This window comes from Streptomyces sp. NBC_01750, from assembly GCF_035918095.1.
Lineage (GTDB): Bacteria > Actinomycetota > Actinomycetes > Streptomycetales > Streptomycetaceae > Streptomyces.
Genome location: NZ_CP109137.1, coordinates 976,250 through 1,091,592, shown reverse-complemented (window position 1 = coordinate 1,091,592; position 115,343 = coordinate 976,250). Strand labels below are relative to the sequence as shown.

Genomic DNA, 115,343 nt, shown 5'->3' with positions numbered 1-115,343 from the left:
GGAATCTCATCGGTCTCCTCTGTTGGGTTCCGTCCGCTTCTGCGAAGGAAGGCAGAGCGGTGGACGTCCGGCTGCCGACGCCGCGTGGACCTGCGGTGAGTCGGCGAGAGGGAAGGGCGGACGAACGCGACCACCAGTCCGCTCGTGTCGGGCCGGCGTGCCTGTCGACGCCGTCCGGCCGGGAACGGACTCGCTCTTTCGGTGCCAACTGCGTTGCTCTGTAGTGAGCGTTCCATTCAGAGGTGATGCTGTCCATACAACCGACGAGGAAGCGACGGGACGAAGCTTGAAAAGCCCCCTCGCCGAGCCATGCGGTACTTGAGCCGGACGGTCGGCTCATGACCGGCACAACGCGGCCGGCAGGAGAGGACGGGCGCCGGTGGAGAGGACGGGCGGTGACGATGACGGGGGTGCCCGGGACACGCCCGGGCACCCCATGTACCGCCGCCGCCGACCAATGGAGAGCGCCCCCTCCCGGCGTCTTGCGCACCGCTGCCGGACTGCGCGCAACCGCCTCGTCGCCGGAACGCAGACCCGGCGTCCGTGCGGGAGTTCTGGGCTCAGGCGCCTCTCAGCGGGAGCCCCATCGGGGTGCCGCATCCGGCCGGTCGGGCGGCGCTCCGGCAGCCGGCTCGTATTCCGGGACGGCGCCGGCTCCCGCGAGGATGCGGACCTCGGCCTCGGTGAACTCCGCCCCGTCCACCTCCCTCGGGTCGAGGAGCGACCCCAGCGAGCCGAGCAGGAAGCCGAGAGGGATCGAGACCACTGCGGGATTGCTGAGGGGGAAGAACGCGAAGTCCGCCTCCGGCAACAGCGCGGTCGGACCTCCCGACACGGCGGGGGAAAGCAGCACCAGCCCCACCGACGCGACGAGCCCCCCGTAGATGCTCCAGAGCGCTCCTCTCGTCGTGAAGCCCTTCCAGTACATGCTGTAGAGGAGCGCGGGCAGGATCGCGGACCCCGCGACGGCGAAGGCGAGACCCACCATGAACGAGATGTTCAGGCCCTGGGCGTACATGGACAGCACTGTCCCGACGAGTCCGATGAGCAGCACCGAGCCCTTGGCGACCAGGAGTTCACTCTTCTCCGACGCCTCGCCATTCCTGAACCCGACTTGGTAGAGGTCGTGTGCCAGCGCGGTTGAGGCAGCCAGGACAAGCCCGGCGACCACGGCCAGGACCGTGGTGAAAGCGACACAGGAGACGAGTGTGACGAGGAACGCGCCCCCCAGGAACTCGGCCAGCAGCAGAGTGGCCGAATTGCCCGAGGCGCTGTCTGCCGTGATGGTGCCCCTGCCCAGCAGCGCCACGGCACCGAATCCCATCACCCCGGCCAGGAGACAGAACGCGAGCGTCAGGTAGGTCGCCCACTGGACCGATCCGCGGGCCGCGCGCGCGGTGGGCACGGCGCCGAGCCGCATGAGGAGATGCGGCAGTCCAGCTGCTCCCAGCAGAACCGCCAACTGCAGGCTCAGCGAGTCGAGTTTGCTGACCCTGTCGTCGCCGTAGCGCACACCGGGCTGGAGGAAGGCATCCCCCAGGCCGCTGCTGCCCGCCGCCCGGTTCAGCAGACCCGCGGGATTCCAGCTGAATTTCGACATGACCAGGAGAGCCAGAATGGTGCCCCCGCCCAGCAGGATGACGGCCTTCACCAACTGGATCACGGTGGCCGCCCGCATCCCGCCGATCACCACGTAGATGATCATCAGCATTCCGAGCGAGGCGACCATCACCTGTCGCGCGCCCTGTCCCTCCAGGCCCAGGATGGGCGCGGCCAATGCCCCGGCGCCGACCAGCTGAGCGACGAGGTACACCAGGCAGATGACGAGCGTGGCGACCCCCGCGGCCCGGTGAACGGGCCGCGGGCGCAGGCGCCGTGCGAGGCTGTCGCCGATGGTGAACCGCCCAGTGCTGTGATACGGCTCGGCGACCAGCAGGAGCATCACGACCCAGGCGACGATCGGTCCCAGCAGGTAGGGGATGCCGTCGTACCCCGTCAGCGCGATCACGCCCGGGGAGCCGAGCAGGGTCGCGGCCGACATGTAGTCACCGAACAGGGCGATGCCGTTCCGAGCCGGGGTCAGTCGGCCGTCGCTGATGTAGAAGTCGCCCGGCGTGACCCGGTCCGTCGTGACCCAGATGGCCAGCAACAGCGTGCTGGCGACGAAGACGGCGAAGACGACGAACACGGGGAACGCGTCCGAGGCGGCGAGTGGCAGAGCTGTGGTCACCGCGCGTTGTCTCTCTTCTCGAAGCGGGCCCTCAGACGCCTGCCGTCAGGGTCGAGGAAGGTCCTGGCGTGACGCGTGTACCACCAGACGGCCAGGACGGTGGTGACGCACTGGATCAGGCTGAGGATGAGACCGGTGTTCAGCGGTCCGGCTACCTGCACGGCCATGAAGCCCCGCGCCTCGCCGGCCAGCAGCGCGTTGAGCACGTACAGCGCGACGACAGCCCCCGCGACGGCGAAGACCGGGCGCCGGCGTGCCGCCCGCAGTCGCTGCAGGCCCTGGTCGGTCTGGAGCTGCTCGAAGACGGACATCACCGGTTTCCGCGGCGGGCCCGCTTCCCAGAGCGGATCCGGCTCGTGGGGCGCACCCGGTTCCCACGGCGGCGGCGGTGGGAACGAGGGGATCACGACGCCCCTCCCGGCGACGTGGCGCGGCGGTCGGCGGCGGGCCGGCCCGTGGCCCGGTGCGCCACGCCGGTCCGGTCGCGGGCCAGGTCTTCCGCCATGAGAAGGGCCCACCTCCGACGCGCCTCGCTCATGCCGCCGCCTCCTGCTGCCGCCCGGCGCAGGGCTTCGGCGTACCGGCGACCGAGCACGCCCGGCTCGTCCAGTTCCGGGACGGTCTCGGCGATGGCCTGGCGCAGTTCGGTGTTGGAGTACAAGGACTCATGGTCGAGTCGGCTGAGATACAGGGCCGGCACCGGATACGGATCCTGTTCGGGATGCAGGGGAATGCGGCTCATTGCGTGTCCTGGATCGGTCAGGGGACGGATGGTCCGTGACTGGGGGAGAAGGGGCTATGTGATGACGTCCACCTCCAGCTCCCCGTCCGCGTACTGCTTGCGCACCGTCTTCTTGTCGAACTTGCCGACAGATGTCTTGGGCACCTCCTCGACCAGCGTCCAGCGCTCCGGGAGCTGCCATGCGGCGACCTTTCCGGCGAGGAAGCCCCGCAACTCCCCATAGGTGGCCGTGCTGCCGGGCCGGAGTACCACCGCGGCCAGGGGGCGCTCACCCCACTTGTCGTCCGGGACGGAGACGACGCACGCCTCGGCCACGCCCGGGTGCGCCATGAGGTGGTTCTCCAGTTCGACGGACGAGATCCACTCCCCACCGGACTTGATCACGTCCTTGACACGGTCGGTGAGTGTGAGGAAGCCGTCGGCGGCGATCGTGCCCACATCACCGGTGCGCAGCCAGCCGTCGTGGAACTTCTCCGGGTCGTCGTCGAGGTAGTACGAGCCGGTGATCCACGGGCCGCGCACTTCCAGCTCGCCGACGCTGCGGCCGTCGCAGGGCAGGACCGTCCCGTCGTGGCCGATGAGCCGGGCCTCCACCGGCGCCGGGAAGCGGCCCTGGGTGAGCCGGTAGCGCCAGGCGTCCTCGCCCTCCGCGCCTTCGGGTATGCGGGCCAGGGCGCCCAGTGGCGACACCTCGGTCATGCCCCAGGCGTGCAGCAGCTGGATGCCGAGCTCGTCCTCGTAGGTTCGCATCAGGGACGGCGGGCAGGAGGAGCCGCCCACGACGGCCTCCTGGAGGGAGGAGATGTCGGCCTCCGGGTGTTGGGCGACATGGTTGGCCAGGCCCTGCCACACCGTGGGCACACCCGCTCCCTTGTTGGGGCGGGAGGCGGCGATGAACTCCGCGAGGGGCGCGGGGGCCAGGAATCTGTCCGGCATGGCGAGCGAGGCGCCGGTCAGGAAAGCCGCGTACGGCAGGCCCCAGGCCTGGGCGTGGAACTGCGGGACGATGGCGAGCAGGCGGTCGCGGGAGGAGATGCCCATGAGGTCCGGCAGGCTGATGCCCAGCGAGTGGAGGTACAGCGAACGGTGGCTGTACACCACGCCCTTGGGATTACCCGTGGTGCCGGACGTGTAGCACATGCCTGCCGCCTGGTTCTCGTCCAGGTCCGGCCAGTCGTACGTCTCGGACCGCTTCTCCAGCAGTCGGCCGTAGTCGTGCACGGCAGCCGGACCGTCGGGCAGGACCGACGACTTGGCCTCGCCGTTGATGACGACATGCCGCACGGTGCGCATGTCGGGCAGCAGTTCGGCGAAGACCGGCAGGAGGGAGTCATCGACGATGACCACCGTGTCCTCGGCGTGGTTGGCGATGTAGGTGAGCTGTTCCGGGAAAAGGCGGATGTTCAGGGGGTGGATCACAGCGCCCATGGCGGGTACGGCGAGGTATGCCTCCAGGTGCTCCTGGTTGTTCCACATGAACGTGGCCACCCGGTCGCCCGGCTGTACGCCGAGGCCGGCCAGCGCGTGGGCCAGCCTGGCGGCGTTGCGGCCGACCTGGGCGTAGGTGGCGGTCCTGGTGCCGTTGTTGGCGGTGGCCGTGGTCACTTCACTGCGGCCGTGCAGGTTCATGCCGTTCTCCAGCAGCCTGCGGACGAGCAGCGGCACGTCCTGCATGGTGCTGGGGAGGGCGGGACGGCGGGACATTTCCGTGGTCATCCCCGGCCTCGGTTCCCCGTGACGGGTCGCAGGGGGGCGAGGACGGCCCCGCCGTAGCGCACTTTGAGATTGCGTACCTGGAGCATCGACCCTCCGTCGCTTCCATCGCCTGCGGTGGCGATGGGCGAGAGCTTGGGTTTCGCCGGGGAGGGCGGGTAGCTCCAGGGGGAGGTGTGACTTCAGAGGTCTCCATTCGGAGATGGACTCATCGGCCGGCACAGTTCACCATGTGTGCAGCGGAGCACGAGCGCGTTGGACACGGTCCCGCAGGGCGTGAGGCGACTTACCATGACAGACGAGGCAGGCAAGGGGCGGGAGCGGCCCTTGCCGAGCGCTCTGTTCGAGCTCACCGAGGGATACAGCCAGATGCTCGGCCTGCTCGACCAGTCCATCGCCATGCACCGGGTCGTGGACGATGTGCCCGAGCTCAGCGGGGTCGATGTTGCCTGGGTGGGCGAACCGGACGGCGAGGACCGGATCGTGCTCGGACACACGGTGAACACACGGACCCCCGCCGTGAACGGTTTGGTCGTACCCTCCGGATGCGGTCTCGGCGGGCAGGTCATGCTCCGGCGCCGCCCCCTGTGGGTCAGTGACTACCGCAGCTCCGACGCCATCACCCATCACTTCAAGGCCCAGGCCGAGACGGAGGGCCTGGGCGCGATGATCGCTGTGCCCGTGATGCACGAAGGCCGGCTGTTCGGTGTCCTCTACGGCTCCAACCGGGAGACCGCCCCGTTCAGCGACCGGACGACCCAGGCCCTGGAGCAGGCGGCGAGCCAGGCCGCGGCCGCCGCCGTCGTCGCGGAGCGGGCCCGCCATGCGGCAGAGGTCGCCGTACACGAGGAACGACGTCGGCTCGCGCTGGAACTCCACGACACCATGGGGGCCATGCTGTTCTCCCTGGGGGCGGGTATCCGCACCCTGGCCGACGAGCTGTCGGCCGAGCACAGCGTGCAGGCACGGCTCAGTGACCTGGAGGAGCAGGCCGTTCAGGCCGCCGCCGCGCTGCGCGTATCCCTCTATGCGCTGAACGCGCCGCCGGAGCAGGTCGCCCTGGGAGTCGCGCTGCGCGGCGACTGCCGGGCTTTCCAGGAGCGCACCGGGGTCATCGCCCGCCTCATCATCGTCACCGAGGTGCCGGTTCTTGGGCCGGCCCCGGTCAAGGCACTGACCAACGCGATACGGGAGGCGCTGCTGAATGTCGAGAAGCATGCGCGGGCCCGTTCCGTGGTGGTCAGCGTCTTCACCCTGTCCGGGGGAGTCTGCGTGACCATCGCGGATGACGGAGTCGGCCTGCCGCCGAAGGGCAGGCACTCCCACGGCCTCGGCCTGTCCGCCATGTCCGAGCGCCTGGAACGGGTGGGCGGCAAGGTCCACGTCTTCCGCAACGAGGACGGCGGCGTCACCGTCCAGGCATGGGTGCCGGCGTGAACGAAACGACCGTACATGTGCTTGTGGTGGATGATCACCCCATTGTCCGCGACGGCGTCGCGCTGGCGCTGGGCAACGCCTCCTGGATCACCGTGGCGGGATACGCGAGCTCCGGCAGGGAAGCGGTCGTTGAGGCGGAACGCCTGAAGCCGGATGTCGTGCTGCTCGATCTGCGCCTGCCCGACATGCTCGCCCCCGAGGTCATCCGGGCGCTGCGGACCCATGTCCCCGGTGTCAAGGTGGTGATCTTCACGGCTTACCCGGAGCACGCGGCTCTGGAGGAGGCGCTCGGCGCCGGAGCGCACGCCGTGGTCGTCAAGGACGCCGAGCGATCGGATCTGGTGGACATCGTCCGCCGGGTCAACGCCGGGGAACGAGTGGTTCGAACCAGCCCGGACCATCTCCTCAATGTGCTGCTGGCCAGGAGGCTCAAAGAGAGCGGGCTGACCCGCCGCGAGTACGAGATCCTGCGCAGGGTGGCGATGGGCGAGACGAACCCGGAGATCGCAGGCGTTCTGGGGCTGACGAGGAACACGGTCAAGACCTACCTCCAGCGGACGCTGGAGAAGCTGGGCGCTCGCAACCGCGTTGAGGCGCTGGCCCGCGCCAGCGAGCGAGGGATTCTCTAAGTCGCGCGCACCGCCTCATGGCCGAGGTGGCGGTGAGAGAAGACGTGGCGGTGAGAGAAGACGTGGCGGTAGGAGAAGGGGTCCCGGCAGCTACTTCGTGCAGTCCTGTCGCGTTCCCGCGTTTACCGGCCCCGGCGAGCAGGAGTTCGGCTCGGGCCCCTTCCTCGCCCGAGCCCGGTCGCGGGACCACACGCCCGCACCTACCAGCACGGCTGCCCCAATTCCGTACACGGGCAGCCACAGGGTCGTCGTGGCTGCCAGGCAGTCGGCAACGGCCTTACGGCTCTGGGACTCCTGTGCGTGCGCGATGACAGCGCCGTCGCGACCGGTCACGTTCGCCATCGCTGCCCTCGACCGGATGGCCTCGTACCTGCCCATCTCATCGCACTCGCTACGAGTGCCCGACATCGGAAACAGCCAGGCCCAGCGCTGCAGCATGGGGGCCAGCGCGATCGCTACGCACAGGCCGACGATCAGCGAATACGCGACCAGACCGCGCATGTATGCGGATCGGATGTCGAGCGTCCATGCCGGCCGTCGGTGGAAGGCGAAGATCACAGCAAGAAGGGTCATCCCGATGAATGTGGCGAACCACTGCCAGGAGCCCTGCGCGAATGCGATCGTCAGCACAGCGGCGAGTCCCATGCCGATGACCCCGGCCTGACCGGCAGCGCCATCGCCTTCTCCGATGGATGCCGACCTTCGGGTTCCTCGAGGGCTGGGGTCGTTCACGGGCCTCTCCTGCAGGGTTGGAGTCATCAGCATCCGCCGCGTGGCGCCGCGGGCCCTGGTGCCATGCCGGACGGGTTCGGTACCCCGCTCGGATGGGGGAGGCGCAAGCCGAGCGACGACCCCCGGTTCCGGCGTAGGCGCCGGAAGCTCCGCCCGATTCCAACTAGCCTGTGTACAGGGGCAGTTGACCAGTCCGTTCCGGTTGAGGGAACGGGGGGCCCGGCGACTGCGTGCTTCCGGGGAATGACCGGGCGGACCACCGGACTTATCGGTCCGGCCCGTCTGCGACCGGATAGGGCACGAAGGTGCTGCTGTTCTCGTCGATGGTGAGCGGTCGGCCAAGCGGCGGCACGGCGCGTTGCGGGCAGTCGAGGCGTTCGCAGATCCGGCAGCCCATGCCGATGGGAGTGGCTGCGGCGGTGTTGTCGAGGTCGAGTCCGTCGGAGTAGACGAGCCGGGAGGCGTGGCGGACCTCGCAGCCGAGGCCGATGGCGAATGTCTTGCCGGGCTCGCCCCAGCCGCCGCGGTGGCGGGTGAGGGCACGGGCGGTCCATAGGTAGCGCTGTCCGTCGGGCATCGAGGCGATCTGCACATGAATGCGCCCCGGCGCGGCGAATGCCTCGTACACGTTCCACAGGGGGCAGGTGCCGCCGGCGCGGGAGAAGTGGAAGCCGGTGGCGGACTGGCGCTTGGACATGTTGCCGGCGCGGTCGACTCGTACGAAGGAGAACGGCACGCCGCGCAGGCGTGGCCGCTGGAGGGTGCTGAGGCGATGGCAGACGGTCTCGTAGCCGAGGCCGAAGCGGTCGGTGAGCCGTTCGATGTCGTAGCGGACCTCCTCGGCGGCGGTGTGGAATGCGCTGTACGGGAGGATCAGCGCGGCGGCGAAGTAGTTGGCGATGCCGATCCGGGCGAGTGACCAGGTGGCGGAGACTTCCTCGTAGTCCTCCGACGCGAGCGCGGACAGCTCGTCGCCGAACTCGAGCAGGGCGAGCTGGGTGGCCATGCGGAACGCCTGCTGGCCGGGGCGCAGTCGGTTGGACAGATGCAGTACCCGGGCGGCGGGGTCGAAATGATGCAGCCGGTCGGAATCCGTGGCCAAACGCACTCCGTGCCGCTCGACGAGCCGCGCGGAGAGCGCCTGCACCACCTCACCGGGGCGGACGCCGACACCACGGGCCAGTTCCTCGGCGGCGAGATCGGTGTCATGGAGGTAGTTCTGCCGCCGGTAGAAGAACTCGCGGATCTCCTCGTGCGGGGAGCGCGGCAGGGCCGGGTCCTCATTGCCGCGACCGTCGGCCGCTTCGGCCAGCCGCTCGGCCAGGGCGTGGCTGCGCCGGCCGAGATCGAGGAGGACCGAGGCCACGGCCGGCATACGGGATGCCAGTTCGGCGAGATCGGACGGCGACACCCGGGCAGTGGTCACCTCGTTCGCGAGCACTTCTCGGAGGTCGGCCACGAGTCTGCTGGTGTCACGTTCCGAGAAGAACCCCGGGTCGACACCGAACGCCTCGGTCAGCCTCAGCAGAACCGGCACGGTGAGGGGCCGGGAGTCTGTACTTCTTCCACTGCGCGCAGCGGCAGATCGACGCCGGCCACGGCCCGTACTTCTACCTGCCCAAGCTGGAGAACCACTACGAAGCCCGCCTGTGGAACGATGTCTTCGTCCTCGCGCAGGACCTGGTCGGCATCCCCCGCGGCACCGTCCGCGCCACCGTCCTCATCGGGACGATCACCGCCGCGTTCGAGATGGAAGAGATCCTCCACGAGCTTCGCGAACACAGCGCCGGGCTCAACGCGGGGCGCTGGGACTACCTGTTCAGCCTGATCAAGAACCTCGGCCACCGCCCGGACTTCGTCCTCCCGGACCGGGCGAAGGTCACCATGACCGCCCCCTTCATGCGCGCCTACACCGAACTCCTCGTACGCACCTGCCACAAGCGCGGCGCCCACGCCATCGGCGGCATGCCCGCCCACGTCCCCAGCCGCGACGCACAAGCCAACGAGGCGGCCCTCGCCAAGGTCCGGCTCGACAAGGAACGCGAGGCCGAGGACGGCTTCGACGGCTCCTGGGTCGCCCACCCCGGACTCGTCCCCGTCTGCCGTGATGTCTTCGACAGCGTGCTGGGTGACCGGCCCCACCAGATCGAGCGCACCCGCGACGACGTTCACGTCACCGCTGCGGACCTCGTCGCCGTCCGCCGCACCGCCGGCCCGCCCACCCCCGAGGGAGTCCGTGCCAACATCGCCGTCGCCATCCGCTATTTCGACGCCTGGCTGCGCGGCAGCGGAGCCGTCGCCCTGTACGGGCTGATGGAGGACGCCGCCACCGCGGAGATCGCCCGCTGCCAGATCTGGCAGTGGATACGTCACGGCCTCGTCGAGCGCGACACCGTGGTGGAGCTGCTGGAGGACGAGATCGCCGCCCTCGGGGCGGAGTACCCGTGGGCCCGCGCGGACGAAGTCCGCGCCATCTTCGAACGCACCGCCCTGGCCCGGGACTTGCCGGCATTCTTCACCGCCGACGCATACGCCAGGCACCTCGTCCGACGATCGGAAGTGCAGTCATGAACGGATCCCTGACAAGGGTCGGCGTGGTCGGCGGCGGCCAGATGGGGGCCGGGATCGCCGAGGTCTGCGCCCGCGCCGGGCTCGACACGGTGGTCTGCGAGGCAGATGCCACAGCGGCCCGCGAGGCCCGGGAGCGTGTGGCAATGTCCCTCGAACGTGCCGTCCAGCGCGGCAAGCTGGACCGTGTCTCCGCCGAAGACGCTCTGGCCCGCCTCGTGTTCAGCGGCAGCCTCGACGACCTGGCCGACCGGCAGCTCGTCGTCGAAGCCGTGGTCGAGAACGCCGATGCGAAGACCGAGGTCTTCGCCGCCCTCGACAAGATCGTCGAGGATCCGGAGGCGATTCTGGCCACCAACACCTCTTCCATCCCGGTCATGCGCCTGGGCATGGCCACGCACCGCGCCGACCGCGTCCTGGGACTGCACTTCTTCAACCCGGTACCCGTCCTGCCGCTGGTGGAGGTCGTGGCATCTCTGCACACCGCGCCCGAGGCGGTGACGGCAGTCGAGGAGTTCGCGACCGGCACCCTGGGCAAGACGGTGGTCCGCTCCCAGGACCGGGCCGGCTTCGTCGTCAACGCCCTGCTCATCCCGTACCTCCTCGCTGCGGTCCGGATGGCCGAGTCCGGCTTCGCCACCGCCGCCGACGTGGACGCCGGGATGGAGCTGGGATGCGCCCATCCGATGGGGCCGCTCAAACTGGCGGACCTGATCGGCCTGGACACTGTCGCGGCCATCGCGGAGTCGCTGTACGACGAGTTCAAGGAACCCCTCTACGCCCCGCCACCGCTGCTCCAGCGGATGGTCGAGGCGGGGCTGCTCGGCCGCAAGTCGGGCCGGGGGTTCCATACCTACGACCGGGGCTGAGGGGCCCGGGTTCGCCGCGGGGCTGAGGGGCCCCCGGCTGCTGTGGAGCGGGGCGCGGAGCGTTTGACTGAGCTGCTCCGTGCCCTGTCCGGGCCAACTTCCTACACTGCGAGGAGATCCGCCCAGCGGGTGATCCCGCCGGTGTGAACGCGTATGCCATAGCGGGCCGACAGGGCCGCCACTATGGCGATTCCCCGGCCGTGCTCGTCCGGGGCGGCCGACTGGCTTGCCGGGAGCGCGCGTCCCGCGTCGGTGACTTCGATGCGGAGGGCTCTGCCTTCCTCGGCGCGGACCCACGACAACCGCAGCGTCGCCGGTGGCAGGGCGTGGACGAGCGCATTGGTCAGCAGCTCCGAGACCACCAGGAGCGCATCCATGGTGACGTCCGGGGAAAGGCCCCACTCCACGAGCACCGCGCGGATACGTCCGCGTACGACCGAGACGGCCCCCGGGGTATGCGGCACAGGACAGACATGATCGACTGCCTTGCGGGCCACTGTGCTGAGCTGAGCCGCCATGTGCCCTCCTCGGCGAGCGCTGCCGACGGGACGCCGACATCAACGCACGCTAGGGAGCGATTCGAGGCCGGTCAATGGACGGCGGTCGGCATTACCGAACGGAGTACCCGGATCCGGAAAAATCCCCTCATCATGTGCGCTGTAGACCGGTAAAGGCGGGCCTAGAATCGTTTTATGGCCGGTCCAGTCCAGTCCATCGAACGGGCGGCGGCAATACTGCGTCTGCTCGCCGGCGGTCCTCGTCGGCTCGGACTGGGCGAGGTGGCCGCGTCGCTCGGGCTGGCGAAGGGCACCGCCCACGGCATTCTGCGCACCTTGCAGCACGTGGATTTCGTGGAGCAGGACGCGGCGACGGGAAAGTACCAGCTCGGGGCGGCGCTGCTCCACCTCGGCACCAGTTACCTCGACGTCAACGAGCTGCGGTCGCGCTCCATCAACTGGGCGGACGCACTGGCCGCCCGCAGCGGGGAGGCGGTCCGCCTGGGCACCCCCCTTGAGGGCAAGGTGCTCATCGTCCACCACGTCTTCCGGCCGGACGACACGCTCCAGACCCTGGACGTGGGCTCGCTGTTGCCGTTGCACGCCTCCTCGATCGGCAAGGTCCTGCTGGCCTTCGGCACCGCGACCGTGGAGGTGGCGCTCGGTGCCGGGCTGGAGGCGTACACCCGGCACACCCTGGTCGTCCCGGAAGAGCTCACCCGAGCACTCGAGGACATCCGGGAGAACGGATGGGCCGCCGAGGTTCAGGAGATGAGCATGGGTGAGGCCGGCGTCGCCGCCCCCATCCGGGGGCACGGAGGCCTCGTGGTGGGCGCCATCGGCGTGTCCGGCCCGGTCGAGCGGATCTGTGATGCCAAGGGCGAGCCTCAGCCGGCCCTGATCACCCTGCTCCGTGAGGCCGCACGGGCGATCTCCAGAGACCTGGGGGCGGCCCGCTGGTAGCTCCACCACCGCATCCTCGACGCATCGGAAGGCGGTCCGGATCATGGTTGAACGGTATGTGATGTCCATTGACCAGGGCACCACCTCCACCCGTTGCATCCTGTTCGACCATCGTGGGCGGTTGATGTCGGTGGCCCAGCGCGAGCACGAGCAGTATTTCCCGAGGCCAGGCTGGGTCGAGCACGACGCCCTCGAGATCTGGCGCAATCTGCGGCGCGTCGTGCCCGAGGCACTGTCCGCCGTCGGCGCCGCCGTCGGCGAGGTCTCCGCTCTGGGCATCGCGAACCAGCGCGAGACGACGGTGCTCTGGGACCGGCGGACAGGCACTCCACTGGGGAGAGCGATCGTCTGGCAGGACACCCGCACCGCTCGGCTCGTCGAGGGCCTGAGAAACCACCCCGGCGACGACTTCTTCCTGGAACGCTGCTGCCTGCCCCCCTCGACCTATTTTTCCGCGCCACGGATCCGCTGGCTGTTCGACCACGTCGCGGGGCTGGAACAGCGAGCCCAGGACGGCGAGGTGCTGTTCGGCACGATGGAGAGCTGGCTGATCTGGAACCTCACCGGCGGCACGGCCGGCGGTCAGCACATCACCGACGCCACCAACGCCAGTCGCACGATGCTCATGAACATGCGCACGCTCACCTGGGACGAGGAACTGCTGGCGTTCTTCGGGGTCCCCCGCGCCATGTTGCCCGAGATCCGGTCCTCGGCGGAAAGCTATGGGGAGGACCGCTCGATCCTCCCGGGCATCCCCATCACGGCCGCGCTCGGCGATCAGCAGGCCGCACTCTTCGGGCAGACCTGCTTCTCCCCGGGCGAGGCGAAGTGCACCTACGGGACCGGCAGCTTCCTGTTGCTCAACACGGGTACCAACGTCGTACGGTCCCGGAACGGGCTCCTCACCACCGTTGCCTACAAGATCGCCGATCAGCCCCCGGTCTACGCGCTGGAAGGCCCGATCGCCGTCACAGGCTCGCTGGTCCAGTGGTTCCGTGACCGTCTGGGACTGATCAGCAGCGCGCCGGAGATCGAGACCCTCGCGCGCACCGTCGAGGACAACGGCGGCTGCTACATCGTCCCGGCGTTCTCCGGTCTCTTCGCACCCCACTGGCGCAGCGACGCACGCGGTGTCATCGTCGGCCTCACCTCGTACATCACCAAGGGGCACCTGGCCCGAGCCGTGCTGGAAGCCACCGGCTGGCAGACGCGTGAGGTCGTCGACGCCATGAACGCCGACTCCTCGCTGACTCTGAATGAGCTCAAGGTCGACGGCGGCATGACATCCGACAACCTGCTCATGCAGATCCTGGCCGACGTCCTCGATGTGCCCGTGGTGCGCCCGATGGTCGCCGAGACCGTCTCGCTGGGCGCCGCCTACGCCGCCGGGCTGGCCGTCGGCTACTGGTCGGACCTGGAAGTCCTGCGCCGCAACTGGCACCGGGCGGGCCAATGGCTGCCCGACATGGACTCCGCGCGGCGCGAATCGGAATACGAGAACTGGCAGCGGGCCGTCGAGCGATCGCTGGGGTGGATCCAACCGTCGGACCGTCCTTGATGCGCAGACCATTACGCATTGTGACCGGGGCTCAGTCGGGCAGCGACCCCTCTCCGACGGCTCGCGCGGAGCGCTGCTGGTGCCGCTGCCGGTGCCGGTGCCGGTGCCGGTGCCGACAGAGAGTCGGGCCGGCTCAGTGCCGCCCTACCCGCCTTGATGAGGCCCACTGGCGACGATGTGCCCTGCCGGTGGTCCGTGCCGTGTGCGCGTGGCGCGGACGCGATCAGCCCTCGGCCCGTGCCGAGGGCTGATCGCGTGGCCCGCTGTCCTGGGCGCTCAGGCCCGGGAGGGGTCGACCATCGCAGCTAGCACGGAGTGCCAGTCCTCCCCGGGCTGTTCGCGCAGCGCGGTGGCCAGCCGGTCCGCGTGGTAGTGCCAGGGGTGGTCGAGGTCCGGATGCGCCCGCTCGACGAGCTGGATCTCACTGTCGCTGCCGAGGAGCTTGCGCAGCTCGGCGGCGAGGTCCTGCCACGCGACGTGACCGCTCAGGGCGTTGGCCACGCCGTGGACGGCCGTGTCCAGGCAGGCGGTCACGGCGCGGGCCAGGGCAGCCGCGTGGACCCACGGGGCGCCGTACCAGTCGCGCCCGGCTGTGCCGGGCCGTGGGAGGGTGATCGGCTCTCCGGCGAGGGCAGCCTGGTAGAGCATCCCGGTCGCGCCCCAGCGCAACTGGTCGCGCAGCCGGTCGTGCGGACCCCACACGAGGGGCGAGCGTACGGCGCTGGCCCCGCCCCTGCCGCCGGTGCCGGCCGCCCGCATCAGCATGTGTTCGCAGTCGAGCTTCGCCTGTCCGTACGCGCTCAACGGCTGTCGGGAAGCCGACTCCTCGGCCACCGACTGCTCCGTGGGGCGTCCGTAGGCGTCCACGCTGCTGACAAAGACGAACGGGCCGCTGTGCCAGGCGCCGACCATCGCTTCCATCGCCGCCACGTCCACCTCGGGACGGGTGAAGGTGCAGGCTGCGTGAATCACCGCGTCCGCACTCTCCACGGCGGCGCGCAGGCCGTCCAGGTCGGTCAGATCACCCTCGACGACGTCCACACCGTCCCCGGCCACCAGGTGTGCCGACTCGGGGCGGGCCAGCGCGAGCACCGGCCTCCCCTGGGCGGCGAGTTCGCGCAGGATGAACGCTCCGACGCCGCCCGTGCCGCCGGTCACCAGCACGGTGCCCTCGCCTGCCCGCCGGGTACGTGACGCCGGCGGGGCCGTCGAGGCAGCCGCGGCCGCCCGTTCCGTCTCACGCGCGTCGAGCAGCGCGGCGAGTGCGCGCGGTGTCCGGTGCTGCATCACATCGAGACCGGTCAGCGGCAGCTTGAGCCCTGTGCGCAAGCGCTCGGCGAGCTGCACGGCGACCAGGGAGTGGCCACCGAGGACGAAGAAGTCGTCGTCCGGTGCGGGGGTTTTGCCCAGCAAAGCGGTGAACGCCGCCGTCACCGCGTGCGCACGGTCCCCGTGCAGGGCGGAGGCCGGTGCCGCGCCGGGCAGCCGGCCGGCGTCCAGTGAGCCGTCGGCGTTCCGCGGCATCGCGTCCAGCAGTGTCACCGCGGCCGGGACGAATGCCGGGGCGAGGGCGGACCGGAGGTGGTTCCGCAACTCGGCGGGTGAGGGGCCCCCGGTCTCCCGCAGGACGGCATAGGCGATCAGCGGTCCGGTCGCCGGCTGCGGCACTGCCGCATCGCTCACCTGCGGATGCATCCGCAGCCCGGTCTCGGCCGGATGACAGTGTTCGTCGGCCTGGACCGCCCATGGCCGCCGGCCGGGCAGCCGTGACAGTGTCAGTTCCGGGTCGACGGCGACCGCGGCCAGCAGGTCGGCGAAGGCATCTGCCAGCTGGTCTCCCGCTTCCGTCGCGAGGGCTGCCGGCCCGTACTGGACCAGGCAGGCGGGCTCGTCGGTGTCCATGAGGCCGAACGACAGGTCGAATTTGGCTTCGCCGAGGCCGACTTCGACGGGCTCGGCGACCGTGCCGGGCAGCGGGAGCGCCGTGGGCGCCCGCAGGACGTCCGCGGTGACCCGGACCAGCGGCGTGCCGTCGGCATCCCGCGCGGCGGCGCCGAGTCGCTCCAGGATCAGGTCGAAGGGAGCGTCCCGGTGCTCCTGGGCCTCCAGTAGCGCGTCCCGCACCCGGTCCACGAGGATCCCGAACTCCGGGTCGCCGGACAGGTCCACACGTACCGGAAGGGTATTGACGCACAGTCCGACGAGACCGCGCATGGCCGCCCCCTCGCGGTGGGTGGCGGCGCAGCCGATGACCAGGTCGTCCTCGCCGGTGAAGCGCTGCAACGCGGCGAAGGCGGCGGCGAGGGAAACCGTGAAGAGGGTGGCCCGGTGCTGCCTGCCCAGCTCGCGCAGTGCAGACAGCACCGAGGCGTCCAGCTTCGTGGTGCGGGCGACCGCCGGACGCGTGCCCAGGTCGGCGGAAGGGCGCGCGGGCCGGGGCAGCCGCAGTGGTACGGCTCCGGCGAGCCGGCGCGTCCAGTGAGCCAGTCCTTCATCGAGGCGGCCGGCCGCCGCGTGCTCGCGGCGCGCGTAGTCCGTGTACTGCGGCGGCTCCGGCCGTTCGTGAGGGCGTCCGTCCACGGCCGCTGCGTACAGCTGCGTCAGTTCGTCGGCGACGGTCTCCAGCGACCCGCCGTCGATGGTGATGTGGTGGAAGGTCAGCAGCACGGTGTGGTCTCGGGGGCCGTGCCGCAGCACCAGGGCGCGCGGCAGGGGACCCGCAGCCAGGTCGAACGGACGGCGTGCCTCCGCGGCGAGTGTCTGCAGACCGTCGCCGTCGGCCTCCACCACCGGCACGGCGATCGTGTCGGGCGCGGGGAGCGTCTCCTGGTACGGCTCGTCGCCGCTCCGGCCGTAACGGGTACGCAGGATGGCGTGGCGTCGTACGAGCGTGGTGAGTGCGACGGTGAGGGCGTCCACGTCGAGCGGCCCGTGCAGCCGGGTGGCGAAGGGCACGCTGTAGAGGGAGCCTCCCTGGCCGAGGTGGTCCATCAGCCACATCCGCCGCTGGGCGTGGGAGAGCGGGGCGGGCCCCTGGTCGTGGACGGCTGTGGGGACCGGGGCGGCCGGGCGGGTGCCGGCGCGGGCCCGGGCCCTGCGCAGCAGTTCCTCCTGCAGCGCGGCGGAGCTGGGGGTGCTGTCAGTGGGCATCTGTGTCCTCCGGCGCGTCGAGGTGGAGATCGTCGTGGTTGGCCAGCAGGGCGCGCTCGACGAGCTCGGCCTGTCCTGCCACCGTTGGGGCGGCGAAGAAGTCGGGCAGGGACAGCTCCACTCCGAGCTCCTCGCGCAGGTCGTCCGTGACGACCAGGGCGAGCAAGGAATGGCCGCCGTAGGCGAGGAAGTCGGCGTCCGGCCGGTTCACCTCGCTGCCCAGGCTGCGGCTCCACACCTCGGCGACGGCCTGCTGGAGCGGGGTCAGCGCCTGGGTGGCCTCTTCGGCGGTGGCGGTGCCGTGAAAAGCGGTGAGCGCGCGCCGGTCCACCTTGCCGGAGACCGTCAGGGGCAGCCGCTCGACGAGGGTCAGCTCGTCGGGGACCAGATGGGCGGGCAGCTGTTCGGCGAGCCGCGCTCTCAGCGTCTCGGCACGGGGTATAGGGCCGGGTGCGGCCACCACGAAGGCGGCCAGGCGGGCGTCGTCCGCTGCGGGCCGGCGCACGGTCACGGCGGCGTCGTCCACCTCCGCCTGCTCGCGCAGTATGTGCTCGACCTCGCCCGGCTCGATGCGGAATCCACGGACCTTGACCTGGTCGTCGACGCGGCCGTGAAAGTCCAGAACTCCGTCCGGGCGTACCGAGACCAGGTCGCCGGAGCGGTACAGCCGGCCCAGCGACGCATGGTCCACGAAGCGTTCGGCGGTCAGCTCCGGCCGTCCCGCGTATCCGCCTGCCAGACGGCTGCCGCCGATCCACAGTTCACCGTGTTCGCCAGGCGCGACGGGCTGCCCGGCGCCGTCCAGGACGTGTGTGACGGCACCGGCGATCGGGCGGCCGATCGGCACCGGGCCGTCGCAGTCCGCATCGGTGACCCGGTGGGCCGTGGCGAACGTCGTCGTCTCCGTCGGCCCGTATCCATTGACCAACTCGAGCCAGGGGAACGCGCGCAGTACCGCCCGGGCATGCTGGGCGGCCATCGCCTCGCCTCCCACCACCACTGTGCGGAGCACCGAGAACACCCGGGAGCGGCGGGCAGCCAGTTGGTGGAACAGCGCCGTGGTGAAGAACGCCACGGTCACGCCGTGCCGCTCCACCTGTCGGGCCAGATCCTCGAAGGAGGGCCGCTCGGCGGTGCACACCACCACGGCGGCTCCGTTGGCGAGGGCCGACCACACCTCGAAGGTCGAGGCGTCGAAGGTGGTCGGCGAGTGGAACAGCACCCGGTCGCGGGCGGTGACGGTGGCGTACTGCGGAGCGGTGACCAGCCGGGCGATGCCGCCGTGGGCCACCGTCACGCCCTTGGGGCGGCCGGTGGACCCCGAGGTGAACAGGACGAGCGCCGTCGCGTCGGGGCCGGGCCGGGCCGCGGGCAGCTCGGCGCCGGTCAGCAGTGGCTCGTCGTGCAGGGCCAGGGTGGCGCCTGTGACGGCCGCGGATTCGAGCAGCTTGCTGTCGCCGACGGTCAGTGTCGCCCCGGCGTTGGCGAGCATCGCTTCGGTACGCGGACCCGGGTGCGCCGGGTCGAGCGGCACGCACGCCGCGCCCGCCCACCACAGCGCGAGCTGTGCGACGACGGTGCGGGCCGAACGCGGCATCAGCAGTGCCACCCGGTCGCCGGGGCGGACGCCATGGTCGTGCAGGTGTGCGGCCAGAGCGCGGGCGGAGGCGACCAGCTGCTCGTACGTCAGCGTGGTGTCGCCGTCCATCACGGCCAGGGCCTGCGGGGTCTGCTCGGCGTGCCGCGCCACCAGGGCGGGCAGGCCGGCGGCGTACACGGACGGTGTGCGGTCAGCCGGCACTGGGCTTTCCTTCCTGTGGTCGGTGGTGTTCGCCATGACGGTTGCCATCTCAGGCCACCCCCGGTCCGACGGCGGCGCGGCGCTTGTCGAGTACGGCCGCGACTGCCCGAAGGTCGGGCTGACGGAGCAACTCCGGTGCGCGCAGACGCACTCCGGTCTCCTGCTCGATCACGGTCAGCAGGCGCGAGGCGACGAGCGAGGTTCCGCCGGCCTCGGTGAAGTTGTCGCCCAGTTCGGTACCGGGGCTGTCCAGCAGATCGCGCACGACCCGCAGGACAAGTCGCTCGCTCTCCGTCGCGCTGTCGTGCGCATCGCCGTTGTCGGCAGTGGCGCTGTCGCGGGCGATCGGCTGTGCGGGGGCCGCGGCCTGCTTCAGCAGTTGGGCACGGTCGACCTTGCCGTTGGCGTCGAGTGGGAAGGCGTCCAGGATCCGCACGGCCGAGGGCACGGCCTGCTCGGGCAGCCAGGCCCGTACCGCGGACAGCAGCGCGTCAGAACTCGTTTCGTCGGATGCCAGGACGTACGCCACCAGGCGGGCGCTGCCGTCGGCGGAACGGGGCGCGGTGACAACCGCGCTGCGCACCGAAGGGTTCTGCTCGAGCGCGGCCTCCACCTCGGCCGGTTCGATCCGTACTCCGCTGATCTTCACCTGATCGTCGAGACGGCCGAGGAACTCCAGCCTGCCGTCGTCCAGCATCCGCACCCGGTCCCCGGTCCGGTACACACGGTCCGTCCGCCCCGCGTCGATTCCCGGGGGCGGGACGGTGAACCGGTGTGCCGTCAGCTCCGGGTCGAGATAGCCGAGCGCCAGGCACGTGCCGCCGATGCACAGTTCACCGGCCTCACCGCGGGCGACGACACGGCCGTCCGCCGCGGTGACGACGACCGTGGCGCCCGGGATCGGAGTTCCGATCGACGGCGCGGTGTCGTCGCACGCGTCGTGGTCCGTGGCGCGCATGGCGTGGGTGGTGGTGACGACGGCGGCCTCGGCCGGCCCGTACGCGTTGTGCACCGTGGCGGTCACATCCGCACCGGGGCGTCGGCGCATCCGGTCGCCGCCGACAACAAGGTGACGCAGCTCCAGGTCATGGGGCCAGGGCCGGTCCAGCACCGGTTCGGCCATCGGAGTGGCCACGACGCACACCGTCACGGCGGCGTCGCGCCACCACGCGGTGAGTTCGGCCGGGTCCCAGCGAACAGCGTCCGGTGCGGGAACCAGGGCCGCGCCGGACGTCAGACCGGCCCACAGTTCCATCACATGCGGGTCGAACGCGACACCGATCAGCAGGGACTGCCGGTCGCCGGGCGCCAGGCCGGTCTCGTTGCGGTACCAGTCCAGCAGTGTGGACAGAGCGGGTTCCGCGACGGCGACGGCCTTCGGCCGCCCGGTGGAGCCGGAGGTCAGCACGGCGTAGAAGGCTTCGTGCGGAGCCGGGCGCGCGCTCGCTGCGGGAGAGGCGAAGGCCGCGACGGCCTTCGGAGCGGCGTTCGTCCCCTCTCCCGGTAGCGGCAGCGCGATCTGCTCGGCGGCCTGATGGCGGGCGGGCAGCACGGTGGGGTCGCCGATCAGACAGACCACGGCGACGTCCTCGGTGACCGCGTCGATGCGGCGCTCACCGGGCCGGGGGCCCAGCGGGAGATAGACCGCGCCGATCCGGGCGAGGGCGATCGCGGTCACGACCAGCGCTGCCGAGCGGTCCAGGCAGACGCCGACCAGGTCGCCGGGGCGGACCCGGTCGCTCAGGGCGCGAAGGACGTCGTCGGCCGCCTCGTCCAGCTGCCGGTAGCTCCAGGTACGGGTCCCGTCGACCACGGCGGGGGCCTCGGGGCCGCGGCGTACCCATTCCTCGAAGCGGGAGAGCACTCCGGCGGCGGTGGCTTCGGGAAGGGGCGTGCCGTGTACGACGCTCGGCAGGGCGCCCTGACGGCCGTTCATCAGCGCGGAGGTCTGCTCGGTCATCGGCTCGGCAGACCGCCCGGTCATCGGCTCGGTCATCGGCTCGGCAGACCGCCCGGTCATCGGCGCGGTCATCGGCTCGGCAGACCGCCCGGTCATCGGCGCGGTCATCGGCTCGGCAGACCGCCCAGTCATCGGCGCGGCCCCCGTCGGCATGTCATTCAGCATCTCGGTCATCACGACTCCGTCGGCGTGGTCGTAGCGGTGTGGGCAGCAACGGTCGGCGTGTCGAGCGCGCCAAGGGCGCGCGCCTGGTCGGACAGGACCGGGTTCTGGAAGAGCAGCCGCAGCGGCGGCCGTGTGCCGATACGGGGTTCCAGCCAGGCCGCCAGTTGCGCGGCGAGCAGCGAGTGCCCGCCGGTCCGGAAGAAGTGGGAGGCGGCGGTGAACCGACTGTGACCCAGCACCTCGCGCCAGCCTTCGGCGAGCAGCGCCAGAGACGGATCGGCGAATGCCGCGGGATCGGTTTCGGTCGTGGCGTTCTCCTCGGCCGGTGCGGTGGGCTCGAGTTGAGCGGCCAGACGGGCCAGCGCCACTCGGTTCGGCTTGCCGCCGGCCAGGGTCGGCATGGCATCCAGCCGCGCCCATCGGCCGGGTACGAGGGCACCCGGCAGACGGCGGCTCAGTTCGATGTGCATCGCCTGTTCGTCCCACGGCCGCTGTTCGTCGGAGTTCTCCAGGAAGCCGACCAGGCGCGGTCCGCCGGCCGCTTCCCGGTCCAGTACGACGGCGCAGGAACGTCCGCCGAGCACGGCCGATGCGGCGGCCTCCACCTCCTCCAGTTCGATGCGGTAGCCCCGCAGTTTGATCTGGTTGTCGCGGCGCCCCAGGAAGTGCAGCAGCCCGTCGCGATCCCGGTAGCCGAGGTCGCCGGTGAGGTAGACCCGCTCGCCGTTCAGTGCTTCGATCCGTACGAATCGTGCCGCGGTGGCCTCCGGGTTGCCGACGTACCCCTCGGCCAGACCGGCGCCGGAGATGGCCAGTTCACCGACCGCACCGGCCGGCAGTGGACGCAGCGCCGCGTCCAGGACGTGGATCCGCTCGCCGGGCAGTTCGGTGCCCAGGGGGATTTCCGCACCGTCCACGAGGTTCTCGCGGGTGATCTCGTACACGGTCGAGCTGATCGCCGCTTCGGTCACTCCGTAGACGTTGAACACGGCGGCGTCGGTGTCGGCGAAGAACCCGCGCATCGCATCCGCCGGGATGCGCTCGCCGCCGAGTACCAGCAGCCTCGGCGCCCAGCGGCGCTCGCGCAGCACCGGCCGCAACTCCTCGCGGGTGGCGAGGAAGTAGCTGGTCGGGAGGTTGGCGACGGTGACCCGGGCGGCGGCCAGCAGCTCGGCGAGTTCTGCTCCGGTGGGCACTTCCCGCTCCGGTACGACGAGGCAGGCACCGGCATACAGGGAGGGCAGGACCTCTTCCAGCGCCACGTCGAACGAGGGCTGGGCGAACAGCAGCACCCGGTCACCGGCGGCCAGGCCGAACCGGTCGGCCGCACCGGTCAGATGGTTCTCCAGGGCCGCCCGGCCCACCGCGACCGGCTTGGGTATGCCGGTCGAACCCGAGGTGTGGATGATGTACGCCGCACCGGCCACCACAGGGGCCGGTCGCGCGGCGGGGAAAGAGGCGGCATCGATCCGCGCTGTCGGAAGGTGTGCGGGCAGCTTCGCCCCCGCGGCGGCGGAGGTGAGCACGAGCGCCGGGCCGAGCCGCTCGAGCAGCAGTTCCAGACGGGCGACCGGGTCGGACGGTGAGAGCGGGCAGTACACGGCTCCGGTCCGTAGACAGGCCAGCAGCGTCACCACCGAGTCGGCGCCGCGCGGCAGTACGGCGGCGACCGGCTGACCGGCCGTCACACCGGCGTCCCGCATCCGCTGTGCGAGGGCGGTGACCTGCTCGTCGAGGTCGCCGTAGGTGAGCCGGCGGGCCCCGATCAGCAGCGCGGGCAGCGAGGTGTCGTGGGCGGCGGCCGGGTCGAGCGCGTCCCGGCCCTGCGCGACTGCGTGCAGTGCTGGATCGTCGGCCGTCGCCGGAAGGGCGAGGTCGGCGAGCACGGTGGCGGGAGCGTCCAGGTAGGCGCGCAGCAGATCCAGGAAGCGTTCGGCGAGCAGCTTCGCTACTTCGTCGCCGAAGAGGTCGGCGTCGTAGTCCCAGACCAGCGTCATACCGGGCGCCCCGTGCCGGGGGCCCACTCCACGCCGGTCGTCGGGCAGCAGGACGACATCGAGGTCGAATCGGGTGGTGCCGGTGTTGAACCCTTCGAACAGGGTGATGTCCAGGCCTGGCACCTCGATCTCGGGCAGTGCCGCGTCGTGCGCGCTGAACATGACGCTGAACAGCGGGTTGTCCGCGCCGGAGGTGTGCAGGGCCAGTGCGCGGGTCAACTCCTGGACCGGCACTTCCTGATGCGGCAGAGCGCGGATGAGGGTGTCGGTCACCTCGTCCATGGTGTCCTCGGCCGGGGCTTTCGGGTCCAGGCGAAGCCGTAGTGGGATCGTGTTGACGAACATGCCCACGGCGTCCTCGAATCCCCGAGGGCGGTTGCCGACGGCGGTGCCGACGACCATCTGGGAGCGGCCGCTGTGCCGGCGCAGGAGTTCCGCGAAAAGCCCGAGCAGCGTGGAGAACGGGGTCAGACCGCGCTCGCGGGTGTGGGCGCGCAGCCGCTGTGTCAGATCCGCGCCGATCGATTGCCGCAGCTGTCCGCCGTGGTGCCTGCGCCGGGCGCCGGGCCGGGTCAGGCCGGGCAACGGCATGTCGTGGGAGGCGCCCCGCAGTTCGTCGGCCCAGTACTCAAGGCTCGCCTGTCGCTCGATGGTTCCTGCGTCGTCGGCCCGGGCATCGGCCTGGGCACGCACATGGTCCGTGTACGAGGTCGCGGGAGGCAGAGCGACCGGCTCACCGAGGACATGGGCGCGGTAGGCGGTGAAGACATCGCCCAGCAGGATCGCGAAGGAGTGCCCGTCGTGGATCAGGTGGTGCTCGACGTGGATGAGCCGGTGCTGGTCGTCGGCGAGCCGCGCCAGGGTCCAGCGCAGCAGCGGCGCCTCATAGGTGTCGAGAGGGGTCTCGGCCTCGGTGCGCAGCAGCTCGGCGAACGCGGCCTCCGGGTCGGCCTCCCCGGTCAGATCCACGCTGCGCAGGCGGGGCGTACAGGCGTCGGCGGCCCGCTGGGCGGGCATCGCGCCGGGGACGGCCACGAGTTCCAGGCGGAGTCCGGGGTGACGGTCGAGGGCGGCGGCGAGTCCGCGGCGCAGGGCCTCGGTGTCCAGCGTCCCCCACAGGTCGAGTGAGGCGGTGAAGTTGTAGGCGCGGCTGCCGGGCTGCACTTGTTCGTGCAGCCAGACGATCTCCTGCGACGAGGAGAGGGGAAGCATGGGCGATCCCTGAGGTTGTCGGGTCGGGTTCTTCGGATGCGGGTCGGGGCACGGTTGTGCTCCCCACCCGGGGTTCGCAGGCCGGTCCGCGGATCGCGCGGTCCTGCCGTGCTGTGCTCGGTGGCTTCGGGGTGGCTCGGTGGCTCGAGGGGTGTGCGGTGCGCCGGCCGTGTGCCGCTCGGCGGTGTGCCGTGTCCCTGTACGACCGCGGCGTTCAGCCGACGGTGACGTCGGCTCGCTCCGGGGCGGGCAGGGCCGCACAGAAGGCGCCGAACCCGTCTTCGGCCGTGTGGTCGTCGAGCACATGGCGATCCCACACCATGCGGATGTGGAGTTCGGGCCCGTGGGTGACGGACACGGCGAACGGGGCGCGCACCGGCCGGCCGTCGATGTGGATCTCGCGGCCTGCCACTCCGCCCAGGCTCAGCGGTGGACGGCGACGGGCGTCGTCGACGGTCAGCAGGCCGTCCAGTCGGCCCGACCACAGGGACCCGGCCGACCGGGCGGCGTGCACGACTTCGTCGAAGGGGGTGTCCGCCCGGTCGAGGTCGGCCCACCAGTCGGTGGCCGTCGCCTCCGCGCCGAAGGGCTCACCGCCGTTCGGGCCGTCGGGGGTGTCATCGGTCCCGGCCGGGAAAACAACGGTGTTGAGGAAGCAGCCAACCACCGGCGCAGCGGCGGCCGGGCGGCCGCCCCATGGGTACCCGATCGGTGACACATGACCGGCTCCGTACAGGACGCGGGCCGCTGCCCGGCAGGCGTCGAGCAGCGCGGGGAACGGTGCGCCGGAAGCCGGAGCGGGCAGCCGCAGTTCGGCCGCGCCGGTGGGCAGCGTGCCGGGGGCGGGAGCCTGCGGCCCGGGGAGCGGAGCGCGTTCGCGCACCTCCCGCAGCCGCCCGCCCCAGTACTCCAGCGCGGCGGACGACCCCGCGTGCTGCTCGGCGTCGAGCTGCATCAGGACCGCGTCCCGGTAGGCGGCCAGTTCCGCGGCCGCTTCGGCGGGCGCGAGTTCTCCGGGGCCGACCCCGTCGCGGTAGGCGCTGCTCAGCTCCTCGACGATGCGTGCCAGCGACTGGCCGTCGCAGGCGGTGTGGTCCAGGACGACGGCGAGCACCTCTTCCTCGGCATCCGGTCCGTCCTCGGCCAGGTAGAGCCGCAGCGGCGAGCCCTGCGCAGTCCAGGCGTTCAGGGCTCGGCGCACGGTGGTGGCCGCGTCCTCGCCTGGCGCGCGAACGACGCGTTCCACCGGTACGTCCGGCTCCGCCAGGCGAAGCACGGGGGTGCCGCGGAGCACCTCCGGGTGGGCGCGCAGCACCGGGTGCCGGGCGGCCAGCTGGTTCGCGGCAGCTCGCAGCCGTACCGGATCCACGGTGCCGCGGGGGAAGGCGAAGAACATCGGGACGATGTCCGGCCGTCCGGAGGGGTCCAGGGAGCGCACCAGGACGAAACGCCGCTGAGCTCCGGTGACGGGCAGCAGATCGATTTCCCTGTTGTCGGCGGCGATGCGTTGGTAGCGAGCCATGTACTGGCCCGTGATGCTGAGGCGCACGTTGTCCTCTCTGTCCTCTCTGTCGTGTCTGCCATGGCCGCGCGTCGGACGCCGCGCCATGACGCTCGGTCGGGACGGCAGCAATAAAGGACCGGCACGCAGGCCGGAGCTGGAACGGGGGGCTTCGAGTCAGCCGAGGGCGATGGACTCGGGCCGGGCGCCGGAGTCGCACATGGCCGGATCTTCCGGGTCTTGTGTGTCGTCCGGAGCGGCCGGCAGATCGCGCACGCGGCGCAGGGGGGAGAGCAGCAACGGCAGCGGTACGACGAGGAAGCCGGTCGCGCAGACCCAGAGTGCGGCGCGCGGATCGAAGGCGCCCGCGACGGCGCCGCCCACGACGGCGCCGAGCGGCAGGGTGCCCCACACAAGGAAGCGCAGCGTGGCGTTCATCCGGCCGAGCAGTCGGGGCGGGCAGAGCGTCTGACGGAAGCTGACCTGGGCGACGTTGTAGACCACCGCGCCGAAGGAGACCACGCCGGAGCCGATGGCGAACAGGGCGGCGGTGGCTCCCCGTCCGGACAGCGGCCACAACAGTGCGAACGGCCCGGTTGCCAGGGCGGAGAGCCAGATGATGCGGGCCTGTCCGAGGCGGCCGGCGAGCGTGCCGGCGCTCAGTGCACCGACGAGTCCGCCCACGGCGGACGCGGAGAGCATCAGACCGACGGCGACCGGCTGCAGGCCGATCACCCGTACCAGGAAGATGGTCTGAGTGGCCATCAGCATCGCGGTGAAGAAGTTGCCGAGGCCGGTCGTTGCGGCGATGACCCGTAGCAAGGGGTGGCCGAGCACGAATCGGAGGCCTTCCCCGATGTCCTTGCGCAGGGACGCGCCCGGAACCGGCTCGGGCCGGCTCTCGGGCGGCCGCTTCATGGCCAGCAGGAACAGCGCGGACACGGCGTAGCCGATCGCGTCGGCCACGATCGCCAGATGCGCCCCGAGGACTTGTACGAGTCCGCCACCGAGCCCCGGTCCGGCGATGTGGGCCGATGAGCGGACCGTCTCCAATGCGCCGTTGCCCGCCATCAGCCGCTCCTTGGGCAGCAGTTCGGGCAGGTAGCTCTGGTGGGCCACATCGAAGAAGACGGTTGCGGCTCCGGTGACCAGAGCGACGACGTACAGCTGCGCCATCGTCAGTACGCCGGCGACTGCGGCCAGCGGGACACTCGCCATGGTCAGGGCGCGCACCGCATCGGCCCGGATCATCAGCGGGAGCTTTCTCATCCGGTCGACCCAGGCACCCGCAGGCAGCCCTATCAGGAGGAACGCGGCGGTCTCGGCAGCCGTGAGCAGTCCCACCTGAAACGCGGGTGCCTTCAGCACGAGTACCGCCACCAGCGGGAGAGCGACCAGGGTGACCTGGGCGCCGACTTGACCGGCCGCGGCGCCGGCCAACAGGAGACGGAAGTCGCGCATGCGCAGCAGACCGCTGGATGCGACAGGGGGTGAGGGGGACATGAGCCAGACCTTCACCGCCAGGTCGATCAACAGTCAAAACACAAAGAACACTTTCGGTCGTTTCTCCTGCGATATCTCCATCGGATCGGCAAATCTTCCGCCGTAATGAGGCAACTTCCGGATGAATGGCATGCGTTGAGGCCTCCCGGCAAGAGGATCCGCGCAGCGCTCGCCCGGCAGGTCTCGGTCGATCTCGCACATCGCGTCACGAATCGCACCTTTGACCGAAAATAGTCGCCCACTCACCCTCGGTGTCCGAGGTGTCGACTCCAGCCGCTATGGGCGCTTCGTCCCTGCGGGGTGAGTGGGTCTACGGAACGGTGACGGCTCACCGGGCGGCGGCGCCCATCGGCAGGCCGGTGGTTTGCAGCGTGCCGCCACACCACCGCACGGGTATGTCCACAGGGACGACTGCCTCGTCATGGAACGCCGCGAGCTACGGCAGCCGGCGCCGTATGCATGCTGAGGCGCTCGGCACGGCAGCGCTCAGCACATTTCGGGCAGTTCGGCCGACTCGGCCGCGCTGTAGGAAGCGCCTTGTCACCGCGCCGACGCGCGGAGCCCCGGCTATCGCGCAGTCTGAAGCCGCAGGGCCGTCCCGGCCCTGCGGCTTGGGGCCTGTCGGCGCGGCCAGGCCCGGCCCACGGTCAGGGGGCGTCCGAACTCCGCTCAGTGACGCCGAGGAAGATGCCACCCGGCGTGTTGAGGTCGTCGTTGTAGAGGTGGAATGCGCGGAGTGACCTGGCGACCTCTCGCTGGGAGATGAACGCGTCGCCGTCCAGGTCCAGCCGCTGGAAGATGATCGCGGCGTCAGCGCTGGAAATCTCGTAGAAGGCCAGGTACCGGGCGAACCCGTCCCTGCTGATTCGCTTGTCGCGGTCGATGTCCAGAACATTGAAGATGGCCTGGGCGATGTCCTCCAGCAGGTGGGACGCATAGGTGTCGTACCCCGCAGCGCGTTGCGCCGCGACGAACTCGTCCTGGGACAGGCGGTCCTGCCCGGGGTTCGCCTGCGTCAGGAGTCCCAGCCACTGCGCCCAGTACGCCTTCTCCAATGACTTGATCCTGGCGTCGCTCTTCGCCAACGCATAGCCGGTCATGTACTTGTCCACGATCCGCTGGTAGTCGCCCCACGTGACGAAGCCGTCTTCGTCGGTGTCCAGGACCGCGAAGAGCTGCCGGAGTCGACGGGTGATCGGATCGAACGTCGCCATGCGTTCCGTGTCCTTCCGATAGAGCTGATCGACGATGGTGCTTGCACACGGCTCTGTGCCGCATTGCGGTGTCGAGAGAAGGCCGGCGACGCTGGGCAGTGGGACGGCGATGACACTCGGCCATGCCTGCTGCATGCCGTCCGCCTTCTCGAGAACGAACTTCGACATGTCAGACGTCCATGGGCCGCCGGCGGTTCACCGCCCGCCGAACGATCATGCAAAAGACCTGGGCAACCGGGGCGTTCCACTGAGTTCATCCCGGATCAGTAGCCGGCGCGGCCATCGGGAAGGCCGTCCTGCCCGCGGCAGCCGGGTAAGTCGGCTCTGCCGCGGCGCGCCGAGGTCGGCTTCGTCCGACCGTCCGACCGTCCGGGCCACGGACTCAGCGGGCAGCGCCGCGGATGATGGCCGAAGGAGCGCCGAAGGGGTCGGTGAACATGGCCAAGCGGCCCACGCCCTCCGCGTCGATGGGCGGGATCAGCGTGGTGGCACCCTGTCGGGTGGCCTCGGCGAAGGTGGCATCGACGTCGGCCACTTCGAAGTACGGATGCCACTCCGAGCGGGAACCCGCTTCCAGGTTCTCCCTCGCGAGCTGCATGATGCCGCCTTGCGTGGCGCTCTCGCCGCCGCCCGGGGGAGAGACGACGGTGTAGGTGGTGCCGGCGACTGGCAAGTCCTTGTAGTCCCACGAGAACACGGAGCGGTAGAAGTCCTTCGCAATGGCGGCGTCCGTGGTGTACAGCTCCGTCCAGGACAGCGTGTTCACATCGTTGACCGCTTCCAGGCCCTTCGTGTCGCCGGGCTGCCAGACGGCGAATTGGGCACCGGTCGGGTCGGTGTACGCCGCCATCCGCCCTTCGGTGAAGACGTCCATCGGCGGGACGCGGACGGTGCCGCCGGCCTGCTCGACGGCCCTGGTCGTGGCATCGGCGTCGGCGGCCTGGAAATACGGCGTCCAGGCGGAGGCCGCGCCCTCCTCGGTGAGCGGGCCGATCGCGGCGACGGTCCTCTCGTTCAGCCGCAGGAAGCCGTACCCTCCGGCCTCCGGTCCCATGGTCCTGAGCTCCCAGCCGAACAGGGCTCCGTAGAAGGCGGCGGCGGCTTCTACGTCGGGGCTTCCCAGGTCGAGCCAGTTCGGCGCACCCGGGACGTACGTGGTCGTCAGCATCGTGGTTCTCCTCTCGCACGCGCGCGGGGATTGGGGGATGACGGTTGCAGTCGGTCGCCTTCAGCGTGCCAGCCCCCACTGACATCCGCCGTTGGGTGCGACGCGACACGCCGTGCACCCGCCGCACCCCGGACCCCGCTGGGGGAGCCCCCACGGGGGTGACAAGGGTTTTCCCCGTATCGGGTTCATCTCCGCATTCCCTACTGTCTGCCGCACCGGCGAATTCCAGCCTCTGACTGTTAAATGTCAGGTGCATGTAAATCGTGGGATCTGCCGGCGACGGCCCTTGACCAGGGGCCGTCGCGCCGACGGCGGCGCGAGGGCGACCCGCCCGGGGGACCGCGGATCGCACCCCCACAGCCAACCGCGGTTCCCGCGCCGTCCGTCCGCGCTCCGCACCGTCAGTTGAAAGGGAACACCTTGAACGGTTCCAGACGGAGACTCATATCCGTCGTGGCCGCGAGCGCGACGATCGCCGCCGTCGCCGCCACGTACTCCGTGGCACTCGCCGCCACTCCGCCGCCGCCCTCGCCGAAGCCCGCTCCGGCTTCCCAGTCGATGACCTCACTGCCGACCGCACCGGTCGAGAAGGTCATCGTCACCTACAAGTCCAAGACGTCCGAGGCCACTTCCAACACGGCGGCCAAGACCGACGCAACGGCCAAGGCCGCCGAGACCGGCGAGAGCCTGTCGTTCGAGCGCCGGCTCGCCGGCGGCGCCGCACTGGTCAACCTCGGTGGCAAGGCGTCCAAGAAGGACCTTGGCGAGGTCCTGGACGCCTTCCGCGCCGACCCGTCGGTCGCGTCCGTGGAACCGGACATCCGCGCCTACGCGATGGCGGTCACCCCGAACGACACCGAGTACACCAAGCAGTGGGACCTGTTCGAGGCCACCGGCGGCATGAACGTGCCCGGCGCCTGGGACAAGACCACCGGCAGCGGCGTCACCGTCGCCGTCGTGGACACCGGCTACGCCGCCCACACGGACCTCGCCGCCAATGTCATCTCGGGCTACGACTTCATCTCGACCGCCGCGGACGCCCGGGACGGCAGCGGCCGCGACAGCGACGCCAAGGACGAGGGCGACTGGAACGCCACCGACGGCGAGTGCGGCACCGGTTCCAAGGCGGGCAACTCCTCCTGGCACGGCACCCACGTCGCGGGCACCATCGCGGCAACGGCGGGCAACAGCAAGGGCGTTGCGGGTATCGCGTACAGCGCGAAGATCCAGCCGGTCCGCGTGCTCGGCAAGTGCGGCGGCTCCTCGGCGGACATCGCCGACGCGATCACCTGGGCATCCGGCGGCACCGTCCCGGGCGTCCCGGCGAACCCGAACCCGGCCAAGGTCATCAACATGAGCCTCGGCGGCGCCAGCGCCACCTGCCCCAGCGTCTACCAGAACGCCATCAACGGCGCCGTGTCCCGCGGTACCACGGTGGTCGTCGCGGCGGGCAACAGCAACGCCAACGCCTCAGGCTTCACCCCCGCGAACTGCGCCAACATCATCAACGTGGCGTCCACCAGCCGCGAGGGCAACCGCTCGTTCTACTCGAACTACGGCAGCATCGTCGACGTCGCCGCGCCCGGCGGCGAGACCCGCCGCGCCACCGACACGCCCGGCACCGTCACCACCCCGGAGAACGGCATCCTCTCCACGCTGAACTCCGGCGCCACCACCCAGTCGACGGAGAACTACAAGCCGTACCAGGGCACTTCGATGGCCGCCCCGCACATCGCCGGGCTCGCCGCGCTGCTCAAGTCGGCCAAGAGCACTCTGACCCCGGCCGAGATCGAGGCCGCGATCAAGAGCAACGCCAGGCCGCTGCCGGGCACCTGCACCGGCGGCTGCGGCACCGGTATCGCCGATGCGGCGAAGACCGTGAACGCCGTCACCGGCACCACCGGCGGTACGACGTTCAGCAACGCGACGGATGTGACAATCGCGGACAACTCGACCGTCAGCTCGTCGATCGCCGTCACCGGCCGCACCGGCAACGCCCCCGCCGTCCTCAAGGTCGACGTGGACATCAAGCACACCTGGCGCGGCGACCTGGTCATCGATCTGATCGCGCCGGACGGCACGGTGCGCAACCTGAAGGCCTCGTCGTCGTCCGACAGCGCCGACAACGTCCTTGCGACGTACACGGTCGACGCGTCCAGCGAGGTGGCCAACGGCACCTGGAAGCTGCAGGTCCGCGATGTGGCATCGGGTGACACCGGCTACATCGACGCCTGGAGTCTCACCTTCTGAACCACCCAACACAAGTGCATCACAGCTGGTCAGGGGCGCGTTCGCGGCATATCGCCGTGAGCGCGCCCCGCCGCCTGTCCGTGCGCGCCCGTCCGCATCCCGGACAAGCGGTCTGGACTGCGGTGGCCTGATTCGTATGCTCTGCTCTCACGGGCAGAGTCCCGCGCAGGCCACAGGGGGGTGGTGGGTACGTGAGAACGGCGGCGCACCGCCCTGCACCGGTCGGGCGGGGGGAGCTCCTCGCGCGGCTCGAACGAGTCCTGCACGCCCGCGGGCGTGCCCTGCTCACGGGCCCGGCCGGGGTCGGCAAGACCGAGGTCGCCCTGACCGTCGCCGCGCGCGCCGAGTCCCGCGGCGAAACCGTACTGTGGCTCGCCACATTGCCCGCCGACCGGGAGATACCCGGCGCGGCCGCCGCCGCCCTGGTCGCGACCATTTCGTCGTGCGCCTCCTGGCCCGGGGCCCGGCCCCAGGGCGGGCCCGCACCGTACGACATCCTCGGGGGACTGCCCGGACCGCAGCGGACCGCTGTCGCCATGCTGTGCCGCGAGGCGCCCGTGCCCGACAACGGCTGGGACCCCATCGCCCTGCGGCTCGCCTTCGCCCAGATCCTGCGGACGCTCGCCGCACACGGCCCCGTCCTGCTCGTCGTCGACGGCGTCCAGCGCATCGACGCCGACAGCGCCGACCTGATGCGGTTCGCCCTGCATCTGGCTCCGTCGGCGCTGCGCGTCGTCGCCGTCGAGACCCCCGAGGCGTACGGACCCGACACATCCACCACACGTACGGCACCGCAGGACGCGGCATGCCCGGAGCCGCTGTGGGTGCCGTCCGAGGCCGACGTCCTGAACGTGGCGCCGCTGCACGCCGACGAGATCGCCGAACTGCTCTTCCACCACCGGCTGCCGTCCCGGATGGCCGGCCGTATCCACAAGGCCAGCGGCGGCAATCCGCGTCTCGCGCTCGCCGTCGGCCGGTCCCTCGCCGACGCCAGGACGCCGGTGCACCACGCCGAGGCCCTGTCCCTGTCCGGGCGCGCACGCGATCTCGCACGTCAACTGCTCGGCGCTGCCTCCCCCGCCGTGCGTGACACGCTCCTGCTGGCCGCACTTGCGCTGCGCCCGACGGCTTCGCTGATCCGCCGCACCGGCCGCAATATGGCCGAGTCCGATCTCGCCGCCGCCGAGCGGGCGAATCTCATCTCGCTCACGGAGGACGGGACGGTCGCCTTCACGGCCGGGTTGCTGCCCTCCACGCTGGTGCACGACGCCGGGTGGGCCGAGCGCAGCGACGGTCATGCGGCTCTCGCGCGGGTCGTGGACGACCCCGTCGAGGCCGTACGGCACCGGGCGCTGGCCACGGACATCCCCGACGAGCAACTGGCAGCGGAGGTCGCGGCTGCGGCCGACACGGCGCGACGCCGCGGGAACAGCGCGCTGGCCGCCGAACTCGCCCTGCTCGCCGCCGAGTCCACGCCCGGCAGGAACAGCGCGCAACGGCTCGCCCGGCTCGTCGACGCCGCCGAGGAAGCCGCCCGCGCGGCCCGCGCGGACCTTGCGATGCGCGCCGCGACCGATCTCCTCGCCCGCGACGCCGCGCCCGCCGACCGGGTTCGCGCGCGGCTCGCCGTGCTGGACACGGCCGGGCAGGGACTGACCGACCTCGACGAGATCTATGTCCACGCCATGGAGGACTCCGAGGGCGACACGGCGCTGCGGGCGGCCGTCCAGCTCCGGCTGGCGGTGAAACACGTACTGGCCGACGGTGATCCCGTACGCTCCCGGGCCGCCGCCGTCGAATCCGCCGTGCTGGCCGGATCGGTCGGCGACCGCAGGACGGCGGCCACGGCGCTGACCGTCCAGGCGCGCATGGACCGCGTCCTCGGCTCGCCGGACGCGGAGCGTGTCCTTACCGAGGCACGAGCCCTAGAGATGGTCGAGCGGCCGCTTGGCATCCGTAACGCCGCACAGATCCTGACGATCCGTCATGCACTGTTCGACGACCGGCTCACCGACGCCCGCGACCAGCTCAACGCCCTGCTGCCGCTGGTCGAGCGCCGTGGCCCGGTGGAGGACGCCATCGAGCTGTTCCATACGCTCGCGGAGATCGACGCCCGGCAGGGCCAGTGCGCGGCGTCGCTCGCGCACGCCGGACGCTCGCTCGCCCTGACGCTGGAGGCAGGTCTCTCGCCGGGGCCCGCCTGGTACACGCTGGCTCTCGCGGAGAGCGCCGGCGGCAGTTTCGCGCGCGCCGCGAGCTATGCCCGGCGCAGTGTTCAGGCATCCGAGGAGGAGGGCGACCATGTCTTCCTCTCCCGCAGTCTGTACGCACTCGGCCGGGTCCAGCTCGTGACCGGGGATGTGGCGAACGCCCTGGAGACCCTGCGCCGGGTGCAGTCCGGTGAACGCGCCCAGTCGACCGTCGACCCCTCCATGCTTCGCTGGCACGAGGAGCTGGCCGAGGCGCTGATCGCGAACGACGCTCCGGAGGAGGCCGCGGCCCTGCTTGCCGATGTGCGACCCGTCGCCGAACGCCTGGGCCGCGCAACGGTGCTGCTCGGCTGCGACCGGGCGTACGCCCTGTATCTGGCGGCGGCCGGAAAGCCCGAGGAGGCGGCGGGGCTGCTGACCGAGACCGCCGATCGCTTCGCGGTGGCGGGACTGCCGCTGGCACGCGGGCGGGCGCTGATCGCGCTCGCCAGGGTCGAACGCCGCCGCCGAAGACGGTCGGCCGCGCAGAACGCGCTGCAGGCAGCGGCCGCGGTCTTCGAAAGGGCCGGGGCATCGCCCTGGCTGGCACTGGTGACGGAGACACCGTCCCGTACGACCGAACCCGACCCGGCCCGCGGCGGCGCCGTGTCCCTGCTCACGGAGGCGGAGCTGCGGCTCGCGCTGCTGGTCGGCGTGGGGGCCAGCAACCAGGAGGCGGCGGCGAAGCTGTACCTCAGCGTGAAGACGGTCGAGGCGCGGCTCACCCGCATCTACCAGAAACTGGACGTCCGTTCGCGCGCCCAGCTGGCAGGCGCCCTCAACGCGTGGCCCGCCCATCGGGCGTCGACGGACACGACGGACGGCCCGGCGGCGGACTGACATCGCGCATAACGCCTCGACCGGAGATCGTCAGGCGCAGGCGGGGCACAGCCCGCGGTAGGTGACCTCGACCTCGGACACCGTAAAGCCGAACCGTTCCACCGCCGGGAGGCCGGCCAGCGGATTGCCGGTCGGGTGGACGTCGCGGATGGTGCCGCAGTTGGAGCACACCAGGTGCTGGTGCGGATGGTGTGCGTTGGGGTCGTAGCGCTTGGCGCGGCCGTGGGTGGAGACCTCGATGACCTCACCGAGGGAGACCAGCTCGCCCAGGGTGTTGTAGACGGTCGCCCGGGAGATCTCAGGCAGCCGCTGTGCCGCGCGGGTGTGCACTTCGTCGGCCGTGAGGTGCACGTGGTCGCCGTCGAGGACCTCCGCAACGACACGCCGCTGGGAGGTCATCCGCCAGCCACGCCCTCGCAGTCGCTCCAGCAGGTCACTCATTTCGGTTCACCTATTCGGGTTCGGTGGGATATCCGGAGATTACCAGTGGATGTCCGGGTTCCTATTGAATATGAGTTTGGCGCGCTTCTTGACTTGGATTCTATCCATCATAGGATCGGTTCCGGTGATAGCCAATGGACAGGAAGACTCCAGATCCGGCATGAGACAGAGACGTGACGGGACCATCGCCGAGGGGTCGCACGGCGTCGGCCTGCGGGTGACGGCCGCCCGCCTCACGCTGCTCGAGACCGTCCGGGACGGTGACCACCTCGGCGTCGAGGCGATCGACTTCGGGCGGTGCGATCGCGTGGGCCGTATCGCCCCGAGCGATCGTCTGGGTCATCTCGCCCTTCAAGTCAACTGTCAGGCCCTCCGCGCCCTCACCGCGGCGGGTCTCGTTCCCCGCCTCGAACCGGCCGGCAGCCCTGCCCGGTTCGAGGGACGCGTCGGGGACAACCACCACCACGTCATGTGCCGGTCGTACGGTGTCGTCGCCGATGTCGGATGCGCGGTCGGCGGGGCCCCTGCCCGACCGCGTCCGACGACCACGGCTCTCGGTCGACGAGGCCGGAGTCATCTGCTGGGGCCTGTGCCCCGGCTGTTCCACCGCCCGCAGTTCCTGAGCACCGTGATCCGCCCACTCCGGAAGGATTCCAATGTCTGAGAACCATGATGCAATCGTCGTAGACGCGAAAACGGAGGGCGAAGGTGGTTGCCCGGTTGCGCACGGGCGAGCCCCGCACCCGACGCAGGGCGGCGGAAACCGCCAGTGGTGGCCGGAGCGGCTCAATCTGAAGATCCTCGCCAAGAACCCCGCCGTGGCCAACCCCCTCGGCGAGGAGTTCGACTACGCCGAGGCGTTCAAGACCCTCGACCTCCCGACCGTGAAGCAGGACATCGCGGAGGTGCTGACGACCTCGCAGGACTGGTGGCCCGCCGACTTCGGCCACTACGGCCCGTTCATGATCCGTATGGCGTGGCACAGTGCCGGCACCTACCGGATCAGCGACGGCCGCGGCGGTGCCGGGGCCGGCCAGCAGCGCTTCGCCCCCCTCAACAGCTGGCCGGACAACGGGAACCTCGACAAGGCCCGCCGCCTGCTGTGGCCGGTCAAGAAGAAGTACGGCCGGAACATCTCGTGGGCCGACCTCATGGTCCTCGCGGGCAACGTCGCCCTGGAGTCGATGGGCTTCGAGACCTTCGGCTTCGGCGGCGGTCGCGCGGACGTCTGGGAGCCCGACGAGGACGTCTACTGGGGCCCCGAGACCACCTGGCTGGACGATGAGCGGTACACCGGCGACCGCGAGCTGGAGAACCCCCTCGGCGCGGTCCAGATGGGCCTCATCTACGTCAACCCGGAGGGCCCGAACGGGAACCCGGACCCGCTCGCCGCGGCCCGCGACATCCGTGAGACGTTCCGCCGGATGGCGATGAACGACGAGGAGACGGTCGCCCTGATCGCGGGCGGTCACACCTTCGGCAAGACCCACGGTGCGGGCCCTGCGGACAGCGTGGGCGAAGACCCCGAGGCCGCCCCGATCGAGGCGCAGGGCCTCGGCTGGAAGAACACCTACGGCACCGGCAAGGGTGGCGACACGATCACCAGCGGTCTCGAGGGTATCTGGACGAACACCCCGATCACGTGGGACAACAGCTTCTTCGAGATCCTGTTCGGCTACGAGTGGGAGCAGTTCAAGAGCCCCGCCGGTGCGCACCAGTGGAGGCCGAAGGACGGCGCCGGGGCAAGCACCGTCCCCGACGCCCATGACGCGTCGAAGAGCCACGCCCCGACGATGCTGACGACCGACCTCTCGCTCCGGTTCGACCCGGCCTACGAGCAGATCTCGCGGCGCTTCCTCGAGAACCCCGACGCGTTCGCGGACGCCTTCGCCCGCGCGTGGTTCAAGCTGACCCACCGTGACATGGGCCCGATCGTGCGCTACCTCGGCCCGGAGGTGCCCACCGAGACGCTGCTGTGGCAGGACCCCCTCCCCGCCGTCACGCACGAGCTCATCGACGCCGAGGACATCGCCTCCCTCAAGGGCCAGATCCTCGGCCAGGGCCTCTCGGTGTCCCAACTCGTGTCCGCGGCGTGGGCGTCGGCCTCGTCCTTCCGTGGCAGCGACAAGCGCGGCGGCGCCAACGGCGCGCGCATCCGCCTCCAGCCGCAGAGCGGGTGGGAGGCCAACGACCCCGACCAGCTGGCGACGGTGCTGCGCACCCTGGAGGGGATCCAGCAGACCTTCAACGCCGCCCGGACGGGTGGCAAGCAGGTCTCGCTCGCCGACCTGATCGTGCTCGCCGGCGCTGCTGCCGTCGAACAGGCCGCCAAGGACGCCGGCTTCGACGTCCAGGTGCCCTTCACGCCGGGCCGCGCGGACGCTTCGCAGGAGCAGACCGACGTGGAGTCGTTCGCCGCGCTCGAGCCGACCGCCGACGGATTCCGCAACTACCTCGGGAAGGGCAACCGGCTGCCGGCCGAGTACCTGCTGCTCGACCGGGCGAACCTGCTGACCCTGAGCGCCCCCGAGATGACCGCCCTCGTCGGTGGCCTCCGCGTCCTGGGCGCGAACCACCAGCAGTCGTCGCTCGGCGTCCTCACCACGACCCCCGGGTCTCTGACCAACGACTTCTTCGTCAACCTGCTCGACCTGGGCACGACGTGGAAGGCGACGTCCGAGGACGCGAACACGTTCGAGGGCCGCGACGCCGCCACGGGCGAGGTCAAGTGGACCGGCACCCGCGCCGACCTCGTCTTCGGGTCGAACTCCGAGCTGCGCGCGCTCGCGGAGGTCTACGCGAGCGACGACGCGAAGGAGAAGTTCGTGAACGACTTCGTCGCCGCCTGGGACAAGGTGATGAACCTCGACCGGTTCGACGCCGTCTGATCATCACGTCCAGGCCGGCCCGCGCCGGCCGGCCTGGACGTCCTCAGTCCGAAGGACCTCGACGTCGTCCGCCTCCGGCACGACGTGGAGAGGGTCGCGGTCGGGCGGGGCGCGCGCCGGTGAGCGGTACCCGCTACCTGCCGCCCCTCACAGCCCGGACCGTACGCAGATGCCCGCGGGCTGTCTGCGGGCTCCCGGCGGGGCTTGTCGCGCCCGGGAAGCCGGATTCCGGGCACCCGCCCCTCAGCTGTGGCTGAGGACGTTCACCACAAGGCCGCTCGGGTCACGGACGAAGAAGCGGCGGACTCCCCACTCCTCGTCGGTGAGCGGGTGGACGATCTCCATACCGCGCGTCTGCATGATGGCGTAGGCCGCGTCCACGTCCTCGACCTCGATGCTCATGTCCGGCGCGACGGGGGCCGTCTTGTCGCTGGTCATCAGGCTCACCTGGACCGCTGGGTTGTCGGTGGAGGCAAGCGTCATGATCCACCCGTGGTTCATGACTTCCTCGAACCCCAGAAGGCTGTAGAACTCCGAGCTCTCCTCAAGAGCTTCCGACTGGACATTGGGAACGATCCGGCGAACGTACATCTCAAGACTCCGGTGAGTACGGGGAGAAATCCTGCGCATACCGCTGTGAGGTGTGGATGCCGATGGCCCGTGCAGCGTATCGAAACGGGCTCCGGCCGCACGGGGGACAGGAGCAGGTCTATCGGCTCACTGTCCGTGCCCTGCCGCGTGCGGAGGCTGATACTGGGAGGGTCCCCTGCTGGCGTGAGGTCCGGCGATGAGTGATGACATGCCGATCGAGGAGCTGACCGACTCCGCTGGTGCGGGCACAGGTGCCGGCGGGTGGCTGGGTGTGCTGCCGGTGGCGCTGGTGGCAACCGGAGCCGACGGCCGGATCGTGCGGTGGGATCCGGTGGCGCAGGAGCTGCTGGGTTACCGGGCGCCGGAGGTCGTTGGCCGGCATGTGGTGGAGCTGATGCATCCGGGCGCTGACCGGAGCCTTGGCCGGTCTCTGTGGGAGGCGGCTGCCGCGGGGCACGGTGTGATGGGTGTGGTCACGGCGTGGCACCGGGATGGGCACCCGCTGGAGCTGGAGATCTGGGCATGTCCGGTCCCGGGCGGTGATCGCAGCCCTGGGGTGCTGGTTTTCGCGGCCGACGCCGCCGGTGCCCGCCGGGTGCGCGGGGCGTCGGCGGTGTGGGACGGGTTGTTCGCCCGCTCTCCGGTAGGGATCGCGGTGTTCGACACGCAGCTTCGGTTCTTGCAGGTCAACCCGGCCTTGCAAGCGATGAACGGGGTCCGGGAGGCGGCTCATGTGGGCCGTCGTCTGGCGCAGGTGCTGCCGGAGGTGAATACCGGGGAGATGGAGGAGGTGATGCGCCGGGTCCTGGCGAGCGGGGAGGCAGTGCTGGACTTCCGCCGCATCGGACGGACACCGGCCGACCCGGACCGCGACCTGGTGTGGTCGTGCTCGTTCGTCCGTCTGGAGGATGCCCACGGCCGGCCGATCGGGGTCACCGCGTCGATCATCGACATCACTGCCCAGGAGCAGGCCCAGGCAGAGGCGGAAGCCGGCCGCCGCAGGCTCGCTCTGCTGAACGACGCCAGCGTCCGGATCGGGACGACACTGGAGCTGGAACGCACCGCGCAGGAGCTGGCCGAAGTGGCGGTGCCGGACCTGGCCGACGTGGTCATCGTCGATGTGCTCGAAACAGTCGCCGCCGGAGCCGCACCCGGCGTCGGGCTGGTCGGTGGCGCCACGCTGCGCCGCCTGGGCAAGGCACCTCTCAGCGGCTCGCCGGTCGCCGATGTGCTGGCTCCGCTGGGCCGGACTCTGTCATTCCCGGCTACCGCCCCCTACACCCAGGCCCTCGTCCAGCGACAGCCCTTTCTGATCGCCCATTTGGACAACAGGGCGGTAGCGGGTGCGGCCCGCCACACCGACAAGCCCGAACGGCTGCTGCAGATGGGCGTGCACTCGTTCATGATGGCGCCCATGCTCGCCCGTGGCGTGGTGCTGGGCGTGGCGTCCTTCTGCCGCGTCGGCACGGCCAGACCCTTCGATTCCGCCGATGTCGCGCTGGCCGGCGACCTGGCCGCCCGTGCGGCGGTGTGCGTCGACAACGCCCGCATGTACAGCCGGGAGCATGACACCGCCGTGATCCTGCAACGCAGCATGCTGCCGCAGCATGTGACGCCGCCGCCGGGGTTCGAGATCGCCCACCGTTACCTGCCGGCCAGTGACGTCAACGAGGTCGGCGGCGACTGGTACGACGTCATCGCGCTCCGTGACGGGAAGGCCGCGTTGCTGATCGGGGACGTGATGGGCCACGGCACCGCCGCTGCAGCCGCCATGGGGCGGTTGTCCAGCTCCGTGCGGGCGCTGGCCCGTCTCGACCTTCCCGCCGTCGAGCTCCTGCACCACATGGAGGCCGCCCTTGCCGACCTCTCCGACCCCCTGCTTGCCACCTTCCTCTACGCCGTCTGCGACCCGCGCACGGGCATCTGCCAGGTCACTCGCGCCGGTCACCCGCCGCCCGCCGTCGTCGCCCCCGACGGCACCGCGCACCTGCTGCGACTGCCTGCGGGAGTACCGCTGGGCGTCGGAGGCGTCGAGTTCACCACTACCGAGGTGGCCCTGGCCCCGGGCAGCCTTCTCGTCCTGTACACCGACGGCCTCATCGAAGCCCGAGGCCGCGACATCGACGAGCGTCTGACCGAACTCACCCAGCTGCTCAGCGGCACCACACCGCTGGCCGACCTGTGCGACACCCTGCTCAGCCATCTCGCCCCCGCCTCCGCCGACGACGACATCGCCCTGCTCATCGCACGCATCGGCACCCCCGACGCCCGGCAACACGGGAATGTCAGGGCGACGGGGGCGACGACCTGACGTCGTCGCGGACGAGGTTGACGACCTGGTCGGCGATCGTGTCGAGGATGTCCGCCGCCGCTGCGTCGTCGCCGAGAACGAGGAAGTTCAGGGTCAGTCCGTCGGTCATGACGGCCAGATAGCGGGCCAGCACGGGGACAGGTACGCGGAGTTCGAACTTCATGCTGCGACGAAGCTGTTCGATCAGTTCGGTGTAGGTGTCGGAGTAGAGCTCGTACTGCCGTCGTGCCAGATGGTCGAACCCCGGCTGGCGCAGGGCGTACTGCGTGAGTTCGTAAGTGAGCATGTGCTCCCCCGGGTTGGCGGACACATGGTCCCAGTAGGCCTGGAATCCCGCCCGGATGGTCTCCCGAAGGGTGGCCTTCGGCCGGATCGCTTCCTTCACCACCGTGACGTAGTGATCGGTGATCGCCGTGATGACGGATTCGAGCAGGGCCTGCTTGGAGTCGAAGCAGTAGTGGAAGACGCTCAGTGAGACGCCCGCTTCCGCGGCGATGGACCGGGTCGTCGTCCTGGAGACACCGTCGCGGGTCATCGCGCGGATGGCTGCCTCGATCAGCTGTCGGCGCCGCTCGGCCGACGGCATCCGTGCCATGTGGTTCCCTTCGTTCTTGTACCGCGCCGGGGCATGGGGCCGGGGCCGGCCGGATCAGGAGAGCTGATCCGGCCGGCCCCGGCCCCTGGGCGCTCCATCGGTGGCGTCAGCTGCTGTAGACGCCGACTTCGTGGAGGGAATAGCCCCATTTGGTGCCGCGCTCCAGCCCGTGGACGCGTACGTATCGGGCTGACGTGCCGGCGAACTGTGCCGTGTCCAGGCCGCCGTCACCGGCGGTCGTGGACCACACAGACTGCCAGTTCGTGCCGTCGGTGGAGACCTCGATGCGGTATGCCTTCCCGTAGGCGCGCTCCCAGTCGAGGGTGACGCGCTTGATCAGGTTCGGTGCCCCGAGGTCGATCCGGAGCCACTGGTCGTCACTCCAGTCGCTCGCCCAGCGGGTGCCCGCGTTGCCGTCCACGGCCCTGTCGGGTGCGTAACTCGTGAACAGGCTCCACTCCGACGAGCTGGCCGAGGCGGACGAGCCTGCGGCAAGGTTCACCCCGGCCTTGTGGTTCTCGGACGCCTTCCAGGTGTCGAGGTAGGACTCGGCGCCCCGGAAGAGGTCGTCCACAACACCCTTGCCGCCGACGATCCGTATGTCCTCCAGCCAGTCCGGGACCAGACCGTAGTGCGCGGCGCCGTCGGTGTTGATGTCCCAGGTGCGCTCGCCGGTGGTCTGTCTGTCGATGACGGCGCTGCCGTCGGCGCTGCGGAACGGGTACCGAACCGGGTTCGGGGTGTCCGCGCCGCGGGGGCCCGGCCAGCCGCCGACTCCGTTCATGTCAGTGCCGTAGCCATAGCCGACGTTGTACTTGTCGCGCAGCGCCTTCGTCCGATTCGCCTCCGCGCTGAACCCCTCGGCGCCGTGCATGTACTGGGCGACGAAGCCGCCGAGACGGTAGACCCGCTCGGTCCAGTTGAGGTCCATCCAGCTGTGCGAGGAGATCACACCGGGGTACGACTCGGACTCGAGGATGTCGAAGGCCTGACCCGCGGCCTTGACGCCCATGTGGTCGATCTCCAGCATCATCTTGCGTTTCATCATGCCGCGCACGGCGTATTCGCCGAGCTCGGTGAGGCCGCGGGTGTTGCACTGCGCGTCCGCGGCGTACGACGGGACCTGCACGCCCTGCGGGAGTTTCTTCTCCGCCTCGGGCGCCGGTGCGATGCCGATCGGGTTGTCGTGCTGCGGGCCTGCGCACTTCTCCGTCTTCCAGAAGGTACCGGTCGACAGGAACTGACCGACGTTGATCGCGGTGCCGAGGGTGCCTCCGTCGAAGCGGACCCCGCACAGGGCGTTGTCGAACTTGTGGCACAGGAACATGCTGCGTACGCCCAGCTTGTGCAGCTCGTCCAGACCGCGGTCGATGTCGTCCTTGCCGCACTGCGCGATGTCCAGGATCTGCTTGCAGCCGAACGGCTCGGAGGTCTCGACCCCCAGAACGACGGCCAGCTTGCCCTGCTGGATGACCTCGCGGGCCTGCGCGGAGTCGGTGACGATCCTGAACCAGCCCTTGCCGGGGCCGCCGTACATCTTGTCTATGAAGGCCTGCATGTCGTACGTCTTCTGTGCCTGCAGACGGATGGAGGTCATCTCGTCGCAGCTGCGGTCCTTGAAGAAGTAGACCGAGCAGATCACGCCGTTGGTGACGAGGTCGTTGACGAGCACCCGCTGGCCGCTGCGCCAGGTCCGTTCGACCCAGGCGTAGTAGTTCTGCTGGTGGGTCAGTGAGTCATGCGCCGGCCAGTCCTTGAACGTCGGCCATCCGTTGGGGTCGTGCTTGCCGTCCCCGCCCTTGGTGATGAAGTCGAAGATCGCGAGCGAGCCGTCGGGGTAGTGCTCGGGACAGTCCTTGAGCGCGTCGGCGACGCCCAGTTCGGAGAACGGCTTGCCGCAGATGAGCCGGCCGCCGAAGGCCTCGTTGGACATCAGGTGGTTGTGCGCGTCGACGAAGCCCCGTACCTGGCCCTGGGAGTCGGTCCCCTTGAAGGGCTCGCCCGTGACATTGATCTGGGAGTCGGGCGCGGGTCGTGCGGCCGGGGTCCACCAGCCGGACTCGGCCGATGAACTGGGCGCTGTGCCGAGGACCATGGCCACCACGGTGAGAAGCAACGACAGAACCGCGATGGGCCTTTGCCTTCGTCTGCGGTGCGGGTGTCGAGTCATGGTCATCACTCATGCCTTCGGTGAGCGGATGGTGCGGTCGAGGAGCCGACGCCGTCCGGGCCATGTCCGTCCCCGGGATGGATTGTCATGGCCGGTGCAAGCGGTGCGACGAGAATCGCGACTATCACACTCAGAGTCAATAGTCCGGGACGATCGACCTGATGGGCTCGAAGTATCCGCCGAACTTGCCGGGTGGGCAGGGGGGATGACGATCAGTCAGGTTCGGACCAACCGCGACCGCGGGCGACGGCCTCTTGTCCGCAACGCGTCTCAGGGGTAGCCGTCGCTGGCCGGTCCCGTGGCCCGATGAAGCCCGTGAAACCCTCTGGCTCGATCCGGCGCCGTGCGGCGGCGGGCATTCATGCCTTGCCGACGGCTCCAAAGGCGAGGTCCCGTGCCGGCGGACCGCTGGTCCCGCCGAGCACTGCCTCCAGCTGTGTCAGGACGCGGAAGCCTCCGGGTCTGCGTCCGAGGAAGGCGCATGGGTCTGCCTGACGTGGATCCGGCGGCCCGTGAGGCGGCTGGGCGTGATGGTCACCCACAGGTCGCGGTCACCTCCCGCCCATGGGGTGGTGTGTGCCTTTTCCTCCAGATGGCGCACGGCTTCGGGGTCGGTGACGACATGTGCGGGGCCGACCGCGAGAACGCTCCAGCCCTGACTCAGCGCATCGTCGATGTGGTCCACCTCGAACGCGACCTCGGTGTCCGCGGCGGCAGCGGGAACGGCATCGGGGGCCGTTCTGTACGCCACCATGTCGTCCATGACGAGGTAGTTGACCGGAATAATGGCGGGTCCGTCCGCGGTGGAGACAGCCACCCTGCCCACGCCATGCGTCGACAACTGTTCACGGCACTCTTCGACGGTCATTTCCACCAGCTCCGGGTGTTCCCCCGCCCGGCCGGCTCCCGGTGGCAGATCCGCGCCGCCCCCGGTCAGGTCGGCCACCGTGGTTTCGAGGGCGTTGGCCAGACGCAGCAGGAAGCCAATGCCGGGTGTGACGGCCCGTTCTTCGATGTACTGGAGGTATCCGGGTGCCGATCCTGCGCGCAGAGCGACGTCCTCACGGGTGAGTCCGATCTCCTCACGGCGCTGTGCCACCCGTCGGCCGATATCGCCCCCTGTCGGCCTGGACTGCGGGTTGGGCGAGTCCCCTGGCTCATTGTCCGGCATGCTCAGCACTTCCCTCGGTGATCCACGACCGGTGATCCACGACGCTCCGTCGGGCAGCGGCGGCGCTGCCCGACTCCAGCCTCCACCTGAAGCGGGCGCGTCGCACGGGCCGGCCGGCTCCCGAGCGGGTTCGTCGCCCCTGTCGGCGCAGTAGGGCACTGAGGCCCGGTTCCGGGGGAAGCCCGGCAGGTGCGCGGCACTCCGCCTGGATGTTGAGTGGACAGGGAGGCCCTGTGCCGTGGCCTGCCTTTCCAGGGGCATGCCCGCGGGACGGCGAGGCATGTGGGGCGAATGCCCCGTACGGGTGCCGAAGCGCCTCCTCGCCGCCCCGCGCAAGTGGGACTGACAACAGGAACGCCTCCAATCAGCCGGATGAAAGGTGGTGGGGACGATGGAGCTGCCCCTTGTCGTGGGCGTGGACGGATCGGAATCCAGCCTCGGGGCTGTGGACTGGGCGGTGGACGAGGCCGCACGCCATGGAACTCCCCTCCGGCTGGTGCACGCGTTCCTCTGGGAGCGTTACGAAGGTGAGACGCCTTCGTACAGCCTCGACCGCCCCTCCGAGCAGGTGCTCGCGGACAACATCGTCGATACCGCCGAGGAGCGCGTCCGTCGGCGCAACCCGGATGTGAAGGTGTCCACCGAGGTGCTGCCCGAGGAGGCGGTGACCGCACTGCTGCATGAGGGGTACAACGCCTTCGCGGTCGTCATCGGATCACGTGGCCGCGGGGACCTCGCGGGTCTGCTGCTCGGTTCGGTGAGTCTGGCGGTGGCGGCACGTGCCCACTGCCCGGTGATCGTCGTACGCGGGGACAAGGCTGCCCTGTCGGGTACCCACAAGCGGATCCTCCTGGGCGTCGGTGACCTCACGGCAGGCTCCAGCGCGGTGGGCTTCGCCTTCCGCGAGGCCGAGGCGCGCGGCTGCACCCTCGATGCCGTACACGCATGGCGCCGCCCCGCGCACGAGAGCGCCGAACAACGCCTGCGCGCCTCGGACGCGGCGAAGCTCCACGAGATGAGAGCCGCCACCTTGCTCGACGAGGCACTGGGCAGGGCTGCGGGCGACCACCCCGCCGTCCGGGTGAGCCGGGCCACCGTGGAGGGTCCGGCCCGCAAGGTGCTGCTCGAGCGTTCGGGCGACGCGGACCTTCTGATCGTGGGAGCCGAGCGCCGTCAGGGGCACTTCGGGCTCCAGCTGGGCCGACTGGCCCACACAGCGCTTCATCACGCCGCCTGCCCCGTTGCAGTCGTACCTCAGCGTGCGTGAGCCCGTGATTGCCGCATTGAGCGCCGTGGAAGCGGTGGTCTTCGACACCGACGGAGTGATCACCGACTCCGCGCGACCGCACGCCTCGGCCCGGAAGACCGCTTTCGACACCTGTCTGCGGGACCACCCGCCCTCCGACCCCGATCCGAGGCGCCCGTTCGACCCGCGCGAGGACTGTCCGCGGTATGTGGACGGCAGGCCCCGGATGGACGGCGCCGCCTCGTTTCTCGCCGCACGCGGGATGCGGCTCGGTACGCCCGCCTGCCGCACCGCGGTGGTCGAGGATGCACTCGCCGGGGTGAAGGCGGACCGACGCGGGGGTTTCGGCCCGGTGGCGGGTGTGGATCGCACCCCGGAGCCCGACAGCGGGGCAGCTCTGCTCCGGCACGGCGCGGACCTGGTCGTCCGGGACCTGGCCGACCTCCTCAGCGACGGCGCAGACGACGCGAAGGGCCGACGATGCGGGACTGGACCTGGGACTACGAGGGCTACGACCCCGGTGACGAGCGGCTCAGGGAGTCCATGTGCACCCTCGGAAACGGCTACTTCGCCACCCGCGGAGCCGCCCCGGAATGCGCCGCGGACTCCGTGCACTACCCCGGCACCTATGTGGCGGGCTGCTACAACCGCCTCACATCCGAGGTGGCGGGGTGCCTGGTCGAGAACGAGGAAATGGTCAACCTGCCCAACTGGCTGCCGCTGCGATTCCGTACGGGGACGGGCGACGACGCCGCACCGTGGTTCACGCCGGACACCGTGACGCTCCTCGACCACCGGCTTTCCCTGGACCTGCACTCCGGCACCCTGGAGCGGCATGTGCGGTACGAGGATGCCCAGGGGCGCAGGACGCTCGCGCGGCAGCTGCGCCTCGTACACATGGCACAACCTCATCTGGCGGCCCTGCGTACCGAGTTCACGGCCGAGAACTGGTCCGGTGACATCGAGGTCGAGGCCGCGCTCGACGGCGCGGTCACCAATGCGGGAGTGGACCGCTACCGGCAGCTGAACGGCGACCACCTGACACATGTCCGCACAGGCACCTGCGCCGCGGACACCGTGTGGCTGCGCTGCCGCACCAGCACCTCCGGCATTCGTATCGGCATGGCGTCCCGCACCACAGTGGAGGGGCCGGTCACCCGGACCTGTGACCATCTCGCCGAGCTGCGTGCCGCACAGCTCCTGCAACTCCCGCTGGTGCAGGGCCGTACCACCACCGTCGACAAGACCGTGGCCCTGCACACCTCGCGGGACCCGGCGATCAGTGACCCACTGCGTTCCGCGGTCGACCGGGTGAGCCGGGCCCCAGGCTTCGACGCACTGCTGTCCTCCCATCGCACGGCCTGGCGGCTGCTCTGGCGCAGAGGGGCACTGGACGTCGCGGGTGAAGCCGGCCGCATCCTGCGGCTCCACCTCTTCCATGTGCTGCAGACTCTCTCCCCGCACACCGCGGACCTGGATGTCGGCGTCCCGGCCCGGGGGCTGCACGGCGAGGCCTACCGCGGTCATGTCTTCTGGGACGAGCTGTTCGTTCTGCCCTATCTCAATCTGCACTTCCCCGAGGTCTCACGGGCGCTCCTGCGCTATCGCCACCGGCGGGCTGGAACAGGCCTGCCTGGCCGCCCGCGACATCGGGCGGACCGGTGCGCTCTACCCGTGGCAGAGCGGCAGCGACGGCCGTGAGGAGACCCAGCTGCTGCATCTCAACCCGCACTCGGGACGCCGGCTGCCCGATCACTCCCGGCTCCAGCACCATGTCGGCTCCGCCGTCGCGTACAACGTGTGGCAGTACTGCGAAGCCAGCGGTGACACGGAGTTCCTGCACACCAAGGGTGCGGAGATGCTGCTCCAGATCGCCCGGTTCTGGGCGTCGTCCGCCGCCTACGACGAGAGCCTGGGCCGTTACCGGATCCGCGGCGTCGTCGGCCCGGACGAATACCACGACGCCTACCCGGGCGCCGAGGAACCGGGGCTCGACGACAACGCGTACACCAATGTCACCGCGGCCTGGGTGCTCACCCGCACCCTGGACGTCCTGCGCACCCTCCCCGAACCGCGCCGCCGGGAACTGTTCGAACGCACCGGCCTGGACGGAGCTGAGCTCGACTGCTGGGAGGACGTCTTCCGTAAACTCCGGGTCCCTTTCCACGCCGGTGTCATCAGCCAGTTCGACGGCTACGGCGACCTCGCGGAACTGAATTGGGACGCCTACACAGCTCGCTACGGTGACATCCGCCGACTCGACCGGATCCTGGAAGCGGAGGGTGACACGGTCAACCGCTACCAGGCGTCCAAGCAGGCCGATGTGTTGATGCTCGGTTATCTCTTCTCGCCCAACGAGCTCAAGGAGCTGTTCCGTCGTCTCGGACACGAACTGGACGAGCAGACCTGGCGCGACACCGTCGACTACTACCTGCGGCGCACCAGCCACGGATCCACGCTCAGCGGACTGGTCCACGGCTGTGTGCTGGCGCGTGTGCGACGCGCCGAGGCGTGGAAGTACTGCCGGGAAGCCCTCGAGGGTGACATCGCCGATCTGCAGGGCGGGACCACGGGCGAAGGGATCCACCTCGGCGCCATGGGCGGCACGCTCGATCTCGTACAACGCGGACTGACCGGTCTCGAGACGCGGTCCGGGGCACTGTGGCTGGACCCCGTACCCCTGCCGGAACTCAGCGAGTACGGATTCGCTCTGCGCTACCGAGGGCACTGGGGTGTTCGGCTGCGGATGCGGCACGGAGAGCTCGAGGTCAGCGTGCCCGCGTCCGACCGTTCGCCGATCGCCATCGTGCTTCCCGACCGGGCGGTCTCCGTCGAACCCGGCGAATCCTGCCGGCTGACGCTGCGGGATCGCTGATCCGCCGGCCGGCCCCGTGACTCGGGTGCCGCCCCGCCGCTCAACGGTGCGCGAGCCCTCCATGTCCCGCCTGAAAGGCGGGTACGCGTCGGTCATCAGGCCCGCGCAGGCCGCCACCCGCAGCACCCGGCGATGCAGCCCGACGATGAGGACGGGCTGATCGTCGCGGTGTCCGCGAGCGGTCGGCCACGAGCGCGGTGAGACCGGGCAGCCGGTCGGTTCAGCCCTCTCCGATCACCCCGGTCACTGGCCGCCCGTGGCCACTGACCGGGATCAGTCGTCTAGGTCTTACGATCCTGGAGCCGATGGCGCAGGTTGCCACCGTGGTCGCCGGTCTGCAGGTCCGGCCGCTGGCCCTGCCGCGTCGGTGACGCGGGGGAGGCCGCCCAGGAACCGGTGGCCGAATCCTCGGAGTTGAGGACATCCTTGCCGTAGAGGTCCTGCAGCCAGTTGACCTGGTAGATGGTGTCGAGGTAGCGATCGCCCAGGTCCGGGGCAAGGGCCACCGCGGTGAGTTCACGCGTGTCGTGCTGGGCGAGCCAGCCCATCGCGCCGCTGACGACCGTGCCGGTGGAGCCGCCGAACAGGAATCCGTGCCTGGCCAGACGGTGGCAGGTGCGGATGGTGTCGGCCTCCTCGACGCGTATCACCTCGTCCACATAGGACTCGTCGAGCAGCGGGGGACGGATGCTCATGCCCAGGCCTGGGATCATCCGGCGGCCGGGCTCGCCGCCGAAGGCCACCGAACCGACGCTGTCCACGGCGACGACATGCACCGGCCGCTGCCGCTCCCGGAAGTAGCGCGCGCAGCCCATCAGGGTCCCGGTGGTGCCGGCTCCGACGAACAGCACATCCAGTGCGGGGAACTGGCGGGCGATCTCCGGCGCTGTCCTGCGGTAGTGCGCCTTCCAGTTGCTCGGATTGGTGTACTGGCTGAGCCACACGTACCGGCTGTCGGAGGCGCACAGCGCGCGGACGTAGTCGATCCGGGCGCCGAGGAAGCCGCCGTTCGCCTCGTGTGCGGCGACGATGTGCACCTGGCTGCCCAGCGCCTCCATCATCAGCCTGGTCGACAGATTGCAGCGTGAGTCCGTCACGCACAGAAACCGGTAGCCCTTGCTCGCGGCGATCATGCTCAGCGCCACGCCGAGGTTTCCGGACGAGGACTCGACCAGGATCGATTCCGGCGTCAGCGTTCCATCCCGCTCGGCGGTCTCCACCATCTCGGTCGCGGCCTTCAGCTTGATGGAGCCGGCGAAGTTGAAGCCCTCACACTTCAGAAAGAGCGAGCGTCCGAAGATCGACCGAAGGTCGACATAGAGCTCCTCTTCATTGAAGGCGTAGGGAACGGATATGACGGGCACTATGGCCTCCTCATCTGCAGCAGAGCACTTTCAGAACGTCCATCCGACCGTGGGCGGGCTTCTCGCTTTTCCGGGCGGGAGCCCGTGTCCAACCAAGCCGGACGGAGGGAGCCCTGCGTCAGCGTCCGCGGTGTCGTGCGCCCTGGCCTGCGGCGACTTGACCCGTGATCTCTCCTGGGACTAGTCCTGCATAAGCCTCCTGGGGTCTCGGCCGGTTCATCCATACCGGCTCAGTTCTTGGAAGAAGTTGTCGATGATCTGCAGTTCTCCGGAGCGGGTCACTTCGTCGTAGACCCATTTGCCGACGGCGAGGTCGAGGACGCCGAGGCCGAAGGGTGAGAACACGGCGGGGCGGTCTGCCGGCACTGTGACCCGGCCGGCCATCACGTCGTCCAGCGTGCCGTGCAGGAAGTCCCGGTTGCCGGTGAGCTGCTCGGTCAGATGGGTCGAGGTGCCGGCCCTCTGGCAGTGCGTGATGTCGTCGACGATGTTGGTCGATGCCAGCAGGATCTGCGGGGAGAGGTCGCGCAGCGAGATGTGCAGTACCAGTGGGTTGTGTGTGAACCACGACAGGTCGCTGATGTGCGGCCGGCCGGCGACGGTGGCGAAGACCACCAGGTCGCTGAGGCGGATCAGCTGCTCGGGGCTGTCGTGGACGGTGATCCGGCCGGCGGTGCCCGACTGCTCCAGGTAGGTACGGAAGCCGGCCGAGCTGTCGGCGGACAGGTCGTGCACGCCGATCTCGTCGAAGGTCCAGCCGGTGCCGGCCAGGAAGGTGTGGATGTAGCGGGCGATCAGGCCCGCCCCGAAGAACCCGACGCGCAACGGCCGCGGCCGGCTCCGGCTGAGGCAGTCGGCGGCCGCGGCGGCCGACGCCGCTGTCCTGGTGGCGCTGATGATGGAGCTTTCCAGGCAGGCGAACGGGTAGCCGGTGTCATGGTCGTTGAGGATCAGCACGGCCGAGGCCCGCGGGACACCGGCCGGCACATTCTCCGGGAAGCTGGAGATCCACTTGAGGCCGTCCACCCGCACATCCCCGCCGACCGAGGCGGGCAGCGCGATGATCCGGGAGGAGGGGCGGTCGGGGAACCGCAGGAAGCAGGACGGCGGGTTCACCGAATCACCGGCGCTGTGCAGCCGGTAGGTGCCCTCGACCAACTCCACGATCTCCTTCTCACGCCCCTCCAGCACACGCTGGACCTGGACACCGGGGATCACCGCGAACGGTGGCACAGGGGCGGGGGCGTGTCCGGTGGCTGCGGGCTCCGCCGCGGTGGAGCGGACGGTGGTCATGGGACCCTCACCTCGACGGTCGGTGAGCAGTCGGCCAGACGGACCGGATCGGTCATCGCGACGAGCACTTCCCGCGGCCCGCCGAAGGGTTCCCTGCTGTGCGCGGTGCGCACATTGTCGACGAGCATCAGGTCCCCGGCCTGCCACGGCTCGCGCGCGGTGTTGTCCTGGTAGAGCTTGTTGAGCAGTTCCACGACCTCCTCACCGATCGGGTCGCCGCCGCCGAAGCGGGTATTGAACGGCAGTCCCTCGGGGCCGTACTCCTCGACCAGGTACTCCCGCACCTCCGGGGCGAGCGTCCACTCGTTGAGGAACGCGATCTGGTTGAACCAGCAGCGCCGGCCGGTGACCGGATGCCGCACCACCGCGCTGCGGCGCTGCCGGGTACGCAGTCCACCGTCGGGCTGCCACGCGAACTCGATCGCCTGCGCACGGCAGTAGCTCTCGACCGCACCCCGGTCATCGGTACCGAACGCCTCCGCCAACGACGCCCCGATCTCGTCGTTGTAGCTACGGGTGAGCAGCCAGCCCTCCCGCTCGAACCGCTCGGTCAGCTCGGTGGGCAGCGCCTCCAGCACGGCCGGCGAGTCCGCCACCCCCGTCGCCCCGCCCTCGGCGGGCGCAGTGAGGCAGGCAAACAGCATCAGGCCCGGAAACTCCAGCCGGTAACTCAGCTCATGGTGCATACACATCGGCTGATTCGGCGGCCACTTCGACGAGGAATACACCCCCTCGCCGAACGACTCCCGAGGAGCAAAAGCCTCCCTCTCGACCACCGGAACGGCCGCCAGCCCCCGCAGGACAGCACCCACCCCGGCCACGTCACGCAGACCCAGCCCACGAACCAGCACCGAACCATGCTCGGCAACCACAGCACGCAGCGCCTCCCGCTGCTCGGCCGCCCAGCTCGCCGCGTCGACGGCGGCCTCAACCCGCAGCATCGGAGGCCTACCGGGTTGCAACTCCACGCCGAGCAGTGATGTCGGGGATGACGACGACATCTTGTATTCCTTTCAGTCGCGGCTCAGGAAGAAATCGGCCATTCGGCAGCACTCAGCACGACCTTGGCCGCCTCGGTCGGACGGGTGCGCAGGAAGTAGTGACCGCCGTCGGCGAGTTCGTGCAGGTCGACGCACTCGGCCAGGAGCTGCCAGTCGCGGTACCGGCGTGGGAAATCCGCCGTGCTCGGGTCGTCGGCGGCGACGACCACGGTGACCGGCGCGGACAGTTTCACCGTCGGCGGGGCGTCCAGGGCGTCGGCGAAATAGCCGTGCGCGGACACGCAGTCGTGCCGGTATGCGGCACCGGCATGCTCGACGTGCTGAGCATCCAGCTCGCCGAGCTCGGTGTAGCCGCTGTTCGCGCTGAGTTCCGCGGCAATCCCGGCGTTGCTCCGCCCGGTCAGCTCGGCGATGGTGGCGCGCCGGTCGGCGGCGTCACCGAGCAGCTGCGCGCCGAGGAACACCCGCTGGACGTCCACCCCGCGCTCCTGCAGCTGTCTGGCCGTCTCGATGGCCAACGCGGCGCCCGAGGAGTGGCCCCACAGCAGGATCCTGGTCAGGCCACGCCGGGTGATCTCGGTGCTGATCTGCTCGGCCACCTGCGCCATCTGCGCGAACGGCTCGTTCTCGGCGGTCACATCGTGACCGGGCAGCTCGACGGCGAACACCGCCGGGCCGTCGGCCGGCAGTGCCCTGGCCATCGGCAGGAAGTTCACCGCGTTGCCGCCGGCGTAGGGGAAGCACACCAGGGCACCGGCCTGGGCGCCGTGTGATTCGGACAGTGGCTGCAGCAGGCCGGAGTGTTGTTCGGACTTGTTGTCGACCAGGTCGGCGAGGTCGGTGAGGACGGGGTGGCGGGTGACGTCCTTGAGGGTGATGGCGCGGTCCAGGGTGATGGCGAGTTTGACTGCGGAGAGGGAGGTGCCGCCGCGGTCGAAGAAGTGGTCGTGGCGGCCGATCCGGTTCTGGGGGATGCCGAGGACTGTGGCCCAGGCGGCGGCGAGTCGTTGCTCGGTCGGGGTGGCCGGTGGCTGGTGGTCGTCCTCGGTGGTGGCGAGGTGGGCGGCGAGTGCTTCCAGTGCCTTCTTGTCGATTTTGCTGTTGGCGGTCAGCGGCAGGTGTTCGCGCCAGTGGAAGGCCGCGGGGACCATGTAGTGGGGCAGTGAGGCGCTCAGCCGGTCGGTGAGGGTGGCGGCCCGGAGGGGCTGGGGGCCGCTGTAGAAGGCGATCAGGTGTTTGCTGTGGTCGGCGCGTTCGGTGACGACGACGGCGCCGTCGCGGACACCTGGCACCCGCAGCAGGGTGTTCTCGATCTCGCCGATCTCGATCCGGAAGCCGCGGATCTTGACCTGGGCGTCCCGGCGGCCCAGGAACTCCAGCTTCCCCGAAGGGTGCCAGCGGCCGTAGTCGCCGCCGAGGTAGAGCCGTTGGCCTTCACGGTGCGGGTCGGACAGGTAGGCGGCCCGGGTGCGGTCGGGGTCGTTGATGTAGCCGCGGCCGACGCAGACGCCGGAGAACGCGATCAGACCCGGGGCGCCCAGGGGCACCGGGGTGAGGTGTTCGTCGACGACGTAGAGGTGCACGTTGTTGACGGGGCGGCCGAGCAGGACACGCTCCGGCGCCCGGTCCATGACCTCGTGGTTGGTGTCGTCGGAGGTCTCGGTGAGCCCGTAGGCGTTGACCAGCCGGGTCCGGGGCCGGGCCGCGAACCAGCGCTCGGCGAGTTCCCTCTTCAACGCCTCGCCGGTGGCCGACACGCAGCGCAGGTCGGGCAGGTCGCGGGGGCGCTGTTCGAGTTCGGTCAGGACGGCTTCGAGGTAGGAGGGGACCAGTTGCAGGACGGTGACCCGGCCCGCGGTGAGGGTGTCGAGGAAGCGGGGGATGTCGAGGATCGCGTCCTGTTCGACCAGGAGGGTCTTCCCGCCCGCCAGGAGTGCGCAGAGCAGTTGCCACAGGGAGATGTCGAAGCACTGGGGTGCGGTCTGGGCCACCACCCCTCGCGCGTCGATGTCCAGGTCGTCGATCTTGGCGTAGAGGTGGTTGAGCAGGCCGGCGTGTTCGCACATCGCGCCCTTGGGCTCGCCGGTGGAGCCGGAGGTGAAGTAGATGTAGGCGAGCTGGTCCGGTGTGACGCGGATGCCCGGATCGTCGTCGCCGTGCTCTTCGGTGCAGGCGGTGTCGATGAACAGTCGCTCGGTTTCGGGCCGGGTCTGAAGGGCGGGGTCGAGGGTGGTGGTGCTGCCGGGTTCGGTCAGCACCAGGGTGCACCCGGCGCGGGTGAGGGTGGCGGCGATGCGTTCGGCGGGGAAGTGCGGCTCGATGGGCAGGTAGACGCCGCCGGCTTTGAAGACCGCGAGGACGGCGGCCAGCCAGTCCAGGTTGCGCTCGGTGACCACCGCGACGACACCCTCACGCTCCAGCCCCCGCGCCAGCAGGGCCCGGGCCAGCCGGTTCGCCCGGGCGTTGAGCTCCCCATACGTCCACCGCCGGGTGCCGTGCACGGCGGCGACGGCGTCCGGGTGGGCCCGTACCCGGTCCTCGAACAGTTCGTGGAACCGGCGCTGCGGCAGCTCCCGGACCGGTCCGGCCAGCCCCTCCAGCTGGAACCGCAGCTCGTCGGCGGACAGCAGGCTCTGGCGTGCGTGGTCGGCATCCGGGTCGGCGGCGATCAGCGCGAGCGCGGCCAGGTGGTAGCCGGCGATCCTGGCCGCACCGTCCGCATCAAGCATCTCGGTGCGGTAGCGCAGCCCCAGACGCAAACGGCCGCCGTGCCGGGAGAATCCCACCCCGACGACGGTGGCTTCGGCCAGAACACCGCCCGCACCGCCCGGATCGAACACCGTCTCCGGCGACAACTGGGCCAGACCCAGCTCCGCCCTCAGCTCATCGACCGCACAGTCCCGGTGCGACAACAACTCCGAAACAACCAGATCAGTGGCCCGCACCAACTCCCGCCACGACACGGGCCCGGTCGACAGCCGGCACGGCAACGGCCCGCCACCCCCCACAGCCACGTAGCCGGTGGACACCTCCCGCTCCCCCGACAACGCCGCCAGCACCCTGGCATGCGCAGCCAGCAACACCGAACCCAACGGCACCGCCAACTCCCCCGCCAGCCCACGCAACACCCCCACCGTGCCGTCCGGCACCACCGCCTCGAACACGCCAACACCCGCCACCGGACGGAGCGCCCACCGCGGGACCGACGTGAACCCACCGGCGGCGAGCACACCGCGCCAGAACTCCCGGTCGGCCTCCACTTGCACTCCCATCGTCGCCCCTTCACTCACCGGCGCCGCAGTGCTCTTGAGGGCGCTGACCGAGTTGGTCCTGCTGCCCCTTCCGCACTACTGCTGCAGGCTGGTAATGGGCGTCTCGCGTCTCCGTGGCCGGGTTTCCCCCCCACCGTGCGTGCGGGGGCATTTCCTCGCCTTTCATGAGGAAGGAGTCGGGGGCGAGCACTGCGCGGTCGCCCATCGTCACGCCGTAGTGGACGTGGGCGCCGACACCGAGGGTGCAGCCGTCACCGATCGTGCTGAAGTCGGACTTGAAGGTGCCGTCCTCCTGCGAGTGGCACTGGATTTTGCTGCCCGCGTTGAGCGTGCAGTCGTTCCCGATGGTGGTGAGCGTCCGCTCCGTCAGATAGCAGCCGTCGTCGAAGACCCTGTTGCCGATTCGAACCCCCAGCATTCGCCAGATCACGTTCTTGAAAGGGGTTCCGTTGAAGACGTTGAGGTACTCGTCAGGCACCTTCCAGAGGCGCTCGTGCCACCAGAAGTACGGTTCGTAGATGGAGCACAACTGCGGCTTCAGTGCGCGGAATGCCGCGATGCCACGCTCCACAATTACGAAGTAGACTGCGGTGAACACAAGGGTGAGCGCCAGGGACATGGCGATCATTACCTGCCCGAAAACGCCGTACAGATCGATGGCCGCGAGGCCGAGCACCGTGAGCACGAAGAAATGCAGCCACCGCACGAACAGAAAGAAGCCCATCGTGCGGATGTTGTAGCGGTTCTTTGCGGCGAGATTTCGGTGTCTCTCGTCCCCGGTCCGTAGATGGTCGAACCGGGTGTCGCGCTCCACCGACCGGGGAATCTCGAAGCATGGCGATCCGAGCAGGCCAACTCCCTCGCGTATTTCGCCGTCGAGCGGAATCATCACCTTCGTCGCGAGGAGGCAGTTCTCTCCTGTCCTGGCTCCTGACGGATAGGCGATGTTGTTCCCAAGGAAGTTGTGTGGCCCGATCGATGCCCGGGACACGCGGAAGGACGTGCTCGAGAAGTCTGCATTGACGATGGAGAGCCCGTCGGCGATCATCGTTCCGCTTCCGACGGAGGTCAGGTACGGCGTTTCGTGCTGCACTTCCGTTCCGAAGTTCGACCCGGTCTGCTCGACATGGGACAGGTCGTACCCGAGGCCGCGCAAATAGTGGACGATGTAGGAGCTGTCACCGAAGAGCCATTTGAAGAACTTGATGTTGGTCATGCGCGCGATTGCCCGGTGCGTCGAGTAATGCAGGCCGTACAGCGGATAGACCTTGTCCGGTTTGATCACCAGGTTCAGCAGGCGCGGAACGGCGAACAATATGGCGAGCCCCATCACGACGAAACCGAAGAACACCAGGAGGGAGAGGAACAGCGCGTCGATGTAGAGCTTCGGCGATGTGATGCGCAACGTCCCCGGGTCCAGCACCTTGCTCAGCGTCGGGACCTGAGTCACCAGCATGTACGCGCCCCCGATGGTCAGCGGCACGTACAGGAGGAACAGCTGGAGCACGGTGATGAGGCCGAAGCCGGCCCGGCGCAGCGTGCCGCAATCCGCCGGCGCGACTCTCACGTAGTCAAGCTCCGTGCGCTGTGCCGGGGATCCGTGCCACCGCTGGCCGTCCGGGACCACCTGGCCGCTTTGCAGCGCGGACGTGTGGCCGAGCTGCGCCCCGTCGCCCATCGACGTGTCGATGTCGAGCACGGTCTTCTCGCCGATGAACACGTCCCGGCCGAGGGTGATCCGGCCGGTCTGGATACGTCCGGCGTGCGCCCGGTAGCAGAGGAAGAACGAGTCTTTGCGGATCACCGTGCCGGCGCCGATCGTGAGCAGGTCGGTGCAGACCGGAACGGTGGGGGAGAGGATCGTGACGCCCTTGCCGATCCGCGCGCCGAGGGCGCGCAGGTACAGGACGTACAGCGGATTGCCGACGAAGAGGATCATCGGGTTGGCGTGGATCAGCGATTTGACGGTCCAGAAGCGCAGATAGGTCAGGCTCCAGACTGGGAACTCGCGGGGTTTCCACCGACCGATGAGGATCCATTTGGCCGCGATCGGGAACGTGCACAGGCCGATGAAACCGGCGCCGCCGAAGAGGGCCGACCGCAGGTAGATGTCGGTCAGATCCGAGCCGGCGGCGACCCACTCGTAGCCCCTGACTGTGACGAGCCCCGCCAGGAAGCAATATCCGAGGAACATCAGGGCCTGCAGCGTTCCGCAGAGGACGTACTGCAGCGTGCCGGCTTGTGTCACCACCTCGGGCGATGCCGGGACCGACGACTCGACGGGAGCGGGTGCGGCGTCCGCGAGTGCCGTCGCCAGGCTTTGGATCGTTGGGTGCCGGTAGATGTCCTTCATCGACGCTGAGGGCAGATCCTCACGTTTCCTGACCCGTGCGCAGAAATGGGCCATCACCAACGAGTTGGCGCCGAGGTCATCGAAGAAATGGCTGTCGACAGACACCTGTTCGACGCACATGAGGTCGGCCAGCAATTCGGCCAGGTTTTCCTCTATGCCGGTCTTCGGGCCGGTGTACCCGCGACTGGGTATCGCAGATTCATCCGGCCCGGGCGTCAAGACTTCGACGGATTTGCCCTTCATGCGAGCTCCTTGAGGAAATTTCGACCACTCTCGGCCATTGCGGCCGGCACCCTGTCCTCGCGCTCGCCAATGGCCGGAGCGAGTAATCCGGAAGCCACGATGTCGTGAGCTCATGTACGCCCACAAAACCGCGCTTCCAGTCTCCGCCGCGCATCGTCGGGTTGCCACTCGAACTCGATCGCGTTGGCGAGGCGGTAGCTGTCCACGGCGCCAGGGGCCTCGGTGCCCGACACGTCTGGCGGACGCCCGGTCCCGTCGTTTCCGCAGTGGCCCGCAGTCGGCCCGCCGTCGGTGGGTGCGCTGGCGCGACCCGCCCATCACCAGCAGACCGACTACCCCCACGAAACCGGGGTCGGGCGCGCGGAGCGCTCGCCGCCCGATTCGTTTCTCATCTACAATCCCGCCCAACAGTGACGGCCATGGGCTGCGCACTTACTGCATGCGAGTGGCGTGTCCCTGGTCCGGGAGTCTGCGCCGGGGGCGCACAACAGTCAGCAGGCGAAGTTTTGTTGCCGGCAGGACGGAGCGGTTGGCTCCGAGTTCTGGACACCGCTGGATTTGCGCGCGTCCGGGCGTTTCAAAAGAGGAGCTTGAGCCTGACCGGCGCCGATCGCGTATTATCGCTGTCCAGCTTCACGGGAAAATGCATCTCCAGAAGCCTTTTATGAATCTGCGCTGCCGGCGAGGCCTGATAAGAGCCAGGCCGCCTAATTGCTCGCGGAGATCTCGTTCTTCGGGACAGGGCATCGCAGGACGGCGGCGCCCTGCTGAGTGTCAGTTCTCGCCGACTGCCGTGGGCCGGTCGCCGGTGATGCGTCCGTAGAAGGAGGCCCACCATGACGGAACCCGACCCGCACCTCTCGCTCCTGCGCCCGGTGACGCCGCGCACACCCCAGGGCTGCGAGGAGTGCTTGCGCCTCGGCTCTCCATGGGTGCACCTCAGACTGTGCCTGACCTGCGGGCACGTAGGATGCTGCGACTCCTCGCCGCTCAAGCACGCCCGCGGGCACGCAGGCACCGTCGGCCACCCCATCGTGCAGTCCTTCGAGCCCGGCGAGGACTGGCGCTGGTGCTACGTCCACGAGGCCATGGTCTGATGACCGCCGGCACCGCCGGCCCGCAGGGGACCGCCCCGAAACACCCGGCCGGAACGGCGCCCTTACACCTGACCGGAACGGCGCCCGTGCGCGGCTGACGCCGGAACAGATCGAGGCGCCGCCGCGCGCCCACCCGGGGCCGCCGTTCCCTGCTCATCGGACGCGGCGCAGGGTTCCGGATGCCGGGGTCCTGCTACTCGCCGCAATGGGCCGGCCCACGCCGGACGGCAAGGGGTGGCGCCGCGGCTGCCGTCCGGGCAGCTGCCGCGACGCCGGTCACCGGCAGGACGCGGTGCGGCTGGTGCGACCTGCCGGTCCGTTCCGCCTAGGCTCGTTTCCGTGACGTGGCTGCGGGCGCTGAAGGAGATTGTGCGTACCGGGCTGACGATCGAGCGGACCCGGCTCGAGCCCCTGGTCGCACTGCGTGCGGCGGCCGGCGTGGCGATCGTGATCGGACTCGCGCTGTGGCTCGTCTCCCCCGCGTATGCCGCGTCCACCGCGTTCGGCGCCTTCTCGGCCGGTACTGCCACGTTCCAGCGGAGCTGGCGTCCGCGCAAGGTGATCGCGCTGGCCGCAGGCGTCGGTCTGGCTCTCAGCACCTTCCTGGGCTACCTCGCGGCGGGGCACATTGTGCCCTTCCTCCTGCTGCTCGCCGCATGGTCCTTTCTCGCCGGGATGGCCTGGGCCGCAGGCCCGACCGCCGGGATCGTCGCGACCGCGACGGTCGGCATCATGCTGGTGACCATCACCCTGCCCACCAGCGTCGAGCAGGCTCTTGAGCACGCCGTGGTCATCGCGCTCGGCGGCGTAGTGCAGGCCACGTTGATCCTGCTGTTCCCGATCCGTAGATGGGGGGCGCACCGGGACGCGCTCGCCGACGCCTTCGCCGGCGTGGCCGACTACGCCCGGCGCCTGAGGCATGACCCGACGGCCACATTCGACCCGGAACCGATGATGACGGCCCGAGATGCCGCCGCCGTCACGCCGGCACAGGCGCGCCGTCGGCCCGCCGCCCTTCACGGCCCACGTGGCCTGGCCGAACGCATCCGCCCCGTCGTAGCCGCACTCGCCGACCCCCAGGTCGGTGCTCCGGCGGAAGGCCCGGAACGAGACCGGGTGCGGGAACTGCTGGCCGCGGCCGCCGACGTCCTGGACGCCGCCGCGCGTTCGATCCGTCGCGGTGTCCCGGCCCCCGTGCGCCCGCAGGTCATGGAGGTCCTGCGGATCGACGAGGAGCACGAGGTGCTGGAGGGGCCTGCGCGGCAGGCCGCGGTCCAGCTGGTGAGCCTGCTCGGCGAGGTCCTGGAGACCGCCGAGAGCGGTGGCATGCCCGTGACACCCACCACGGCCCCAGGTGCGGGGGACACCCCGCCACTGCTGCGTCCGACGATTTTCCGGCAGGTGCCGGTCGTTCTGCGCGAGATGCGCAGTGAACTCCACCGAGACTCGCCCATCATGCGGCACGCCGTGCGCCTTGCGGCAGTGGCCTCCCTCGGCTACCTGCTCGGCACGTGGCTCCCTCTGGGCCACGGCTACTGGGCGCCCATCGCCTCCGTCATGGTGCTGCGGCCGGACTTCCACCAGACCTATGCCCGGGCCGTTGGCCGCTTCGCCGGCACGCTGGTGGGCGTCGCACTGGCCACCGGGGTGGTGCAGCTGGCCCACCCGGACGCCTCTTTGTCCGGCGGGCTGGCCGTCGTCTCGGCCGCGCTGACGTACCTGCTGATGCGCACCGGGTACGCGGTCTCGCAGTGCTTCACGGCGGCGTACGTGGTCTTCCTGCTCGGGATGGGCGGCGAGGGGTGGCACCAGACAGTGCGGGACCGGGTACTGCTCACCCTGCTCGGCGGCGCGCTGGCGATGCTGGCCTACCTGGTTTTCCCGGCCTGGGAGACACCGCGGCTGCTGGACCGGCTCGCCGACTGGCTCGCCGCGAACGGACGGTACGCGGCGGCGGTGGTCCGCGGCTATGCCGACCCCGCAGGGCGGCGCCGCGCGGACGTACGGCAGGCACTGCTCGCGAGCCGCGCGGCGAACGCCGCGTGGCGCAAGGCCCTCGACCGGGCCAAGCAGGAGCCCGTACGTCATCGAGGACTGACCCGCAGGCAGGCGGAGGACGCCGACGAGGCGGTCGAGTCGCTGGGCCGGGCGGCGATGCTGCTGGAGACCCACCTGCCGGAACGCGGCGCGCGACCCAATCCCGAGGCCGCGCGGTTCGCCGAGGCCCTGGAGGCGGACACCGCGCAGGCGGCGCGAGATATGCGCGAACGGCGGAACCCGGACTGGGACCGGGTCGAGGAGGCGCTCGATGCCTGGGAAGGTGCCGAGAGCGCTCTGGATCCGGTGGCGCGGCTCGGGGCGGAACTTCAGGTGCAGGCCCTGGAGGAGCTGGCGACCGCCGTAGGCAGGACACCGCTGGAACGGGACATCGAGTCGTCCAGGCTGGAGCGGCAGGAACGTGCGGAAAAGGAGGAGGGATCCCGGCGGGAAGGCGACACCGGCCCGGCCCCGCCACCGAAGGACGAAGGCTGAGCGGTCCGCGGTCCGGGCCGTCGTTCGGGTGCCGTGCTCACCGTCCTTGCCCAGCACGCCGGAGCCGCCGTCTCCCGCGAGACCTCGATGGCCGGGGTGTGGGACAAGAACTGGTTCGGGCCCCTTTGTTCGGCCTTCGCTTCGCGAGCGTATGGTCGCTCACGCTCTTCCAGACGGTGACGCCGGCGGGCTGCGGCGCACAGCTGATCGCCGGGGTACCGGCTCGGTCGCAACGGCTCCCAACTCCTCGCCATCGTTGTCGGTTTGCCGGTCCTGATGTTCGCGCTGGCGGGACCGGTGGATTCCGGCTTCCGGGTGCGTGCGGTGCTGCTGGCTTCGCTGTCCCCGGCAGCGGCCCTTGCCGGGCTCACGCAACGGGCGCGCAGACGCGTCAGTGAGCTGCCCATCGGTCCATGGCAGGGCGCCGGCGTGCTGGCCCTGTGGGCGGTTGCCGCGCTGCTCGGCGGTGGGCTGCTGCTCCGGGCCCGCGACGTATAGCCGAGAGCGTTGACCGGGCTGTTCGACGGATCGCCCCGTTGACCGGGCGCTTCGGCGGATCGACCGGCAGGCATCGGGTATTCGGCGGCCCGCGTGTTCAACTGAGCGGCAGTACCTGCCGCCCGCCCCCGGGTAGCACCGTTGCGTCCACGGGCTTCTTCTCGGCATGCGCCGAGAAGAAGCCCGTGCATATGCCGGTTACTTCACGTTGACCGCGCCCCAGGCGGCGGCGACGGTCTTCGCCTCCGTGCCGTCCGCGCCGTACAGGTCATTGGCCGCCTTCACGGTCGCCTCACGGGCGGCCTTGTAGTCGGTGGTCGAGGTCATGTACGTGGTGAGGGCCTTGTACCAGATCTTGTAGGCCTTGTCCCGGCCGATCCCGGTGACCGTCGAGCCGTCCGAGGTCGGGGAGTCGTAGTCGACCCCGTTGATCGTCTTCTTGCCGCTGCCCTCGGACAACAGGTAGAAGAAGTGGTTCGCGATGCCGGAGGAGTGGTGGACGTCCGCGTTGCCGGCGCCGGTCTTCCACGCGTCCAGGGACTGCCCGTCCTTGCTGGGCTTGTCCATGTAACGCAGGGGAGTGCCGTCACCGTTGATGTCGATCTCTTCGCCGATGAGGTAGTCGCCGATGTCCTTCTTGTTGTTGGCGAAGAACTCGACCGAGGTCCCGAAGATGTCGCTGGTCGCCTCGTTGAGCCCGCCCGACTCGCCGCTGTACTCGAGGTTGGCGGTGCGGGAGGTCAGGCCGTGGCTCATCTCGTGGCCGGCCACGTCGATCTCGGTGAGGGACTTCTTGTTGCCCTCGCCGTCGCCGTACGTCATGCAGAAGCAGCTGTCGTCCCAGAAGGCGTTGACGTACGAATCGCCGTAGTGGACCCGGGAGTACGCGGCTTTGCCGTCGCCCGCGATGCCGTTGCGGCCGAGCTCGGTCTTGTAGAAGTCCCAGGTCATGGCGGCGCCGTAGGCGGCGTCGACGGCGGCGGTCTGCCGGTCGTCGTTGGTGCCGCTGCCCCACTTGTCGTCGTCGTCCGTCAGCAGCTTGCCGGTGCCGTTCTGGCCCTGGTTCAGGTCGTACGTCTTGTGGCCGCCGCGCTCCGCGTCGGTGAGCTCGAAGCCGGAGCCGCTCTTGGTGGTGGAGAGGGGGACCTCACCGCTGTACTGGCTGGCGCCGGTGCCGGTCTCGACAGCCTCGTACTGGTGCAGCTTCTTGCCGGTGGCGGCGTCGGTGACGATGTGCAGCCTGCTGGGCGTACCGTCCTTCTGCACACCGGTCTTGACCGTCTCGAAGGCGAGGACGGGCTTGCCGTTGCCGGCCCAGATCACCTTGCGGGCGCCGGCCGCGGCCTTACGTGCGGGGGCGGTGGTCGCCACCGATATCCGGGCGTCGTTCGCCTTGTCCACGCCCTTGAGCGTGCCGTTCCCGGCGGTGTGCGTGACGAGGTCGCCGCCGAGCACGGGCAGGCCGTCGTAGGTGCGCTCGTAGCGCGTGTGCACCGTGCCGTCCGTGTCCTTGATGACATCACGGACGACCAGCTTCTCCTTGGCTCCGAGGCCGAGCGTGCCGGCCGCCGAAGCGGCTTCGGCCTGGGCGGAGTTGATGGCGGCGGCCCGCGCGGAAGCGCCCGTCGGGGCAGGGGTGGGGCCGTCCGCCCGGCCGGTGGCGCCGCTCGCGGAAGCCGTCTGTACGCCGACGACGACCATGGCGGCCGTGGCTGCGAGGGCAGCGGCGCGCCGGGTGTTCTTGTGGGGGGTCATGCGATCTCCATCGCTCGTTCTGTGGGGGGGTGAACGCCGATGAGCGTGCCACTGAACGATCAAATTCGATGGAGTTCCGACAATTACCTCACAATTTTTTGACCAGTTCTTGTCCGACTGGGAGTCTCTGGTGTCCGTTATCCGGCGGACTCCAGCGACTTGTACAACCCTGCGCAGGGGCAGCCGAGTTGGTGCCCCTCGCGGTGACTGATCGCCGGGGCCGTGCGGTCCGGAAGCCGAGGGTCGTCCTCGGGCAGCCCCGGGTGCATGAGCCGGGTCTGACGCAATGCCGCCGAAGCGGCGTCGCGAACGGGGGACTTGCCGAGAGACCCGAATGCGTCGTCCGTCGGAATCGGGCGGCGCAAAACTCGAGAAGGGCAAGCGAAAGATGAAGGGCAAGCGAAAGAAGGGGCAGCGCTCCGGTTTCACGGCCGGGAAACGGCAACCTCATTGCAGATATCTTCGGTTGCATGGCCGTAGGAGCGAATGACAGCGCCCGTTACGCCCTGAGTAACCGGCTCATGCCGTACGGGCGGGACGGCGAGCCGGCGGCGAGCGCAAAGTCGCTTATCGCGAAGTGGTCGATGGCCATATGATCCGCCGATCTGCCAGGCCGCTGCCCGGGTCGCCGTGCTGAGCAATTGGGGGCGTCGCCGCAGCAGGGCGGCAACGCGTGGAGCGGCAAACGCGTGGAGCGGGAAACACGGTTGAGCGGCAAGCGCGGTGGAGCGAATTCCGGGGGTAAGAATTCCGGGGGCGTAAGAACGGGAAGCCGGGGCCGTGTGACGTCGGACCCGGGGTGGTGCGGGGTGAAGCGTGCGGGGGGCGGAGCCACGCGGCCCGTACGGGGGTCGCCCGGGGCCGCGAACGGTCGACCGCCGTCTCGCGGTACGAAACCTAGGCCGGGCACCAGCGAGCGGGAAGTGTACGTTCCATCCACTGACCGGGTCCTCAGTGGATGACCTGCACATTCAGAAAGAGTGCGCAATCGGTCTGAGTCGTCCGAAAAGTGCACCCCTTCTGTCCCGGCCCGCCTCCTCCGGGTGGCGTGGCCGGCTCTCAATACAAGGCCGCGACCGGGCTGCGACGCGGATGCGCGGCACCGCTGCGGAGGCGGCTGCCACGCGGCCCGGCGGCTGAGACCGCGGTCCGTCGCCGCTGAACGGCGGCACGGCCAACTCTGCGGTACGGACAGGACGCTGGGGCGAGACCGGTGGCCGCGCGCAGGTGAGGTTTCTTCGGTGGAGGAGAACGCCTTCACCTCTACTGCCTTGTTCGTGCCTGACACACTCCGGCGTCGTCCGAGTGTGATTGCTGGAAAACAATCGTTGACGGCCGGACGACCGAACCCTATGGTTTGCGGCACGCGGTCGGCGGTGTGACGCAGCCACCGCGACGAATCATGGATCGTTCTGTATCCAAAGGTTCGCGACGCGCCAAGGCATAAGCGGAACCCGCAAAGCCACGGCGATTCGTCGGTGGCCCCAGCAGTTGCGGCCGCGCTCTCCGCTCCGCCGCGAGACGGCGTAGATCTCCCCCCTTTGCTCAGCCTGAAGTTGCCATCGCCCGATTCCCGCATGCGTGGAAATTCGCAAGAGAGGCCGTGCCGAAATGACGCAGCCAACGACACCCATCAGCCGGCGGTCGATTCTGAGAACGGGAGCAGGTGCCGCGCTGGCGGTCCCGTTCGCGGGAAGCCTGCTCACCTCCTGCAGCACCAAGCCCGCCAGTACCGCGCCGGCGAACAAGACCGTGACGGTCACCTCGTACGGCGGTTCCTACAACGACCAGCTGACGAAGACCATCCTGAAGCCGTTCGAGAAGAAGACGGGCATCCGCTCGACGCTGCTCGCCAACACCAGCCTGGCGGCGCTCAAGACACAGGTGCACTCCGGCGACGTGCAGTGGGACCTGGTGGAACTGACGGCTCCGGAGTACGTCCAGGCCGTCAACGAAGACCTGCTCGAGAAGTTCGACTACGGCATCATCAGTGACAAGGGGCTGCCTTCCTACGCGAAGGCGGAGTACGGCATCAAGTACCTGAGCTTCCTGTTCGTGATGGCCTGGGACCAGAAGCACATCCCCGACGGGCAGGCACCGAAGAACTGGGCCCAATTCTTCGACCAGGGCAAATACCCCACCAAGCGCTCGGTGTACGGACAGCTGTCGGACAGTTCGGTGCTGGAAGCGGCGCGGCTGGCCGAGGGCGTCCCGTTCGACAAGATCTATCCGCTGGATGTGGACGCGGCGCTGCGTTACCTGGCGAAGCACCCCGGCCGCGACAAGCTGATCTACCACACGGCAAACCAGGAGCCCGTCCAGCAGTTGACGTCGGGCGAGGTCACGCTGTCGACCAGCTTCAACAACCGGATCAACGCCGCCCGCAAGGACGGGGCCAGGCTGAACTTCTCCTCCTCCAACGGTGTCCTCGCCGGCGACTACTTCGTCGTACCCAAGGGCTCGAGGAACAAGGAGGCGGCGTTCCGGCTGATGAACTTCATGAGCAACGACGCGGACGCCGGAGCCGACTTCGACCAGACGACGAACCTGACGCTGGCCAACACCCCCGCGCTCGCGAAGCTGCCCCCCGCTGTCGCCGACACCCTTCCCACCAGCCCGAAGCTGGCGGACAGCATTTTGGTACGCGACGACAAGTGGTGGGCGGAGAACCTGAAGGCAACGGAGCAGAGGTTCAAGCTGTGGCAGGCGGGAAGCTGATCATGCCCCTCGCCGCCGCAGCGCCTGCGCAGGCCTGCGACACGTCCCGCGGACGCCGATTCCGCGTCCGCGGGACGTGGTTGCTGCTCCTCGCGCCGATCGCCGCATTCGACGCCATCCTGTTTCTGACCCCGCTGGGGACGCTCGTCTCCTCGAGCATGCAGAACCAGGCCTACCAGCGGGTGCTCGAAGACCCACTGGTCATCAAGTCGTTGATCAACACGTTCGAGATCAGCGCGGTATCCACGCTCGTGACCATCGTGAGCGGCTACCTGCTGGCCTGGGCGATCTGGCGCAGCAGCGCACTCACGCGGGTCGTCCTGTTCGCTCTGGTGCTGCTGCCCTTCTGGACCGGAGTCCTGGTGAAGAACTTCGCCTGGGCGGTCCTCCTGCAGGACAACGGTCTGGTGAACGACGCCCTGCAGGGACTCGGGTTCACCGACCATCCGCTGACGCTGCTGCACAACCGGTTCGCGGTCGTGCTGGGGATGGTGCACTACCTCCTGCCCTACGCCGTGTTCCCGATCTTCGCCGCGCTGGCCGCGATCGACAACCGGCTGGAGCTGGCGGCGCGTTCGCTGGGCGCGGGCGAGTTGTCGGTCTTCCGCCGGGTCATCCTTCCGCTCACCGTGCCGGGCGTTTCGGCCGCGGGGCTGCTGGTGTTCATCATCAGCACCGGCTTCTTCATCACACCGGTCGTGCTCGGTGGTCCCGGAGATCAGATGATTGCCAATCAGATCGACTTCTATACCATGGAGTTGACCGATTTCGCCGGAGCGTCCGCCCTCGCGCTCGTCCTGACCGCCATCGTGAGCGTGCTTGTGGCGGTCTACCAGCGGATCCTCCGCGCGGGAGGTGCCCATGAGGTCGGCTAGTTCTCGGTTCTCCCCGGCGTTGCTCGCCGCCGTACCGGTTTTCGTGTTCCTCGTCGTGCCCACCGCGATCGTGGTGCCGATGGCGTTCAACCACAGCCGGTACATCACCTTCCCGCCGGACCGGTTCTCCACCGACGCGGTCACGGGGTTCTTCGGCGACACGGCCTGGATCTCAGCCGTTCTGGCGAGCCTGCAGGCCGCGGGGATCGCCGTGGTACTCGCGGTGCTGCTGGGCGGAGCTGCCGCAGTGGCCCTGCACGGCCGGCAGTTCCCGGGACGGTCCGCGGTGACCGGGGTGATCCTCGCCCCGATGATCGTCCCCGCCGTCGTACTGGCGCTGGCGTTCTACCAGTTCTTCAACTCCGTCGGACTGGTCGGCACGATTCTTCCGATCGGCCTCGCCCACGCCGTGATCGCCACCCCGTACGCGTTCCTCACCGTACGCGCCAGCCTCTCCGGCCTGAATCCGGCCCTGGTGCGCTCCGCACAGAGTCTGGGAGCCGGTACACCGTCCGTGGCACGGTTCGTGTACCTCCCGGTCATCCGGCCCGGTCTCGTCGCGGGCGCGCTGTTCGCCTTTTCCGTATCCATCGACGAGACGGTGATAGCGCTATTCCTGCAGTCGCCGAGCGCGACCACGCTGCCGGTGAAGATGTTCACCGACATCCAGTACAACCTGACGCCGAAGATCGCTGTCTCCTCGGCCATGTTGGTCACCGTCGCCACGCTCGGACTGCTCGTGCAGGTCCTCTTCATGCTCCGCCGCCGTTCCATCGCCCGGATGCTGCCGTTGACCACGGTGGCCGCCGACCAGACAGGGTGAGCTCCCATGACAATCTCCGCTACGCTCCCGACCGCCGCCTCGCCGGCCGCCGGGATTCAGGAAAAGGGTTCCATCGAACTGCGCAGGGTGCGTAAGACCTACGGCGACGTGGCCGCGGTCGACGACCTCGATCTGACCGTGCAGCCAGGCGAGTTCGTCACCCTGCTCGGCCCCAGCGGTTCGGGCAAGACCACCACCATGATGATGGTCGCCGGCTTCGAGGAACTCACCTCCGGCACGGTGCTGATCAACGGCGAACCGGTCGACAAGCTGCCGCCGAAGGACCGCAACCTCGGTGTGGTGTTCCAGAGTTACGCCCTGTTTCCCCACATGAGCGCCCGGGAGAATGTCGAGTTCGCCCTGCGCATGCGCAAGATCCGGCCGGCGGAGCGGCGCCGGCGCGCCGAGGAAGCCCTCGAACGCGTCGGTCTTGCCAATATGGGCGACCGCCGCCCGAGCCAGCTGTCGGGAGGACAGCAGCAGCGGGTCGCGCTGGCCCGTGCCCTGGTCTTCAATCCGTCGGCTCTGCTCCTGGACGAGCCGATGGCGGCGCTGGACAAGCGGCTGCGCGAGCAGATGCAGGAAGAGATCAAGACCATCCAACGGTCGCTCGGGATCTCCGTACTGTTCGTCACCCACGACCAGGACGAAGCCATGTCCATGTCGGACAGAATCGTCGTGATGCGCGACGGCAGGATCGTGCAGCAGGGCGCTCCCGAGGACGTGTACGCCCATCCCGCGACCGACTGGGTGGCCAACTTCCTCGGCGATACCAATCTCCTGCCGTGCAGCATCGTGGAACGCTCGGGCGACACGGCCGTTGTCGACCTCGGCCGGCTCGGGATCTGCCGGGTACAGAACCGCGGCGCCGAGGGGGATCGGTACGCGGTCTCCATCCGCCCGGAGCATCTGACGTTCATTCCCGCCGAACGGGACGAGAACTGCGCGAAGGGCAGAGTGGTGTCCTCCACCAACCTCGGCGCGACCATCCGCCACCGGCTGCTTGTGGGGGAGCAGGAGCTGTTGATGCGGGAGATGTCGCCGAGCTCGCGCACCGCCGCCGAACTCGGCGCGGACGTGTGCGTCGGCTGGGACCAGGACCACGCACAGCTGCTCGTCCTCGACGCCTGACCGGCCCCGCCCGTTGGGAGCGGCGGGCGCGGACGGCACACACCCGCACGAGGCAGAAGCGGTACGAGGCAGAAGCGGTACGAGGCAGAAGCGGGAAGGAGGGGCCGTTCTCCACGGGAGGCAGAGGTCAGGCCGACGGCGCCGCCCCGGTCGCGGGGCCGGGCCTGACCCTGGCGATGAGCAGGGCCACGTCGTCGTGGTCTCCGGGGTGGCGCAGAGCGTGCAGAAGCACGTCGCAGGTCTCCTCCAGTGACCGGGGAGGGGCGGAGAGGAGTTCGAGCAGGGACTCCAGGCGTTCATCGATGGCCTGTTCGCGCGTTTCGACCAGGCCATCGGTGTAGAGGACCAGATCGTCGTGGGGATGCAGATCGAGTGTTGTGGTCCGGAAGTTGACGTCGCCCACGCCGAGCGGGGCGCCGGTGGGCAGCTCGAGCAGTTCGGGGGGCCGGCCGGGGCGTACGAGGGCGGGCGGCAGGTGCCCGGCGTTGGAGATGAGGCACTGGTCCTGGTGGGGATCGTAGACGGCGTAGATGCACGTCGTGATGGTCTGCCCCATGCGGTCGACGATGCGGTCGAGGTGGCGCAGCACCTCGGCGGGGTCGAGGTCGAGTTCGGCCAGTGTGCGGGTGGCGGTGCGGAGCTGGCCCATCGTCGCGGCGGCGCTGATGCCGCTGCCCATGACGTCGCCGACGACGAGGGCGGTCTTGTCGCCGGTCAGCGGGATGACGTCGAACCAGTCGCCGCCGACCTCGCTGGCGGCCTGGGCCGGCTGATACCGATAGGCAATTTCCAGACCGGGCTGGTCCGGTGGCTGCTGGGGCAGAAGGCTGCGCTGGAGAGTGAGGGCGGTATTGCGCACCTGCTGGTACCAGCGGGCGTTGTCGATGCACACGGCCGCCCGCGCAGCCAGCTCGCCGGCGAGGATCTCGTCGTCGGCGTTGAACGGTTCAGGGTTGCGGGTGCGCTTGAGGTCGAGGGCACCGAGTACTTCACCGCGAGCGATCAGCGGGACCGCGAGGTAGGAGTGCACCCCTGCCGCGGCCAGCAGCCTCGCGGCCTCGGGGCTGCGGGCAATGCGCAACAGATCGTCGCCCTCCACGTGGGGCACCCGGACCGGTCGACCGGTGTTCACGCACTGGGTGACCAGCCGGTCGGTCTCGTACCTGGCGACCTGACCGGGCGGGTCGGCGGCGCGTATGGCATCGGTGGGGTGCGCGGTGGCCACCGCGAGCGCCCTGAACTCTGCGGGACCCTCGTGGATCGCGACGGCCGAGCGGGCGCTCAGGACACTGTCGAGCACGTCCACGGCGGCCACGTCGGCCAGCTCCGGTACGGACACCTCGGCGAGTTCACGGGCGGTCTGGTCGAGGTCGAGGGTGGTGCCGATGCGTATGGACGCGTCGGCGACGAGCGCGAGGCGTTTGCGGGCCTGGACGACTTCGTTGGTGGCGCGATACCGCTCGGTGACGTCCACCACGGACGTGGCCACCCCGAGCACTTCCCCGTTGGAGGACTCCAGCCGGTAGAAGGAGACCGACCAGGCGTGCTCGCGGTCCGGATCGGCTGGGGTGCGCCCGACCGACTCCTGGTCCAGAAGTGGGATGCCTGTGGCGAGAACCTCGCGCATCGCCGACTCGATGGCCCCCGTGTCCAAAAACGGCACGGCATCCCGGACGTACCGTCCAACGTGCTCGGCGGCCGGCAGGCCATTGATGCGCTCCAGCGCCGGGTTGACGCTGACGTAGCGCAGATTGGTGTCCACCACCGCGAGCCCGATCGGGGACTGGGAGACCAGTCGGGTGGACAGGGCCAGGTCACGCTCCACCCGCCGCAACGTCGCCTGGTCGGTGGCCAGGCCCAGGGCGTAGAAGTCCTTCCCGTGGTCCTCGAGCCGCATATTGCGGAACTCCACCAGCAGTGTGCTGCCGTCCTTGTGCCGTACGGGAAAGGCACCCGCCCAGCCCCCGTCGCCCTTCATCACGTCGGCGAACAGCCGGCGCACCAGCTCCACGTGCCGCTCATGGACCAGCACCCGGTCCGCGTAACGGCCGAGCGCTTCATCGGCCGTGTACCCGAACAACTCCTCGGCCTGCGGGCTCCACAGCACGATCCGGCCGTACGCGTCCAGCACAACGGCGGCGACGCTCAGGACATCAAACAGCCCCCCCGGCTCGGACGTGCTGCCCTTCGGCCGGGCGGGCTCGGCAGAGAAGGCATCGGCTGCACACATCCCAGGCCCTCCTTCCGCCCGCCATCCGATGGCCGGTGCCGACTCCGGCCCGCGGCGTCGCCGCGCGCAAGGTCCGGTGCCCCTATCGTCTCTCGCCCTCGGCTGACCTTGCACCCGTGCGCGAGCCCCACACCTCCCGGATGCCCGCGCCGGACCAAGGAAGTCATCGTGCCGGCTGGCAGCGTCCCACATACCGCCCTAGCCTGAGATGTGCGGAAGCGGCCCAAGGGCCTTCGCCTTCCCCCGCCGGCTGGGGGCCAGGGCGTGAGTGGAGCTGCGCCGCGGGCGACGGTGTGACGTCCGAGACCCGCCCTGGACGCGACGCGGGTGCCAAGGTGCCCTTCAGCGTTGTGCCGGCGTGCAGCACCACCGGCCGGCGCCACGCCCGCGAGGAGCGGCCCCATGCCACGTGTTCTGGTGAAGTTCCAGGAAGGAACCGCCCTTCCCTTCGAAAGCGGTGCCGTGCCGGAACTCTCACCCGAACTTCTGGCCCTGTGGACACTGGCCGCCGAGCAGTTCGACTTCCTGTTCCTGACGCCGCTCGCCGCGGACATGGCCCGCGCGGACCTGCGGACCATGGTGAACGACGCGCGGTCGGCCCATCCCGGGGAGACCGTCCCGGACCCCGCTCTGCTCTTCGCCGTCGAGGTCCCCGACACAGCCCGGCCGGAACCCGACACGGTCGCACTGCGGCTCGCCGACTGGCTGAATGCCCTGCCCTTTGTGGAGTACGCCGAGGTGGAACAGCGGCTTGCGGCCGCCGTGAACCGGCCGAACAACCCCTGCGCCCTGTTCCAGTACTACCTCGACGACGCTCCCGTGGGCGTGGGAAGCGATGGCGCATGGTCGGTTACCGGCGGCGACGGCACCGGCATCCGGGTGGGTGTGCTGGAGCTGTTCGACTACGACCGCAACCACCGGGACGCCCCCGCCAAGCGGTTCCACATCACACCGTCGTTCGCCACGGCCGCGGATCCGTTCGCCGACCATGCGACGGCGGTCCTCGGCATCGTCGCGGCCGCCGACAACACCGTCGACATCGTGGGAGTGGCCCCCGAAGCGAGCATTGTCTTCGCCTCGGGCAACCTTCAGGGCAGGACTCCGGCGCTCAGCACCGGCGATGCGTTCTCGCTCATCAATCTCATCGACGTCCAGCTCCAGGCCGGTGACGTACTCAACCTGTCGCTGCAGCTGCCCCGGACGCTGTCGAACGGGCAGCAGGCCATGCTCTCCGTGGAGTCCAGCAGTGTCCTGCGTACAGCCCTGCGGCTCGCCACGTTCCGCGGTATCACCTGTGTCATCGCCGCGGGGAACACGGGTGTCGACTTCGACACGGCAGGGGTCTCGTTCCCGGATTCCGGCGCCGTGGTCGTCGGCGGCATCGTGCGGGACCAGCCGCCGGTGCCCGTCTCCTTCCATGTGAGCGCCCACTCCAACACCGGCTCACGCGTGGACTGCTGCGGCTGGGCCGGCGAGCTCACGACCCTGACGAGTGTCGCGCCCGCCACTGTGAGGACGATCAGTGAGGAGGACGGCGGGACGTCGATCGCTACCCCGATGATCAGCGGCGTCGTGGCCGCGATCCAGGGTCGCGCGAAGGTGGTCAGCGGCTCACCACTGACACCGGCTCAGGTCCGCGGTCTGCTGAGGGACCCCTCCCTGGGGTCCGACGTGGTCCCCGGCCTGGGGGTCGGCGTGATGCCGGACCTCGCTGCGATCATCCCCACGCTGTAAGCACTCCTGACAGAGCGCCTCTCGTACGGCCGGGTCGGCCCGGCGGTGGCAGAGGCGCTCTTTCCCTGCACGCGAACACCCCGGTCCTGATCTCCGCCACCCGGCTGACCCGCCCGCATTCGCGCCCGGCGCTCGGCGTGCGACCGACTCGAGGACGTCGGACTATGAAGCCGAAGAGCGGAGTAACAGTGACCAAGGAAAATGCCACTCCCGTCACAGGCGATGCGCTGGTCGCGCTGAGCGACGTCAATAAGTACTTCGGCGCGCTCCATGTCCTCCAGGACATCGACCTGAAGGTTGCCCCGGGCGAGGTTGTCGTCGTCATCGGGCCGTCCGGGGGCGGGAAATCCACACTGTGCCGCGCCATCAACCGACTGGAGACCATCGACTCCGGCGAGATCCGCATCGACGGCAAGCCCCTGCCCGCCGAGGGCCGCGAGCTGGCCGCACTGCGGGCCGACGTGGGCATGGTCTTCCAGTCCTTCAACCTCTTCGCACACAAGACCGTGCTGCAGAACGTGATGCTCGGCCAGGTCAAGGTCCGTAAGAGGGACAAGAAAGCCGCCGAGGAACGGGCGCGCCAGCTGCTCGACCGGGTCGGGGTCGCCTCCCAGGCGGACAAGTACCCCGCGCAGCTCTCCGGCGGCCAGCAGCAGCGCGTGGCGATCGCCAGAGCGCTGGCCATGGATCCGAAGATCATCCTCTTCGACGAGCCGACATCCGCGCTCGACCCGGAGATGATCAATGAGGTGCTGGAGGTCATGCAGCAACTCGCCAGGGACGGCATGACGATGGTCGTCGTCACCCATGAGATGGGATTCGCCCGTTCGGCCGCCAACCGCGTGGTCTTCATGGCGGACGGCCGGATCGTGGAAGAGGCGACACCCGATCAGTTCTTCAGCAACCCGCGTAGCGACCGGGCCAAGGACTTTCTTTCGAAGATCCTTCACCACTGAGCCCGACCCTTGAGCACTAGGGATGATCACCATGAAGCTTCGTATGGTCTCTGCCGCAGCCGCCGCTGCGCTCGCGCTGTCGCTGACCGCCACGGCCTGCGGATCCGACAACGGGAACAAGAGCAGTTCGGGTGGCGGCGACAAGACGATCACTGTCGGCATCAAGTTCGACCAGCCCGGAATCGGTCTGAAGACCCCGGACGGCAAGTACACGGGTCTCGACGTCGACGTGGCGACGTACGTGGCCAAGCAGCTCGGCTACAAGCCCGGCGACATCGAGTGGAAGGAAGCCAAGAGCGCCGACCGCGAGACGCTGCTCCAGCGCGGCGATGTGGACTACATCGTGGCCTCCTACTCGATCACGCCGGAGCGTCAGAAGAAGGTCGACTTCGCCGGCCCCTACCTCTTGGCGCACCAGGACGTCCTGGTCCGGGCGGACGACAACTCCATCAAGAAGCCCCAGGACCTGAACAACAAGAAGCTCTGCTCGGTCACCGGATCCACTTCCGCGCAGAACGTCAAGACGAAGATCGCGCCGAATGCTCAGCTGCAGGAGTACGGCGGCTACTCCGAGTGCCTCACCGGCGTCGAGAACAAGGTCATCGACGCCCTGACCACCGATGACGCGATCCTCGCCGGCTACGCCGCGCAGAAGGAGTTCCAGGGCAAGTTCAGGCTGGGCGGCTTCAAGCTGAGCAACGAGAACTACGGCATCGGTGTCCAGAAGGGCAGCGAACTCAAGGGCAAGATCAACACGGCCCTGGAGAAGATGGTCAAGGACGGTTCCTGGGACGCGTACGTCAAGAAGAACCTGGGCCCGGCCGGCTACAAGAACGAGCCTGCACCGAAGATCGGCGTCATCGTCAGCTGAAGCGGGTGCCTGACCGGCGCGCCGCCCGTCGCTGCGGCGCGCCTCGCCCTTCACACACACGCGGAAGGCCGGGAGATCGTGTTCGACTTTCTTGAGGGTTACAACGTGCTGGGGGCTTTCTGGGTGACGGTGCAGCTCTCCCTCTATTCCGCCGTCGGCGCCCTGATCTGGGGAACACTCCTGGCGGCCATGCGGGTCAGCCCTGTCCCCCTCATGCGCGGCTTCGGCACCGCCTATGTCAACGTGGTGCGGAACATCCCGCTGACCGTGATCATCGTCTTCACCTCGTTGGGCCTCTTCCAGACGCTCGGCGTCAATCTCGGCGCGGACGACTTCACGACCATCAACTTCAGGCTCGCCGTGCTCGGCCTGATCGCCTACACATCCGCCTTCGTATGTGAGGCGCTGCGCTCCGGCATCAACACCGTGCCCATCGGCCAGACGGAGGCAGCGCGGGCGATCGGCCTGAACTTCACCCAGGTCCTGAGACTGATCGTCCTTCCGCAGGCATTCCGCTCCGTGGTGGGGCCGCTGGCGAACGTGCTGATCGCACTGATCAAGAACACCACCGTGGCCGCCGCGATCGGTGTCGCCGAGGCCGCGGCGCTGATGCGGGAAATGATCGAGAACGAGGCTCAGCTCATTCTCATCTCCGCCATCTTCGCGTTCGGATTCATCTGCCTCACCCTCCCGACCGGGCTGTTCCTCGGCTGGGTGAGCAAGAAGGTGGCGGTGAGGCGATGACTTCCGTCCTCTACGACGCCCCGGGGCCGCGCGCCAGGCGGCGCAATGTGCTGTTCACGGTGGCGTTCCTGATCGCACTCGCGGCGCTGGTCTGGTGGGTGGTCCTGAGCCTCATCGACAAGAACCAGCTCGAATGGGTCAAGTGGAAGCCGTTCTTCACCGACTCCGGCGCCTGGTCGACGTACCTTCTGCCAGGGCTCAGGAACACGCTCAAGGCTGCCGCCCTGGCCATGGTCATCGCGCTGCCGCTCGGAGCGTTCTTCGGTATCGCCCGGCTCTCCGACCATGGGTGGGTACGCGGCGCGGCCGGCACCGTGGTGGAGTTCTTCCGCGCCATTCCGGTGCTGATCCTGATGCTGTTCGCCAACGCGGCGTACGCCGCGTACACCGACATCAGTCCCGACAGCCGACCGCTGTACGCCGTGGTCACGGGTCTGGTGCTCTACAACGCCTCGGTACTCGCCGAGATCGTACGGGCGGGCATTCTCTCCCTCCCCCTGGGGCAGACCGACGCGGCCAAGGCGATCGGTATGCGTAAAGGCCAGACCATGCGGTCCGTGCTGCTGCCGCAGTCGGTGACCGCGATGCTCCCGGCGATCGTGAGCCAGCTGGTAGTCATCGTGAAGGACACCGCGCTCGGCGGCGCGTTGCTCGGCTTTTCCGAACTGCTGGCGTCGGTCCGCCCCATGAGCGCGAACTACGGAGCCAACACCATCGCCAGCTTCACCATCGTCGCCGTGATCTTCGTCGTGCTCAACTTCGCGCTCACCACCTTTGCCGGCTGGCTGGAGGGCCGGCTGCGCCGTGGCATGAGGTCCACCGGCGCGGTGGTCGGCGTCGATGCGGTCGAGGAACTCGCGACGCCTGGTGAGCACGTCGGCCGAGAAGAACTCGGTGGCGGCGGAGGAGGAGGGTCCGGAGGCGGGCCGACCAACCCGACGAAGTGACAAAGACAAGGGACAAAGACGAAGCGACAAAGACGAAGCGGCAAAAACGAAGCAGCAAAAACGGAGCAGCAAAAACGAACTGACGATGTGTGAGTGACCCCGCCGCCCCTCCCACTGGAGCGACCGGCACGAAGAAGCCAAACCGTCTCCCGGGCCGCGACGGGGCAGTCGGGAGGGCAACCACGTAGGGGAGCCGCCCGTCCCCACCTATGGTCGCGCTGATGTCGGCGCCGTGGTCCACACAGGGCCTGTGAGCGAAGGAGGCCGCATGCTCCGCATTCACTTCACCTCCCACGACCTGCAGAACATCCGAATCGCTCCGCAGCCCGATCCATTGTGGGAACTGGTCTGCAGTGTCTGCCGATTACAGACCGGACAGGGGCGGCTGGAGTTCGGCGACTGGCGCAACTCGGCCCACCACAGGCTTCGCACGGATCCGGTCGTGCATCGTGCCCTGCGCCTGCTGCGGACAGTGATTCCCGCTGTCGGTTACATCCCGGACTTCCTTACCCCTTCGGTCCTCGGTGCCGATCTGTCCGCGGGTCTCGAGCGGGTGCGCCTCACCCCGCGCGGACAGCTGGTCCGCGAGATGACGCGGCTGGCCGAGTCCCGGCCGATCCCGGGCTGGACCTCGCTCGCCGGTCCCGGCCGCGACGGGCTCGACTCGCTGACAGGCGCACTGGCGACGTATCACGGGGCACTGCTGCGGCCGTACTGGCCGCGCATCCGCACCGCCGTCGGCAACGATGTCAGCCAGCGGGCGCGCACCTTGCTGGAAGGCGGCACACAGGCCCTGTTGGAAGGACTGCAGCCCCTGGGGCGGTGGAACTCCCCGGTGCTGGAGGTGGATTACCCCGTCGACCGTGACCTGTACCTGGAGGGGCGCGGACTGCTTCTCGTTCCCTCGTACTTCTGCTGGCGTCGCCCGACCGCCCTCGCGGACCCGGCCCTGGCCCCGGTGCTCGTCTATCCGGTGGCGAAAGCACCGCTCGACGCCGCGCGGGGGACGGAGGACGGACTGGAACGGCTGCTGGGCCGCACCAGGGCCGCGGTGCTCACCGAGGTGGCCGACAGACACACCCGGACCACCTCCGAGGTCGCCGAGGCCGTCGGAGTCTCGCTGCCCAGCGTGAGTTATCAGATCAGCGTCCTGCGCGACGGGGGTCTTGTGACCAGCCGCCGCGAAGGCAAGTACGTCCTGCATACGGTGACCCCGTTGGGGCTCCAGCTGCTCGGCGCCGGCATGCCGGCCCAGGCGGAGTCGCTGGGCGGCGGGATCGCTCCCGGAGCCGGAAACGCCAACGGGGCCCGCGCGATGCTTGCACCCGCCGGCTTCGGGCGTGATCAGGAAATCGTCCGGGGCTGAGCCGTTCGTGCCGTTCACGCGCCAGTACTGGTCGGACCCCTCGACGAGGTACGGATCGCCCTCGTGCCGATTCGGCCAACAGGCCACCGCACGGCCAACGGCCGCGGTGCGGTGCCCTCGCGCATCTTCTGCCCCATCGGCGAATTCGACATATGGTTCATACTGTCGACTTGGTGGCCAAGCGGGCACGGCTGCCCGGACTCGTCGCCATCGGCTACGACGACCCTCCGTCGCGAACGACGCCTTCGAGGAGGTTCAGAAGCTGCAGAAGGACTTCGCGGTCGGCCACTGCACGTTCTGAAAGGGTTCCGATGCACCCCGCTCTCAGCTCTGCCACACTCTCCCAGCTGCGACGGCAGCGTCCCTATCCGGCAGTGACCGTTCTGATGCCCACTCATCGCCGTGAACCGGACAACGCACAGGACCCCGTCCGTCTGCGCAATCTGATGGCCGAGGTCAAGGGCCAGCTTCAAGCCGATCCGGCCGTCACCCGGGACAGGCGGATCGATGTCGCCGAGCAGTTGGACATGGCCCTGGCAGAAATCGATCTGGTGCACGCCGAGGACGGGCTGGCTGTCTTCGCCGCGCCGGGAGAACACCAGGTGTGGTCGCTGGGTCGCACGGTGCCCGAGCGCGTTGTGCTCTCGGATACCTTCCTGACCCGCAATCTCGTCTCGGCGCAGGCAGCCGAGCGTCCCTTCTGGGTGCTGGCTGTCTCCTCCGACCGCATCTCGCTGTGGAGCGGCGGAGCGGACCGTGTCGTCGAGGAGGCCAGGGGAGCGTTTCCACTGACCCGGAGCCTCGAGACGCCCGATGCCGAGCGCAAGGAGCGGATCGGCGATGTGCCCAGCACCTTCAGTGACGAGCAGACCCGCCAGTTCCTGCGGGAGGCGGACGCCGCCATGCGTGGCGTACTCAAGTCCGATCCCCGGACCCTGTATGTGGCCGGGGAAGCGGTGGCGCTCGCTCTCCTGGACGGAGTAGGAACCGTGGCCAAGGGGGCTGCCACCCACATCCCGCAGGGAGGGCTGGCGGCGGGACCAGCGGACGCCGTGTGGCAGGCCGTGCGGCCGTTCGTCCGGGCCCGGGCCGAGAAGGAAGTCGTCGACGTCCTTGGGGAACTGGACAAGGCCCGTGGACGACGGGCGTTCGCCGCCGGGGTCGACGAGATCCGGCAGAACGTGACGTCCGGCCGGGTCGCCCTGCTGGCCGTGGAAGAGAACTACCGGGAAACCGTCCGCGACTCCGGCGGTCACCTGCTGCCGGCGGAACCCGGTGACCTGGATGCCCTGGACGACATCGTTGACGAGATCGTCGAGCGGTCCCTGGACACGGGCGCGGAGGTGCGCTTCGTTCCGGACGGCACGCTCGCCGACATGGGCGGAATCGCGAGCGCCCTGCGCTACTGAACTCACGACACGGGTGGGCCACCGAGGGGGCGATCCTCAGCACCGGCAGTGAAAGGGAACCCGATGACCGCTTGCGTGAAGGGCCGGGCGAGCAGGAGACGGTTGGCAACTGTCGTGTTGACGCTGGTCACTGCCGCATCGAGTGCGGCCGCCCTCGTTTCGTGCAGCACCGGCAACGGCGGCACCGGAAGCAGTTCGCCGGCCGGCCCCCGCCCGACGCCTCCCAACACGTCTTCCTTCTCGGGCAAGCTGCCCTCCGCCCTGTCTTCGGCGGCTGCCTCGGCCCGCGCCAAAGCGTCCGCGGCGGCGTCGTCCGCCTCTGCTGCCGCCTCCGCCTTCGAGGCTTCGGTCTCTGCCGAGGTGGCCCGTGCGAACAAAGCGGCCGCTGCCGAGCTGAAGAAGGTGCAGGGCAGTGGCAACGCGACGTCCGACGTCTCGCTGACCGGGAAACCGCGGGCCCAGACCGGCGGTCTGGTCGCCGTCGTGGTCAACATCACCAACCGCACCGACCAGAAGGCGTCGTACGCCGTCCAGGTCGACTTCGCCGACCCCTCCGGCAAGGTGGTGGAGAGCAGGATCGTCGGCGCGGAGAACCTCGATCCGGGTGAGAGGGCGCAGCCCATCGCCATCAGCCGGAAGCCCGCGGACCTGAAGCTGACCCCCAGAGTTGCCAAGGCCCAGCGGTATTGACGTGGCTGTGAGCCCCGTTGTGCCGACTCCCCGCTTCCACGGTCTCCCGGGAGACGGCAATGTGACGTCCTTCACGCCCCTTTGGGCCTGATGTGACGGTACGTAGTGAGACCGCTGCGTCTTCGGTACGTACTGTTACGTGTGGCGTAGGACCACGCCTGGGGAAGTCAAGGAGACTCATGAGACCGTTTGTGTTGAACTACGCGCTTCCGGTGGAGAGTTCAGCAGCCGCCGATCCCTATACCTACGACTCCACCCTGCAGTTGAACGTCCTGTCCGACGGACGCCCCGCCATCACCGACCGGGCGGTGCTCCTGGCAGCCGGTACGACGACCTCCACCGCCGGTTCCCAGACGCATTTCGACGACTGACCGGACCGGCGCATCGATGACTGTGCTGATTCTGACCTGTCAGCAGGATGTGACGACGGACATGGTGGTGGCCGGTCTGCATGAACGGGGAATCCCGCTGGTGAGACTCGATCCCGCCGATCTCCCCGGGGAGGCCGCGCTGTCGGCGGAGTTCGTCAGCGGCGACTTCCGGGGGTATCTGTCGTACGACGGGCGCCTGGTGAGCATGAGCGGGCTGCGTTCCATATGGGTACGCAGGCCGGGGGAGCCCGCGGCGCACGCCGTGGAGCCGTCGGAGTGGCTCACTGCCGAGTCCGGCCAGGCGCTGTACGGCATGCTCAACTCCACCACGGCACGCTGGATGAACCATCCCTGTGTGTCCGCGCAAGCCCGCTGCAAACCATGGCAGTTGCGCATCGCCCACCGCAGCGGTTTCGCCGTGCCTCCCACTCTCATCACCACTTTCCCGCGCGTGGCACGCCAGTTCGCGGCGCAGTACCGGGAGATCGTGGTGAAGTCCACCTCCGGACCGCCGCTCAGCGATCCACCGATCACGCTGCCCACCACCCGCATCGGGCCGGAGACGGATTTCGCCGGAGTCGCGGCCGCTCCCACCCTGCTTCAGAAGTACATTCCCAAACGGGCTGACATCAGGCTGACCTGCGTCGGAGGGCGGCTGTTCGCCGCCCGGAAGATCTCCGCGGCCGGCCAGGTGGACGGGCGCTACGGCACCACCGGTCACGAGTGGGAGCCCGCCGTGGTGCCCGACCGTATCGCCAGGGCCGTCCATGACTTCACCGGCCTTGCCGGTCTCGCCTACGGGGCTTTCGACTTCGCCGAGGACACCGACGGCGTCTGGTGGTTCCTGGAGTGCAACCAGGGCGGCCAGTTCGGCTTTGTCGAGCTGGAGACGGGTCAGCCCATCGCGGAGGCGGTCGCGTCGTGGCTGGCCTACACAGCCGCGTAGGCCGAGGTGGGAGAAGTTGCGGCCGCAGGCCCGGCGCGCTCAGGTTCCGGTCCGCACATGCAGCTCCCAGTGCAGCAGTTTGCCCGTGCTGGACTCCGCAGCGTCGGTGATCCTGAGCTTCCACTCGCCTGCCACGCCCTCGCCGACCAGTGGAGCGAGGAGGGAAGGCGGCCTTGAATCGAGCGACAGCCGAAGGTCGTTGGTGCTTCCGCCCGTGCGATTGTGGAGCACCGCCCGGCGCCCCGTCGGCGACAGCAACACCACACGCAGATCGCCGATGCGGGGGTGCGCGATATCGATCGAGACCTCCAGCTCCCGGACCGTGCCCAGGCCCTGCAGCGTGATGGCGTCGGTCAGACCGCCGGCGCTCTCCGCGGAGATCACCGCGGCGGGCGAGGACTTTCCGGCGACGGAGATACCCGCCGCTCCCTGTGTCCCCGTGCGGAATGTGATCACCGGGCCCGGACCGCTGACCTGCGAGATGGTGAGGCCGGACTCGCTTCCGTCCCACCACAGAGATGCCGGGCGGCTGCTGTGTGACAGTGCGGTGCCCTCGGTCGGTCCGTACAGATCGCCGCCGTCGCCTTGATTGGCGTTGGTTTCGAGGTCCAGATGACCGTCCGCCTGCATGAGTGCGCACTGGTAATGATGGGCCGACGTGCCCTGCTGGAATTCATTCGATCCGTCGATGTCGCAGTGGTAGACGGCGAGTCCACTGGCGGTCAGGTTCACGTCGAAGTCGTCGCGACTCCGGTTCTCGACGAGGAAGTACTCGGTGTCTGCGCGCTCCGGGTGCTGGTAGATGAGGGCGGTGTCGTAGTCTCCGTGCTTGGCCACGTAGTTGTCCGCTCCGGCGATGTCGACGTCCTGCCCGCACCAGCCCACGTGTCGCCTCAGGTACACGCAAACGGGCGAGGGCGTTCGGCCATCGCCCAGGTGGTTCCCCGCTCCCATCACGCAGTACGTCCCCATCCCCGCACTCGTGAAGTCGTCGCCTTCCCTTTCGGCCGTGCCGTAGTCATAGAGATCCGGCCACCCACAGCAGATGTCCGCTTTCGTGGCAGTACGTGCCAATGCTCAGATCGTCGGGTGACCGCCCCATGCTGGTTACGGTGTAGAGCTCCGTCCGCATGCCGTCATAGGCTGCCGGTGCACCCAGTTGTGCGGCCACAAGTCACCTTTGCACTCGGTCCGGCCGGCATACATGATGCACACCGAGTCGACGATTCCACGCCCTTGCGAATCGAACTGGCTGAAGTCCACGACATCGCCTCGCACAAGCCTTCCGTCTACTTCGTCGACCGAACGCGCGCCGAGGGCGAACACCAGGTCCGGGGCGGTGTCGACGACCTGAGCCAGGCCACATCGAAAGAGCGGACAGTCACCCACGACTGCGACACGTCTCACGTCGGAACTCATGGCCGCCTTCAGCGTGGATGGTCCTGGCCGCGCCGAGCCGCTGTCTCGGGGCTCGGCCTCACACCTTCCAGTCTTGGCCCGGCACTTCGTTCCGGCACGCCGAGCCGGCCTGCGTGAGGTGCCGTACCGGAGTCGGCGTGAGGTGCCGTACGGGAGGCGTCGGTCTGCACCTGCCCGGCTTCCGGGCAGGAGGGACGATGTTGGTGTATGCCCCGGAGCATGCGGAGGGCCTTCCGGGCATCCAGGCGGTGATCTGATCACCGGCCGCCGGGCGGCGTGGACCGACACCTTGCGACGCGCGTCCTGCGAGTCGGCTAGGGTCCCAGGCTTTCGGCCTTGTCGAGAGCCACGTCCAGTGCCATGGCTGCCGTGATGAGAGACATGTGGGTGAACGCCTGTGGGAAGTTTCCCAGTTGCTCTCCGGTCGGGCCGATCTCCTCGGCGAAAAGGCCGACATGGTTGGCGTAGGTGAGCATCTTCTCGAAGGCGTAACGTGCCTCTTCGACCCGCCCCGCACGGGCGAGCGCCTGCACATAGTGGAAGGTGCAGAGCGTGAATGTGCCCTCGGAGCCTCTGAGTCCGTCCGGAGAGGCCGAGGGGTCGTAGCGGTAGACCAGGCTGTCGGATACCAGCTCGCGCTCCATGGCGTCGAGTGTGGCGAGCCAGCGCGGGTCCTTGGGCGCGACGAATCCGACGAGCGGCATGAGCAGCAGTGAGGCGTCCAGGACGTCGGTGTCGTAGTGCTGGACGAAGGCTTGGAGCTGCTCGTTCCAGCCGCGCTCCATCACCTGCACAAAGATCGCGTCGCGGCAGGCGGTCCAGCGCTCCAGGTCGGCGGGCCGGGCGTTGTCACGGGCGAGACGGATGCCGCGGTCGAAGGCCACCCAGGACATCAGCCGGCCGTAGGTGAAGTTCTTGCGGCCGCCGCGGGTCTCCCAGATGCCCTCGTCGGGCCGGTCCCAGTTGTCGGCCAGATAGTCCAGGACACCGGCGACGGCCAGCCAGCCCTGGTAGCCGGCGGTCTCCGCGATGGCACCGGACTCCAGCAGTGCCAATGCCGCCTCGCCGTAGATGTCCAGCTGGAGCTGGTCGGCCGCTCCGTTCCCGATGCGCACCGGGAACGATCCGAGATAACCCTCCAGGTTGTCGAGCACCTCCTCGCTCAGGTGCGGGTCGCCGTCCACCCGGTACATGATCTGCAGCGGCTCGCCGGTGATGGTCGCGCCCGCGGCCACCCGCTGGCCGAGCCACTGGCGGAAGGCGTTCGCCTCCTCGGTGAAACCCAGATCGATCAGGGATCGTACGGACAGAGAGGCGTCCCGGATCCAGGTGTAGCGGTAGTCCCAGTTGCGTTCGCCGCCGATCTGCTCGGGCAGTCCGGCGGTCGCGGCGGCGACCGGGGCGCCCGTGGGCGCATAGGTGAGGAGCTTGAGTGTGATGGCCGAGCGGTTCACGGTCTGCCGCCAGCGGCCGCGGTACCGGGACGTCCGGAGCCACTGGTGCCAGAAGTGTACGGTCGCCTGCCAAGTGGCCCACGCCTTGTCGGCGTTGAGCGGCTCCGGCGGCGCGCCGCCGCTGTCGCCGGTGGTCAGTACGACGACGGCGAGTTCGCCGGCCTGCAATGTGACGGCGCCCTGGACGTCGAGGTCGTTGTCGGTGCTCAGCGGTGCGCTGCTCTGGAGGTGTACGTCGATGCCGGGGCCGGTGAAGGAAGCGGTGTCGCCGGCATCGCTCAGGGTGAGTTTGTGCGTGGCACGGCCGTAGTCGAAGCGAGGTCTGCACTCCACGGTGAACCGCATACTGCCGCGCACGACGCGCATCGCTCGGAAGATCCGGTGCCGGTCCGTCACGTTTTCCGGGGTGTCCACGGGCATGAAGTCCACGACCTCGCCCACCCCTTCGGTGGTGAGGTATCGGGTGATCAGGACTGCGGTGTCGGGGAGGTAGAGCTGGGTGATCCTGGCATCCGGGTGGTCGGCCGCGATCCGGAAGCTGCCGCCACGGTCCTGGTCGAGCAGAGCGGCGAAGATGCTGGGGGAGTCGAATCGCGGGGCGCAGAACCAGTCGATCGATCCGTCGGACGCCACCAGAGCGGCGGTCTGCAGGTCCCCAATCATCCCGTGGTCGGCGATGGGCGGGTACTGGCGCATCGAGGGTCCCCTCGTCCGGAGCCGGTGACCCCCGTCGGTGGCTCCGTCGGTGGCGAACTCCATCGTGCGATGCCGGGGACAGGACCGCACGCCAGGGTGTCCGCGCCGAGGTGCTCGCTCGACCGGTTGGCCGAGCGGGAAGCCCCGTTCCTAGATGTGCGACCGCCTGCGGGGGGCATCGCTGCCGGCCAGGAGAGCCTCGGTGATGAGCCGGACGCCGCGGGCCAGGCGGTTCAGCTGCTCCAGCTCGATGGCGTAGAGCCTGATGGTGCTCTCGATGATTATCTCGGACACCCCCAGGGTGGGCAGTTCCGCCCGGCAGGTCTGCAGGGCGACCCGCACCGCTCGTATCTCGTGCTGCACCTGAAGGTGTGCATGGCGGGCGAGCAGGATGTGATGGCGGGTCAGCGTCGAGTAGCCCGCGTATCGGGCCGGCAGGAGGTCTCGCAGCCACCGGGCCGCCGTGCGCTCCCAATCGTGGCTACCGGGGGCCTTGACCTGACAAGGCCAGTCGGAGTCGATCGGTGAGTAGGTCTGGGACATCGTCGTCGCTTCCGGATGTGAGGCGGATGGGCTCTGATCGCGGGGGTGGTCGCGGGAGTGTCTGGCGGCCCCGGCCCAGGGGTTGACCGGGGCCGCCAAGGGCATCCGCGCGAAGCGCGGCGCCCGGGTTGAACACCATGGGCCGACGCGAGGAGGAGGAGCGCCGTCCCTGGGTGTTCGGTCAAGAGGCCCTATGGGGCTCGATGCGGTACTCCGCGCGTACCTGAGTCCAGCTGCTTCCTGCGGGCTGCGCCGCGTGCGGCGGGGCGAGGCGTGGAGTGCATGGTGCGGACCGCCGGCTTTCCTTCGGGTGAGGGCTGAGGTCAAGCTCGCGACTTCGGGGCACCCGGGGGTCGCAGATGCAGTAAATATATATACCGTCGAGTAAGCAAGGGTATGAAAAAATTCATGCACCAAACGTGATGCATGATCCATGACCAGGTCTTCGGTGGGCTGCGAAGCGGCAGGGAGGACGGCCCGTCGCCAGGACCGGCGGGAGGGCGGCTTTCGGCTCGCGTCGCTGAGGCTCGTGTCGGTCCGTAAGGAGGGACCCGGGTCAGTCCTCGATGAAGAAGTCGTGCTGGTCGGCGACCTGTTCGTAGCCCTCCAGCCGCACCTGTGTGCGCTCGGGGTCGGCATCGGCCATGGCCTGGAGGACTGCGGCCGACATGACCACCGGCGCCGCATAGGAGTCGAAGACGAGACGTGATCCGGTGCCGGCGGTGAGCACCACGTCGGCTTCGTCCACGAGCGGCCCGAGCGTCAGGTCGGTGATCAGCGCGACGTGCAGACCCGTCCTGCGGGCGGCCCGCATCGCTGCCAGCGTCTCGTTGGCGTGCCTCGGCATCGCGAACGCCAGCACCCAGGTCCCGCCCGCCTCCCGCGACTGGAGCAGCGCGTCGTAGGCGACGCTGCCGCCGCGGGTCACCAGGCGTACGTCGGGATGGATCCGCCGGGCGGCGTAGGCGAAGTACTCCGCCAGTGATACGGAGATCCGCAGGCCCAGAATGGTCAGCGGCGTCGAAAGGGCGAGGTCGCGGCCGATCTCGAGCACCTGGTTGGGGTCGGCGAGCACGCGGCGCAGGCTCTCGAGGTTCTCGATCTCGGCGTCGACGGCTGCCTGCAGCTCATTGCGGCGGATCTCCTCCCGGGTGTCCGGGGACTGGGCACCCGCGCTGAGCGCGATGGGCTGGAGGGCCTCTCGGAGTGCGGGAAACCCGCTGAAACCCAAGGAGGAGGCGAAGCGGGTCACCGACGGCTGGCTCACCCCTACGCGTTCCGCGAGGTCCGTGATCGACAGGAACGCGGCCTCGGTGAGGTGGTCGACCATGTACTGGGCGATGCGCCGCTGCGCGGGGGACAGCCTGTGGCCGCCGAACAGTGCGAGAACCCTGTCCGTGGGAGCTGCCTCCGTGTCCGGAGACTGCTTTCCCGGCGTGATCGCAGACGCCTGTGCGCGTGCCTGCTGCCCTGATGGCACCGGTGTGCCTCCTTGTCGTCCCACTCGTGCTCAACATAGCTCACGCAGCGTGGCCGCACGGTGGAACTTTCGCGGGGAGCGAGGGCGGAACAAGGCGGAACAAGGCACACCAAGGCAGAACGACACGGCTGGCGCGCCGGCGTCCGATGACGCACTTCGCGTCCGTGGAGACCGTGGAGCGCGGGTCACCCCGTCGGCGGAGGACGGTGCCGGGCGGTGGCGGCGAACGCGGCCGCGATGGCGAGGATTTCGCCGGCCGTCAGGAGCAGCACTCCCGTCGGTGACCAGTGCAGGCGGAGAAGCGATGCGCCGAGGACGCTGCCCGCGAGCATCGCGAGGACCGCGACGCCCCTGCGGGCCGAGGCGCCGCTGCCGTAGCCCAGCGCCGTGTCGTGACCGAGGGTCGAACCGCTGACCAGCGCGGTGATGGTCCGCGTGACCAGGGTGGTCGGCAGGTCCGGCACGCGAGCGCGCATCGCGGTCACATTGCGCATGCCCATGGCAAGTGCCACCCAGGCCACCGCCGTGATGTGGCGACCGGACGGTGCGCCGTGCGCCGGTCCGAGCCCCCAGGCCGTGAACGCCGCCACGGCGAGCAGCGCCGATTCCATGATCAGCGCGAGAACGAACCACCGGTGCCTGCGGGCTTCCATCGCCGACTCCAGCCGGGCGCCGAGGAGGGCTCCGGCGGCGAAGGACCCGAGCGACACGGACGTCGCCACCGCGGACGCTCTGCCCTCGCCCACGAGCGCGAAGCCGAAGAAGAGCACATTGCCGGTCTGCATGGCGGTGAACACGGAGCCCAGGGCGAGCAGGCTCACGGCTTCGACCATGCCTGTTGTCAGTGTCAGCGCCGCCATGAGGGATGTGAGGGAGGTGCTGGACGTGAGGTCGGGCCCGGGCTTCGTCTCCAAGCCGGCTCCTCGGCTGCGGCGGCGGTGTCCGGCAAGTGTGTGTACCCGCCGGGCACCGCTCGCGCTATTGCGCCAACCGTGGGCCGAACCCCGGCAGTGAAGCCGGTTCGGGCCCCGGCTCCCCGTCCGTTATTTGACGGAGCCCGCCATCACCCCCTGGACGAAGTGCCGCTGGAAGGCGAAGAAGACGACCAGCGGCACCACCAGCGAGAGGAAGGCGCCCGGCGCCAGTACCTCGATATTGCTGCCGAACTGCCGCATCTCGGACTGGAGGGCGACGGTGAGCGGCTGGGACTCGCTGTCCGCGAAGAGCAGCGCGACCAGCATGTCGTTCCAGACCCAGAGGAACTGGAAGATGGCCAGGCTGGCCAGCGCGGGCCGTCCGAGAGGGAGGATCAGCCGGGAGAAGATCCGCCACTCGCCGCCGCCGTCCATCCGCGCGGCCTCCAGCATTTCGCGCGGGATCTCGGCGAAGTAGTTGCGCAGCAGGAAGATCGCGAAGGGCAGCCCGTACGCGACATGGAAGAGGATCACGCCCGGAATCGTGCCGAACAGCCCTACGGCGCCGAACAGTTTGGCCACCGGCAGCAGCCCGATCTGGACCGGCACCACGAGGAGACCCACGACCACCAGGAAGATCGCCTCGCGGCCCGGGAACTCCAGCCAGGCGAAGGCGTATCCGGCCAGCGCCGCGATTCCGACGACCAGTGCGGTGGCCGGCACCGAGATCAGCACCGTGTTCCAGAAGGACTGCGTGATACCGGAGTTCTCGAACAGAGCGGTGTAGTTGTCCAGGGACAGCTGCCCGGGATCGGTCAGCGTCGTCCACCAGCCTTCGGCCGCGTTGTCCTGCTCGGAGCGCATCGAGGACAGGAACAGCCCGGCCAGCGGGGTGATCCAGACAAGTGCGATCACGATCAGGAGGGCCTGGACCAGTCCGTTGCCGAGCCAGCCGCTCAGTCGGCCCAGCGGACGCGGGCGCGGGCGCCGCGGCGGAGTGGCGAAGTGGGCGGAGGTCGCGGCCGCCTGCGAGGACGGATTGCGCGCGATGGTGCTGTGGCCGCTCATTTTCCGCTCCTTCGGAAGCGCCGGACATTGAAGATCATGGCGGGTACGACCAGGAGGAGCAGCAGCATGCTCAAGGCGCTGCCGAGTCCCTGGTTGTTGCCGCCGCCGAAGGACACCAGCCACATCCGGGTCGCCAGCACATTGGCCTCTTCCTGGACCGGTCCCGGCGCGATGATGTAGACGAGGTCGAAGACCTTCATCACATTGATCACCAGGGTCACAAAGACCACGGTCAGTACCGGAGTGAGCAGCGGCACCGTGATCTTCCGGAAGATCTGCCATTCGTTGGCGCCGTCCATCCGGGCCGCCTCCAGCGTGTCCCGGGGGAGAGCCGCGAGCCCCGCCGCGATCAGCACCATCGAGAAGCCGGTCCAGATCCACAGATAGGCACCGATGATGGCCGGGGTCACCAACGCCGGTCCGAGCCAGGAAATGCCTTGGTACGGGGCCGCGAAGTTCGCCGCCGGAAGCCGGACGGTGTACGAACCGGCTTTCAGATCACGGAAGTTGAAGGAGCCGTCCGCGGCGGTGGTGGCCGTGGCGGCCACCTTTCCGTCCCGTACCGCCTCGACCGACATGCCCGGCAGGCCCTTCTCGGCCGGGTCGACCTTGCCCGGCGTACCGCCGCCGCCGGGGGTGAAGTCGAGGTAGACGACGCCCCTGACCTCGTCCGCGGCGGGCGCGGCCAAGGACGCGGCCTGTGCGGGCCGGGCTTCTGCCGGCATCTTGTCCGGTGCGACCCCGACAAAGCCGAGACTGATCGACTTCCCCGGGCCGACCGCGTCGGCCGTGCTGTAGGTACCGCCCGTGGCCCTCGTCAGGCCCTGGTCGTCGCGGGCCCTGGCGGTGGGGTAGGCGGAGCGGTCGTCGAAGGCGTCGTGGACACCGACGGCCACGGCGTTGAGCACGCCCCGGTCCGGGTCCTCCTCGTAGACGAGCCGGAAGATGATGCCGGCGGCGAGGAACGACACGGCCATGGGCAGGAAGAGCACCAGCTTGAAGGCGGTCGCCCAGCGCACCTTCTCGGTGAGCACGGCGAGTACCAGGCCGAGACCGGTCAGCAGAACCGGAGCCACGACCACCCAGATGGTGCTGTTGCGGATCGCTTTGAGCGTCGCGGGGTCGCTGAATATCTCGGCGTAGTTGTCGCCGCCGACGAAGCGATCACCGCTTGCGTCGAAGAGGCTGCGGCCGGCGGAGAACAGCACCGGGTAGACGACCAGCGCGCCGAGCAGCAGCAGGGCGGGCAGGACGAACACCACCGCGATGTTCCGCTTCCTGCGCTGGGCAAGCCGCCTCGGACTCGCGGCCTGCCCGGATTTGGTGACAGTGACAGCCATGGAGTGCGACCTCAGTTCCGGTACGCCTTGGCGGCCGCGGCTTCGAGCTTGGCCGCGGTGGCCTTCGGGTCCGAGGGGTCGCGCAGGAAGTCCTGGAGGAGCTTCCACTCGCCCGCACCCTTGGTTCCGCCGAACGCGGCCGGGGCCTGGTCGGACATGTCGAAGCGGACCGAATCACCGGCCTCGACCAGTGACTTGGCCGTGGCGCGGGTGGTGTCGTCCGCGTACGACGCCGGCTTCACGTCCTTGTTGGGGGAGACGAAGCCGCCCGCGCCTGCCCACACCGCGGCCGCTTCGGGGGTGGCCATGAACTCCAGCAGAGCCTGCGCCCCCTTCTGGTTCTTGCCGTCCTTGAGCACCACGGCCGCGTCACCGCCGCTCACCACCGGTGCCTTGCCGCTGTCGACCCCAGGGAACGGGAAGAACTTGGCGTCCTCGCCGAGCTTCCGGCCGAAGTCGTCCTTGGCCATTCCGCCGACGAAGTCGCCCTCGTAGACCATGCCGGCCTTGGGCTTGGGTCCGAAGACCTGCTCGACCGAGCCCGGGAAGTCGGTGCGCAGCGCGCCCGCGGAGCCGCCCGCGACGAGCTGCTTGTCCTTGAAGATCTCGCCGAGCGTGGTGAGTGCCTTGACCACGCTGGCGTCGGTCCACGGCAGTTTGTGGGCGGCCAGCTGGTCGTACTTCTCGGGGCCCGCCTGCGAGAGGTAGATGTTCTCGAACCAGTCGGTGAGGGTCCAGCCGTCCTCACCGGCGACGGAGAAGCCCGGGAGTCCCGAGTCGGCGAGCGTACGGCCCGCCTTGAGCATGTCCGGGTAGCTCTTGGGCTCCGCGACTCCGGCCTGCTCGAACGCGCTCGGGCTGTACCAGACGGTCGACTTGTGGGCCGCCTTGAAGTAGAGGCCGTAGTAGGTCTTGTCGACGGTGCCGTAGTTCTTCCACACCTCGGCGAGGTTGGCGCCGGCAGTCGTCGCGGTCTTCTGCGACAGGGGTGCGAGCCAGCCCTCCTTGGCGAACTGCTGGAGCACGCCGACCTGAGGCACCATCGCCACGTCCGGGGCGTTGCCGCCCTCGATCTTGCTGCCGACGAAGGTGGAGACATTGTCACCGGTGGGCACGAAGACCGTCTTGGCTCCGGTCTGCTCGGTGAACGCGTCCAGTACCTTGCGGAAGTTCTTCTGCTCGCTGCCGGTCCAGACTCCGGCCACGGTCACGGTCTGGCCGCTGAGCTCCTTGCCGCTCGCCGGGCCGGTCGAGCCGCCGCAGGCCGTCGCACCGAGGGCGAGGGCCAGTGCCGTGGAGGCGGCCGCAGCTGTCCGCCGGTTCGTAGAGAGTCGTCGCATGGTGACAGTCCTTCCGAGAGGGTGGGGATTGGGGAGGTTCAGGGGGTGGGGCAGTCGCCCGTCCACCACGCAGCGGTCGCTCCGGGGAGCAAACCGTCCGGGCAGGGGCCGCTGGAGAGGAGCGGAGTACCGGCGACCGGCGCCGGTACGGGCTCGGTGCCGAAGTTGACCGCGCAGACCAGGCCGTCGCCCCGGACCATGGCGAGGACCTGTGGGGGCGACTCCAGCCAGCGCAGGCTGCCCTCGCCCAGCTGGGGAAGGCTTCGGCGGAGCTGGAGTCCTTCGCGGTACAGGTGCCAGAAGGAGCGGGTGTCGGCCAGCGCCCGGTCCGTGGCGTGTTCGGCGAACCACTCGGGCTGCGGCAGCCAGGGCCTGGCGCCGGCTGCGCCCTGGCTGAAGCCGAACGGGGAGGCGTGACCTGACCAGGGCAGCGGCACCCGGCAGCCGTCCCTGATGCGCTTACGGCTGCCCGTGCGGTGGAAGATCGGGTCGGTGAGCACATCGTCCGGCAGGTCCAGGACCTCCGGGAGGCCGAGCTCCTCGCCCTGATAGACGTACGCGGCACCGGGCAGCGCCAGCATCAGCAGTGCGGCGGCGCGGGCCCGTGCCGCACCCAGCCCACTGGCTTCCACGCCGGGCTCGCCCGCGTAACGGGTGACCGTGCGGACCTGGTCGTGGTTGTTGAGCACCCAGGTGACGGTGGAGCCGGTCCCCGCGATGTCGCGTATCGCCTCCGTGATGGTGGCCCGGAAGGCGTCGGCATCCCAGGGGGCGCTGAGCAGATCGAAGAAGAAAGCCTGGTGCAGTTCGTCGGGGCGGACATACTCCGCGTGTTCGCGCGCGGTCGGTACGGAGACCTCGCCGACCAGCAGCCGCTCGTTGCCGTCCCGCGCCGCGTACTCCTCGCACACCGCACGCCAGCGCCGCCATACCTCGTGGACCTCGGGCTGGTTCCAGGCCAGCGGGTTCACCGAGTCCCGGGCGCGCTCGTCGGCGGCGGGGTCGGCCGAGTCGGGCAGCTCAGGGTGCTTGAAGAGACCTGCGGCGACATCGATACGGAAGCCGTCCACGCCCCGGTCCAGCCAGAAGCGGAGCACCTGCTCGAAGGAGTCGCCGACCTCGGGATTGCGCCAGTTCAGGTCGGGCTGCTGCTCGGTGAACAGGTGCAGATACCACTGCCCGGGGCTGCCGTCGGCCTCGGTGATCCGGCTCCAGGCGGGGCCGCCGAACATCGCGCGCCAGTTGTTGGGCGGCTCCGCGCCGTCCGGGCCGCGGCCGTCGGCGAAGTGGAACCGGGTGCGGGCGGCGCTGCCGGGACCGGAGGCGAGCGCTTCGGCGAACCATGGGTGCTCGCTGGAGCAGTGGTTGGGGACGATGTCGAGAAGCAGCTTGAGCCCGAGCCGGCCGGCGTCGGCCATCAGCAGGTCGAACTCGGCCAGGTCACCGTAGACGGGGTCGACGTCGCGGTAGTCGGCGACGTCATAGCCGTGGTCGTGCTGGGGCGACGGATAGAACGGGCTGAGCCAGATGCCGTCGACACCGAGCTTCCTCAAGTACGGCAGTCCGGCGCGGACGCCAGCCAGGTCGCCGATGCCGTCCCCGGTGCTGTCGAGGAAGCTGCGGACGTAGACCTGGTAGATCACCGCATCGCGCCACCAGGCGGTGGCCGTACGGGAGGGCTGGCCGAGGGCGGCCGGAAGAGCTGTGAGCATCTCGCGTTGACCTGTTCCTGCTGGATGCGAGAGCGCCCCAGAGCGGGTGCGCTGTTATGCATGCATGTTAAGTAGGAGTGACGGCAAGGTGTCAACGATGCTGTGGAAACCAGCCCGGTTATGCCCGGAAATTTGGAGGTATGCAAGAACCGGTCAGTACTTAACATGTAAGTAGTGAGCGGGGCGTGTGGTGCGCAGACTCAGCCCTTGCGGGAGATTGATCCCAGCTCGTGGGACAGCCGGGCCACGGCCTGCCGCGGCGTCTGCCGCAGAGCCATGACGTCCTGCACGACGGCCTGCACGGCGAGGCTCACCTGGTCGTACCGCGGGCTCTTGGGGCGCGGCTCGGCCGACAGCACGCTCTGCCGCAGCGTCGGCAGATACGGGTAGGCCCGGATCAGAGCCGGGTCCTCGTACAGCGAGGCGCGCACCGGCGGCAGCGAGCCCTCGGTGAGCACCTGCCGCTGGACGCGCTCGCTGGTGAGGTAGGCGATCAGATCGGCGGCCGACTCAGGGTGCCGGGAGTGGCTGCTGACCGCGAGATTGGAGCCGCCCAGCACACTGGTGCCCGGCCCGGACGGTCCCGGTAGCGGCACCGCGCCGAACTTGCCGGCCACCTTCGACCCCTTGGCGTTGGCCATTGAATACACATAGGGCCAGTTCCTCAGGAAGAGCAGCCGTCCGTCCTGGAAGGCCTGCCGGGACTCCTCCTCCTTGTAGCCGCGGGCCTTGGGTGAGATCCAGCCCTCACGTACTCCGCCGGCCAGGAACTCCAGTCCGGCACGGGCCGCGGCCGAGTCCACCGTCACCAGCGCGCCGTCGTCCCGCAGGATCGAGCCGCCCGCCGAGTGCACGGCTTCGGTGGCGTTCACCGTCAGTCCTTCGTACGGCAGGAACTGGCCGGCGTAGCCGTCCATGCCGTACTCGGGGGCGATCTTCCGGGCCTGCCGGGCCAGCTCCGCCCAGGTGCGCGGCGGCCGTTCGCCCGCCCGCTCCAGGATGTCCTTGCGGTAGTACAGCAAGCCGGCGTTGGTGACATACGGAACCGCGTACAGGCGGCCGTCGAAGGTGGCGGTGTCCACCACCGGCGCGAGGAAGGTGTTCAGCGGGAACCGGCTCGGCCGCAGCGGCGAGATCAGGCCGGCCGCCGCGAACTCGGAGGTCCAGGCCACATCGATGTTCAGGACGTCGAAGCGGTCGCTGCCGGAGCGCAGTTCGCTGATCATCTGCGCCCGGGTCTCGTCCGCGGAGTCGGGCAGCTCGACGAGCGTGACCTTCTCGTCGGGACGGCTGTGGTTCCAGTCGTCCAGCAGTGGACCGAGGTAGTCGGTGAGATCGCCCGCGGTCACCAGCGTCATGGGGCCGCGGCCCCTGGGGTCGGTGGAACCGGGGTGGGTGCCGAAGCCCGCGTAACCCGCGAGCAGCACCGCGACAACCAGAAGCCCCCTACCCGCGGCGTGCATCCACCGCATAGGTTCCTCCCAGTGCACCGATCCGGCCGCGCCGCCGTCCCATGTGGCCTATGTATACCCGTTAGGCATGGGCGATACTAGATGTCCAGGCGGAGAAGGCGGGTGGCGCGAACCACAGCCCGAATCCGGCCCAACAAGAAACTACGGAGCGGGAGGGAGGGGAGCGCGTGCGGCTGCCGCTCCTGGCACTCCTCACCCGTGGCCCGGCGCACGGTTACGAGCTCAAGCAGGACCTTGAGAAGCTCCTGGGCGCCGCGTACCCTCAGCCGAACGTCGGCCAGATCTACGTCACCCTCGGGCGACTGGAAAAGGCCGGTCTGATCGCCGGCGAGGACGTCGAGCAGTCGGGCAGACCCAACAAGCGTACCTACCGGCTCACCGAGGCCGGGCGCGAGGCCGTACTCGCCTGGTTCGACGAGACCACGGACGAGCCGCGGGTACGGGACGAGTTCTTCATGAAGATTGCGCTCGCCCCGGAGTCCGGGCTGGCCGACCCGGTCACTCTGATCAACAAACAGCGACGGCAGTATCTGAACACCATGCGTGATCTGTCGAAGCTGGCCGCATCCGAGGACCGGAACAACAGGTTCTCCCAGCTGCTGATCGAGGGCGCGATGCTGCATCTGCAGGCCGACCTCGACTGGCTGGAACGCTGTCAGGAGGAGCTGGAATGAGCGACGACGCCGCTCCTGCCGTGCTGGGCGCGTCCATGCCCGCGACGGGTCGGGCGGACACGGTGCCGATCGTCCGCGCCGAGGGTCTGACCAAGACCCATCGCGGCGAAGGCTCACCCGTGGAAGCCGTACGCGGAGTGGATCTCACCGTCCAGCCCGGGGAGTTCGTCGCCGTCACCGGGCCCTCCGGCGCGGGCAAGTCCACCCTGCTGCATCTGATCGGCGGGCTCCAGCGACCCGACAGCGGTCGTCTGTGGCTCGACGGCCGCCGGGTGGACGAGTACCGCGAGGCCCGCTGGGCGGTGCTGCGCCGCCGGAGCATCGGCATCGTGTTCCAGTTCTTCAACCTGGTCTCCGATCTCACCGTCGCCGACAACGTCGAACTGCCCGCGCTGCTCGCGGGCGCCTCACCCAGGGCGGCCCGCGACAGCCGCGCCGAACTGCTCGCCGAGCTCGGCCTCGAAGGCAGGGAGCGGTCCATGCCGGGCGAGCTCTCCGGCGGCGAGCAGCAGCGCGTGGCCCTGGCAAGGGCGCTGGTGAACCATCCCGCGCTGCTGCTCGCCGACGAACCGGCCGGCAGCCTGGACAGCAAGGGCACCCGGGAAGTGCTCCGGCTGCTCTCCCGGTTCCACCAGCGCGGCCAGACGATCCTGCTGGTCACCCATGACGCCCGGATGGCCAGCGCCGCCGACCGGGTCATCAGCTTCTTCGACGGACGCATAGCCGACGACGCGACCCTCGGCGCGGGGCGCCGCAGCCCGGGCGGCGGAGTCTCCGGCGTACTCGAACTGAAGGAGTGACCGTGCGGGCCACTCTGCGCTGGGCGCACGCCGATCTGAGGGCACACCGCGGACAGTCGCTCTTCGTCGTCCTGGCCAGCGCCGGGATCATCGCCTCTCTGCTGCTCGCGGTGGCCCTGTTCAGCTACGCCGCCAACCCCTGGCAGCGGATCTTCACGCAGTCCAAGGGCGCCCACGTGTGGCTCCACACCCGCGTCGCCGCGGACACGGACGCGCTGTCCGGGCTGGACGGCGTCACCGGTGTCTCGGGGCCGTACCGCACCGGTCGGGCGACCCTGGAGTCCCGTGGCGCCAGGGCGAGCGTGTCCTTGCGCGCGGCCGGCACCGAGCCGCCGCAGATCGCCAGGCCGCTCGTCACCGCGGGCCACTGGCTCGATACGCAGCCGACGGGCGTCGTACTGGAGAGTTCGGTCGCACGCGTGCTGTGGGCGGAGCCGGGCGACACGCTGACCGTCGCGGGAACGGACGGCAAGGCCCGCGCCCTTCGGGTGGCCGGTGTCGCCGAGGCCGCGGAACCCCGTTACCGGCCGGGCGGCGAGCCCGGCATCGGCTGGGTGCTGCCGGGCACGCTGGACGCCGTGGCGCCACACAGCACCGGGCAGAGCGTCGGGCTGCGGCTGGACGATCCGGCCGACATCGACTTCACCGTCCAGCAGGCCGTCACCCTGCTCGGCGCCGACCGGGTCGCCCAGGTGACCAAGTGGCAGCAGGCCCGCGCCGAGGCCGGGAGCGACGACCGGCTTCTCGGGCAGCTGTTCGCGGTGTTCGGTCTTGGCGCGCTGCTGGCCGCCGCGCTCGCCGCGTCCGGGGCCATCAGCGCCCGTATCCGCGGACAGCTGAGGGACATCTCGATCCTCAAAGCGATCGGGTTCACCCCGGGGCAGGTGATACGCGGCTTCCTCGTCCAGCACCTCGCCTTCGCGCTGCTCGGGGTCACGCTGGGCACGGCGGCGATCGCGCTGCTGGGTGCCCGGATACCCGGCCGGATCGGGGATGCTGCCGGGGTGTGGCAGGACCTGCCCGGGCACACCGCCCTGATGCTGGGCATCCCGAGCGGCGCGGTGCTGCTGATCGCGACCGCCACCGGACTGGCCGCCTGGCGGGCCGGCCGGGTGCCGCCGGTACCCGTCGCCCGGGCGGCACTGCCCTCGGCCGCACCGATGACCGGGCTGGGCCGCAGAGCACTCGGAATGCGGGTGCCGCCCGCGCTCGTGCTCGGCTGGCGGGCGGCCTTCCCCCGGCGGACTCGCACCCTGATCACCGTGGCCCGCCTCGCGCTGCCGCTGCTCATGATCACGGTTGCGCTGGTCGCCTGGTCCACTCTGGACATGTTCCGCAGCCGCCCTGCGGAGATGGGCGTGCCCGCGGCGCTGACCGTACGGGCGGAGCAGCCCGGCAGCCTCACCGACCAGGAGCTGGACCGCGCCTTGACCGCGCCGCCGGACGTCGCCGCGGTGCACCCCGGCGTGGAGGTCGCCGCCCTGGTACCGGGCCAGACCGGCACCATCACCCTGCGCGGGCTCGGCACCGCTCGCGCCCCCTACCCGTTCACCGTCGTCGAGGGGCGCACCGCCGACGGCCTCGACGAGGCGGTCGCCGGTCAAGGGCTGCTCGATCTGCTGGATGTACGGGTCGGCGACTGGGTGCGGATGACGGTGGAAGGACGGCCGCAGATTCTGCACATCGTCGGCCGCAGCATCGAACCGGAAGCCGGCGGCCGGGTGATCTCCACGACGGTCGACACCCTCCAGGAACGCGATCCCGCACTGCGGCCGGACTTCCACCTGCTCGTCCTGCGGCCCGGTGCGGATCCCCGGGCGGTGAGCAGCGCGCTCGCCGGGACCGCCGGGGGTGCGCTGGAGATCCGCGAGACGGCCAATCCGGCGGACCGGCTGGAACCGGCGCGAGGCGTGATCGCGGCGCTGATCGGGGTGCTGGCCCTGATCGGGTTCCTCGAGCTGCTGACCCTGATCAGTACCGGGGTGCGTGACCGCGGCCGCGATCTGCTCGCGCTCAAGGCGATCGGCCTGACACCGCGGCAGATCAGCTCGGCGATCGTGGCGACCGCCGGTTTCACGGCGCTGGTGTCCGCCGCGCTGGGCACCGGGCTGGGGGTGCTGTCCGGCAGCTGGCTGGTGGACACCCAGGCCCGTTTCAGCGGTATGGGTGCCGGGATCGCCCATGTCCCGCCCGCCGTCCTACTGGTCTCGGTGGTGGCCGGAGCAGTTCTGGGCGCTGTCGTGGCCGCGGCGGTACCGGCCGCCAGGACCGCGCGTCGGCGGCTGGCGGACTCACTGGCCGAGACGCTCTGACCAACGCTAGGCGGCGGTTGCCGGATCTGCCGTCGCCGGGGTTCTCCGTCGACGGCGCTACCCGCGGGGTGTGCACAGCACAGGAATCCGCTGGACGAGATTGTTCGCGAACCCGCCGCGGTTCCACGGCTGACCGAGCGGCTGGTGGTGGCCGTCGGCGTCATGGGCACGCACGCTGAGCACATGGCTGCCGGGCGTGGCGGTCCAGGATGCCCGCCAGTGCCGCCAGGCCCAGCGGTGTCCGTCCGGCGGGGCGAGTTCGGCGGCGCTCCAGGAGCGCCCGTCGTCGGTACTCACCTCGACTGTTGTCACCGGGGCGTGGCCGGACCAGGCCCGGCCCTCCAGCCGCACCCGGCCGGGGCGTACGACACGGGTGCGGGACATGAAGTCGGGGAACCCGGGCGGGATCATGAGGGCACGCGGAGCGATCAGCGTGACCGGCTCACCGGGGTCGTCGGGCGACTGACGGAAGCGGTAGGCCATCGCCTGCTGGAATCCGGTGAACGGGACGTCGGTGAGGGCGATTTCGCGCAGCCACTTCACATGCGCCATGCCGTACCACCCGGGGACGATCAGCCGCAGCGGATGGCCGTGTTGCGGCGGCAGGGGCCGGCCGTTCATCTCGTACGCCACCAGCACCTCAGGATCGCCGCCCGTGGCCAGGGGCAACGGCAGACTGCGCTGGTAGTCCTGCTCGATGCCACGCTCCACGCCATGGTCGGCTCCGGTGAATACGGCCTCGACGGCATCCGCCGCCACCCCCGCCTCGGCGAGCAGCGTGCGCAGCGGCACGCCGGTCCACTCGGCGGTTCCGACCGCTTCGACCAGCCAAGGCTGGCTCACCGGCCGTGGCGAGAGCCGCGCCCGGCCGTTGCCCGCGCACTCCATCGTCACGCGCCGAGTGACGGCCGGAAAGGACTTCAGCGTCCGCATGTCCAGGATCAGCGGGGTGCGCACCCGGCCGCCGACGGTGAGCTCCCACGCGTCGGCATCGGCGGCGGGGATGTCGTAGTGGACCAGTACGTAGTGCAGTCCGGCCGGGGTGAGGTCGTAGCGCAAAGCCTCGAGCGGCAGCCCGTGGTTGCGGGCCGCGAGCGCCAGTTCCTCCATGCTGATGCCTTCGTCGGGTTCGGCGATGCGCCCTGGTGCGCTGATGTCACCGATGCTTCCGTCCATGCCCCCATGGTGCTCTTCGCGCCGGGCCCGGGCACCTCGCGGTGCGGAGGGTTTGCGTCGCTCGCCGACCGGCGGGACGCTGGTCATGTCAGCCCTGCGGCGTCCGATCGCGCTTGAGGCCCATGACGGTGCCGGAGCGCCGGAAACTGTCGCTCAGCAACAGCCCCGCAGGAGAGGCGACATCAGTCGCTGCCCCTGCCCCTGTTCTGCTCGGCCGCCGAGCGGATCGTCGGCTGTCCGAGATTGGGCTTCGAGTCGAATCGACCCGGGCCGCGGACCGCCGACGGCGAGTACCGCGGCGGCGGGGCCGGACGTTGCGGCCAGAACGGCCGAAAGGCCAGGCGGGTTGCGGCCTGCGACTCGTCGAGGAGATCACCATGGACGGCACCACTCTGGAAGAAATGCGGACCGCGCTGCGCGGTCCCGTCATCGGTCCCAAGGACCCGGAGTACAACGAGGCCCGCAAGATCTACAACGCAATGATCGACCGTGAGCCGGCTGCCATCGTGCGGTGCGCGGACGCCGCGGATGTGATGGCCGCGGTCGACTTCATCCGCGACCACGGTCTCGAACTCGCCGTACGGGGCGGCGGACACAGCGGCCCCGGCCTGTGTCTGGTGGACGGCGGCATCACCATCGACCTGTCGCCGATGCGCTGGGTGCGCGTCGACCCCGCCGCGAGGACCGCCAGGGTCGGCGGCGGCGCTGTTCTCGGCGATCTCGACCACGCCACACACGCCTTCGGCCTCGCCACTCCCGCCGGCATCATGTCGACAACGGGCGTCGGAGGACTCACGCTCGGCGGCGGCCACGGCTACCTGACCCGCAAGTACGGTCTGACGGTGGACAATCTGCTGTCCGCGGACGTCGTGCTCGCCGACGGCAGCTTCGTCATCGCGAGCGAGACCGAGAACCCGGACCTGTTCTGGGCGCTGCGCGGCGGTGGCGGGAACTTCGGCATCGTCACCTCGTTCAACCTCCGGCTGCACCCGGTGCACACCGTGGGTGCAGCGATCACCGTCTGGCCGGTCGACAACACCGGCGAGGTGTTGCGGTGGTACCGCGACTTCCTGCCGCAGGCACCCGAGGACCTCTACGGCTTCTTCGCGCTGCTCGCCGTTCCGCCGGGTCCGCCGTTCCCGGAAGAGATTCACGGGCACAGGATGTGCGGCGTCGTGTGGTGCTGGACAGGGGATCCGGCCCGCATCGAGGAGGCTCTCGCGCCGGTGACCGAACCCGGCCCGCCGGCCTTCCACTTCACGGCACCGATGCCGTACCCCGCGTTGCAGACCATGTTCGACGAACTGATCCCCGCCGGCCTGCAGTGGTACTGGCGCGGGGCCCTCTTCGACCGGATCACGGACGAAGCCATAGATGTGCACATCAAGTACGGCGAGAATCTGCCCACCGACCTGTCGACCATGCACCTCTACCCTGTCGACGCGGCGGCCCACAAGGTCGGCGCGGACGACACGGCGTGGGCCTACCGGGACGCCGTCTGGTCCGGTGTCGTCGCGGGTATCGACCCGGACCCGGCCAACGCGGAGATCATCAAGCAGTGGGCAGTCGATTACTCGCAAGAGCTGCAGCCGTACTCCATGGGCGGTTCGTACGTGAACTTCCTCGGCGCCGGGGAAGGCCCGGACCGGGTCAAGGCCACCTACCGCGACCACTACGACCGGCTCGCGGAGGTCAAGCGGATCTACGACCCGCACAATCTGTTCCACGCGAACCAGAACATCGAGCCCGCCGAATAGCGCTGAAACCCGCAGGCGGAGCATTGGCCAAAGGTGCTTCTGTGCCGCCTGTTGACCCGCCTGCCAGGTAAGCGTTTCATGGACTTAAAGGGCAGATAAAGGCTTCTATAGGAGGCGGCCCGCATGACCACCCATCCGAGCATTGAGCAACACCCCGACCTGGCCGAGATGCGATCTCGGTTCGAACGGGCGACCACCACTCCCCGCGCCCAGGCGATCGAGACCCTGGCCCTGCTCACGGGGCTGTACCTGGCCGCCTCACCATGGATAGTCGGGTTCAACGGCCTCACCACTCTGGCCGTGTGCAATCTGATCACCGGCGTTGCCTACGCCATATGCATGGGCGGGTTCGGCTCCGCATATGAGCGGACCCACGCCATGGCCTGGTGCGCCATAGCCATCGGAGCATGGACGATCATTTCTCCGTGGGTCGTGTCCGGCAACGTCGATACGATGCGCAGCATCATCAACAACATCATCGTCGGCGTCGTGGCCCTGCTGCTCGGCCTGGCCATGGCCGCCATGGACGACAGCCGTAGCGGTCTCGCGCGTACTCGCACCCGTACTCGCGCCCGCTCGGCGGCCGGCCCCGCGGGCCCGAACATCGACCCGATGCGCTGACGGCCTCAGTGCCCTCAGCGCCCTTCAGCTCAGCGTCCTCAGCGCCCGGAGAGGGCTGGGCCCCGCCGCTTCGGCGGCGGGGCCTCGCCGTGTGGCCGGGCGATGCCATGCACCGAGACGGCCGGCCCGGCGTGCGCTCCCGGCGGTGCGGACGGAAGAGAGCAATGAGATGCGCGGCACGGCTGCCGGGGAGCATGCTGGCTGTGTGACCTGGTACGGCGCGGCCGGGTACACCCCGCAGCGCAAGAGTGGGGCCATGCCCGGGAGACTGAACAGCAGCGGCCGAGCTCCGGACGAGCTGTCCCTGGTGCTCGCGCAAGCCGCGGTGGGCGCGATCGAAGCAGTCGGCGGGACCGCCGGTGGCGTCTATCTGCGCTCCCGGACGCCGGGGCTGCTGCGCCTGGCCGTGCTCGCCGGGCTGCCCGGCCGGCTGTTCCGACCCTGGTGGCGGATGCATGTGAACCGCCCGTTCCCGGTGGCCGAGGCACACCGCTCCGGCCAGGCTGTCCACCTCGGCGACGCCGAGGAGGCCATGCGCCGGTTCCCGCAGCTCATGGCGGGCCTGCCGTTCCCTTTCGGCTCGCTGTACGCGCCTGTCGTCAGCGGCGGCGAGAAGTTCGGCGTGCTGGTGGTGCTGCGGCCCGCCACGCCCGGACACCCGGTCGACCACTCCGACCGCCGCCGGATGCACACCGCCGCGAGGCGCCTCGGAACCGCTCTGGCGGGGCTGAGCGCGAACGGAGCGCTCGTCGAGTGGGACGGTGAACCGACGTCCGCCCAATTGCCCGCCGCCACCGGCCCACCGGTGCGGATCGGCTACTTCGACTGGGACCTCGACAGCGGTGCCGTGATCGCCGACGAAGAGCTGTGCGCGATCCTCGGCACCGACCCGGCGGGCTTCACCGGCACCGTCGAGGCTCTGGCGGAGCGTCTGGCGCCGGAGGACAGGTACGGACTGCGGGCCTTCGCCCAGGCGGCCCGGTCGGGCGGGCGGGTGTCGCGCAGGATGCGGCTGCGCGGACCGGGCGGACGGCTGCATGTGCTCGAACTCTCGGGCCGCCGCACCCAGCAGCCCGGCGACGGTCCGGGCAGCCACCTGACCGGTTTCCTGGCGGACCTCGGGACCGGGCCGGTCGTGGCCGAGGTGACCGACCGGCTCCCGCGAGGCATCTTGTCGCTCGACCGGCTCGGGCGGATCACCCACGTCAACCGCACCGCGGAGACTCTGCTCGGTCACGCACGGTCCGAGCTGATAGGACGTGTCCTGTGGGAGGCCCTGCCGTGGTGCGGGGACCCTGCCTACGACGACGACTACCGGGCGGCCCTGCTGTCGTACGACCCCGTCCACTTCAGGGCCCGTCGGGGGCCCAAGGAGTGGCTGGCTGTCTCCCTCTATCCCGGCCACGACGGCCTGACCCTCACACTGGCCCCGGCAGAAGGACCGGCCACGCCAGGGTCCATGGTCAGGCCGGGCGCCGTTCTCGGCTCCCCGACCGACCGTGCGTCGGCGCTGTACCGCCCGGTCGCCCTGGCCATCGCGCTGACGGAAGCCGTCACAGCCCGCCAGGTGTCCGCCGTGGTCACGGACGAACTGCTGCCCGCCTTCGGCGGTCGTCAACTGGCGATCTACCTGCTGAACGAAATGCATCTCTACCTGGCCTGGGAGACCGGCTTCCCGAAGGGGTTCCTCGACCGGTTCGACGGCGTCCCGCTCGACGCCCGGCTGCCCGGCGTCGAGACGCTCACCTCCGGCCGCCCCATCTTCTTCGAGTCCATGGAGCGTCTGTCCGCCGCCTACCCCGGCATCCCCATGGACGCGAACGTCGGCGCCCGGGCTTTCCTGCCACTGATCGCCTCGGGACGCCCCGTCGGCTCCTGCATCCTAGGCTTCGACCATCCGCGCGGCTTCAGCCCGGAAGAGCGCACGGTCCTCACCGCACTCGCCGGACTCATCGCGCAGGCCCTCCAGCGAGCCCAGCGCTACGACACCGAAGCCGCACTCGCGCGCGGCCTGCAGGACGCCCTGCTGCCGAACCGGCTGCCCGTACTCCAATTTGTCGACACTGTCGGGCGGTACCTCCCCGGCACCCAGGGCATGGAAGTCGGGGGCGACTGGTACGACGTCGTAGAGACCGGCGGCGGGGAGCTGGCCCTGGTCATCGGCGATGTACAGGGACACGGAGTCTCCGCCGCCGCCACCATGGGCCAACTGCGCTGTGCCGTACGTGCCTTCGCGCTCAGCGGGCATGACCCGCAGGAGGTGATGAGCGGCACCAACCGGCTGCTCATCGACCTCGATCCCGGCCAGTTCGCCAGCTGCTGCTATATCGTCCTCGACCCGAAATCCGGATCCACGCAGGCCGTACGGGCCGGGCACCCCCAGCCTCTGCTGCGCCATCCCGACGGCAGGACCGAGGTCCTCGAACTCCCCGGCGGCGTCGTGCTCGGCGTCGACGTCGAGGCGGCCTACCCCGTCACCAAAATGCGGCTCGCGCCGGGAGCCGTGCTGGCTCTCTACACCGACGGACTGGTGGAGCAGGCGGGAATCGACATCGACCTCGGCATCGAGCGGCTGCGCAGCACACTCGCCGAAGTCGGTTCGTGCCCTCTCGCCGATACGGCGGACCGGCTGATCAGCGAGGCCAGGCAGGCCACCGACAGGCCCGACGACATCGCGCTGCTGCTCGCCGCCCGCTGGACCGACGTCCCGAGGCAGGCGCCATGAGCATAGCGAGGGCAGCCGAGGACGCCGGCTTCCGTGGCCCGCTCGATGTCACCAGGGCAGCCACGGCCGTACTCGATGCCGACGGCACGGTCGTCGGATGGAGTCCGAAGGCGCAGGGGCTGCTCGGATACCCGCCCGAGGAGGTGCTTCAGCGCTCGATCGGGGCCCTGCTGGTGGAGCCTGCCGGTGACATCCCCGCGGCGGCAGACCTGGCGGGCGGGGACGATGACGGCCGTCAGGTGCTCCATATGCGTCACCGGGACGGCCATACCGTCCGCGTCATGACGGCAACGCATTCGCTGACCCACAAGGGCGCCGGGCCCGCCCGGCTCGTGGCGGTGGCCGATGCGGAGGAGATGGAGGAGTGGGAGTCCCTGCAGTCGATGCTCAGGGGGCTGGCGACCGAGTCACCCGTCGGTCTGGCGGTGTACGACACGGATCTGCTGGTGGTGTGGACGAACTCCGCCCTGCGCCAGGAGATGGGTACCTCGGAGTACGTCGGCCTGGGCCCTGACGAGATGGTGACCCATGGCAAGGTCCTGTCCCCGGGGTATCCGCCGACTCTGGAGGAGATCATGCGGCGGGTCCTCGCCACCGGCGAGCCGGTCATCGAGCTCGACTACAGCGGCCGCCCGCCCGTGGACCCGGAGCACGACCACGTCTGGTCCTGTTCGTACTACCGGCTCCAGGACGCCCGGGGCGTCACGCTGGGCGTGTGCGAGGAGAGCGTGGACATCACCGACCGCTATCTCGCGCAGCAGCGGCTGGATCTCCTGGTGCGGGCCGGTGGACAGGTGGGTACGACCCTGGACATGGCCCGTACGGCGCAGGAACTCTGCGCGGTCACCGTCCCGCAGTTCGCCGACACGGTCACGGTCGACCTCCTGGAGGCCGTGCTGGAAGGTGATCAGCCCACGCCGGGAGACGCGCACGGGGGCGACGTGGTCCGGGTCTGGGACGGGCCGGGAACCGAGCGGGCAGGCCCGGAAGGAGCGCGGCCCGCGGGACGGGAGCGAATCGACTACCCGCCGGATTCGCCCCAGGCACGCAGCCTGTCCTCGGGCCGTCCGGTGCTGGACCGCCCGGCGGATACGGAGCGCGGTGACGGGCAACTGCCGTCCCGCTCGCGGCTGGTCGTCCCGCTGCGGGCCGAAGGATCCACCTTGGGGCTGGTCACCTTCATGCGGGAGCGCCACCACGCCCCATTCGATCCCGGTGAGCTGGCCGTGGCCGACGAGCTGGTCGCGAGGACCGCCGTATGCATCGACAACGCCCGCCGTTTCACCCGTGAGCACGCCGCGGCCCTCATGCTCCAGCGCAGTCTGCTGCCGCAGAATCTGGCGCAGCTGACGGCGGTAGAGCTGGCGTACCGCTATCTGCCCGCGGACAGCAGGGCCGGGGTGGGCGGCGACTGGTTCGACGTCATCGCTCTGCCGGGCGCGCGGGTGGGCCTGGTCGTGGGAGATGTGGTCGGTCACGGGCTGCGCGCCGCCGCCACCATGGGCCGTCTGCGTACGAGCGTACGGGTGCTGGCCCGGCTGGACCTCGCGCCGGAGGAGCTACTCACGCGCCTCGACGACATGGTCGGGCAGGGCGCCAACGAGCGGGCGGCCGTCCTTGTCGAGGGCGAACAGGTGCCCCACGACGAAGCGCTCGGAGTGACATGCCTGTACGCCGTGTACGACCCGGTGTCCGGAGTGTGCCGAATGGCGCGGGCCGGTCATGCGCCTCCCGCCGTCGTCGACCCCGGCGCCGGCTCCGTCACCCTCCCCGACCTTCCCGCGGGTCCGCCCCTCGGCCTGGGCGGACTGCCTTTCGAGAGCGTGGAGATGAAACTGCCGGAAGGCAGCCTCATCGCCTTGTTCACCGACGGCCTGGTCCGGAGCTCCGTCCGGGATCTCGACGCCCAGCTCGATACGCTCAGCGCAGTCCTCAGTCAGCATCGACGCCCGCTTGACGAGCTGTGCGACCGGGCGGTTGCCGCGCTGCTGCCGGGCCCCGTGGACGACGATGCCGCGCTGCTGCTCGTACGTACGCAGAAGCTGGGCCGCCACCAGGTGGCCGAGTGGGAAGTGACCGCGGATCCGGAGGAGGTCGGCCGCGTCCGGGCCGCGGCCACCGAGCAGGTCGGCGCATGGGGACTGGACGCCCTTACCTTCACCACCGAACTGGTGGTGAGCGAGCTCGTCACCAATGCCATCAGATACGCCGCCGGACCGATCCAACTGCGGCTCATCCGCGACCAGGCCCTGATCTGCGAGGTGTCCGACACGGGACACACCTCACCCAATCTGCGGCAGGCCGGCATCGAGGACGAAGGCGGCCGAGGTCTCTTCCTCATCGCACAGCTGACCCAGCATTGGGGAACGCGCTACACATCCACCGGCAAGACCATCTGGGCCGAGCAGACCCTGCCCTCCGGGAAAACCCCGGCCACGGCCGACGGCACTCCGCGCCACGGCGTGTTCTAGAACTCCCGCAGGCCGGCCGGGACGTCTAGAACACGCCGCCGGCGGGGTCGTCTCCGGTGGGCGCCGTACTCTCCCGCTCGATCAGCCGGGGGAGCGGCACCTGTACCGACCGGGCCGCGCCGCCGTCGAGCAGAGCGGTCAGTTCCTGTGCGGCGAGCCGCCCGAAAGCGACCGTGTCCCGGGAGAGTGCCGTCAGCCAGGGATGGACCATGCGGCACAGCACGGAGTCCTCCCACGAGACGATCGACACGTCGCCGGGGACGGAGAGGCCAAGGGCCGTCGTGACGGCCGCTCCGGCCGCCGCCATCACATCGTTGTCGTAGATGAGTGCGGTGGGCGGAGTGCTCCCCTCCAGCACCCGGCGGGTCACCGCGGCGCCCTCGGTGTCGGAGTAGTCCGTGGCCAGCGATCGGACCTCGGTCAGCCCGCGTCGGCCGGCCTCGGCGCGCAACGAGCGGATGCGCCGGTCGGTGTGGGCGAGGGACGGCAGGCCCGCGATATGCACGATCCGCCGGTGCCCCAGCTCGTACAGCCGGCCCACGACGGAAGCCATCGCTCCGGTGTCGTCGGCGCGTACCTGCGACAGATTGGGATGGGTGTCCGGCAGCCCGCCGATAACGACGCCGGGCAGGCCCAGTTCGTCCAGGAGCTCCGGACGCGGGTCCTCGGTCCTCGGGTCGACCACGAGGACACCGTCGACCCGGTGCTCGGCCCACCAGCGGCGGTAGACCGCGCACTCGGCCGGCACGTTCTCCACTACCTGGAAGAGCAGGCCGAGTTGACGCTCCGCCAGGATCTCCTGGATACCGGAGATCAGCTGCAGGAAGAACGAGTCCACGCCCAGCGTCTCGGCCGGCCGTGCCAGCACCAGGCCGACCGTCGCCGAGCCTTCGCCGGACAGTGCGCGGGCCGCCGTGCTCGGCCGCCAGCCCAGCTGTTCGGCGACGCGCCGGATCCGGTCACGGGTGATCTCCGAGACACCGGGCCGGTCGTTGAGCGCGAAGGACACGGCGCTCTCCGACACCCCGGCACGCTGAGCGATGTCCTTCATCGTCGGACGGCGGGCGGGAGCGCGCCTGGTCGGCGACGGGTCCTTGCGGGACGGGGTATTCGCTGCCATCCGTGCCTCTTTCCCGCTGCTTGCTAATGCGCTTGAGCATCATCACTCTAAAGCGCATTAGTCGATCAATGCAAATATCTGTCCGCACGCTCCTGAACTGCACTAATGTTGGCGAGCTGGCATTAGTTCCAGCGAATGTATTGACGTGGCCAACGGTTCACTTGCAAGGTCTGCACGACTGGTCCGAGCAAAGGAGCCGTTCACCGTGCGCATTCCCCGCAGGGCACTCGCCGCTGCCGCCGTCCTCGCCACCGTCCTGCCGCTCAGTGCCTGCGGCGGCGGATCCGGCGCCGACTCGTCCGATGCCTCCGGCAAGGTGGACGGCAGGATCACCTTCCAGACCTGGAACCTGCAGGCCAACTTCAAGGACTACTTCAACGGAGTCATCGCAGCCTTCGAGAAGAAGTACCCGGGCACCGAGGTGAAGTGGGTCGACCGGCCCGCGGAGGGCTACGCCGACAAGATCAGCGCCGATGCCGCCGGCAATACGCTGCCCGACGTCGTCAATGTCTCCCCGGACCTGGTGGCCCCGCTGGCCAAGGCCGGGCTCGCGCTCGATCTCGACAAGGCGGCGTCGAAGTACCGCGAGGAGTATCTGCAGGGCGCCTGGCAGAGCCACCGCATACCGGGCATCGACGGCATCTACGCCTTCCCCTGGTACCTCAACACCGGCCCGCTCTTCTACAACAAGCGTCTCTTCAAGGACGCCGGACTCGATGCCGAGAAGCCCCCGAATACCTACGGCGAGGTCTTCGACGCCGGGCTGAAGATGGCGGGGAAGAGCAAGGGGAAGATCGCGACCCTCGCGAACGTGCCCACCATCGAGGACTTCGGCCGCTACGGCGTGCCGCTGATGAACAAGGAAGGCACCGGCTTCGCCTTCAACGACGCCAAGGGCGTGGAACTCCTCACCCATTACAAGGAGTTGTACGACGCCAAGGCGCTCGATCCGCAGGCGCTGACCGCGACCCCCGAGTCGTCGGGCCACAAGTTCCTGACCGAGTCCGTCGCCATGAATCCGGGCAGCGCGCTGGATCTGGAGAACTTCAGGAAGCAGGCCCCGGGCCTCTACAAGAACATTGGGATCACCGACCAGGTCAGCAGCACGGGCAAGGCCAATATGTATGTCATGGGCGTCATGGTGAACTCCCGGTCCCGGCAGAAGCCCGCCGCCGTCGCGTTCGCCCACTTCGTGACGGACGCGACCCGTCAGATGGAGTTCGCCCGGAAGGTCGCCATCTTCCCGAGCACCGCGGGATCGCTCGACGACCCGTACTTCACCAAGGAGGACGGCACCGATGTGACCCGGGTGCGCATCGCGGCCGCCAAGTCCCTGAAGACGGCGGTCAATTACACACCGGCGCTGTTCAGCGAGCAGATGAAGACGGAGCTGCGCAACGCGGTCGCCCGGGCGCTGCAGGGCAAGCAGAGCCCCAAAGAAGCGCTTGACAACGCTGTCAATGCGTGTGACCGGCTGCTGCGGCAGAGCTGAGCCGATTCCGCGATGAAGACCTCCACCACCTCCGAGGCGATCTCGCCGGATCTCACCACGGCGGGCACGGCCGTCCGGAGCCCCGGCTCCGCCGGCCGCCGGCCCGCCCATGGGGTCAGGCGCCAACTTCCCTCCAGCCCTTGGCTGTTCGCGGCGCCAGGCCTCCTGATCGTCGGCGCCTTCAGCCTGTATCCGTTCTTCAGCACCCTGGTCAACGCCTTCACCGACCGCCGCACCCTGGTCCCCGGCCAGTACGTGGGCCTCGCCAACTTCCGGGAACTGCTCGACGACGAGATGTTCTGGATCGGGCTGCGCAACAGCACTCTGTACGTCCTCGGCGTTGTCCCCGCCCTGGTGATCCTGCCGCTGCTGCTGGCGATGCTCGTACAGCGGCACATCCCCGGCATCACCTTCTTCCGTTCGGCCTTCTACACCCCGGTCGTCGCCTCCATCGTCGTGGTCGGCCTGATCTGGGTGTGGATGCTCGACGACCGAGGACTGATCAACTCGGTTCTCGAGGCGGTCGGCGTCGGCAAGGTCGGCTTTCTCAGCGACCAGTGGCTGCTGCTCGGCAGCGCGATGGCGGTCACGGTCTGGAAGGGCCTCGGCTACTACATGATTATTTATCTGGCGGCGCTGGCCAACGTCCCCCGCGAACTGCACGAGGCCGCCGCCGTCGACGGAGCGGGCGCCGTACGCCGCTTCCGCACCGTCACCGTCCCCGCGGTCCGCTCCACCATGGTCCTCGTCGGCGCGCTCTCCTCGGTCGCCTCTTTCAAGGTCTTCTCCGAGGTCTATCTGATGGCGGGTCCCAGCGGCGGTCCGGCCGGCGAGGACACCACGCTCGTGATGCTCGTCCAGCGCGTCGGCACCGGTCTGACCGGCCGCGTCGGCTACGCCTCCGCCATCTCGGTGGTCGTCTTCGTGGTTACCGTCGCGCTGATGCTGCTGGTGCTCCGCGCCGACCGCAAGGAGGACGCATGAGCCTCACGAAGATCACGGACGCGGACGGCAGGCGCATCCCCGGCTGGCAGCTCGTACTCCGTTACGGTTTGCTGCTCGCCGTACTGGCGCTGACCGTCGGGCCTTTCCTGTGGCAGCTGTCCACCTCGCTCAAGGGCCCGCACGAGGACATCTTCAGCTCACCGCCGACATTCCTGCCGGGCGAGCCGACACTGGACAACTACGCGCGCGTCGCCCGCACCATCCCGGTCTGGGACTACGCGCTGAACTCGCTGAAGGTCGCCGCCGCCAATGTGCTGACCAACTGCGTCGGCTCCGCACTGGCAGGCTATGCCCTCGCCCGGATGCGCTACCGCGGACGCAGGGCCGCGACCCTGGTGTTCATCCTCGCGATGCTCGTCCCCGTCGAGGGCATCATCATCGCCCAGTTCACCACCATGCGGGACCTCGGCCTGAACAACACCCTGATCGCCGTGCTCCTGCCCGGCTGCATCGCCGCGATGAACGTCCTGCTGATGCGCAACGCCTTCCTGAACCTCCCGCACGAGGTGGAGGAGGCGGCATTCGTCGACGGGGCCACCGCATGGCAGCGGTTCCTGCGCATCGCCCTGCCGTCGGTCAAGGGCACTCTCGCCGTCGTCGCCATCTTCGCCTTCATGGGCGCCTGGGACGACTTCCTGTGGCCCCTGATCGTCCTCAGCGACCCGGAGAACTTCACCCTGACCATCGGCCTGAACTATCTGCACGGCACCTTCGCCAACGATGAACGACTCGTCGCCGCGGGCACGGTCATCGCCGTACTCCCGCTGATCGTTCTCTTCGCCTGTCTCCAGCGCTTCTTCTTCCGCGGTGTCGGCGAGGGCGCCGTCAAGGGCTGACCTGCCCGGCTCCGATCGGAGTGCCGCACCACAGAACCGGGACACCCCATCCGTATGAGCTCTTCCGTGCCGCGCTTCGGCGCCAACTACACGCCCAGCCAGGGGTGGTTCCACCACTGGCTGGACTTCGACCCCGACGCCGTACGCGCCGATCTGGACTCGATCGCAGGCCTCGGCCTCGACCACATCCGGGTCTTCCCGCTCTGGCCGCTCTTCCAGCCCAACCGGACCCTCATCCGCCCGTGCGCCGTCGAACAGCTCGTACAGCTTGCCGACGCGGCGGCCGAACGCGGTCTGGACGTCAACGTCGACGGCCTGCAGGGGCACTTGTCGAGCTTCGACTTCCTGCCCGCATGGACCCGGACCTGGCACCGGCGGAACATGTTCACCGACCCCGATGTCGTATCGGGACAGGCCGAGTACCTCCATACGCTCGCGGCCGCGCTCGCCGACCGGCCGAACTTCATCGGCATGACCGTCGGCAACGAGGTCAACCAGTTCTCCGACGGCCCGCACCCCGACCCGGACCGCATCTCGGCCGAACAGGCCGGGAGTTGGCTGCGGCGGCTGCTGGACGCCTGCGAGGCCGGGGCGCCCGGCAGGCTCCATCTGCACGCCGAGTACGACGCGGCCTGGTACCAGGACGACCACCCGTTCACGCCCGCGCACTCGGCACGCATCGGCGCCGTGACCGCCGTGCACTCCTGGGTCTTCAACGGCACCGCCCAGCGGCACGGCCGTACGGGAGTTGCGACCGAGCACCACGCCGCCTACCTGATCGAGCTCTCCAAAGCCTGGGCTCTCGACCCGCACCGGCCCGTATGGCTGCAGGAGGTCGGCGCACCCGCGCCGCTCGTCCCGGCCGAGCACGCCGCCCACTTCACCGAAGCGACCGTGGCGCACGCGCTGGACTGCCAGGACGTCTGGGGAATCACCTGGTGGTGCTCCCACGATGTGTCCCGCTCGCTCGCGGACTTTCCCGAACTCGAGTACAGCCTCGGTCTGTTGACCAACGACCGGCGGATCAAACCGGCCGGCCGCGCGATCGCGCGCATCGTCGAGGAGTGGCGGGGGAAGGAACACAGTCCCGCGCCGCGCACCACCGCGCTCGTCGTCGACACCGGTGACGAGGAGACGGCGCCCCGGCGATCCACCTGCGCACCCGGTGGCGCCTTCTTCGAGGCCTTCGCCCGGCTCACGGGGGAGGGCGTCCGGCCCACGGCCGTCCTCGCCGGCTGCGCGGAGGACAAGGAGCATCTTGCTGCACGCGGCATCACCGAAGTGGTAACCCCGGGGCAGGTCGGCGCATGACCTTTCCCCGTCCCGCCTTTTCCCGTAACTGGGGCTCCGCCCCAGACCCCGCTCCTCAATCGCCGGAGGGGCTGAATATCAGCCCCTCCGGCGATTGAGGACAGGTCGAGAAACGGAGCGCACCATGACCCCACACCTCAGCCGACGCGGACTTCTGCTGGCCTCGGCGGCGGCAGCCGTGACCCCGGCCCTCTCGCCGCGCATGGCATCCGCCGCGACGAAAGCAGCCGCCGGAACACCGTACGCCTCCTACTGGTACCCCGACTCGTTCCCCTCGGGCACCCCGGGCCAGGGCATCACCTGGCGCAGCCTCAAGGCATGGCGCGCCGAGGACGACACGGACCTTGCGTTCAACAAGTCCGCAGTGCCGCTCGCCCGGCGGTTCACGCCCACGCCGGTCAACGCCACCGCACGAGGCGGGCAGGCGCGCATCCAGTCACTTGTCTCCTTCGGACCCACCGCCGGCAACCCCTCCCAGGGCGCGGCCACCGCCGACTACTACGCCCTCACCCACTGGTCCTACCTGGACGAGCTGGTCTTCTGGGGCGGCTCGTCGGGGGAGGGCCTGATCCTCGCGCCCAACGCCCCGATCGTGGACGCGGCACACCGTCACGGTGTACCCGTCCTCGGCAATGTCTTCCTGCCGCCCGTGGCCTACGGCGGCGATCTGCGCTGGACCCGGGACCTCGTCCAGAAAGACTCCTTCGGCAGATTCCCGCTCGCCGAGCGGCTCGTCGCGGTTGCGACGGCGTACGGATTCGACGGCTGGTTCATCAACGCGGAGACCGGCGGCGGCAACGGCACACTCGCGGCCGACATGCTCGGCTTCGTACAGGAGCTGAAGTCTCTGGGCACGCCGAAGGGGCTGCGCGTCTGCTGGTACGACTCGATGACCGTGAACGGCTCGGTGAACTGGCAGGGCGCGCTGAACGACCGCAACAAGGCGTTCTTCCGGGCCGCGGACACCATGTTCGTCGACTTCCGCTGGTCGCGGTCCTCGCTGGCGTCCTCCGGGCAGATCGCCCAGCAACTCGGGCGCAGTCGCTACGAGTTGTGGGCGGGCGTCGACGTCGAGGCGAACGGCTGGAACAGGCCGGTCGACTGGGACGCCATCATCCCGGAGAACACGGCCGACATCGTGTCGCTGGGC

Annotated in this window: 78 protein-coding genes and 5 pseudogenes (2 of these 83 running past the window's edge); 43 read left to right on the top strand and 40 right to left on the bottom strand. The window is 69.5% G+C overall.

All coding sequences use genetic code 11. The features are described from left to right. The 5 genes from OG966_RS04670 to OG966_RS04650 all read right to left on the bottom strand — a co-directional run. Window positions 1-10 carry the start of a carboxylesterase/lipase family protein gene (locus tag OG966_RS04670; RefSeq protein ID WP_326648097.1) on the bottom strand. The gene continues 1,643 nt to the left of window position 1, outside the view, so only the first 10 of its 1,653 coding nucleotides appear in the window; its start codon is at window positions 8-10; its stop codon lies off the left edge, out of view. Between the two features lie 561 nt (window positions 11-571). Then, entirely contained in the window at window positions 572-2,230 is a 1,659-nt protein-coding gene (locus tag OG966_RS04665) for a solute symporter family protein (RefSeq protein ID WP_326648096.1), read from the bottom strand. Next, on the bottom strand, window positions 2,227-2,637 hold the full coding sequence (locus OG966_RS04660; protein WP_326648095.1) for a DUF485 domain-containing protein: 411 nt from the start codon (window positions 2,635-2,637) through the stop codon (window positions 2,227-2,229). The genes OG966_RS04665 and OG966_RS04660 overlap by 4 nt, the downstream gene beginning before the upstream one ends. Further along, on the bottom strand, window positions 2,634-2,972 hold the full coding sequence (locus OG966_RS04655) for a hypothetical protein (protein WP_326648094.1): 339 nt from the start codon (window positions 2,970-2,972) through the stop codon (window positions 2,634-2,636). Before OG966_RS04655 ends, OG966_RS04660 begins: the two co-directional genes overlap by 4 nt. Before the next feature lie 54 nt (window positions 2,973-3,026). Beyond that, window positions 3,027-4,688 (bottom strand): long-chain fatty acid--CoA ligase, encoded by a 1,662-nt coding sequence (locus OG966_RS04650; RefSeq protein ID WP_326648093.1) that lies wholly within the window; start codon window positions 4,686-4,688, stop codon window positions 3,027-3,029. A gap of 288 nt (window positions 4,689-4,976) precedes the next feature. Here OG966_RS04650 and OG966_RS04645 point away from each other — a divergent pair, with 288 nt between their 5' ends. Together OG966_RS04645 and OG966_RS04640 are read left to right on the top strand one after the other, a co-directional pair. Then, entirely contained in the window at window positions 4,977-6,122 is a 1,146-nt protein-coding gene (locus OG966_RS04645; RefSeq protein ID WP_326648092.1) for a GAF domain-containing sensor histidine kinase, read from the top strand. After that, entirely contained in the window at window positions 6,119-6,751 is a 633-nt protein-coding gene (locus tag OG966_RS04640) for a response regulator transcription factor (protein ID WP_326648091.1), read from the top strand. Before OG966_RS04645 ends, OG966_RS04640 begins: the two co-directional genes overlap by 4 nt. A gap of 90 nt (window positions 6,752-6,841) precedes the next feature. Here OG966_RS04640 and OG966_RS04635 read toward each other — a convergent pair whose 3' ends face one another. Both OG966_RS04635 and OG966_RS04630 read right to left on the bottom strand, forming a co-directional pair. After that, window positions 6,842-7,396: a hypothetical protein gene (locus OG966_RS04635; RefSeq protein ID WP_326648090.1), complete on the bottom strand. Its 555-nt coding sequence runs from the start codon at window positions 7,394-7,396 to the stop codon at window positions 6,842-6,844. Between the two features lie 352 nt (window positions 7,397-7,748). Next, window positions 7,749-9,038: pseudogene (locus OG966_RS04630) on the bottom strand (short-chain fatty acyl-CoA regulator family protein); the annotation flags it as partial. On the opposite strand from OG966_RS04630, the pseudogene OG966_RS04625 reads away from it, so the two are divergent. Both OG966_RS04625 and OG966_RS04620 read left to right on the top strand, forming a co-directional pair. Continuing rightward, window positions 9,038-10,054, top strand: a pseudogene (locus tag OG966_RS04625) (malate synthase); the annotation flags it as partial. The pseudogenes OG966_RS04630 and OG966_RS04625 overlap by 1 nt on opposite strands. Next, window positions 10,051-10,920 carry a 3-hydroxybutyryl-CoA dehydrogenase gene (locus OG966_RS04620; protein WP_326648089.1) on the top strand — a complete coding sequence of 290 codons (870 nt, stop codon included), beginning with the start codon at window positions 10,051-10,053 and terminating at the stop codon, window positions 10,918-10,920. The pseudogene OG966_RS04625 and the gene OG966_RS04620, both read left to right, overlap by 4 nt. A gap of 101 nt (window positions 10,921-11,021) precedes the next feature. On the opposite strand, the gene OG966_RS04615 is transcribed toward OG966_RS04620, so the two are convergent. After that, window positions 11,022-11,438, bottom strand: a complete 417-nt coding sequence (locus tag OG966_RS04615) for an ATP-binding protein (RefSeq protein ID WP_326648088.1) — start codon at window positions 11,436-11,438, stop codon at window positions 11,022-11,024. Window positions 11,439-11,612: 174 nt separating this feature from the next. On the opposite strand from OG966_RS04615, the gene OG966_RS04610 reads away from it, so the two are divergent. Both OG966_RS04610 and glpK read left to right on the top strand, forming a co-directional pair. Beyond that, window positions 11,613-12,380, top strand: coding sequence for an IclR family transcriptional regulator (locus OG966_RS04610; protein WP_326648087.1), 768 nt, complete (start codon window positions 11,613-11,615; stop codon window positions 12,378-12,380). Between the two features lie 43 nt (window positions 12,381-12,423). Then, window positions 12,424-13,938, top strand: coding sequence for a glycerol kinase GlpK (gene glpK / locus OG966_RS04605; RefSeq protein WP_326648086.1), 1,515 nt, complete (start codon window positions 12,424-12,426; stop codon window positions 13,936-13,938). A 276-nt stretch (window positions 13,939-14,214) separates the two neighbouring features. Here glpK and OG966_RS04600 read toward each other — a convergent pair whose 3' ends face one another. The 8 genes from OG966_RS04600 to OG966_RS04565 all read right to left on the bottom strand — a co-directional run bounded on the left by OG966_RS04600 (window position 14,215) and on the right by OG966_RS04565 (window position 29,609). Continuing rightward, a complete protein-coding gene (locus OG966_RS04600) occupies window positions 14,215-17,088 on the bottom strand; it encodes a condensation domain-containing protein (protein WP_326648084.1) in 2,874 nt (957 codons plus the stop codon). Continuing rightward, on the bottom strand, window positions 17,078-18,889 hold the full coding sequence (locus OG966_RS04595) for a non-ribosomal peptide synthetase (RefSeq protein WP_326648083.1): 1,812 nt from the start codon (window positions 18,887-18,889) through the stop codon (window positions 17,078-17,080). Before OG966_RS04595 ends, OG966_RS04600 begins: the two co-directional genes overlap by 11 nt. Window positions 18,890-18,938: 49 nt before the next feature. Beyond that, the gene (locus OG966_RS04590) at window positions 18,939-21,023 is read right to left on the bottom strand and encodes a non-ribosomal peptide synthetase (protein ID WP_326648082.1); all 2,085 of its coding nucleotides are present in this window, start codon (window positions 21,021-21,023) and stop codon (window positions 18,939-18,941) included. Further along, window positions 21,023-24,223 carry a non-ribosomal peptide synthetase gene (locus OG966_RS04585; RefSeq protein WP_326648080.1) on the bottom strand — a complete coding sequence of 1,067 codons (3,201 nt, stop codon included), beginning with the start codon at window positions 24,221-24,223 and terminating at the stop codon, window positions 21,023-21,025. Before OG966_RS04585 ends, OG966_RS04590 begins: the two co-directional genes overlap by 1 nt. Window positions 24,224-24,437: 214 nt before the next feature. Further along, the gene (locus tag OG966_RS04580; protein ID WP_326648079.1) at window positions 24,438-25,772 is read right to left on the bottom strand and encodes a condensation domain-containing protein; all 1,335 of its coding nucleotides are present in this window, start codon (window positions 25,770-25,772) and stop codon (window positions 24,438-24,440) included. A gap of 129 nt (window positions 25,773-25,901) precedes the next feature. Further along, complete coding sequence (locus OG966_RS04575; protein ID WP_326648077.1) at window positions 25,902-27,227, bottom strand: MFS transporter; 1,326 nt, start codon at window positions 27,225-27,227, stop codon at window positions 25,902-25,904. Window positions 27,228-27,874: 647 nt separating this feature from the next. Continuing rightward, complete coding sequence (locus OG966_RS04570) at window positions 27,875-28,609, bottom strand: EF-hand domain-containing protein (RefSeq protein ID WP_326648075.1); 735 nt, start codon at window positions 28,607-28,609, stop codon at window positions 27,875-27,877. Window positions 28,610-28,823: 214 nt separating this feature from the next. Next, the gene (locus OG966_RS04565) at window positions 28,824-29,609 is read right to left on the bottom strand and encodes a VOC family protein (RefSeq protein ID WP_326648074.1); all 786 of its coding nucleotides are present in this window, start codon (window positions 29,607-29,609) and stop codon (window positions 28,824-28,826) included. Between the two features lie 453 nt (window positions 29,610-30,062). Between OG966_RS04565 and OG966_RS04560 the strand changes: the two genes are divergently transcribed. Beyond that, window positions 30,063-31,859: a S8 family serine peptidase gene (locus OG966_RS04560; RefSeq protein ID WP_326648073.1), complete on the top strand. Its 1,797-nt coding sequence runs from the start codon at window positions 30,063-30,065 to the stop codon at window positions 31,857-31,859. Between the two features lie 191 nt (window positions 31,860-32,050). Further along, window positions 32,051-34,948 carry a helix-turn-helix transcriptional regulator gene (locus OG966_RS04555; protein WP_326648070.1) on the top strand — a complete coding sequence of 966 codons (2,898 nt, stop codon included), beginning with the start codon at window positions 32,051-32,053 and terminating at the stop codon, window positions 34,946-34,948. A 30-nt stretch (window positions 34,949-34,978) separates the two neighbouring features. On the opposite strand, the gene OG966_RS04550 is transcribed toward OG966_RS04555, so the two are convergent. Then, complete coding sequence (locus tag OG966_RS04550; protein ID WP_326648069.1) at window positions 34,979-35,389, bottom strand: Fur family transcriptional regulator; 411 nt, start codon at window positions 35,387-35,389, stop codon at window positions 34,979-34,981. A 160-nt stretch (window positions 35,390-35,549) separates the two neighbouring features. Between OG966_RS04550 and OG966_RS04545 the strand changes: the two are divergent. Both OG966_RS04545 and katG read left to right on the top strand, forming a co-directional pair. Continuing rightward, window positions 35,550-36,012: pseudogene (locus OG966_RS04545) on the top strand (Fur family transcriptional regulator). Between the two features lie 33 nt (window positions 36,013-36,045). Continuing rightward, entirely contained in the window at window positions 36,046-38,277 is a 2,232-nt protein-coding gene (gene katG / locus OG966_RS04540) for a catalase/peroxidase HPI (protein WP_326648068.1), read from the top strand. Between the two features lie 243 nt (window positions 38,278-38,520). Here katG and OG966_RS04535 read toward each other — a convergent pair whose 3' ends face one another. Next, window positions 38,521-38,868, bottom strand: coding sequence for a VOC family protein (locus tag OG966_RS04535; RefSeq protein ID WP_326648067.1), 348 nt, complete (start codon window positions 38,866-38,868; stop codon window positions 38,521-38,523). A 196-nt stretch (window positions 38,869-39,064) separates the two neighbouring features. Between OG966_RS04535 and OG966_RS04530 the strand changes: the two genes are divergently transcribed. After that, window positions 39,065-41,179: a SpoIIE family protein phosphatase gene (locus OG966_RS04530; protein WP_326648066.1), complete on the top strand. Its 2,115-nt coding sequence runs from the start codon at window positions 39,065-39,067 to the stop codon at window positions 41,177-41,179. Here the strand turns inward: OG966_RS04530 and OG966_RS04525 are convergent. The 3 genes from OG966_RS04525 to OG966_RS04515 all read right to left on the bottom strand — a co-directional run bounded on the left by OG966_RS04525 (window position 41,154) and on the right by OG966_RS04515 (window position 45,115). Beyond that, a complete protein-coding gene (locus OG966_RS04525; protein ID WP_326648065.1) occupies window positions 41,154-41,774 on the bottom strand; it encodes a TetR/AcrR family transcriptional regulator in 621 nt (206 codons plus the stop codon). The genes OG966_RS04530 and OG966_RS04525 overlap by 26 nt on opposite strands. A gap of 106 nt (window positions 41,775-41,880) precedes the next feature. Continuing rightward, window positions 41,881-43,944: a galactose-binding domain-containing protein gene (locus OG966_RS04520; protein WP_326655083.1), complete on the bottom strand. Its 2,064-nt coding sequence runs from the start codon at window positions 43,942-43,944 to the stop codon at window positions 41,881-41,883. A 439-nt stretch (window positions 43,945-44,383) separates the two neighbouring features. Then, the gene (locus OG966_RS04515) at window positions 44,384-45,115 is read right to left on the bottom strand and encodes a helix-turn-helix domain-containing protein (RefSeq protein WP_326648064.1); all 732 of its coding nucleotides are present in this window, start codon (window positions 45,113-45,115) and stop codon (window positions 44,384-44,386) included. A gap of 391 nt (window positions 45,116-45,506) precedes the next feature. On the opposite strand from OG966_RS04515, the gene OG966_RS04510 reads away from it, so the two are divergent. The 3 genes and pseudogenes from OG966_RS04510 to OG966_RS04500 all read left to right on the top strand — a co-directional run bounded on the left by OG966_RS04510 (window position 45,507) and on the right by OG966_RS04500 (window position 49,236). Beyond that, window positions 45,507-46,382, top strand: coding sequence for a universal stress protein (locus OG966_RS04510; protein ID WP_326648063.1), 876 nt, complete (start codon window positions 45,507-45,509; stop codon window positions 46,380-46,382). Continuing rightward, a pseudogene (locus OG966_RS04505) lies at window positions 46,339-46,821 on the top strand (hydrolase); the annotation flags it as partial. The gene OG966_RS04510 and the pseudogene OG966_RS04505, both read left to right, overlap by 44 nt. A 20-nt stretch (window positions 46,822-46,841) precedes the next feature. Beyond that, window positions 46,842-49,236, top strand: a pseudogene (locus tag OG966_RS04500) (glycoside hydrolase family 65 protein). A gap of 281 nt (window positions 49,237-49,517) precedes the next feature. Here the strand turns inward: OG966_RS04500 and sbnA are convergent. The 5 genes from sbnA to OG966_RS04470 form a co-directional block, all read right to left on the bottom strand. Next, a complete protein-coding gene (sbnA, locus tag OG966_RS04490; RefSeq protein WP_326648062.1) occupies window positions 49,518-50,600 on the bottom strand; it encodes a 2,3-diaminopropionate biosynthesis protein SbnA in 1,083 nt (360 codons plus the stop codon). 216 nt (window positions 50,601-50,816) lie between these two features. Next, window positions 50,817-51,893, bottom strand: coding sequence for a 2,3-diaminopropionate biosynthesis protein SbnB (gene sbnB / locus OG966_RS04485; RefSeq protein WP_326648061.1), 1,077 nt, complete (start codon window positions 51,891-51,893; stop codon window positions 50,817-50,819). Beyond that, window positions 51,890-52,894: a TauD/TfdA family dioxygenase gene (locus OG966_RS04480; protein ID WP_326648060.1), complete on the bottom strand. Its 1,005-nt coding sequence runs from the start codon at window positions 52,892-52,894 to the stop codon at window positions 51,890-51,892. The genes sbnB and OG966_RS04480 overlap by 4 nt, the downstream gene beginning before the upstream one ends. 23 nt (window positions 52,895-52,917) lie before the next feature. Beyond that, the gene (locus OG966_RS04475; RefSeq protein WP_326648059.1) at window positions 52,918-56,166 is read right to left on the bottom strand and encodes a non-ribosomal peptide synthetase; all 3,249 of its coding nucleotides are present in this window, start codon (window positions 56,164-56,166) and stop codon (window positions 52,918-52,920) included. A gap of 10 nt (window positions 56,167-56,176) precedes the next feature. Next, window positions 56,177-58,762 carry a Pls/PosA family non-ribosomal peptide synthetase gene (locus OG966_RS04470; RefSeq protein WP_326648058.1) on the bottom strand — a complete coding sequence of 862 codons (2,586 nt, stop codon included), beginning with the start codon at window positions 58,760-58,762 and terminating at the stop codon, window positions 56,177-56,179. An 836-nt stretch (window positions 58,763-59,598) separates the two neighbouring features. Between OG966_RS04470 and OG966_RS04465 the strand changes: the two genes are divergently transcribed. The 3 genes from OG966_RS04465 to OG966_RS04455 all read left to right on the top strand — a co-directional run bounded on the left by OG966_RS04465 (window position 59,599) and on the right by OG966_RS04455 (window position 62,889). Then, on the top strand, window positions 59,599-59,859 hold the full coding sequence (locus tag OG966_RS04465; RefSeq protein WP_326648057.1) for a UBP-type zinc finger domain-containing protein: 261 nt from the start codon (window positions 59,599-59,601) through the stop codon (window positions 59,857-59,859). A gap of 339 nt (window positions 59,860-60,198) precedes the next feature. Continuing rightward, window positions 60,199-62,391 carry an FUSC family protein gene (locus tag OG966_RS04460; RefSeq protein WP_326648056.1) on the top strand — a complete coding sequence of 731 codons (2,193 nt, stop codon included), beginning with the start codon at window positions 60,199-60,201 and terminating at the stop codon, window positions 62,389-62,391. A 264-nt stretch (window positions 62,392-62,655) separates the two neighbouring features. Further along, window positions 62,656-62,889 (top strand): hypothetical protein, encoded by a 234-nt coding sequence (locus tag OG966_RS04455; RefSeq protein ID WP_326648055.1) that lies wholly within the window; start codon window positions 62,656-62,658, stop codon window positions 62,887-62,889. A 198-nt stretch (window positions 62,890-63,087) separates the two neighbouring features. Here OG966_RS04455 and OG966_RS04450 read toward each other — a convergent pair whose 3' ends face one another. Beyond that, window positions 63,088-64,644 carry a M4 family metallopeptidase gene (locus OG966_RS04450; protein WP_326648054.1) on the bottom strand — a complete coding sequence of 519 codons (1,557 nt, stop codon included), beginning with the start codon at window positions 64,642-64,644 and terminating at the stop codon, window positions 63,088-63,090. 1,611 nt (window positions 64,645-66,255) lie between these two features. Here OG966_RS04450 and OG966_RS04445 point away from each other — a divergent pair. The 4 genes from OG966_RS04445 to OG966_RS04430 are packed head-to-tail and all read left to right on the top strand — an operon-like array spanning window position 66,256 to window position 70,191. Further along, entirely contained in the window at window positions 66,256-67,362 is a 1,107-nt protein-coding gene (locus tag OG966_RS04445; RefSeq protein WP_326648053.1) for an extracellular solute-binding protein, read from the top strand. Then, window positions 67,344-68,237, top strand: a complete 894-nt coding sequence (locus OG966_RS04440; RefSeq protein ID WP_326648052.1) for an ABC transporter permease — start codon at window positions 67,344-67,346, stop codon at window positions 68,235-68,237. The genes OG966_RS04445 and OG966_RS04440 overlap by 19 nt, the downstream gene beginning before the upstream one ends. Continuing rightward, complete coding sequence (locus OG966_RS04435) at window positions 68,224-69,060, top strand: ABC transporter permease (RefSeq protein ID WP_326648051.1); 837 nt, start codon at window positions 68,224-68,226, stop codon at window positions 69,058-69,060. Before OG966_RS04440 ends, OG966_RS04435 begins: the two co-directional genes overlap by 14 nt. Window positions 69,061-69,066: 6 nt before the next feature. Beyond that, window positions 69,067-70,191: an ABC transporter ATP-binding protein gene (locus tag OG966_RS04430; protein ID WP_326648049.1), complete on the top strand. Its 1,125-nt coding sequence runs from the start codon at window positions 69,067-69,069 to the stop codon at window positions 70,189-70,191. Between the two features lie 127 nt (window positions 70,192-70,318). Here OG966_RS04430 and OG966_RS04425 read toward each other — a convergent pair whose 3' ends face one another. Then, a complete protein-coding gene (locus tag OG966_RS04425) occupies window positions 70,319-72,421 on the bottom strand; it encodes a SpoIIE family protein phosphatase (protein WP_326648048.1) in 2,103 nt (700 codons plus the stop codon). 402 nt (window positions 72,422-72,823) lie between these two features. Between OG966_RS04425 and OG966_RS04420 the strand changes: the two genes are divergently transcribed. The 10 genes from OG966_RS04420 (at window position 72,824) to tgmB (ending at window position 82,455) form a co-directional block, all read left to right on the top strand. Beyond that, the gene (locus OG966_RS04420; protein WP_326648047.1) at window positions 72,824-74,155 is read left to right on the top strand and encodes a S8 family serine peptidase; all 1,332 of its coding nucleotides are present in this window, start codon (window positions 72,824-72,826) and stop codon (window positions 74,153-74,155) included. 164 nt (window positions 74,156-74,319) lie between these two features. Further along, entirely contained in the window at window positions 74,320-75,111 is a 792-nt protein-coding gene (locus OG966_RS04415) for an amino acid ABC transporter ATP-binding protein (RefSeq protein WP_326648046.1), read from the top strand. Between the two features lie 31 nt (window positions 75,112-75,142). Next, a complete protein-coding gene (locus tag OG966_RS04410; RefSeq protein WP_326648045.1) occupies window positions 75,143-75,982 on the top strand; it encodes a glutamate ABC transporter substrate-binding protein in 840 nt (279 codons plus the stop codon). 78 nt (window positions 75,983-76,060) lie between these two features. Then, the gene (locus OG966_RS04405; RefSeq protein WP_326648043.1) at window positions 76,061-76,726 is read left to right on the top strand and encodes an amino acid ABC transporter permease; all 666 of its coding nucleotides are present in this window, start codon (window positions 76,061-76,063) and stop codon (window positions 76,724-76,726) included. Further along, on the top strand, window positions 76,723-77,673 hold the full coding sequence (locus tag OG966_RS04400) for an amino acid ABC transporter permease (RefSeq protein ID WP_326648042.1): 951 nt from the start codon (window positions 76,723-76,725) through the stop codon (window positions 77,671-77,673). The genes OG966_RS04405 and OG966_RS04400 overlap by 4 nt, the downstream gene beginning before the upstream one ends. Before the next feature lie 268 nt (window positions 77,674-77,941). Further along, window positions 77,942-79,039: an ArsR/SmtB family transcription factor gene (locus OG966_RS04395; RefSeq protein WP_326648041.1), complete on the top strand. Its 1,098-nt coding sequence runs from the start codon at window positions 77,942-77,944 to the stop codon at window positions 79,037-79,039. A gap of 311 nt (window positions 79,040-79,350) precedes the next feature. Beyond that, on the top strand, window positions 79,351-80,448 hold the full coding sequence (locus OG966_RS04390; RefSeq protein ID WP_326648040.1) for a baeRF3 domain-containing protein: 1,098 nt from the start codon (window positions 79,351-79,353) through the stop codon (window positions 80,446-80,448). 63 nt (window positions 80,449-80,511) lie between these two features. Further along, complete coding sequence (locus tag OG966_RS04385; protein WP_326648039.1) at window positions 80,512-81,138, top strand: hypothetical protein; 627 nt, start codon at window positions 80,512-80,514, stop codon at window positions 81,136-81,138. A 179-nt stretch (window positions 81,139-81,317) separates the two neighbouring features. Beyond that, entirely contained in the window at window positions 81,318-81,509 is a 192-nt protein-coding gene (gene tgmA / locus OG966_RS04380) for a putative ATP-grasp-modified RiPP (RefSeq protein ID WP_326648038.1), read from the top strand. Between the two features lie 16 nt (window positions 81,510-81,525). Further along, complete coding sequence (gene tgmB / locus OG966_RS04375; RefSeq protein ID WP_326648037.1) at window positions 81,526-82,455, top strand: ATP-grasp ribosomal peptide maturase; 930 nt, start codon at window positions 81,526-81,528, stop codon at window positions 82,453-82,455. Between the two features lie 39 nt (window positions 82,456-82,494). On the opposite strand, the gene OG966_RS04370 is transcribed toward tgmB, so the two are convergent. From OG966_RS04370 to OG966_RS04325, 10 genes are all read right to left on the bottom strand, one after another. Then, the gene (locus OG966_RS04370; RefSeq protein ID WP_326648035.1) at window positions 82,495-83,340 is read right to left on the bottom strand and encodes a proprotein convertase P-domain-containing protein; all 846 of its coding nucleotides are present in this window, start codon (window positions 83,338-83,340) and stop codon (window positions 82,495-82,497) included. Between the two features lie 848 nt (window positions 83,341-84,188). Further along, window positions 84,189-86,024 (bottom strand): glycoside hydrolase family 15 protein, encoded by a 1,836-nt coding sequence (locus OG966_RS04365; RefSeq protein ID WP_326648033.1) that lies wholly within the window; start codon window positions 86,022-86,024, stop codon window positions 84,189-84,191. A 150-nt stretch (window positions 86,025-86,174) separates the two neighbouring features. After that, window positions 86,175-86,567, bottom strand: a complete 393-nt coding sequence (locus OG966_RS04360) for a hypothetical protein (RefSeq protein WP_326648032.1) — start codon at window positions 86,565-86,567, stop codon at window positions 86,175-86,177. 556 nt (window positions 86,568-87,123) lie between these two features. Continuing rightward, the gene (locus OG966_RS04355) at window positions 87,124-88,047 is read right to left on the bottom strand and encodes a MurR/RpiR family transcriptional regulator (protein ID WP_326648031.1); all 924 of its coding nucleotides are present in this window, start codon (window positions 88,045-88,047) and stop codon (window positions 87,124-87,126) included. A 185-nt stretch (window positions 88,048-88,232) separates the two neighbouring features. Then, the gene (locus OG966_RS04350; RefSeq protein ID WP_326648030.1) at window positions 88,233-88,961 is read right to left on the bottom strand and encodes a YoaK family protein; all 729 of its coding nucleotides are present in this window, start codon (window positions 88,959-88,961) and stop codon (window positions 88,233-88,235) included. Window positions 88,962-89,090: 129 nt separating this feature from the next. Continuing rightward, window positions 89,091-90,029: a carbohydrate ABC transporter permease gene (locus OG966_RS04345; RefSeq protein ID WP_326648029.1), complete on the bottom strand. Its 939-nt coding sequence runs from the start codon at window positions 90,027-90,029 to the stop codon at window positions 89,091-89,093. Next, the gene (locus OG966_RS04340; protein WP_326648028.1) at window positions 90,026-91,369 is read right to left on the bottom strand and encodes a carbohydrate ABC transporter permease; all 1,344 of its coding nucleotides are present in this window, start codon (window positions 91,367-91,369) and stop codon (window positions 90,026-90,028) included. Before OG966_RS04340 ends, OG966_RS04345 begins: the two co-directional genes overlap by 4 nt. 11 nt (window positions 91,370-91,380) lie before the next feature. Continuing rightward, window positions 91,381-92,709 (bottom strand): ABC transporter substrate-binding protein, encoded by a 1,329-nt coding sequence (locus tag OG966_RS04335; RefSeq protein WP_326648027.1) that lies wholly within the window; start codon window positions 92,707-92,709, stop codon window positions 91,381-91,383. A 38-nt stretch (window positions 92,710-92,747) separates the two neighbouring features. After that, a complete protein-coding gene (locus tag OG966_RS04330) occupies window positions 92,748-94,421 on the bottom strand; it encodes a glycoside hydrolase family 13 protein (protein ID WP_326648026.1) in 1,674 nt (557 codons plus the stop codon). Window positions 94,422-94,621: 200 nt separating this feature from the next. Continuing rightward, the gene (locus OG966_RS04325; protein WP_326648025.1) at window positions 94,622-95,893 is read right to left on the bottom strand and encodes an ABC transporter substrate-binding protein; all 1,272 of its coding nucleotides are present in this window, start codon (window positions 95,891-95,893) and stop codon (window positions 94,622-94,624) included. A 167-nt stretch (window positions 95,894-96,060) separates the two neighbouring features. Here OG966_RS04325 and OG966_RS04320 point away from each other — a divergent pair, with 167 nt between their 5' ends. The 3 genes from OG966_RS04320 to OG966_RS04310 are packed head-to-tail and all read left to right on the top strand — an operon-like array spanning window position 96,061 to window position 99,679. Beyond that, window positions 96,061-96,567 carry a PadR family transcriptional regulator gene (locus tag OG966_RS04320; protein ID WP_326648024.1) on the top strand — a complete coding sequence of 169 codons (507 nt, stop codon included), beginning with the start codon at window positions 96,061-96,063 and terminating at the stop codon, window positions 96,565-96,567. A gap of 35 nt (window positions 96,568-96,602) precedes the next feature. Then, window positions 96,603-97,367 (top strand): ABC transporter ATP-binding protein, encoded by a 765-nt coding sequence (locus tag OG966_RS04315; RefSeq protein WP_326655081.1) that lies wholly within the window; start codon window positions 96,603-96,605, stop codon window positions 97,365-97,367. A 2-nt stretch (window positions 97,368-97,369) separates the two neighbouring features. Continuing rightward, on the top strand, window positions 97,370-99,679 hold the full coding sequence (locus tag OG966_RS04310; RefSeq protein WP_326648023.1) for an ABC transporter permease: 2,310 nt from the start codon (window positions 97,370-97,372) through the stop codon (window positions 99,677-99,679). Between the two features lie 57 nt (window positions 99,680-99,736). Here OG966_RS04310 and OG966_RS04305 read toward each other — a convergent pair whose 3' ends face one another. Next, window positions 99,737-100,855 carry a sulfite oxidase gene (locus tag OG966_RS04305; RefSeq protein WP_326648022.1) on the bottom strand — a complete coding sequence of 373 codons (1,119 nt, stop codon included), beginning with the start codon at window positions 100,853-100,855 and terminating at the stop codon, window positions 99,737-99,739. Window positions 100,856-101,232: 377 nt separating this feature from the next. Between OG966_RS04305 and OG966_RS04300 the strand changes: the two genes are divergently transcribed. The 4 genes from OG966_RS04300 to OG966_RS04285 all read left to right on the top strand — a co-directional run bounded on the left by OG966_RS04300 (window position 101,233) and on the right by OG966_RS04285 (window position 108,429). Continuing rightward, entirely contained in the window at window positions 101,233-102,612 is a 1,380-nt protein-coding gene (locus tag OG966_RS04300; protein ID WP_326648021.1) for an FAD-binding oxidoreductase, read from the top strand. A gap of 123 nt (window positions 102,613-102,735) precedes the next feature. Continuing rightward, entirely contained in the window at window positions 102,736-103,233 is a 498-nt protein-coding gene (locus OG966_RS04295; RefSeq protein ID WP_326648020.1) for an SPW repeat protein, read from the top strand. 169 nt (window positions 103,234-103,402) lie between these two features. After that, on the top strand, window positions 103,403-105,958 hold the full coding sequence (locus tag OG966_RS04290; RefSeq protein ID WP_406733966.1) for a SpoIIE family protein phosphatase: 2,556 nt from the start codon (window positions 103,403-103,405) through the stop codon (window positions 105,956-105,958). After that, window positions 105,955-108,429 carry a SpoIIE family protein phosphatase gene (locus OG966_RS04285; RefSeq protein WP_326648018.1) on the top strand — a complete coding sequence of 825 codons (2,475 nt, stop codon included), beginning with the start codon at window positions 105,955-105,957 and terminating at the stop codon, window positions 108,427-108,429. The genes OG966_RS04290 and OG966_RS04285 overlap by 4 nt, the downstream gene beginning before the upstream one ends. Window positions 108,430-108,454: 25 nt before the next feature. Here OG966_RS04285 and OG966_RS04280 read toward each other — a convergent pair whose 3' ends face one another. Next, window positions 108,455-109,549, bottom strand: a complete 1,095-nt coding sequence (locus tag OG966_RS04280) for a LacI family DNA-binding transcriptional regulator (protein WP_442806660.1) — start codon at window positions 109,547-109,549, stop codon at window positions 108,455-108,457. A gap of 205 nt (window positions 109,550-109,754) precedes the next feature. Here OG966_RS04280 and OG966_RS04275 point away from each other — a divergent pair, with 205 nt between their 5' ends. The 5 genes from OG966_RS04275 to OG966_RS04255 form a co-directional block, all read left to right on the top strand. Next, entirely contained in the window at window positions 109,755-111,041 is a 1,287-nt protein-coding gene (locus tag OG966_RS04275) for an ABC transporter substrate-binding protein (protein ID WP_326648017.1), read from the top strand. A gap of 12 nt (window positions 111,042-111,053) precedes the next feature. Then, window positions 111,054-112,025, top strand: a complete 972-nt coding sequence (locus tag OG966_RS04270; RefSeq protein WP_326648016.1) for a carbohydrate ABC transporter permease — start codon at window positions 111,054-111,056, stop codon at window positions 112,023-112,025. After that, window positions 112,022-112,882 (top strand): carbohydrate ABC transporter permease, encoded by an 861-nt coding sequence (locus OG966_RS04265; protein WP_326648015.1) that lies wholly within the window; start codon window positions 112,022-112,024, stop codon window positions 112,880-112,882. Before OG966_RS04270 ends, OG966_RS04265 begins: the two co-directional genes overlap by 4 nt. A gap of 54 nt (window positions 112,883-112,936) precedes the next feature. Continuing rightward, on the top strand, window positions 112,937-114,193 hold the full coding sequence (locus OG966_RS04260) for a glycoside hydrolase 5 family protein (RefSeq protein ID WP_326648014.1): 1,257 nt from the start codon (window positions 112,937-112,939) through the stop codon (window positions 114,191-114,193). Window positions 114,194-114,317: 124 nt separating this feature from the next. Next, window positions 114,318-115,343, top strand: the 5' portion of a protein-coding gene (locus OG966_RS04255) for an endo-beta-N-acetylglucosaminidase (protein WP_326648013.1). It continues 996 nt past the right edge of the window; the window shows 1,026 of its 2,022 coding nt (coding positions 1-1,026); it begins with the start codon at window positions 114,318-114,320; its stop codon lies off the right edge, out of view.

Coding starts and splice junctions, on each gene's coding strand:
- OG966_RS04530 (WP_326648066.1), top strand. CDS start 39,065: ATGAGTGATGACATGCCGATCGAGGAGCTGACCGACTCCGCTGGTGCG.
- OG966_RS04535 (WP_326648067.1), bottom strand. CDS start 38,868: ATGTACGTTCGCCGGATCGTTCCCAATGTCCAGTCGGAAGCTCTTGAG.
- OG966_RS04480 (WP_326648060.1), bottom strand. CDS start 52,894: ATGTCGTCGTCATCCCCGACATCACTGCTCGGCGTGGAGTTGCAACCC.
- tgmA (WP_326648038.1), top strand. CDS start 81,318: ATGAGACCGTTTGTGTTGAACTACGCGCTTCCGGTGGAGAGTTCAGCA.
- OG966_RS04525 (WP_326648065.1), bottom strand. CDS start 41,774: ATGGCACGGATGCCGTCGGCCGAGCGGCGCCGACAGCTGATCGAGGCA.
- OG966_RS04600 (WP_326648084.1), bottom strand. CDS start 17,088: ATGCCCACTGACAGCACCCCCAGCTCCGCCGCGCTGCAGGAGGAACTG.
- OG966_RS04340 (WP_326648028.1), bottom strand. CDS start 91,369: ATGGCTGTCACTGTCACCAAATCCGGGCAGGCCGCGAGTCCGAGGCGG.
- glpK (WP_326648086.1), top strand. CDS start 12,424: ATGGTTGAACGGTATGTGATGTCCATTGACCAGGGCACCACCTCCACC.
- OG966_RS04550 (WP_326648069.1), bottom strand. CDS start 35,389: ATGAGTGACCTGCTGGAGCGACTGCGAGGGCGTGGCTGGCGGATGACC.
- OG966_RS04445 (WP_326648053.1), top strand. CDS start 66,256: ATGACGCAGCCAACGACACCCATCAGCCGGCGGTCGATTCTGAGAACG.
- OG966_RS04385 (WP_326648039.1), top strand. CDS start 80,512: ATGACCGCTTGCGTGAAGGGCCGGGCGAGCAGGAGACGGTTGGCAACT.
- OG966_RS04465 (WP_326648057.1), top strand. CDS start 59,599: ATGACGGAACCCGACCCGCACCTCTCGCTCCTGCGCCCGGTGACGCCG.
- OG966_RS04425 (WP_326648048.1), bottom strand. CDS start 72,421: ATGTGTGCAGCCGATGCCTTCTCTGCCGAGCCCGCCCGGCCGAAGGGC.
- OG966_RS04260 (WP_326648014.1), top strand. CDS start 112,937: ATGAGCTCTTCCGTGCCGCGCTTCGGCGCCAACTACACGCCCAGCCAG.
- OG966_RS04305 (WP_326648022.1), bottom strand. CDS start 100,855: ATGGACGGAAGCATCGGTGACATCAGCGCACCAGGGCGCATCGCCGAA.
- katG (WP_326648068.1), top strand. CDS start 36,046: ATGTCTGAGAACCATGATGCAATCGTCGTAGACGCGAAAACGGAGGGC.
- OG966_RS04335 (WP_326648027.1), bottom strand. CDS start 92,709: ATGCGACGACTCTCTACGAACCGGCGGACAGCTGCGGCCGCCTCCACG.
- OG966_RS04510 (WP_326648063.1), top strand. CDS start 45,507: ATGGAGCTGCCCCTTGTCGTGGGCGTGGACGGATCGGAATCCAGCCTC.
- sbnB (WP_326648061.1), bottom strand. CDS start 51,893: ATGACCACCGTCCGCTCCACCGCGGCGGAGCCCGCAGCCACCGGACAC.
- OG966_RS04620 (WP_326648089.1), top strand. CDS start 10,051: ATGAACGGATCCCTGACAAGGGTCGGCGTGGTCGGCGGCGGCCAGATG.
- OG966_RS04315 (WP_326655081.1), top strand. CDS start 96,603: ATGCCCGCGACGGGTCGGGCGGACACGGTGCCGATCGTCCGCGCCGAG.
- OG966_RS04475 (WP_326648059.1), bottom strand. CDS start 56,166: ATGGGAGTGCAAGTGGAGGCCGACCGGGAGTTCTGGCGCGGTGTGCTC.
- OG966_RS04395 (WP_326648041.1), top strand. CDS start 77,942: ATGCTCCGCATTCACTTCACCTCCCACGACCTGCAGAACATCCGAATC.
- OG966_RS04400 (WP_326648042.1), top strand. CDS start 76,723: ATGACTTCCGTCCTCTACGACGCCCCGGGGCCGCGCGCCAGGCGGCGC.
- OG966_RS04615 (WP_326648088.1), bottom strand. CDS start 11,438: ATGGCGGCTCAGCTCAGCACAGTGGCCCGCAAGGCAGTCGATCATGTC.
- OG966_RS04345 (WP_326648029.1), bottom strand. CDS start 90,029: ATGAGCGGCCACAGCACCATCGCGCGCAATCCGTCCTCGCAGGCGGCC.
- OG966_RS04270 (WP_326648016.1), top strand. CDS start 111,054: ATGAAGACCTCCACCACCTCCGAGGCGATCTCGCCGGATCTCACCACG.
- OG966_RS04515 (WP_326648064.1), bottom strand. CDS start 45,115: ATGCCGGACAATGAGCCAGGGGACTCGCCCAACCCGCAGTCCAGGCCG.
- OG966_RS04575 (WP_326648077.1), bottom strand. CDS start 27,227: ATGTCCCCCTCACCCCCTGTCGCATCCAGCGGTCTGCTGCGCATGCGC.
- OG966_RS04570 (WP_326648075.1), bottom strand. CDS start 28,609: ATGTCGAAGTTCGTTCTCGAGAAGGCGGACGGCATGCAGCAGGCATGG.
- OG966_RS04295 (WP_326648020.1), top strand. CDS start 102,736: ATGACCACCCATCCGAGCATTGAGCAACACCCCGACCTGGCCGAGATG.
- OG966_RS04285 (WP_326648018.1), top strand. CDS start 105,955: ATGAGCATAGCGAGGGCAGCCGAGGACGCCGGCTTCCGTGGCCCGCTC.
- OG966_RS04365 (WP_326648033.1), bottom strand. CDS start 86,024: ATGCGCCAGTACCCGCCCATCGCCGACCACGGGATGATTGGGGACCTG.
- OG966_RS04450 (WP_326648054.1), bottom strand. CDS start 64,644: ATGACCCCCCACAAGAACACCCGGCGCGCCGCTGCCCTCGCAGCCACG.
- OG966_RS04390 (WP_326648040.1), top strand. CDS start 79,351: ATGCACCCCGCTCTCAGCTCTGCCACACTCTCCCAGCTGCGACGGCAG.
- OG966_RS04300 (WP_326648021.1), top strand. CDS start 101,233: ATGGACGGCACCACTCTGGAAGAAATGCGGACCGCGCTGCGCGGTCCC.
- OG966_RS04330 (WP_326648026.1), bottom strand. CDS start 94,421: ATGCTCACAGCTCTTCCGGCCGCCCTCGGCCAGCCCTCCCGTACGGCC.
- OG966_RS04645 (WP_326648092.1), top strand. CDS start 4,977: ATGACAGACGAGGCAGGCAAGGGGCGGGAGCGGCCCTTGCCGAGCGCT.
- OG966_RS04360 (WP_326648032.1), bottom strand. CDS start 86,567: ATGTCCCAGACCTACTCACCGATCGACTCCGACTGGCCTTGTCAGGTC.
- OG966_RS04290 (WP_406733966.1), top strand. CDS start 103,403: ATGCGCGGCACGGCTGCCGGGGAGCATGCTGGCTGTGTGACCTGGTAC.
- OG966_RS04435 (WP_326648051.1), top strand. CDS start 68,224: ATGAGGTCGGCTAGTTCTCGGTTCTCCCCGGCGTTGCTCGCCGCCGTA.
- OG966_RS04470 (WP_326648058.1), bottom strand. CDS start 58,762: ATGAAGGGCAAATCCGTCGAAGTCTTGACGCCCGGGCCGGATGAATCT.
- OG966_RS04430 (WP_326648049.1), top strand. CDS start 69,067: ATGACAATCTCCGCTACGCTCCCGACCGCCGCCTCGCCGGCCGCCGGG.
- OG966_RS04655 (WP_326648094.1), bottom strand. CDS start 2,972: ATGAGCCGCATTCCCCTGCATCCCGAACAGGATCCGTATCCGGTGCCG.
- tgmB (WP_326648037.1), top strand. CDS start 81,526: ATGACTGTGCTGATTCTGACCTGTCAGCAGGATGTGACGACGGACATG.
- OG966_RS04420 (WP_326648047.1), top strand. CDS start 72,824: ATGCCACGTGTTCTGGTGAAGTTCCAGGAAGGAACCGCCCTTCCCTTC.
- OG966_RS04520 (WP_326655083.1), bottom strand. CDS start 43,944: ATGACTCGACACCCGCACCGCAGACGAAGGCAAAGGCCCATCGCGGTT.
- OG966_RS04565 (WP_326648074.1), bottom strand. CDS start 29,609: ATGCTGACGACCACGTACGTCCCGGGTGCGCCGAACTGGCTCGACCTG.
- OG966_RS04265 (WP_326648015.1), top strand. CDS start 112,022: ATGAGCCTCACGAAGATCACGGACGCGGACGGCAGGCGCATCCCCGGC.
- OG966_RS04585 (WP_326648080.1), bottom strand. CDS start 24,223: ATGCTTCCCCTCTCCTCGTCGCAGGAGATCGTCTGGCTGCACGAACAA.
- OG966_RS04590 (WP_326648082.1), bottom strand. CDS start 21,023: ATGACCGAGATGCTGAATGACATGCCGACGGGGGCCGCGCCGATGACT.
- OG966_RS04610 (WP_326648087.1), top strand. CDS start 11,613: ATGGCCGGTCCAGTCCAGTCCATCGAACGGGCGGCGGCAATACTGCGT.
- OG966_RS04650 (WP_326648093.1), bottom strand. CDS start 4,688: ATGACCACGGAAATGTCCCGCCGTCCCGCCCTCCCCAGCACCATGCAG.
- OG966_RS04635 (WP_326648090.1), bottom strand. CDS start 7,396: ATGGGACTCGCCGCTGTGCTGACGATCGCATTCGCGCAGGGCTCCTGG.
- OG966_RS04410 (WP_326648045.1), top strand. CDS start 75,143: ATGAAGCTTCGTATGGTCTCTGCCGCAGCCGCCGCTGCGCTCGCGCTG.
- OG966_RS04415 (WP_326648046.1), top strand. CDS start 74,320: ATGAAGCCGAAGAGCGGAGTAACAGTGACCAAGGAAAATGCCACTCCC.
- OG966_RS04280 (WP_442806660.1), bottom strand. CDS start 109,549: ATGGCAGCGAATACCCCGTCCCGCAAGGACCCGTCGCCGACCAGGCGC.
- OG966_RS04325 (WP_326648025.1), bottom strand. CDS start 95,893: ATGCGGTGGATGCACGCCGCGGGTAGGGGGCTTCTGGTTGTCGCGGTG.